The 114,769-nt window shown below is 70.6% G+C and carries 98 protein-coding genes and 1 tRNA gene (1 of these 99 cut by a window edge); 48 read left to right on the top strand and 51 right to left on the bottom strand.

The genetic code is table 11. From position 1 onward, the window contains the following. From A3CQ_RS0134440 to A3CQ_RS0134415, 6 genes are all read right to left on the bottom strand, one after another. Positions 1 to 475 carry the 5' end (the start) of a polysaccharide pyruvyl transferase family protein gene (locus A3CQ_RS0134440; RefSeq protein ID WP_020515504.1) on the bottom strand. It extends 815 nt beyond the left edge of the window, so only the first 475 of its 1,290 coding nucleotides appear in the window; its start codon is at positions 473 to 475; the stop codon falls past the left edge of the window. After that, positions 472 to 1,719 carry a lipopolysaccharide biosynthesis protein gene (locus tag A3CQ_RS0134435; RefSeq protein WP_020515503.1) on the bottom strand — a complete coding sequence of 416 codons (1,248 nt, stop codon included), beginning with the start codon at positions 1,717 to 1,719 and terminating at the stop codon, positions 472 to 474. The genes A3CQ_RS0134440 and A3CQ_RS0134435 overlap by 4 nt, the downstream gene beginning before the upstream one ends. Positions 1,720 to 1,726: 7 nt before the next feature. Then, positions 1,727 to 3,064 carry a hypothetical protein gene (locus tag A3CQ_RS0134430; RefSeq protein ID WP_157296695.1) on the bottom strand — a complete coding sequence of 446 codons (1,338 nt, stop codon included), beginning with the start codon at positions 3,062 to 3,064 and terminating at the stop codon, positions 1,727 to 1,729. A 122-nt stretch (positions 3,065 to 3,186) separates the two neighbouring features. Next, complete coding sequence (locus A3CQ_RS0134425) at positions 3,187 to 4,131, bottom strand: glycosyltransferase family 2 protein (protein ID WP_245577461.1); 945 nt, start codon at positions 4,129 to 4,131, stop codon at positions 3,187 to 3,189. Between the two features lie 91 nt (positions 4,132 to 4,222). Next, the gene (locus A3CQ_RS0134420; protein ID WP_020515500.1) at positions 4,223 to 5,143 is read right to left on the bottom strand and encodes a glycoside hydrolase family protein; all 921 of its coding nucleotides are present in this window, start codon (positions 5,141 to 5,143) and stop codon (positions 4,223 to 4,225) included. Between the two features lie 377 nt (positions 5,144 to 5,520). Then, a complete protein-coding gene (locus tag A3CQ_RS0134415; RefSeq protein ID WP_020515499.1) occupies positions 5,521 to 7,779 on the bottom strand; it encodes a DUF2206 domain-containing protein in 2,259 nt (752 codons plus the stop codon). Between the two features lie 317 nt (positions 7,780 to 8,096). Here A3CQ_RS0134415 and A3CQ_RS55065 point away from each other — a divergent pair, with 317 nt between their 5' ends. The 9 genes from A3CQ_RS55065 to A3CQ_RS55050 all read left to right on the top strand — a co-directional run bounded on the left by A3CQ_RS55065 (position 8,097) and on the right by A3CQ_RS55050 (position 19,689). Then, positions 8,097 to 8,909 carry a glycosyltransferase family 2 protein gene (locus A3CQ_RS55065; protein ID WP_084699353.1) on the top strand — a complete coding sequence of 271 codons (813 nt, stop codon included), beginning with the start codon at positions 8,097 to 8,099 and terminating at the stop codon, positions 8,907 to 8,909. Continuing rightward, positions 8,897 to 10,027, top strand: coding sequence for a glycosyltransferase family 4 protein (locus tag A3CQ_RS0134405; protein WP_020515497.1), 1,131 nt, complete (start codon positions 8,897 to 8,899; stop codon positions 10,025 to 10,027). The genes A3CQ_RS55065 and A3CQ_RS0134405 overlap by 13 nt, the downstream gene beginning before the upstream one ends. Continuing rightward, a complete protein-coding gene (locus A3CQ_RS0134400) occupies positions 10,003 to 10,944 on the top strand; it encodes a glycosyltransferase (RefSeq protein WP_245577459.1) in 942 nt (313 codons plus the stop codon). The genes A3CQ_RS0134405 and A3CQ_RS0134400 overlap by 25 nt, the downstream gene beginning before the upstream one ends. A 1-nt stretch (position 10,945) precedes the next feature. Further along, positions 10,946 to 12,052 (top strand): glycosyltransferase family 4 protein, encoded by a 1,107-nt coding sequence (locus A3CQ_RS57970; RefSeq protein WP_020515495.1) that lies wholly within the window; start codon positions 10,946 to 10,948, stop codon positions 12,050 to 12,052. After that, a complete protein-coding gene (locus tag A3CQ_RS0134390; RefSeq protein ID WP_026206530.1) occupies positions 12,049 to 14,385 on the top strand; it encodes a hypothetical protein in 2,337 nt (778 codons plus the stop codon). Before A3CQ_RS57970 ends, A3CQ_RS0134390 begins: the two co-directional genes overlap by 4 nt. Positions 14,386 to 14,390: 5 nt before the next feature. Next, complete coding sequence (locus A3CQ_RS0134385) at positions 14,391 to 16,916, top strand: glycosyltransferase (protein WP_245577465.1); 2,526 nt, start codon at positions 14,391 to 14,393, stop codon at positions 16,914 to 16,916. A gap of 20 nt (positions 16,917 to 16,936) precedes the next feature. Beyond that, positions 16,937 to 17,764 carry a PIG-L deacetylase family protein gene (locus A3CQ_RS55055; protein WP_020515492.1) on the top strand — a complete coding sequence of 276 codons (828 nt, stop codon included), beginning with the start codon at positions 16,937 to 16,939 and terminating at the stop codon, positions 17,762 to 17,764. A gap of 122 nt (positions 17,765 to 17,886) precedes the next feature. Next, positions 17,887 to 18,576 (top strand): class I SAM-dependent methyltransferase, encoded by a 690-nt coding sequence (locus tag A3CQ_RS61235; protein WP_020515491.1) that lies wholly within the window; start codon positions 17,887 to 17,889, stop codon positions 18,574 to 18,576. Positions 18,577 to 18,684: 108 nt separating this feature from the next. Continuing rightward, positions 18,685 to 19,689: a cellulase family glycosylhydrolase gene (locus A3CQ_RS55050; protein WP_157296691.1), complete on the top strand. Its 1,005-nt coding sequence runs from the start codon at positions 18,685 to 18,687 to the stop codon at positions 19,687 to 19,689. Positions 19,690 to 19,726: 37 nt separating this feature from the next. On the opposite strand, the gene bglX is transcribed toward A3CQ_RS55050, so the two are convergent. Next, positions 19,727 to 21,994, bottom strand: a complete 2,268-nt coding sequence (gene bglX, locus A3CQ_RS0134365) for a beta-glucosidase BglX (RefSeq protein ID WP_020515489.1) — start codon at positions 21,992 to 21,994, stop codon at positions 19,727 to 19,729. Positions 21,995 to 22,232: 238 nt separating this feature from the next. Between bglX and A3CQ_RS0134360 the strand changes: the two genes are divergently transcribed. From A3CQ_RS0134360 to A3CQ_RS0134340, 5 genes are read left to right on the top strand one after another with little or no spacing between them, the layout of a single operon-like run. Next, entirely contained in the window at positions 22,233 to 23,240 is a 1,008-nt protein-coding gene (locus A3CQ_RS0134360) for a sugar ABC transporter substrate-binding protein (RefSeq protein ID WP_020515488.1), read from the top strand. Next, positions 23,237 to 24,724, top strand: a complete 1,488-nt coding sequence (locus A3CQ_RS55045) for a sugar ABC transporter ATP-binding protein (RefSeq protein ID WP_020515487.1) — start codon at positions 23,237 to 23,239, stop codon at positions 24,722 to 24,724. The genes A3CQ_RS0134360 and A3CQ_RS55045 overlap by 4 nt, the downstream gene beginning before the upstream one ends. After that, entirely contained in the window at positions 24,721 to 25,668 is a 948-nt protein-coding gene (locus tag A3CQ_RS0134350; RefSeq protein ID WP_020515486.1) for an ABC transporter permease, read from the top strand. The genes A3CQ_RS55045 and A3CQ_RS0134350 overlap by 4 nt, the downstream gene beginning before the upstream one ends. 32 nt (positions 25,669 to 25,700) lie before the next feature. Further along, positions 25,701 to 26,657 (top strand): ABC transporter permease, encoded by a 957-nt coding sequence (locus tag A3CQ_RS55040; protein ID WP_020515485.1) that lies wholly within the window; start codon positions 25,701 to 25,703, stop codon positions 26,655 to 26,657. Between the two features lie 40 nt (positions 26,658 to 26,697). Next, positions 26,698 to 27,585: an SMP-30/gluconolactonase/LRE family protein gene (locus A3CQ_RS0134340; protein ID WP_026206529.1), complete on the top strand. Its 888-nt coding sequence runs from the start codon at positions 26,698 to 26,700 to the stop codon at positions 27,583 to 27,585. A 7-nt stretch (positions 27,586 to 27,592) separates the two neighbouring features. Here the strand turns inward: A3CQ_RS0134340 and A3CQ_RS0134335 are convergent, their stop codons facing one another. From A3CQ_RS0134335 to A3CQ_RS63200, 12 genes are all read right to left on the bottom strand, one after another. Then, positions 27,593 to 28,639, bottom strand: coding sequence for an LLM class flavin-dependent oxidoreductase (locus A3CQ_RS0134335; protein WP_020515483.1), 1,047 nt, complete (start codon positions 28,637 to 28,639; stop codon positions 27,593 to 27,595). Between the two features lie 115 nt (positions 28,640 to 28,754). Next, the gene (locus A3CQ_RS55035) at positions 28,755 to 29,468 is read right to left on the bottom strand and encodes a TetR/AcrR family transcriptional regulator (protein WP_020515482.1); all 714 of its coding nucleotides are present in this window, start codon (positions 29,466 to 29,468) and stop codon (positions 28,755 to 28,757) included. A 143-nt stretch (positions 29,469 to 29,611) separates the two neighbouring features. Further along, positions 29,612 to 29,696, bottom strand: a tRNA-Leu gene (locus A3CQ_RS0134325). 45 nt (positions 29,697 to 29,741) lie between these two features. Continuing rightward, on the bottom strand, positions 29,742 to 31,097 hold the full coding sequence (locus A3CQ_RS55030) for an NAD(P)/FAD-dependent oxidoreductase (protein ID WP_040433525.1): 1,356 nt from the start codon (positions 31,095 to 31,097) through the stop codon (positions 29,742 to 29,744). A gap of 98 nt (positions 31,098 to 31,195) precedes the next feature. Then, a complete protein-coding gene (locus tag A3CQ_RS0134315) occupies positions 31,196 to 31,750 on the bottom strand; it encodes a hypothetical protein (protein ID WP_020515480.1) in 555 nt (184 codons plus the stop codon). Beyond that, entirely contained in the window at positions 31,750 to 33,117 is a 1,368-nt protein-coding gene (locus A3CQ_RS0134310) for a DUF58 domain-containing protein (protein ID WP_020515479.1), read from the bottom strand. The genes A3CQ_RS0134315 and A3CQ_RS0134310 overlap by 1 nt, the downstream gene beginning before the upstream one ends. Next, positions 33,110 to 34,108, bottom strand: a complete 999-nt coding sequence (locus A3CQ_RS0134305; RefSeq protein WP_020515478.1) for an AAA family ATPase — start codon at positions 34,106 to 34,108, stop codon at positions 33,110 to 33,112. Before A3CQ_RS0134305 ends, A3CQ_RS0134310 begins: the two co-directional genes overlap by 8 nt. A 7-nt stretch (positions 34,109 to 34,115) precedes the next feature. Further along, positions 34,116 to 34,691, bottom strand: coding sequence for a hypothetical protein (locus A3CQ_RS0134300; RefSeq protein ID WP_020515477.1), 576 nt, complete (start codon positions 34,689 to 34,691; stop codon positions 34,116 to 34,118). Next, positions 34,688 to 35,383 (bottom strand): DUF4129 domain-containing protein, encoded by a 696-nt coding sequence (locus A3CQ_RS0134295; protein ID WP_020515476.1) that lies wholly within the window; start codon positions 35,381 to 35,383, stop codon positions 34,688 to 34,690. Before A3CQ_RS0134295 ends, A3CQ_RS0134300 begins: the two co-directional genes overlap by 4 nt. A 30-nt stretch (positions 35,384 to 35,413) precedes the next feature. Continuing rightward, a complete protein-coding gene (locus A3CQ_RS0134290; RefSeq protein WP_020515475.1) occupies positions 35,414 to 36,190 on the bottom strand; it encodes a uracil-DNA glycosylase in 777 nt (258 codons plus the stop codon). A 9-nt stretch (positions 36,191 to 36,199) separates the two neighbouring features. Continuing rightward, positions 36,200 to 36,409 carry a DUF397 domain-containing protein gene (locus A3CQ_RS0134285; RefSeq protein WP_020515474.1) on the bottom strand — a complete coding sequence of 70 codons (210 nt, stop codon included), beginning with the start codon at positions 36,407 to 36,409 and terminating at the stop codon, positions 36,200 to 36,202. 3 nt (positions 36,410 to 36,412) lie between these two features. Continuing rightward, the gene (locus A3CQ_RS63200; RefSeq protein ID WP_245577453.1) at positions 36,413 to 36,628 is read right to left on the bottom strand and encodes a Scr1 family TA system antitoxin-like transcriptional regulator; all 216 of its coding nucleotides are present in this window, start codon (positions 36,626 to 36,628) and stop codon (positions 36,413 to 36,415) included. 392 nt (positions 36,629 to 37,020) lie between these two features. On the opposite strand from A3CQ_RS63200, the gene A3CQ_RS0134280 reads away from it, so the two are divergent. Further along, complete coding sequence (locus tag A3CQ_RS0134280) at positions 37,021 to 37,662, top strand: hypothetical protein (protein ID WP_020515473.1); 642 nt, start codon at positions 37,021 to 37,023, stop codon at positions 37,660 to 37,662. Positions 37,663 to 37,684: 22 nt separating this feature from the next. Here the strand turns inward: A3CQ_RS0134280 and A3CQ_RS0134275 are convergent, their stop codons facing one another. From A3CQ_RS0134275 to eno, 7 genes are all read right to left on the bottom strand, one after another. Further along, positions 37,685 to 38,659 (bottom strand): HAAS signaling domain-containing protein, encoded by a 975-nt coding sequence (locus A3CQ_RS0134275; RefSeq protein ID WP_020515472.1) that lies wholly within the window; start codon positions 38,657 to 38,659, stop codon positions 37,685 to 37,687. Then, complete coding sequence (locus A3CQ_RS0134270) at positions 38,656 to 38,985, bottom strand: PadR family transcriptional regulator (RefSeq protein ID WP_020515471.1); 330 nt, start codon at positions 38,983 to 38,985, stop codon at positions 38,656 to 38,658. The genes A3CQ_RS0134275 and A3CQ_RS0134270 overlap by 4 nt, the downstream gene beginning before the upstream one ends. Before the next feature lie 67 nt (positions 38,986 to 39,052). After that, a complete protein-coding gene (locus tag A3CQ_RS0134265; protein WP_020515470.1) occupies positions 39,053 to 39,973 on the bottom strand; it encodes a Ppx/GppA phosphatase family protein in 921 nt (306 codons plus the stop codon). Continuing rightward, positions 39,970 to 40,464 carry an amino-acid N-acetyltransferase gene (locus tag A3CQ_RS0134260; RefSeq protein WP_020515469.1) on the bottom strand — a complete coding sequence of 165 codons (495 nt, stop codon included), beginning with the start codon at positions 40,462 to 40,464 and terminating at the stop codon, positions 39,970 to 39,972. The genes A3CQ_RS0134265 and A3CQ_RS0134260 overlap by 4 nt, the downstream gene beginning before the upstream one ends. Further along, a complete protein-coding gene (locus tag A3CQ_RS0134255) occupies positions 40,464 to 40,979 on the bottom strand; it encodes a DUF501 domain-containing protein (protein WP_020515468.1) in 516 nt (171 codons plus the stop codon). The genes A3CQ_RS0134260 and A3CQ_RS0134255 overlap by 1 nt, the downstream gene beginning before the upstream one ends. Further along, the gene (locus tag A3CQ_RS0134250; RefSeq protein ID WP_026206526.1) at positions 40,979 to 41,536 is read right to left on the bottom strand and encodes an FtsB family cell division protein; all 558 of its coding nucleotides are present in this window, start codon (positions 41,534 to 41,536) and stop codon (positions 40,979 to 40,981) included. The genes A3CQ_RS0134255 and A3CQ_RS0134250 overlap by 1 nt, the downstream gene beginning before the upstream one ends. Before the next feature lie 89 nt (positions 41,537 to 41,625). After that, positions 41,626 to 42,909: a phosphopyruvate hydratase gene (gene eno / locus A3CQ_RS0134245; protein WP_020515466.1), complete on the bottom strand. Its 1,284-nt coding sequence runs from the start codon at positions 42,907 to 42,909 to the stop codon at positions 41,626 to 41,628. Positions 42,910 to 43,089: 180 nt separating this feature from the next. Here eno and A3CQ_RS0134240 point away from each other — a divergent pair, with 180 nt between their 5' ends. Together A3CQ_RS0134240 and A3CQ_RS0134235 are read left to right on the top strand one after the other, a co-directional pair. Next, a complete protein-coding gene (locus A3CQ_RS0134240; RefSeq protein WP_157296689.1) occupies positions 43,090 to 43,713 on the top strand; it encodes a hypothetical protein in 624 nt (207 codons plus the stop codon). Positions 43,714 to 43,777: 64 nt separating this feature from the next. Continuing rightward, positions 43,778 to 44,452 (top strand): hypothetical protein, encoded by a 675-nt coding sequence (locus A3CQ_RS0134235; protein ID WP_020515464.1) that lies wholly within the window; start codon positions 43,778 to 43,780, stop codon positions 44,450 to 44,452. Between the two features lie 6 nt (positions 44,453 to 44,458). On the opposite strand, the gene A3CQ_RS0134230 is transcribed toward A3CQ_RS0134235, so the two are convergent. Genes A3CQ_RS0134230 through A3CQ_RS0134215 form a run of 4 tightly spaced genes read right to left on the bottom strand, consistent with a single transcriptional unit; the run spans position 44,459 to position 48,690 of the window. Further along, entirely contained in the window at positions 44,459 to 46,075 is a 1,617-nt protein-coding gene (locus A3CQ_RS0134230; RefSeq protein ID WP_020515463.1) for a DUF885 domain-containing protein, read from the bottom strand. 10 nt (positions 46,076 to 46,085) lie between these two features. Then, complete coding sequence (locus A3CQ_RS0134225) at positions 46,086 to 47,057, bottom strand: nucleoside triphosphate pyrophosphohydrolase (RefSeq protein ID WP_020515462.1); 972 nt, start codon at positions 47,055 to 47,057, stop codon at positions 46,086 to 46,088. 23 nt (positions 47,058 to 47,080) lie between these two features. Beyond that, positions 47,081 to 47,830 (bottom strand): hypothetical protein, encoded by a 750-nt coding sequence (locus tag A3CQ_RS57965; protein ID WP_157296688.1) that lies wholly within the window; start codon positions 47,828 to 47,830, stop codon positions 47,081 to 47,083. Between the two features lie 56 nt (positions 47,831 to 47,886). After that, positions 47,887 to 48,690 carry a rhomboid family intramembrane serine protease gene (locus tag A3CQ_RS0134215; protein ID WP_020515460.1) on the bottom strand — a complete coding sequence of 268 codons (804 nt, stop codon included), beginning with the start codon at positions 48,688 to 48,690 and terminating at the stop codon, positions 47,887 to 47,889. A gap of 353 nt (positions 48,691 to 49,043) precedes the next feature. Between A3CQ_RS0134215 and A3CQ_RS55020 the strand changes: the two genes are divergently transcribed. Continuing rightward, positions 49,044 to 50,774 (top strand): ATP-binding protein, encoded by a 1,731-nt coding sequence (locus A3CQ_RS55020; protein WP_040433534.1) that lies wholly within the window; start codon positions 49,044 to 49,046, stop codon positions 50,772 to 50,774. On the opposite strand, the gene mfd is transcribed toward A3CQ_RS55020, so the two are convergent. Continuing rightward, positions 50,771 to 54,391: a transcription-repair coupling factor gene (mfd, locus tag A3CQ_RS0134205; protein WP_020515458.1), complete on the bottom strand. Its 3,621-nt coding sequence runs from the start codon at positions 54,389 to 54,391 to the stop codon at positions 50,771 to 50,773. The genes A3CQ_RS55020 and mfd overlap by 4 nt on opposite strands. Before the next feature lie 189 nt (positions 54,392 to 54,580). Here mfd and A3CQ_RS0134200 point away from each other — a divergent pair, with 189 nt between their 5' ends. From A3CQ_RS0134200 to A3CQ_RS0134185, 3 genes are all read left to right on the top strand, one after another. Continuing rightward, positions 54,581 to 56,302 carry an enoyl-CoA hydratase-related protein gene (locus A3CQ_RS0134200; RefSeq protein ID WP_245577452.1) on the top strand — a complete coding sequence of 574 codons (1,722 nt, stop codon included), beginning with the start codon at positions 54,581 to 54,583 and terminating at the stop codon, positions 56,300 to 56,302. Between the two features lie 103 nt (positions 56,303 to 56,405). Next, positions 56,406 to 59,201: a phosphoenolpyruvate carboxylase gene (gene ppc, locus A3CQ_RS0134195; protein ID WP_020515456.1), complete on the top strand. Its 2,796-nt coding sequence runs from the start codon at positions 56,406 to 56,408 to the stop codon at positions 59,199 to 59,201. A gap of 163 nt (positions 59,202 to 59,364) precedes the next feature. Next, on the top strand, positions 59,365 to 60,489 hold the full coding sequence (locus tag A3CQ_RS0134185; protein ID WP_084699351.1) for a glycoside hydrolase family 5 protein: 1,125 nt from the start codon (positions 59,365 to 59,367) through the stop codon (positions 60,487 to 60,489). Here the strand turns inward: A3CQ_RS0134185 and A3CQ_RS0134180 are convergent. Next, on the bottom strand, positions 60,443 to 60,925 hold the full coding sequence (locus A3CQ_RS0134180) for a hypothetical protein (RefSeq protein WP_020515453.1): 483 nt from the start codon (positions 60,923 to 60,925) through the stop codon (positions 60,443 to 60,445). The two genes, A3CQ_RS0134185 and A3CQ_RS0134180, sit on opposite strands and share 47 nt — an antisense overlap. A gap of 106 nt (positions 60,926 to 61,031) precedes the next feature. Here A3CQ_RS0134180 and A3CQ_RS0134175 point away from each other — a divergent pair, with 106 nt between their 5' ends. From A3CQ_RS0134175 to A3CQ_RS0134150, 6 genes are all read left to right on the top strand, one after another. Next, the gene (locus A3CQ_RS0134175) at positions 61,032 to 61,946 is read left to right on the top strand and encodes an ABC transporter ATP-binding protein (protein WP_020515452.1); all 915 of its coding nucleotides are present in this window, start codon (positions 61,032 to 61,034) and stop codon (positions 61,944 to 61,946) included. After that, positions 61,939 to 62,802 (top strand): ABC transporter permease, encoded by an 864-nt coding sequence (locus tag A3CQ_RS0134170; protein ID WP_020515451.1) that lies wholly within the window; start codon positions 61,939 to 61,941, stop codon positions 62,800 to 62,802. The genes A3CQ_RS0134175 and A3CQ_RS0134170 overlap by 8 nt, the downstream gene beginning before the upstream one ends. After that, on the top strand, positions 62,799 to 63,710 hold the full coding sequence (locus tag A3CQ_RS0134165) for an ABC transporter ATP-binding protein (protein ID WP_020515450.1): 912 nt from the start codon (positions 62,799 to 62,801) through the stop codon (positions 63,708 to 63,710). Before A3CQ_RS0134170 ends, A3CQ_RS0134165 begins: the two co-directional genes overlap by 4 nt. After that, complete coding sequence (locus A3CQ_RS0134160) at positions 63,710 to 64,420, top strand: ABC transporter permease (protein ID WP_020515449.1); 711 nt, start codon at positions 63,710 to 63,712, stop codon at positions 64,418 to 64,420. Before A3CQ_RS0134165 ends, A3CQ_RS0134160 begins: the two co-directional genes overlap by 1 nt. A 196-nt stretch (positions 64,421 to 64,616) precedes the next feature. Beyond that, positions 64,617 to 65,126 (top strand): DUF4365 domain-containing protein, encoded by a 510-nt coding sequence (locus A3CQ_RS0134155; RefSeq protein ID WP_020515448.1) that lies wholly within the window; start codon positions 64,617 to 64,619, stop codon positions 65,124 to 65,126. Further along, a complete protein-coding gene (locus tag A3CQ_RS0134150; RefSeq protein ID WP_020515447.1) occupies positions 65,123 to 66,298 on the top strand; it encodes a hypothetical protein in 1,176 nt (391 codons plus the stop codon). Before A3CQ_RS0134155 ends, A3CQ_RS0134150 begins: the two co-directional genes overlap by 4 nt. A gap of 23 nt (positions 66,299 to 66,321) precedes the next feature. Here A3CQ_RS0134150 and A3CQ_RS0134145 read toward each other — a convergent pair whose 3' ends face one another. After that, positions 66,322 to 67,581: a glycosyl hydrolase gene (locus tag A3CQ_RS0134145; RefSeq protein ID WP_245577450.1), complete on the bottom strand. Its 1,260-nt coding sequence runs from the start codon at positions 67,579 to 67,581 to the stop codon at positions 66,322 to 66,324. A gap of 190 nt (positions 67,582 to 67,771) precedes the next feature. Between A3CQ_RS0134145 and cysC the strand changes: the two genes are divergently transcribed. From cysC to A3CQ_RS0134105, 8 genes are all read left to right on the top strand, one after another. Then, positions 67,772 to 69,292 (top strand): adenylyl-sulfate kinase, encoded by a 1,521-nt coding sequence (gene cysC / locus A3CQ_RS0134140; protein ID WP_040433523.1) that lies wholly within the window; start codon positions 67,772 to 67,774, stop codon positions 69,290 to 69,292. An 86-nt stretch (positions 69,293 to 69,378) separates the two neighbouring features. Further along, on the top strand, positions 69,379 to 71,181 hold the full coding sequence (locus A3CQ_RS0134135) for a Wzz/FepE/Etk N-terminal domain-containing protein (protein ID WP_020515444.1): 1,803 nt from the start codon (positions 69,379 to 69,381) through the stop codon (positions 71,179 to 71,181). Further along, entirely contained in the window at positions 71,178 to 72,566 is a 1,389-nt protein-coding gene (locus A3CQ_RS0134130) for a polysulfide reductase NrfD family protein (protein ID WP_020515443.1), read from the top strand. Before A3CQ_RS0134135 ends, A3CQ_RS0134130 begins: the two co-directional genes overlap by 4 nt. Further along, entirely contained in the window at positions 72,563 to 73,792 is a 1,230-nt protein-coding gene (locus tag A3CQ_RS0134125) for a hypothetical protein (RefSeq protein ID WP_020515442.1), read from the top strand. The genes A3CQ_RS0134130 and A3CQ_RS0134125 overlap by 4 nt, the downstream gene beginning before the upstream one ends. Positions 73,793 to 73,802: 10 nt before the next feature. Then, on the top strand, positions 73,803 to 74,681 hold the full coding sequence (locus A3CQ_RS0134120) for a sulfotransferase family protein (RefSeq protein ID WP_020515441.1): 879 nt from the start codon (positions 73,803 to 73,805) through the stop codon (positions 74,679 to 74,681). A gap of 95 nt (positions 74,682 to 74,776) precedes the next feature. Further along, the gene (locus A3CQ_RS0134115; RefSeq protein WP_020515440.1) at positions 74,777 to 76,276 is read left to right on the top strand and encodes a lipopolysaccharide biosynthesis protein; all 1,500 of its coding nucleotides are present in this window, start codon (positions 74,777 to 74,779) and stop codon (positions 76,274 to 76,276) included. After that, entirely contained in the window at positions 76,273 to 77,007 is a 735-nt protein-coding gene (locus A3CQ_RS0134110) for a methyltransferase domain-containing protein (RefSeq protein WP_020515439.1), read from the top strand. Before A3CQ_RS0134115 ends, A3CQ_RS0134110 begins: the two co-directional genes overlap by 4 nt. Continuing rightward, positions 77,000 to 77,992: a glycosyl hydrolase gene (locus A3CQ_RS0134105; RefSeq protein ID WP_026206522.1), complete on the top strand. Its 993-nt coding sequence runs from the start codon at positions 77,000 to 77,002 to the stop codon at positions 77,990 to 77,992. The genes A3CQ_RS0134110 and A3CQ_RS0134105 overlap by 8 nt, the downstream gene beginning before the upstream one ends. Here the strand turns inward: A3CQ_RS0134105 and A3CQ_RS0134100 are convergent. Both A3CQ_RS0134100 and A3CQ_RS0134095 read right to left on the bottom strand, forming a co-directional pair. Next, positions 77,989 to 78,351 (bottom strand): VOC family protein, encoded by a 363-nt coding sequence (locus A3CQ_RS0134100; protein ID WP_020515437.1) that lies wholly within the window; start codon positions 78,349 to 78,351, stop codon positions 77,989 to 77,991. The genes A3CQ_RS0134105 and A3CQ_RS0134100 overlap by 4 nt on opposite strands. A 188-nt stretch (positions 78,352 to 78,539) precedes the next feature. Then, a complete protein-coding gene (locus tag A3CQ_RS0134095; RefSeq protein ID WP_020515436.1) occupies positions 78,540 to 79,322 on the bottom strand; it encodes a WecB/TagA/CpsF family glycosyltransferase in 783 nt (260 codons plus the stop codon). Between the two features lie 62 nt (positions 79,323 to 79,384). Here A3CQ_RS0134095 and A3CQ_RS0134090 point away from each other — a divergent pair, with 62 nt between their 5' ends. From A3CQ_RS0134090 to A3CQ_RS0134070, 5 genes are all read left to right on the top strand, one after another. Then, positions 79,385 to 80,320: a sulfotransferase gene (locus tag A3CQ_RS0134090; protein ID WP_026206521.1), complete on the top strand. Its 936-nt coding sequence runs from the start codon at positions 79,385 to 79,387 to the stop codon at positions 80,318 to 80,320. After that, positions 80,317 to 81,231: a glycosyltransferase family A protein gene (locus A3CQ_RS0134085; protein ID WP_020515434.1), complete on the top strand. Its 915-nt coding sequence runs from the start codon at positions 80,317 to 80,319 to the stop codon at positions 81,229 to 81,231. Before A3CQ_RS0134090 ends, A3CQ_RS0134085 begins: the two co-directional genes overlap by 4 nt. 70 nt (positions 81,232 to 81,301) lie before the next feature. Then, positions 81,302 to 82,078, top strand: coding sequence for a DeoR/GlpR family DNA-binding transcription regulator (locus tag A3CQ_RS0134080; RefSeq protein WP_020515433.1), 777 nt, complete (start codon positions 81,302 to 81,304; stop codon positions 82,076 to 82,078). Then, positions 82,075 to 83,163, top strand: a complete 1,089-nt coding sequence (galT, locus tag A3CQ_RS0134075; RefSeq protein WP_020515432.1) for a galactose-1-phosphate uridylyltransferase — start codon at positions 82,075 to 82,077, stop codon at positions 83,161 to 83,163. The genes A3CQ_RS0134080 and galT overlap by 4 nt, the downstream gene beginning before the upstream one ends. Positions 83,164 to 83,207: 44 nt before the next feature. Further along, positions 83,208 to 83,741, top strand: a complete 534-nt coding sequence (locus A3CQ_RS0134070; protein ID WP_020515431.1) for a DinB family protein — start codon at positions 83,208 to 83,210, stop codon at positions 83,739 to 83,741. A 217-nt stretch (positions 83,742 to 83,958) separates the two neighbouring features. Here A3CQ_RS0134070 and A3CQ_RS0134065 read toward each other — a convergent pair whose 3' ends face one another. From A3CQ_RS0134065 to A3CQ_RS0134055, 3 genes are all read right to left on the bottom strand, one after another. After that, positions 83,959 to 84,591 carry a DJ-1/PfpI family protein gene (locus A3CQ_RS0134065; RefSeq protein WP_020515430.1) on the bottom strand — a complete coding sequence of 211 codons (633 nt, stop codon included), beginning with the start codon at positions 84,589 to 84,591 and terminating at the stop codon, positions 83,959 to 83,961. 12 nt (positions 84,592 to 84,603) lie between these two features. Further along, entirely contained in the window at positions 84,604 to 85,521 is a 918-nt protein-coding gene (locus A3CQ_RS0134060; RefSeq protein WP_020515429.1) for a GlxA family transcriptional regulator, read from the bottom strand. Positions 85,522 to 85,774: 253 nt separating this feature from the next. Beyond that, complete coding sequence (locus A3CQ_RS0134055; RefSeq protein WP_020515428.1) at positions 85,775 to 86,989, bottom strand: NADP-dependent isocitrate dehydrogenase; 1,215 nt, start codon at positions 86,987 to 86,989, stop codon at positions 85,775 to 85,777. Positions 86,990 to 87,138: 149 nt separating this feature from the next. Here A3CQ_RS0134055 and A3CQ_RS0134050 point away from each other — a divergent pair, with 149 nt between their 5' ends. Next, positions 87,139 to 87,939, top strand: coding sequence for an MBL fold metallo-hydrolase (locus tag A3CQ_RS0134050; protein WP_020515427.1), 801 nt, complete (start codon positions 87,139 to 87,141; stop codon positions 87,937 to 87,939). On the opposite strand, the gene A3CQ_RS57960 is transcribed toward A3CQ_RS0134050, so the two are convergent. The 11 genes from A3CQ_RS57960 to icmB all read right to left on the bottom strand — a co-directional run bounded on the left by A3CQ_RS57960 (position 87,934) and on the right by icmB (position 102,994). Further along, positions 87,934 to 88,914: a hypothetical protein gene (locus A3CQ_RS57960; RefSeq protein ID WP_020515426.1), complete on the bottom strand. Its 981-nt coding sequence runs from the start codon at positions 88,912 to 88,914 to the stop codon at positions 87,934 to 87,936. The genes A3CQ_RS0134050 and A3CQ_RS57960 overlap by 6 nt on opposite strands. A gap of 10 nt (positions 88,915 to 88,924) precedes the next feature. After that, positions 88,925 to 93,661: a ricin-type beta-trefoil lectin domain protein gene (locus tag A3CQ_RS0134040; RefSeq protein WP_169516329.1), complete on the bottom strand. Its 4,737-nt coding sequence runs from the start codon at positions 93,659 to 93,661 to the stop codon at positions 88,925 to 88,927. Between the two features lie 183 nt (positions 93,662 to 93,844). Further along, positions 93,845 to 94,795: a malate dehydrogenase gene (gene mdh, locus A3CQ_RS0134035; protein ID WP_020515424.1), complete on the bottom strand. Its 951-nt coding sequence runs from the start codon at positions 94,793 to 94,795 to the stop codon at positions 93,845 to 93,847. Between the two features lie 78 nt (positions 94,796 to 94,873). After that, positions 94,874 to 95,743: a bifunctional methylenetetrahydrofolate dehydrogenase/methenyltetrahydrofolate cyclohydrolase gene (locus A3CQ_RS0134030; RefSeq protein ID WP_020515423.1), complete on the bottom strand. Its 870-nt coding sequence runs from the start codon at positions 95,741 to 95,743 to the stop codon at positions 94,874 to 94,876. 4 nt (positions 95,744 to 95,747) lie between these two features. Next, a complete protein-coding gene (locus A3CQ_RS0134025; RefSeq protein ID WP_020515422.1) occupies positions 95,748 to 96,344 on the bottom strand; it encodes a pentapeptide repeat-containing protein in 597 nt (198 codons plus the stop codon). Between the two features lies 1 nt (position 96,345). Further along, positions 96,346 to 97,905, bottom strand: a complete 1,560-nt coding sequence (purH, locus tag A3CQ_RS0134020) for a bifunctional phosphoribosylaminoimidazolecarboxamide formyltransferase/IMP cyclohydrolase (RefSeq protein ID WP_020515421.1) — start codon at positions 97,903 to 97,905, stop codon at positions 96,346 to 96,348. Further along, entirely contained in the window at positions 97,902 to 98,519 is a 618-nt protein-coding gene (gene purN, locus A3CQ_RS0134015) for a phosphoribosylglycinamide formyltransferase (protein ID WP_020515420.1), read from the bottom strand. The genes purH and purN overlap by 4 nt, the downstream gene beginning before the upstream one ends. A 9-nt stretch (positions 98,520 to 98,528) precedes the next feature. After that, positions 98,529 to 99,953 carry a cell division protein PerM gene (locus A3CQ_RS0134010; RefSeq protein ID WP_020515419.1) on the bottom strand — a complete coding sequence of 475 codons (1,425 nt, stop codon included), beginning with the start codon at positions 99,951 to 99,953 and terminating at the stop codon, positions 98,529 to 98,531. A 97-nt stretch (positions 99,954 to 100,050) separates the two neighbouring features. Further along, complete coding sequence (gene sucD / locus A3CQ_RS0134005) at positions 100,051 to 100,932, bottom strand: succinate--CoA ligase subunit alpha (RefSeq protein WP_020515418.1); 882 nt, start codon at positions 100,930 to 100,932, stop codon at positions 100,051 to 100,053. A 4-nt stretch (positions 100,933 to 100,936) separates the two neighbouring features. Then, positions 100,937 to 102,115: an ADP-forming succinate--CoA ligase subunit beta gene (gene sucC / locus A3CQ_RS0134000; RefSeq protein ID WP_020515417.1), complete on the bottom strand. Its 1,179-nt coding sequence runs from the start codon at positions 102,113 to 102,115 to the stop codon at positions 100,937 to 100,939. A gap of 474 nt (positions 102,116 to 102,589) precedes the next feature. Beyond that, positions 102,590 to 102,994 (bottom strand): coenzyme B12-dependent isobutyryl CoA mutase small subunit, encoded by a 405-nt coding sequence (icmB, locus tag A3CQ_RS0133995; protein WP_020515416.1) that lies wholly within the window; start codon positions 102,992 to 102,994, stop codon positions 102,590 to 102,592. Between the two features lie 393 nt (positions 102,995 to 103,387). Between icmB and A3CQ_RS0133990 the strand changes: the two genes are divergently transcribed. After that, positions 103,388 to 104,125, top strand: coding sequence for a M23 family metallopeptidase (locus tag A3CQ_RS0133990; protein ID WP_026206519.1), 738 nt, complete (start codon positions 103,388 to 103,390; stop codon positions 104,123 to 104,125). Between the two features lie 89 nt (positions 104,126 to 104,214). Beyond that, the gene (locus tag A3CQ_RS0133985; protein ID WP_020515414.1) at positions 104,215 to 105,021 is read left to right on the top strand and encodes a M23 family metallopeptidase; all 807 of its coding nucleotides are present in this window, start codon (positions 104,215 to 104,217) and stop codon (positions 105,019 to 105,021) included. Here A3CQ_RS0133985 and pcrA read toward each other — a convergent pair. After that, on the bottom strand, positions 105,018 to 107,405 hold the full coding sequence (pcrA, locus tag A3CQ_RS0133980) for a DNA helicase PcrA (RefSeq protein WP_020515413.1): 2,388 nt from the start codon (positions 107,403 to 107,405) through the stop codon (positions 105,018 to 105,020). The two genes, A3CQ_RS0133985 and pcrA, sit on opposite strands and share 4 nt — an antisense overlap. A gap of 160 nt (positions 107,406 to 107,565) precedes the next feature. Between pcrA and A3CQ_RS0133975 the strand changes: the two genes are divergently transcribed. Together A3CQ_RS0133975 and A3CQ_RS0133970 are read left to right on the top strand one after the other, a co-directional pair. After that, positions 107,566 to 108,756, top strand: coding sequence for a gluzincin family metallopeptidase (locus A3CQ_RS0133975; protein WP_020515412.1), 1,191 nt, complete (start codon positions 107,566 to 107,568; stop codon positions 108,754 to 108,756). A gap of 82 nt (positions 108,757 to 108,838) precedes the next feature. Beyond that, positions 108,839 to 110,671, top strand: a complete 1,833-nt coding sequence (locus tag A3CQ_RS0133970; protein WP_020515411.1) for a bifunctional metallophosphatase/5'-nucleotidase — start codon at positions 108,839 to 108,841, stop codon at positions 110,669 to 110,671. A 52-nt stretch (positions 110,672 to 110,723) separates the two neighbouring features. On the opposite strand, the gene A3CQ_RS0133965 is transcribed toward A3CQ_RS0133970, so the two are convergent. Then, entirely contained in the window at positions 110,724 to 111,602 is an 879-nt protein-coding gene (locus A3CQ_RS0133965; RefSeq protein WP_020515410.1) for a TetR/AcrR family transcriptional regulator C-terminal domain-containing protein, read from the bottom strand. A 127-nt stretch (positions 111,603 to 111,729) separates the two neighbouring features. On the opposite strand from A3CQ_RS0133965, the gene A3CQ_RS0133960 reads away from it, so the two are divergent. From A3CQ_RS0133960 to A3CQ_RS0133950, 3 genes are all read left to right on the top strand, one after another. Continuing rightward, on the top strand, positions 111,730 to 112,473 hold the full coding sequence (locus tag A3CQ_RS0133960) for an ABC transporter ATP-binding protein (RefSeq protein WP_020515409.1): 744 nt from the start codon (positions 111,730 to 111,732) through the stop codon (positions 112,471 to 112,473). Further along, positions 112,473 to 113,798 carry an FtsX-like permease family protein gene (locus A3CQ_RS0133955; protein ID WP_020515408.1) on the top strand — a complete coding sequence of 442 codons (1,326 nt, stop codon included), beginning with the start codon at positions 112,473 to 112,475 and terminating at the stop codon, positions 113,796 to 113,798. The genes A3CQ_RS0133960 and A3CQ_RS0133955 overlap by 1 nt, the downstream gene beginning before the upstream one ends. A gap of 522 nt (positions 113,799 to 114,320) precedes the next feature. Beyond that, entirely contained in the window at positions 114,321 to 114,611 is a 291-nt protein-coding gene (locus A3CQ_RS0133950; protein ID WP_020515407.1) for a chorismate mutase, read from the top strand. Positions 114,612 to 114,769: the final 158 nt, after the last annotated feature.

Genomic DNA, 114,769 nt, shown 5'->3' with positions numbered 1-114,769 from the left:
ACTGGCTGTAGAGGACCGTGGGTATCCCCAGCTCGCGATACATCACCAACGGCTGGAGCAACAGGGCCAGCGTGAAGGTGCTCGACCAGGTCGGTTTGCCGCGCAGGTAACCGCCTCCGGCACACACGACGAGGTCGGCGTCGCGGCACAGCCGCATGTGGTCGTCCAAGCGCCGGCCAATGACCCGGGGACGTGCGAGGGCGGGCAGGCGGAACGCGAGGGTCGTGCCCGCGAGCGTGGCGAGCGAGTGTGCGAGCTTGACCCATCGGGAGGAGAATCCGTGCACCGCATGCTGGGTCGGAAGCGGCAGCACCGGAACACCCTCGAAGGTCTCTCCCGGCCGCACCTGGTCCATCATCAGGACGGTGAGCTCGGCGCCGGGGAACATGTCGCGTACGTCCTGAATCAGCACGCTGAGCAGCGCGGCGTCACCGGCGTTGCGCCGGGAGTACGCGTGCGACAGGAGGATCTTCATGATCGTGCCTTCCAGACGGCTCGCCGAGCCAGCGCCCAGGCGGGAACGATGAGGGAAACGGCCTCGCCGGCCACCCACGCGAGCGCCGCCCAGATCAGGCCGCGGCTCAGCAGCAGGAGGGCAAGAAGGCAGGTGGCGCCGTTGCGGAGCACGGCCATGGCCACCATCGCGCCGATCTGACCGGTCAGCCGCAGCAACGCCGTGGAAAGGGCCGTCGGTGCGACGACGGCCGCACCGAGGCTGAAGACGACGAGGGTGCCCGTGCCGCCGGCCCGGTACTCAGGACCGACCAAGCCGAGGACGACCGGTCCGGCACCGGCCATCACGAGCCCTCCGACCGGAGCGAACATGAGCAAGCGCCCGGCCCTGCGGGTCAATGCCCGGAGGCTTTCGCGCTGCCGGCAGCCCTCCGCGAAGGTCGACTGACTGACCGCGAAGACGCCCGTGTAGAGCAGGCCGGCCATCTGGAACGCGATGAAGTACGCCGCGGCCGATTCGGGCCCGAGTGCCCGGACGATCAGCAAGGGCATGACGAGTGGGGGTACGAGGTCGAGCAGTTCCGCCACGTACGTGCCTGAGGAGAACGCGAACTCGCTGCGGACGAGCTGCCGGTCGATTTCGAGCCGGGGGCGGTAGTCGAACCAGCGCACAAGCACCAGGACGCTGGCCATGACGGCCGCAAGCGTGGCAGCCCCGGCCGAGAAGAACATCCCGTACGCCCCGAGCCAGCCCAGCATCGGCGGCAGCGCCAGTTTCACGACGTTCTGCAGCACCCCGTCGATGACGAAGTTGAGCCGGGTCTGCTGGTGTCCCACGAAGATCGCGTCAGTGGCGAGGTTGACTCCGGTCATCGCGCTCACCAGCACGAACGCGACGAAGATCGGCAGGTTCGAGCGGATCGGGCCGAGATCGGGCACGAGCGCCGGGACGATCAGGGCATAACCGGCCGCGACTGTCGTACCGGCCGCGGCGACCAGCAGCAGCGAGGTGTTGAGCAGCCGGCTGGGCTCCGAGGTGGCGTGCAGTCGCCGTACGAGGGTCTGGTTGAAGCCGAGCAGGCTGCCGGAGGAAATGGTGCTGCACGCACCGAGCAGGGCGCCGGCGAGCCCGACCTGCGCGGCGGTGAAGAGGCGGGCGTTCAACGTCCAGAAAAGGAAGCCACCGGCAGCCGTCACCACACTGGTGGCCAGGGTGAAGAACGAGTTGACGAACAGGGTGTCGCGAACGGTGCCGTTTCCGATCATCGGCCGGTCAGTACCCACGCGTCAGCCGGACCGCCAGTTGGGTGCATCTCTTGCGGAAGCGGAACGGAAGCCAGGGCAGCAGTCGGCCGCCGAGATACTGCGCATTCTTGATCATCAGGCGGGTGAGCGGTTCGGCACCGTCGGAACTGATGACGATCTTCGCGTGCCGTAACCATTCCAGGTAGTCACGGAAGAGGGGGATGGCACACACGCCGGTAAGCGTGGGCGGGACGTCGGCCTGGAGGCTGCGCCAGATCGTCCGGTGCGAGTCGTCGCCATGCCATTCTCCCCGGGTCAGGGCCTTCTTGGCCACCGCGAAGGTTTGGGGCGACGTGGGCATCCCGACTTCTCTCGGATCGACGCCACCCAGCAGCAACTGGGTCGTCGTCTGCACGCACTTCTCGCACCGACCGCAGTTGAGCCCGCTCGGCCCGCGGCTCGGCTGGTAGCAGACCGCCAGGGCAAGCCGCCCACCGTCGTGCAGGTAGGGCGCAATCACCCGAGTGATCTTCTCGGTGCGCGACAGCTCCGGCTGATCGTTTTCCGCCCGGCCACCCGACCACCGGACCTCGTCCTCGATGATGGGCATCGAGCCCCAGGGCACGGGGGTGCCCGCCATGTCGCTGCTGGCGATCAGCACGCGGGGCAACCCGAGAGCGACCGCCACGGGCACCGCGAGCGACGTCAGGGCCAGGCCGTGCTGCACGGCGCCCCACCAGCTGGCACTGTCGAAGCCGTGCGCGTGGTACCGGCTCAGCGCGGGGCCGTCGATGAGGTCCTGAAGGTTGGACCGTGCGACAACGAGCCGGCGCCCGGCGGTCAGCTCGCCGGTGCGCACTGTTCGGAGGAGCCGTTCCCACAGAGCCTTGTCTGCCGAGTGCACGTCGGCACCCCAGACGGTAAGAAGCGCGCGGACGTCGTCGCTGTGCTCGATCAGCGACGACGTCGAGTCGGCTCCGCCGGAGTAGAGCAGCAGCGCCGGATCTGAGCGTTCCGGATCGGGTCCGGGCGTCCCGACCCGCTCGCCGCGCAGTTCGAAGCCTCGGCTGAGAAAGTGGGGATACAACCTGCCGAAGGTGTCCGCCAGCTTTTGCGCCGTCACGGCATAGGCGCCGTCGACGCGTTCCACCTGGACCGGCACGCCGCACGCGTACGCCAACGTCAGAACCGTGCCCAGGGCGGGTACGACAAGGATTGCGTCGTCCACCGGGTCCAGGCTCTCGAGGCCCGAGTATTGGACTCGAAACACATTCTGGCGAAACCAGCGGGTGGCGCTCCCGGGATCGATCGGAATGGTAACCCGCAAGCCGTCGACCACCGGCTTGCCCAGCACAATAGGTCTCACCCGAACACCCTTCGTAGCGCCCCCGCGTGGACCTCAACGCGCGACCGCCCAAAAAGTAACTGTTCGGAGGCATTAATCACGGGTGAATTGCGCGAATTGTGCTCATCTTCGATGGAGAGCCGTCACGCATGGACGTTCGGCTGGGACCGGTGCGGGCCCCGGCCGACGAGCAGCTGGCAGAGCCCGATCAACATGCCGAGGCCCCAGCCCGTGTTCTTCACCAGCCAGCCCCACGCCATCAGAGGCAGCAGGGGCAACGGGGCACGCCGGTACACGGCCACGAACAAGGCCTCGGAGATCGAAAGCAGCGGAAGGGCCAGCAGCGCCGCCGGCGAGACCACGCAGGCGGCGACCGACACCAGCAGGACCACGCTCGGCACGTAATCCACCAGCCGCACGTTGCGCGTACGCACCGTGTAGTGGAGCTTCCAGAGGCCGTAGCGCCTCATCTGCCGGAAGTAGGCGGACGGGCCACGGCGGCTCTCGTGCCAGACACGGGCCTCCCGCGTGGTGGTCCAGTTGCCCACCCGGCTGACGTACTCGACGTCCTCGGCGTACACCCAGCGCTCGTCGAACAGCGCGTACCCCACGCGTTCCCGGTGGACGCCGAGATTGCAGGTGCCGCACAGCAATTCGCCGGAGGCAGTCAGCTCGCGGACGGCACCGTCGTTGGTCGCGATCGCGTGCGCGAAGCGGGAGGCATGGGCGGCCAGCACCTCCCCGCCCACGATCCCGACGCCCGGATTGGCGTCGAGGGTCTTCAGGATGGCCTCGACCCACTCGGGCTCGGCCCAGGCGTCGGAATCCATGAAGGCCACCACGGGGGTGGCGGCCGCCCGCAGCCCGATATTGCGACCGCGGGCAATGACGTGGCTCCCGTTGCGCAGGATCCGCAACGGGAGCACACCTCGTTTCTGGAAGGTCCGTACTATGTCGAGGGTTCCGTCCGTGGAGTCGTCGTCGACCACCAATACTTCGGCCGGTGGTGTGGTCTGCCGGGTGAGCGACTCCAAACACTCGGACAGGGAGTTCCCACTGTTATAGGTCAGGATGATGACTGTCAGCACGGGTCCGCTCCGGTACGTCTTCCGGCCGTGTCGCATGATCAACCGGGCTCAACGGTGGAACGACCCAATCAGACCGAGGTGACGCTGACGGTCACCGCGTCAGGAGCGACTTCAGCACCGGATAGGACGGTTTCTGGCTGCCGTCGTTGCGCAAAAGGCCGAAGTGCTGCTCGCGGTCCGTGGTGGAGTTGCCACTGTCCCGCGCCGAGTACCAGAAGAGCGGGCCGGCGAACGGCTTGGAGTACCACGTCGTGAGAGCCGCAGTCACCAGCTTCGCCTGGTCCTGCTCGCTCCAGGGATAGGTGCCGCCGGTCGCCTGACCGAACTCGGTTGCCCAGATCTTCTTCGCGCCGTCGCCGTTCGCGGCCATGACCGCGGCGAGCGACGCCGGAAGGCTGTTCATGTTACGGCTGATCGCCGGCCAGTCCGCGCCCGTGTACGGGTGCCACGCCAGCGCGTCGAACAGGCCGCGCGCGCCGTTTGCGTACGCGTCGGTGAGGAATTTCAGCGGGTCGGTGCCGCCGGTCCAATCCGTCGGCGCCAGGGAGGCGCCCAGGATTGTCACCGGCATCTTCACCTCGGCGGCGGCTTTGCGCACTCCGGCCACGCAGGGCTTGAGATAACGCGTCGTGTAGTTGACACCGTCATAGGTCATCCCCGGGTGCGGCAGGTTGACCTCGTTGCCGATCTCGTACTCGCGGACACCCATGGGCAGGTAGTGCTTGACGGTCTGGTAGCAGTAGTTGGTCAGCAGCGACAGGTCGGACGGCGGCCCGTAGTCACCGACACCACCGTTGGCCCACGCCGGTACCGTGTGGAGCACCGCCAGGTACCGCATGCCGTTGGCCGTGGTGTCCTTGACGACCTGGTCGAACAGCGACCACTTCCAGGAGCCGGGGGTCTGCTCGAGGTACTCCCAGCCGAGGTCGCTGCGGATCCACGTCGAGTTCGCGGCGGCCGCCGTCCGGAAGTCGGCGGCCCGGCGAGTGTTCCACGGCTGAAGGCCGCCCACGGCTACGCCGCCGACATAACGCTGCGTGGCTGCCGCCCGTATGTCCCCAGTAGAACGTCCCTGTGCGACCTCCGCTTGACTCAATCCGGCGGAGATCGCGAGACCGACGGTAACGATGGCGGACAACAATCGGCGCACGCGGCGGCCCCCTGGCGTTCGGGGCCCGGGGATCGACGAGTTCGACCGTCCGGGCCACTGGAATTGCCCGAACGTTCGGCAGCCGGGTAGGCCCGGTCAGCCCTTCTGGGAGCAGGTGCGGGAGCAGCCGGGGAGCAGGAAAGTCACCTGCTGCGGGTGGGACTCCGGCGCACACGTGACTCGACCCCTGGGGCTTGAGCGCCCGCAGGGGTCGAGAATTTCCGCCGAAGAAGGAGGTGCTACGAAAGCCGTGGACCGTAGAGGCGCAGCGGGCCGGCGACGTGCATCAGCGAGCGGCCGGCGGCCACGCACCGCACCGGGATGCGGTACCGCACCGTACGGTCTGGGAGGGTGATCAGCGCCGAGACCGTACGGCCGTCGGAAGTGCGCAGCAGCAGACGCGACACGTCGGGCACGCTGCCCGGGAAGAGCTCGCCCATCGGATTGAGTCGGGTCATCGCCCGTACGTCGAGCGAGTCGTGGCCGTCCGCGAGAATCGGGGTGCCGTCGCTCAGATGATCCCTGATCCAGGACGCCATCCGCCGATCGTTCTCGTCGGCGTAGAACGCGTCATAGGCGATCCCGGCGTTGTTCAGATTGAGCTGGGGCGGATAACCGCCCGTGACCTCCGGCACCAACCCACTCGTGCTGAGCAAGCACGCACCGACGATCAGTCCGGCCAACGCACCGCGAGTCCGTGCCAGCCGGGCGCCCGGGAACAGGGCACACAGCCCAACGACCACGGCCGGGGCCAACACGATCAGTAGTTGCTGGTACAGCCGCAGCGGTCCATAGCTGCCGGACAGGCTCGGCGACAGAACCGGCAGGGCCAGCAACACCATGGCGGTCACCGCGAGATCGGCCATCGGGGTCGGCGCGCGCAGCCGTCGGCCACGGTGACGCCACTCGCGAAGCAACAGGACGAGCACACCCAGCCCGGCACCGGCCTCGAACACCGCCACCGCGCCGGCCCGCAGCCCGGCGTTGAAGTCGGAGGGCGGCAGGCCGGCTCGGCCCAGAATCGCTCCCAACGGCTTGACGGCAAGCTTGTCGGGTGGCCGGGTGGCCGGCGCGCACCCGGCCGGCACACTCGCCGAGACACCTCGCCGCACAAGATAGCTGTCGAGCACGACCTGGTCGCTGCTTCCAGGCTGCTCGGCCGCGGGTACGAGAGCGGGATTCGTGCCGGCTCGGAGCTGGCCGGTCACAGCGTTCCAGGCGGTCGCGAGATTGCCGCCCAGTTCCGAAGCGCTCCCGGTGACGGACGCCCACGAGATGGTCAGCGCCAGCAGCGCGGCGCCGCAACCGCCGAGCACGGTATGCAGAGCCGGGACGCCGCGCCATACCGGCCGGCGAAGAAGTCGGACCAGCCAGGCGCCGACCAGCAGCGCCACGGCAACGTAGGCGGTGCTGTAGTGCGAGACCGCCAGGCCGCCGAGCAACGCAACCAGCAGGACGGCGTACGGGAGGCGCAGAGCTGACACCTCCTGGCGGGCACGAGTCACCAGGAGGATCAGCACCGTGAAGAAGATGAGGGCGATCTCCTGCCGGTTGAGCATGGGCATGTCGTTGACGAAGGCCGGGAACGCCACGAACAGCCCGGCGGCCAGAACCGCGTACGGGGGCCGGATGAAGCGCCGGGCCACGAGGAAGACGCCGACCGGCACGATCGCGAAGAGCATCTGGAAGCACACCCGGAACACATCGAGCGCCGCGATCCCCGATACGCGGGCCAGGATGGTGGGCAGCAGTGTGATGCTGAGGCACGAGTTGTAGCCGACGAACATGCTGTGCGACTGCCATCGGCCCGAGTCGAGCACGTCCGTGAACACCCGGTACTCGAGCTTGATGTCGTGCCCGGTGACCGCCGCACCGCGCAACGAGGTCGCGAACAGGACCGCCAGCGCGAGCAGGTAGACGGCGGTGGCCGCGGCCGCCGGGTTGCGCCTGGCACCGGCCGCGGCCACGGCGAGACAGGCCGCGGCCAGGGCCAGACCTGTCGCCGCGGTGGTGTTGCCGGCGCCGGCGTTCAGGCGGCCGGCACCGATGATCGCGCAGGCCACGGCTCCGGCTCCGGCGGTCACGCCGAGAACGGCGATCGGGGTCACGCGCACCCGCTTCCGCCATGAGTGGACCGGCGGGACGCCGACCCCGGCCGCCGCCAGCAGCACGACGAGGGCGTCCAGGCCGACGAGGCAGGACACGGTGCCGAGACGTACACCAGCGAGGCAGATAACCGCCGCGGTCGCCTGGAGGCCGGCGATGGACAGCGCGACCGCATAGAGCAACCACGTCCACCCGTCCGGGGTAGTGATCCGCAGGGTTCGCAGAGCGAGGGCACCGGGCATCACGAGGGCCACGGCAAGCGTCACGGGCCCCCGCAGCGGGGACAGCGCGGGCAGGAGCACGAGCGCGTTGACGACGAGAAGAACGATCAGCGGCATTGCGGCCAGTCGTGCGATGCGCCCCATCATCGGTCCCGCGGTGGCGACCTCCATTTGATCCTCCTAGCCCACGACAGGCATGGGCTTAACGATCAACTCGTATGGGGGCAACCGGCGGCGGTCGTGGGAGACGTGTCTGCCGAATGGTCGTCGCCATTTTCGACCAGACCTTTGCCAGGCCGGGCGGCAGCCGGGCCGGCTCGGAGAGAACCGTTCGGTCCGACCAAAAATAATCGAAAGCCTGACGGCCAGTGACCGACGGCCCGCACCTTCGGTGCGGATTTCCAGGGAAATACGTTGTTTCTGGGTCCTGGCTCCTCACATCGTGTTCACTCTTGTCCGGATGGTCCAGACACGGCTTGGAGCCAGGAATGCATCAGCTGTCCACCCTCTCGATCGTTATCCCGGCTCTCAACGAGCAGGAGAACATTCCTCAGACCGTGCGAGCGATACCAATAGATCGACTCCGGGAGATGGGCATCGGGGTCGAGGTGCTCGTAGTAGACAACGGATCCAGTGACCGCACCGCACAGGTGGCGCGCAGCAGCGGGGCGAAGGTCATCGTGCAACCGGTGCGCGGTTACGGCAATGCATACAAGGTGGGGTTCGCCAACTGCGTCGGCGATGTGATCGCCACCGGCGACGCGGATTTGACGTACCCGTTTTCGATGCTTCCGGACGCCCTGGGGCTTCTTCACCGGCAGGGGCTGGACTTCCTGTCCACAGACCGCCTCGGTTGCCTCACTCCGGGGTCGATGAGCACCTCCCACAAATGGGCCAACCACGCGCTGAGCCTGATGTGCCGCATGCTGTTCCAGGCGCCGTTCAACGATTCGCAGTCCGGCATGTGGATTTTTCGCCGCCAGGTGCTCGACGGCCTGCAGATGCGCGCCGGCGGGATGGCCTTCTCCCAGGAGCTCAAACTCGAGGTGTTCCGCAACGGCTACCGCTGCGGTGAGGTGCCGATCGATTACCTGCCCCGGGGCGGTCAGACCAAAATGCGCGGTCTGCGGGACGGCAGCATGGTCGCCTTCCACATGCTGGCCCATCGCCTGCGGGCCCGTCGCGGGCTTCCGGAAATGCCGCACATCCCTGATCTGAACGCAGCCGGAGCCGGGCCGGAGGGAAAGCTGCCGACGGCGTGGTCCCGCGAGGCGGGAGACGGCGTGAAGTGCGTGTCCTGATCGTCTCGAGCTACTTTCCGCCGCACGTCGGCGGGGTCGAAGTGGTAGCCGAGCGGCAGGCCCGGATGCTGGCCGGTGCGGGTCACGACGTGGTCGTGGCCACCGGCCGGCACGACCGGTCGTTACCGGCCCGGGAGGTCCGCGACGGTTACCACGTGCATCGCCTGCCGATGACGAACCTGATCGAACGGCGTCTTGGCATCCCGTACCCGATCATCGGGCCGCGCGCCGTGCGCGGCCTGCGCCGCTTGGTGGCCGACAGCGATCTCGTCCACCTCCACGACGTGCTCTACCAGCTGCCGCAAACGGCCGCCGCGTTGGCGGCGGCGATGGGCCGACCCACCTACCTGACCCAGCACGTGGGCACCCGTGAGCACGCCAGCGGCCTGGTCAACCGGTTGGAACGCCTGGTCGACCGGTACCCGGGCGCCTGGATCCGGGCCCGGGCCAGCCGGTTCGTCTGCTACCACGCGGTGTCCGAGGAGCATCTGCGGTCGGCCGGGGTGCCGCCCGAGCGGATCGTACGCGGCCGCATCGGTGTCGAAATCGACGTCTTCACGCCGGTGGAGAAGGCGTCGGGCGACGAGCCGATCGTGCTTTTCGTCGGCCGGATCGCCGACAACAAGGGCTACCGGCACCTGCTCCGGCTGGCCCGTCCGGGGCGCCGGGTGGTGCTGGCCGGTCCCGGTCGCCCGGCTGAGCCGTTGCCGAAGGGTGTGACACACCTCGGCCCGGTGGCTCGGTGGCAGCTTGTCGACCTCTACCGGACGGCCGCGGTCTTCGTCCTCCCGTCCGACGGGGAGACCTTCCCGCTCGCCGCCCAGGAGGCGATGGCCTGCGGTACGCCGGTGGTGCTGAGCAATGGGCCGGGCTACGCCGGGTACGACCTGGATCGCCGGCTCCTGCGGCTGGTCCCCCCGGAGCCGACATTGCTGGACCGGACGGTCGACGAGATTCTCGGCGACCCGGAGCTGCGCCGACGGATGGGTGCTTACGCGCGGCACCTCGCGGTGACGCACTTCGACGCGGCGGCGGGCCACCGCTCGCTGATCGACCTTTACGACACCAACCAGATCTCCACGGAAGGAAGTCGGTGGAAATCACCGTTGTGGTCCTGACCTACAACAGCGCCGCCACCCTCCCGGCCTGCCTCGACTCTCTGGCCGCTCAGCAGCACCAGCCGGCCGAGGTGTTGATCGTCGACGACGATTCCGCCGACATGTCCGTGGACATCGCGCGTGGATATACCGGCCGGTTGCCGATCCGGATCCTGCGGAACGGTAGCCACAACATCTCGCGCGGGCGCAACATGGGCCTCGCGGCCGCTCGTCACCCGGTGGTGGCCTTTCTCGACTCGGACGCGTGGGCCGAGCCCGGCTGGACCGCCGCCGTACTGGCCGCATTCTCCGAGAACACCCACACGGCGGTCGTCGGTGGCGCGGTGCTGGCCGACCACACCGGGCGACTGGCGGCCGCGATCGCGATCAACGACGGCACCATGCGCCACCTCGCCTCTTCGGGGAAGCTGCTGGTCGGCGGCTGCAACATGGCGGTGCACACCGCACGCACATCGGAGCTGTTCGACGAGCGCTGGGTGCACGCCGAGGACATCGAGTTCACCGATCGGGTGGGCCGCTGGTCGGTCGCGCCGGCCGCCCGGGTGTGGCACGAGAGCCGGCCGACGGTTGCCGGCTACTTCGGGCAGATGTATCGATACGGGCTCTGGAAGGTGCGCTACACGCTGCACACCGGGGACGCGCGGCTGGCGGACTACTCGCCGGCCGTGGCCATGGTGGGCAGCGGCGCGCTGGCGTGCGTGTCGCCCTGGCTTGCCCTGGCCTATCCCGCGCTGTGCGTGGCCGAGACCATCGTCGTAGCCGGGCTCGCCCGGCCGGCTTCCCGCCTGCTGCCGCTGATGGCGCTCGGCTGGCTGGTGAAGAACACCGGGTGGGGCCTGGGCGTGCTGCACGCCCTGCTGCAACAGGTCACCGGCCGCTCGCGCATCCCGGCCGGACCGCGTCCGCGGGTGGTGTGAGGTGGAGATCATCCAGGTGGCCGGTCTGTTTCCGCCGCATCTCGGCGGCGAGGAACTGGTCGCCCTGCAGCTCGCCACCACGCAGGCGCGGCGGCACAACGTCACCGTTTACACCTCCGACATCGGCGCCCACGCGATGCCGCGGCGGCAGCAGGATGGCCGGTTGCAGATCTTCCGCGATCGCGCCTGGCGGGTGGGCAACACACCGGTGCTGCCCCGGCTGACCGGGCGGCTGCTGCGGCACAAGCCTCGGCCGGACGTGGTCCACGTCCACGCCGGGCAGGCGCTGCTGCCCGAGATGGTGCGGCTCGGCGCGCGGTGTCGCGGCGTCCCGTACGTCGCCCACCTCCACCTCATGGTGCGTCCCTCCTCACCGGCCGGCAGGCTCCTGCTCCCGGTCTACCAGCGGACCTTGTATGTGGGCTTCTTGCGCCGGGCGGCCCTGGTCATCTGCCTCACCGAGGCCATGCGCAGCACGGTCGTCGCCCAGTTCGGCCTGGCCCGGGAGCGGGTCGCAGTGGTGCCCAACGGCGTCGACGGGGAGGTCTTCACCCCGGCCCCGTTCGCCGGCCGGGCAGAGCGCGAACTGCTGATCGTCGGTCGGCTGACCGCGCAGAAGAACGTCGCCGCGGCCGTCGAGGCGATGGCCCACCTGCCTAGGGACGTGACGCTCCGCATCGTCGGCGACGGCGAGGACGCGGTCGCGCTCCGGGCCCAGGTATCCCGCCTCGGCCTGAGCAACGTGCGGTTCGAGGGGCGGCTGTCACCGGTCGAGCTGGCCGCCGCCTACCGGCGGGCGACGCTCGTGCTGATGCCGTCCACCCATGAGGGCCAGCCGCTGGTGCTGCTCGAGGCGATGGCGACCGGCGCGCCGGTGGTCTGCTCCGCGCTGCCCGAGCTCGTGGAGACAGCCCGCGACGCGGCGTTGCCGGTCGAGAACCCGACGCCCGCCGCGCTGGCCGCCGCTGTCCGCACACTGCTGGAAGATCCGGCCCGGCGGAGGCGGCTCGCCGACGCCGCGCTCCGTCGTATCGCAGCGTATTCCTGGCCGGCGGTCGCCGCGGCGGTCGACGAACTGTACGACCGAGTACGCGCGGGCAGCCCATGACCTCCGCGACGGTGGCCATGGGCGGTCAACGTCGTATCCAGAACCGCCGACGCGACATGCTGACCGCCGCGCTGCGTCGGACGCTGCCGCCGGCAGCACTGGCGATGACCAACGTGCTCGTGCTGTCCGGCGCCGGCGGCCCGCGGGCCGCCGTCGCGCTTCCGGTCGCCCTGGTCCTTCCGGGCGGGCTTGTCCTGCGGCTGCTGGCAGTTTCGCGCCACGGCTGGGAGTGGTTGCTGCACGCGGTGGCCTTCTCTCTCGCCGCGCTGATGGGCGCTGCCCTCCCACTCGCTCTGATCGGTGGCCAGGCACTCAGCCCGGCCGGCTGCCTGGCAGCCCTGGACATGCTGATCGTGCTGCTCGCCGTCGCAGGCCTGATCGCCCGCCGGTCCGCGGGCCCCGGCCGGGCCGGCGCGCCGCGCCTCATCGCGGGCCGGCAGCGCCGCTTGCCCGGCCCGGCCGCCACGGCACCGATCGCCTGCGGTATCGCTGCCGTGGCGCTGGCCGTGGCCGGCGCAAGGCGGCTCAACGAGGGAGGCGGTTCGGGGCTTACCGAGATGGCATTCGGCTTGGTGGCCGCGGCCCTGCTGGCGGCGGCGATGGTTGCCCGCAGGGGCCGGCCCGGAATCGCGGCCGGCGGGTTGTACCTGGCGGCCCTCGCGGTGCTGTTCGCCACGTCGCTGCGGGGCGTCGGTGTCTCCGGTCACGACATCAAGATCGAATATCGGGTCCTCCTGGACGTGCTCCGGCGGGATACCTGGCGGCCCGGTGGAGCCTTCAGTGGCTTCAACTCCTGCCTGAGCCTGACGGTGCTTCCGGCGTTTCTGTCGCGGTTGCTGGGCGTGACCGCCCTGGACGTGTACCGAGTCTGCTTCCAGATCGTCTTCGCGCTCGTGCCGGTCGCCACCTTCATGTTCGCCCGGCTCCTGGTTCCGGCCGGCTGTGCGGTGCTGGCCGGCGGCCTCTTCGTGGCCTTTCCCGCGTTCGTCAACGACATGCCGATGGTCACCCGGCAGGAGATCGCGATGGTGTTCTTCGCGGTCGCGGCCCTCAACCTGCGATGCACACGGGACACGCCTCGGCGCCGCGCCACAGTGCTAGCCGTGCTGGGCGCCGGGATGACCGTGGCGCACTACACGACCACGTACGTGGTCGTCGCGATGCTGATCACCGCGTGGGGAATCCGCCGGGCACACCAGCGGTGGATCCCGTCCGGGGCGACCGGGGGTTGGGGCCGTCCGGCCTTGGTGCTCGGCACCATGGCCGTCGCGTGGGCGGTGCTGACCGGCAGCGCGCCGGCCTTCGCGGCCAGTCTCGGCGAGGCTGTCGCCGCGGCCGCCTCGGGACGCGGTGCCGAGACCGGCGCGTACCAGTACGCCCTGGTGACCGCGGGCCCGGCGGCGACCGACGAGGAGGTGTTCGCCCGGTACGTCGACGCCGTGCGCCGCGGTAGCGCTCCCGACGCGGTCTCCGTATCGACGCCCGGATGCCAACCGTGGGTCAAGCCGCGCGAGACAGCTCGCCTGACCCCCGTCGGGGTGACCATGGCACGCCTGGGCGTCGACCCGGGCGCGTTCAACCGCTATCTGCGGCTCCTGCTCTCGTCCGTGCTGTTCCAGGGCGGTGTGGCACTGGGGTGTGTCGTGCTCTGGTGGTGGTTGTATCGGTCACGACGGCCGCGGCCGACCGTGGCAGCGATCGCCGAGCTTGCGGCGGCCGGCCTGGTCCTGGTGTCGGCGTTGCTGGTTGTTCCCCAACTCGGCGACAGCTACGGGCTGCTCCGGCTCTACCAGCAGACCCTGCTGCCGTTCGCGCCGCTGATCATGTTGACGCTCATTCGCCCGGCCACCCGGCTGACCGGTTGGGCCCGGGCCGCGGCCCGGGTCGCCGTCCACGTCGTGGTGCTCAGCTGCTTGCTCGCCATGACCGGGTTGGTGCCGCAGCTCACCGGCGGGTACCAGCCGCAGTTGAGTCTCAACAACAGCGGGCCTTACTACCGTGCTGAGTACACCTCGGCTTCCGATGTGGCGACGATGGCCTGGGTACAGCGGACCCTCCCGCGCGCCAGCTGGGTGGTGTCGGATGACCAGGGCACTTCCGACCTGCGCGCCATGACGGCATTGTTCCCGGAGGAGGGCATGGTGCCCGGTGCCCTGCCGGTCGCCGCGTACCTCGTCCTGCTGTCGGTCGACGGGGATCAGGTCGACGCCGTGACCCTGGCCGGCGACCGGGTCCTGAACTACCGGTTCCCGCTGCACTGCGTATCCGCGGGCCGGCCGCTGTTGTACGCGAACGGACCCAGCCGCGTCTACGGTCCTGGGATGAGCCCGTGACCGCGATGGCGGACGAGGACAGGACACGGCTGCTGGTCGGCGGCCCACGACGCATCCTGCACGTGATCAATCTAGGCACGTTGGCCGGCGGTGCCGAGCGACAGCTCGCCGACCTGGTCGGCCAGCAACGAGCGGCCGGCCACGAGGTGCGGGTGCTCTCCAGCGACCTGAACGGCGCCGGCGCCTGGTACAGCGACATCACCTGGAAGCAACCACGGCGCACTGGTCTGCTGGCCCGGCTCGCCGGCCAGCTGACCAACTCGGCAGCCCGGGAGACCCTCGCACGGGTCGTCGAAGGGTGGCAGCCCGAGGTCGTGCACCTGCACACCGTGGGCCTGCTGTCTCCCGCCGCACTCGACGTGCTGGCCGGAACGCCGACGGTGCTGACCGTGCACGGGCCGGAGGTGTACGTTCGCGGCACCGAGCGGTGGTGCCTGCCGGACCACTACTTCCGGACAACGGCCGGCCGTAGCAGAAGGCTCACCTGGCGGGGACGAGCGGCCATGCTGCTCACTACCGGTCTGGTGGGTCGGCGGTGGCGGCAACGGCTGCGGGTGGTGGACGTCTTCCTCGCACCCAGCCGGTTCCTGGCCGATCAGGTGGCCCGCGGTCTCGGACCGACCCGGGTAGTGCCGAACGGCCGGGCGGCGACGACTACGGCATCGGAACGCGACACCCGAACCACCCGGTCCGGTCGTCCTTCGCGGCTGCTGTTCGTCGGCCGGCTGGAGTATTTCAAGGGGGTCGAGATCGCGATCGACGCCCTGTCCATGGTGGCGCGGAAACACCCTGGCGTGACAATGACGATCGTCGGGTCGGGGCCGGTCGAGGAGAGGCTGCGACAGCAGGTCGCCGAGCACGGCCTTGGCGGACGCGTCGAACTCGCCGGCTGGCTGGATCCGGGCGGGGTGGAGCAGCAGCTGGCGGCGGCGGATGTGGCGATCGTCCCGTCCCTGTGCCCGGAGGCCTTCGGGCTGGTCTGCCTGGAGGCGTTCGCGGCCGGCACCCCGGTGATCGCCTCCGCCGTGGGCGGTCTTCCGGAGATCGTCCACCATGAGAAGACCGGTCTGCTCGTGCCGCCTGGCGATGCGGCCGGACTGGCGGCGGCCATCGACCGGATGTTCAGCGATCACGGTTTGCGCCAGCGGCTTGCCGAAGCCGGGGCCGGCCTGGTCGACGAATTCAGCCTGGAGGCTCACGCGTGCGCGGTGGGCGACGGATACCGCGAGGCCATCGATCGGCATCGCAGCCGTACGGGCTCGCCCGCCCGCTCGGTCGTGCACACCCTGACGGAGCGCTGGCGGAGCGTCCTGGCCGACAGCCTCCTGCGCAACTCCGCGCTGCTGCTGCTCGCCATGTTCCAGCTTGCCGGGGGCGGCTTCCTCTTCTGGCAACTCGTGGCCCACCTGTTCAGCCCGGCCGAGGTCGGACGGGCCAGCGCCGCCATCTCCGCCACGACCCTGATCGCCAACCTGGCTCTGCTCGGCATGAACAACGCGGCGATCAGATATCTGCCGCGGACGCCCGATCCCCGCCGGGTCGTCAATACCGGCCTGAGTGTGGTGGCCGGCGCGGCCCTGGTAGGCGCCGGGTGCTACGCGCTGCTCCATGTGGGCATGCCCGGCGTGGCGGGATCGGGCCGGACCGTGCAGGGGCCGGCCCTGATCACGCTCACCACGCTCGGCGCCGTCAGCCTCTTCTACGACAACGTCTTCGTCGCGCTGCGCCGTAGCGGCCACGTGCTCGCCCGGAACACGGTTGTCGTCGCCGCCCGGCTGATCGCACCGCTGTTTCTCGTCTGCCTGGGCGCGCTTGGCATCTTCGTCGCCTACTGGGCCGCGGCCGCGGTGGCGCTGCCGGTCTACCTGGTCGCGCTCTGCCGGATGGGGCTGGCGCCACGGCTCACGGCCTCCCGCGGTCGGCTGCGGGAGATGTGGCGGTACGCGGCCGGCAACTATCTGGCCACCGCGATCCTGATCACTCCCGGGCTGCTGATGCCGGTGCTGGTCGCCGCCCGGCTGGGCCCGGTCAACGCGGCTTATTACTACATCGCCTCCCTGGTCGCGAGCGTTCTGCTGTTCGTGCCGCAGGCGCTCTGCCGCAGCCTGTTCGCCGAGCTGGCCCACGATCCCGCCGACGCCCGGCGATACGTGACCCGTGTGCTGCGGCTGGCCGCGGTGACGCAAATACCGCTGCTGGCCGCGATGGTCCTGCTGGGGCGCCCGTTGCTCGGCCTGTTCGGCGGCCCGTACACCCAGGGCTACCCGTTGCTGGTCCTGGTCGCCTCGACGACCGCACTGAGCTCCGTCGGCTACGTCGGCAGCACGCTGTTGCTGGCCGGCGGACAGATCCGGCTGCTCTGCCTGCTGTCCGCCGGCGCCTACGGTCCCGGCGTGGTCGCCGCCTTCCTGCTGGCCGACCGCAGTGTGACCGCGGTCGGCGCCGCGATGCTCGCCGGTGAGGCCTTGCTGGCGCTGGGCTACCTGCCAATCCTGGCGCGCACCCTTCGGGACACCGAGAACGCACCCTGATCGAGGAAGGAGCTCACCGAGTGAGGCAATCGATCCGGCGGCGGTCCCGCCAGGTGCTGGAGCTGAGCGGCCGGCAGTGGCGCCGAGCGGTCACCGCCCGAGCGGACGGGGCGGCCGGCACGCTGTCCCACCGCTCACTGATGGTGATCGCGCCGCACGCGGACGACGAAACCCTCGGCTGTGGCGCGCTGATCGCCCGGGCGCGGGCTCGCGGCGATCCGGTGACCGTGGTGGTGGCAACCGACGGGCGGCGCAGCACCGAATCCGCGGTGCTGACTCCGGATCAGCTGGCGGAACTGCGGACGGCGGAGCTGGCCACGGCGTGCGGCCGGCTCGGCGTGCCGGACCAGGACATCCGGCAGCTCGGCTTCGCCGACTCCGGACTGACGACGGACGCCGCACGGCTGGCCGCGGCGACCGCCTCGGTGCTCGCCGAGCGGCGTCCCGAGGTGGTCCTGGTTCCGACGGTTCAGGATGACCATCCCGACCACCGCGCCGTGCACCATGCCACGCTGCGGGCGCTGGACGCAGTCGGGCACCGGTGCCTTCTGCTCGCGTACCCCATCTGGGCCTGGCACTCCGGCCCATGGTTCCTCGACGCGCCGGCCGCCCAGCGGCCCGCGCTGTGCGCGTGGGCCGTCCGGCAGGCCGTCCTTGGTCGCTGGTGGCGGGTTCCGTGCGGGCCCTACCTGCAAGACAAGGAGGCGGCGATCCGGGCGTACGCGAGCCAGACCACCAACCTCACCGAGGAGCCGACGTGGAGCTACCTCCGCGCCGACTTCCTGGCCGCGTTCCAGGGGCCCGACGAGTTGTTCCTTCCGGTGCGCCTGCCGGGCGCGACCGCATGACCACCGCATCGACGGGTCACCGGGATCAGGTACCCCGTTCGGGCAATCCGACCCGGCGACCGAGGCATTCTGACTACTTTGGAACCGACCGGGCATGCGGGATCCGGTGGGTGGCCGAGTGCATGGGGGACGCGGTGCCGGAGAATCGCTGGGAGACCTTCGCCCAAGAGGACGCGGAGTGGTACATCTACACCGCGCCGGACGTCGACTTCACCACGCCGGAGGGCCGGTCGCTGTTCGAGCGGTCCGGCCGGGAGGATGCGGCTCAGATCCTCGCCGAGGCCGGGTCGCATCTGACCGGGCACGGCCGGGCGCTGGAGATCGGCTGCGGGGTCGGCCGGCTGACCGTACCTGTGTCCGAGCAATTCTCCGAAGTGCTGGCCGTGGACATCGCGCCGACGATGCTGCGCAAACTGGCCGAGAACACGCAGCGGGCCGGACGGGACAATGTCCGCGGCTTCCTGTCCCACGAGCCGTGGGACGCTCAGGGGCCGGTCGACCTGGTGTACAGCCTCATCGTGTTCCAGCACATCGCCGACTGGACGGCCATCGTCGAGTATTTCTCCCGGATCGGCGCCTGCCTCGCTCCGGGCGGCGTGTGCTGGGTGCAGTTCGACACCCGGCCGGTCACGCTTCCGTACCTCGCGGTCGGCCGGCTGCCGGACGCGGTGCTGCCCCGGCCCTGGCGCAAAGGGATCCGCCGGATTCGCCGGTCCCGGGACCGTCTGGTGGCCCTGTTCGAGTCGTGCGGGCTGCGGGTCGCCGCAGAGCTGCGGCCGGGCGAGCGGCACGCCTTCCTTCTGACCCGCTAGGCCACGGAGGCCACCATGTTTCGTGTGATTCTTGGCCGGTTTCATGTGCGGCCTGCCCGGATGAACCGCCTCAGCCCGGTCTTGGCCTTGGCGCTCGGCGCAGCCGTCATGGTCGGAGGGCTCCAGCCGGCGAGGGCAGCCGAACGGACACCGGCGGTCGCGGCCGGGTCGCCCATCGCCGGGCTGGCCTTCCCGGGGATCACCTTCGAGCACCAGCCGGCTCCCGTTGCCGAGTCCATGCTCGACCGCACAGCGGCGCTGGGGGCCGGCTGGGTCCGGTTCTACGCCGCTTTCGCCGACATGTCACCGACGCGCGGCAGTATCGAGTGGTCCGGGCTCGACCGGCTGGTGCAAGCCGCGCGTAGCCGCGGACTGAAGGTGCTGCTGGCGCTGAGCACAACGCCGGAGTGGGCTCGGCCGGCCGGCACCGACCCGGACTACGGCCCGGTCGACAAGGCCGGGCGGGCGACGTTCCGCGCGTTTGCCGTCGCGGTGGCCACCCGCTACCAGGGCCGGGTCGCGGCGTACGAGATCTGGAACGAGCCCAACCTCGGCGGCTCGTGGTCCCCGCAGCCGGATCCGGCCGCGTACCTGAGCCTGCTGTCGACGACATTCGCCGGGATCAAGAGCGTCGACCCGGCCGCCGACGTGCTCTCCGGTGGCACCGGGCCCAGTGAGCCCGGCGAGAAGGCTTTCGAGCCGTTGCCGTGGTACCGCGCCCTCTACGCCGGCGGCCTGCGCTCGATGATCGACGGCGTGGCCGTGCACCCCTGGCCGCATGGCGAACAGGTGGACGTCGGCGAGGTGCCCGTGTCGTTCGAGATTCGCAAGGTCATGGACGCGAACGGCGACGCTGCCAAGCTGATCTGGGGCACCGAGACCGGAGTGCCCACGGCCGGCGCCTACTCGATCAGCGAGTCGGCGCAGGCGATGGTGGTCGTCAAGCTGTACGACCGTTGGAGCGCGATGCCGCACCACGGTCCGCTCTTCTACTACACGCTCACCGACACCCCCGGTTCCGACCGGGAGCATCACTTTGGCCTGCTCCGCGCCGACGGGTCGGAGAAGCCGGCGTTCGGCACGTTGCAGGGCTGGCTCAGCAGCAACCGTTGACCGCGGCCTGCTGAGCCAGCTCATCGCGTAGTGCTCCTCAGCGGCGGCTCGTCACGGTGAACGAGGCGGTCATCTCCGCCGTCGAGCTGTCGCCGGCGTACACGTCGATCCGGCCGGGCTCGACGACGAACCGGCCCTGGTTGTCGTAGAAACCGAAGTCGTCGCGGTCGAGCGTGAAGCTGAGCGAGCGGTGCTCACCGGGCTGAAGCGTCACCCGGGCGAAATCGCGCAACCGCCGAACCGGCTGCGAAATGCTCGCGACCGGATCGTGCAGGTACAGCTGGACGACCTCGTCGCCGGCTCGGGTGCCGGTGTTGGTCACGTCCACCGACGCGGTCAGCCGCTTGTCCGGCGCGACGGTGGCCGCGCTGAGCCGCAGATTCGTCACCGAGAACGTGGTGTAGGACAGGCCGTACCCGAACGGATAGAGCGGATCGCAGCTGTTCAGATCGCGGTACCGCGAGTCCCACTTCGAGCTCGTGTCGCAGGGGCGCCCGGTCGGCTCGTGGTTGTAGTAGATCGGCACCTGGCCGAGCGTGCGCGGGAACGAGACCGGCAGCTTTCCACCGGGGTTGACCTTGCCGAACAGCACGTCGGCGACCGCGTTGCCGGCCTGCACGCCCGGGAACCACGCCTCGAGGACGGCCGGCGCGGAGGCTGCCACCCGCGAAAGGGTGAGCGGGCGGCCGTTGAACAGCACGACCACGAAGGGCTTGCCGGTGGCCTTGATCGCGTCGATCAGCTCCTGCTGGTGACCCGGCAGGTCGATGGTGCTGCGGGCGGCCGCCTCGCCGCTCATCTCGCGCGACTCGCCGAGCGCCAGGACGACCTGGTCGGCCTTGCCGGCAGTGGCGACCGCCTCGGCGAACCCCTCCGGCGTGCAGTCCGCGGCCGGGTCGTAGTCGGGCGGGTCGGTGTGCGGCAGGGTGCACGCCGGCGCGTACGTCGTGGTCCCGGTGCTCTGCGCCCGGATCCCGGTCAGCGTGGTGACCGCGTCCTCGTCCCGGCCGGTTCCCCACCACGGGCCGAGCATCGCGTGGCCGTCGTCGGCGAGCGGGCCGATCACGGCGGTGTTCTTGGCCGGGTCCAGCGGGAGGGTCGCGCCGTCGTTCTTCAGCAGGACCATCGATCGGCCGGCGGCGCGGCGGGCCGCGGCCACCGCGTCCGGCAGCAGCTGGGCGGCCTCGGCCTTGGACACGTCCACATACGGGTGCTCGAACAGCCCGGCCCGGAACTTCACACGCAGGATCCGCCGTACGGCATCGTTGATCCGGCTTGGCGAGATCCGGTGCTGCGCCAGCAGCTCGGCGCCGTAGTCACGCAGGAACGTGCTGGTCATCTCCGAGTCGGTGCCGGAGTTGAGCGCCAGCGCCGCCGCGTCCGGCCCGTCCGCCGCCACCCCGTGACCGCACGGTCCGTTGTCGGGCCGGACCGGTGGGCAGGCTCGCATCTCGGCCACGGCCGTGTAGTCGCTCTCGATGAAGCCGTCGAACCCCCACTCGCCCTTGAGGATCTCCGATTCCGTGTACGGGTTGCCGCAGCCGGGCACGCCGTTGATCGAGTTGAACGAGCACATCGCGGTGGCCGCGCCGGCTCGTACTGCGGCCTGGAACGGCGGCAGGTAGAGGTTGCGCAGCCGCTGGTCGGACAGGTCGGTCGTGTTGTAGTCGCGGCCGCCCTCCGGCTGCCCGTACGCGGCGTAGTGCTTGGGGCTGGCGATCACCTTGTCCGGCGCGCTGTAGTCGCTGCCCTGCGCGGCCCGGACCCGAGCGGCGGCGAGGACCGAACCCAGGTACGGATCCTCGCCGCCGCCCTCGGCGATGCGGCCCCAGCGCGGCTCGTGCGACACGTCGACCATCGGGCCGTAGATCTGCTTGAGACCGACCGCGGCCGACTCGCGCGCGCCGATCCGGTCGTCGTCGGCGGCCACCGACGGATCGAAGCTGCTCGCGGCGCCCAGCGGGATCGGGAAGACGGTGCGGAACCCATGAATGGTGTCGAAGGCGAACAGCAGCGGGATGTGCAGCCGGGACTGCTCGACCGCGATGTGCTGGAGCTGGTTGATCCGCACGGGATCGGTGATGCTGAACGCCGAGCCGAGCCCGGCGCGTACCTCGTCGTCGGTCACCAGAAAGTCGGGCAGGAGTTGCAGCTGCTCCAGCTTCTCGGCCGTCGTCATCCGGGCCAGAAGCGCGTTCACCCGCGACTCGACGGATGGCGTCCCGCCCGACGCGCCGGCCGCGCCGGTGGTGCCGAACAGTGTTACTGCTACCGCCGCGGCGGCAATTGACCGGAATTTGTCCATCTCGTCACGCCCCCTGGGCCTGCGGATTTAGACGATCGTGGATGCCTACCGCTCCGGAGCGTACGCGCATCGTGACCGTCCGGCGACCGGAGCGGCGCCTTGCCGAGCCGGGCGCGGTTCGCCGCATCTGACCAGCGGTTGTGACCCTTGACACAGCTGCCCTACTCGGTGACTATGCGCTTAGTCATCCACCGACCACGACAGCCGACCCACTCCCCCGCCATCTGAAGGAGATCGCATGCACCGCCTCGGTCTCATCGCCGGCGCACTCGGGCTGACCCTGCTGGCGACCGGCTGTGGAAGCAACGCCGGCACCACCGGAAACGCGTCATCCGCCGACGGCTCGTCGTCGATGAAGGGCAAGACGATCGCCCTCGTCGGCTACGGCAGCAGCAACCCGTGGGGCGCCTACTTCAACAAGGTCTTCACCGAGCAGCTGACGTCCACCGGCGTCAAGATCAACGACATGACCACGATGGACCCGGGTACCCAGGTCCAGAAGTTCAACCAGGCCCTGGCTCAGAAGCCCGACCTGATCGTGCTCGCGATCCTCGACACGCAGGCCATGGTGGCCCCGATCAAGAAGGCCAAGGCGGCCGGGGTGCCCGTGCTCGCCGTCGACGGTCCGACCGATCCGTCGGTGGCCGCCGACGTGATGTCGGTGCTCTCCGACAACGAGGTGCTCGGTGAGTACGCCGCGCAGAACATCATCGAGGGCCTGAAAGCCCAGGGTCGCGAGACCGGCAACATCATCGTGCTCACCGGGACGAAGTCCATGCTCGTCACCCAGGATCGGATGAAGGGCTTCAACAAGGTGATGGCGACGGCCCCGCAGTACCGGGTCGTCGACGAACAGGATGCCAACTGGGATCCCCAACTGTCCGGCACGATCGCTCAGCAGCTGCTGGCCAAGCACGGCCGCGACGGCGTGCAGGCCGCCTACGGAATGGCGGACTACATGGCGCTGCCGATCATTCAGGCGGCCAAGCAGGCCGGCTTCCCGATCGGCAAGGACGGGCTGGTCGTGACGAGCAGCAACTGCTTCAAGGCCGGCATCGACGCCGTCAAGGCGGGCGAACTCTACGGCACGGCGACCGAGGACCCCGGCACGATCGCCAAGCAGTCGGCCGACTACACGGTGCGCTTCCTGACCGGGAAGAAGCCGCCGCAGAGCGAGACAGTGAAGGAGGAGCGGGTCACCGCCGCCAACGTGGACCAGTTCGCCGAGCAGTGCAGTCACGCATGATCCAGATCGACGGGCTGACCCGTGCCTTCCATGGCGTTCCCGCGGTCAGCGGCGTCTCGTTCACGGTCGGCGCCGGCGAGATCCATGGCCTGTGCGGGCACAACGGCGCCGGCAAGAGCACCGTCGTGAAGATGCTGACCGGACAGCTGACACCGGACAGCGGCCGCATCGTCATCGGTGATGAACCGGTCGAGCTGCGCAGCCGGCAGGCCGCGCAGCGGGCCGGGGTGGCGTTGGTCGACCAAGAGCTCAGCGTCGTTCCGGCGTTGACCGTCGGAGAGAACATGCTCCTCGGCGACATCCACGCGCCGCTGGTCAACCGGCGGCGCGCGGCGTACGCCCACTGCCGCCGGGTGCTCGACGACATGGGTCTGGAGGGCATCGACCCGGACCAGCCACTGTCCACTCTCAGCATCGGCGAGCAACAGCTCATCGAGATCGCCAAGGCGCTGAGCCAGCGTGCCCGGCTGGTGATCCTCGACGAGCCGACGGCGACCCTGACCGACGTCGAGAGCGCGTCGGTGTTCGCCGCGATCCGGCGGGTAGCCGCGACCGGGTGTTCGATCATCTTCGTGTCGCATCGTCTGGCGGAGGTCCTCGAGCTGTGCCATTCGGTGACGGTGCTGCGCGACGGCCGGAAGATCGCCACCACCCCGACCGCGGATCTCACGGTCGACGCCCTGATCGTGCAGATGCTCGGCGAACCGCCCTTCCGGCTGGCGGCAGCCCGGAAGCCAGATCATGACCTTGCCCACGCGCTACGGATCTCCGGATTGCGGGTACCGGGACGGCTGCGTGACTTCTCGCTCACCGCCAACGCCGGACGCATCTATGCGCTCGCCGGCCAGCTGGGCAGCGGCGCGTCGGACGTCCTGCGCGCTGTCGCCGGTCTGCACCCGACCGCGATCGGCACCGTCGAACTGCACGACCGGCCGGTGCCCGTCCGTGATCCGGTCGCCGCGGCGAGGCACGGCGTCGCGTTTCTGTCCAACGACCGCAAGTCCGAGGGCCTGTTCCTCGACCGGTCGGTCGGGTGGAATCTCACCGCCACCCGGCTCCCGTTCTTCGCGCGTGCCGGCGTCCTGCAGCCGAGGCGCGAGCTCGTCATCGCTCGGGCGCTTGCCGAACGGAGCGGGCTGCCCGAACACCGGCTCGGCGATCCCGTGGCCGCGCTCAGCGGCGGGAACCAGCAGAAGGCGTTCGTCGGCCGGTGCCTCGGCCGTGACGACGTGTTCGCGCTGCTGCTCGACGAGCCGACGCGTGGCGTGGACATCGGCGGGCGGGCGGCGATCCACCAACTGCTGCGGCGGGCCGCCGACGCCGGACTCGTCGTCCTCTTCGCGTCGACCGAGCTGGACGAACTCCTGGAACTCGGCGATGTGATCGTGACGATGCGGGACGGGCAGATCGTCAACCGATACGACGGTGACGTCGACGTCGACGGTGTGCTGCTGATGCGCGACATGACACGGGGAATCGCATGACGGCGGTCCCGGTGCGGTCCGGAATCTCCGCGGTCGGGTTGGTGGTGCCGCTGGCCGGGCTCGCGGTGCTGGTCGGACTGGCCGGGACGACCCATCGGTTTCTCAGCCTGGACAACGCCCGGGCGATCCTCGCCTCGACCGCCTTCGTCGGCATCACCGCCATCGGCGCGACGCTGGTGATGATCGCCGGCTCGGGCGTGTCGTTGGCGACGTCGCAGACCGCGACCGTGACGGCGATGTTCTTCCTGTCGACCCAGCAGTACGGGCTGGTGACGGCGGTGACGGTCGCGGTGTTGACCGGTGTCGCGCTCACCGCCCTGCAGGGTGCCGTCATCGGCTACTGGCACGCCAATCCGATCGTCCTCACCATCGCGGCCGGGTTCGCGATCGGCGGGGCCACGACCTGGTTCAGCGGCGGAACGCCGGTCAACCCGGAGGTGCGCGAGTTCGACGTCCTCAACTCGACGGTGCTCGGCCTGCCCGTGGCGGTGTACGTGCTGCTCGGTGTCACGGTGCTCGCCCATCTCACGCTGCACCGCACGACGGCCGGCCGGCAGATGTATCTCGTCGGCTCGAATCGGACCGCAGCCCGCGCCGCCGGCTTGCCGGTCGGCCGGGTCACCGTGATCGCCTGGGCGTTCTTCGGCGCGTGCATCGCTCTCACCGGGGTGTTCCTCGCCTCGTTCAACACGTCGGCGACCGTGACGCTCGGCGGAACGCTCACCCTCGACGCGATCGCGGCCGTCCTCGTCGGCGGGACCGCGATCACCGGGGGCCGCGGGTCGGCCCTGCAGACGCTGGGCGGCGCCGTGCTCATCGCCGTCATCTCCGATGTGCTGCTGCTACGCGGCTACTCCACCGGCGTCCAGATTCTCGTCAAGGGCATCCTGGTGCTCGCCGCTGTCGTCGCGGTGCACCTGCGCGCCACCCGGGGCCGGCGATGACCCGGCGGCGGCCGGCGCGGCCGGAGCATCTCATGCCGGCGGTCTCGCTGCTGGTCGTGATCGTCGCGTTCGCGTGTTCGCCCCTGCTGAGCGGCACGCCACTGCAACCGTTCGACGTGTACAACGCGCTCCAGGGCTTCGCGCAACTCGGTCTGCCGGCGCTCGCGATCGGGATCACGATGATCGCCGGGGAGTTCGACCTGTCGATCGTCGGCACCTACGCCCTTGGCGGCATGCTCGCCGTCTCCACCGGCGTCAGCTCACCGGCGCTCGGCGTCCTGGCCGCCGTGGCCGCCGGCGCCGCGATCGGCGCCGCCCAGGGCGCGCTCATCGCCCGCCTGCGCATCCCCTCCATGCCGGTCACGCTCGCGACCTACATCGCACTGCTCGGCCTCACGTACGCGATCTCGGGCGGATTGAGCAAGACATATCCGAACAGCGACGTCACCCTGTGGGTCGACCAGACGCTCGCCGGGATCTTCTCGCCGCGCAGCCTGCTGACACTGGCCGTGTTCCTCATCGCCGCCGTGGTGCTGGGCCGCACCAGGCTCGGCCGGGAACTACGGGCGATCGGTGGCGACCGGCGGGCCAGCCGCGTCGCCGGCGTCGGCGTGGACGGTCTGGTCATCGGGCTCTTCACGGTGTCGGGAACACTGGCCGCCCTGGGTGGCGCGCTGCTCAGCTACAGCTACGCATCGGCCAACCCGGACCCGGGCCTCCAGCCGCTGATCCTCGCCGCCGTGGCCGCGCTGCTCGGCGGCGTGTCCCTGGCCGGCGGCCGTGGTACACCGCTGGGTCTGCTGGCCGGGGCGCTGTCGGTCGCCCTGCTCGCGCAGATCGTCGCGATCACCGCCCTGCCGGACTTCACCACCCAGTTGCTGTACGCGGCGCTGCTCGCAGTGATCGTGGCGATCGAGAGCCCCGGCCTGCGCGCGCTGCTGGACCGGTTTCGGGCGAGCCGTGCCGATCGGCCGCAGACGCTTTCGTGATCAACCATCCACCCCTACTGGACGCACAGGAGGCGCACCAATGACCGGTCGAATGACGACGGTGGCCGACGGCTTCAACTTCCTCGAGGCGCCGCGCTGGCGCGACGAACGACTCTGGTTCTCGGACTTCTACAGCCTCAAGGTCCGTTCCATGCGCGAGGACGGCTCGGACGTGCGTGAGGAGGCCACCGTGCCGGGGCAGCCCTCGGGCCTTGGCTGGCTGCCCGACGGACGACTCCTCATCGTCTCGATGCTCGACCGGAAGGTCCTGCGCCGCGAGCCGGACGGAACCCTGTCCGTCCACGGCGACCTCGGCTCACACGCGGCCGGGCACGCCAACGACATGGCCGTCGACGCGCAGGGCCGCGCGTACGTCGGCAACTTCGGCTTCGACCTGATGGCCGGCGATCCCGTCGAGCCGGCCGCGCTGCACCGGGTCGACCCGGACGGGCAGGTCCACATGGTGGCCGACGACCTGTGGTTCCCCAACGGCTGCGCGATCACCGACGACAACGTGCTCCTGGTCGTGGAGACGTTCGGCAACCGGGTGAGCGCGTTCGACCTCACCGACGGCGGCGAACTCGTCAACCGGCGGGTCTGGGCCGAGTTCGGGCCACTGCCGACCGAGCGCGGCGTCGCCGAGTCGCTCGCCCAGGTCCAGGTCGCCGGCGACGGCGCCTGCCTGGACGCTGAGGGCGGGTTGTGGATCGCCGATGCCATCGGTGGACGACTGATCCGGGTGGTAGCGGGTGGCACGATCACCGACGAGATCGACCCCGGCACGCCCGTGTACGCGTGTGCGCTCGGCGGGGCGGCCGGTACGACGCTGTTCGCCTGTGCCGCGCCCGACTTCTACGAAGCCCCGCGCAAGGCCGCCCGCGAGGCCAGGATGCTCGCCACCACGGTCGCCGTCCCCGCGCACCGGTAGCCCGATCTCAATTCGTCAGGCGGGCCAGAACGGCCATCTCCTTCTCCGGCTCGACGACGGGTTGCAGAACGATCTCGTCGATCCCGGCCGCCTCCAGCGCCGCGATGCGCTCGGACAACTCGTCCCGGGTGCCGATCAGCCCCAGCTTGTCCACGAGCGACGGGACGATCAGATCACGGTCGCCGGGTTCGATGCGGCCGAGGTAGTTGCGGTACAGCGTCTTGTGCCGATCCGTGGCTGTCGCCGTGGTGCCGCGCCGCCGCAGCAGCCGCTCGACGGCGTCGGCCTCATCGGGCGCCAGCGACTCGCGGAACCCCGGGTTGTCCGCCGCGAATGTCAACAGCGCCATCGCGACGTGCCCCATCGAGTCCTTCGCCAGGTCGCCATGGCGATCTTCACCGTCGTCCAGCACGCGCAGCGATGTCATCACATAGGAGTCGGCCTTGCCGGCCTGCCCGGCCTCCCGCGCGGTCTGCCGGCGAGTGTCCTGGAACGCCGCCCACACAGCCGGCTCGAGCAGCCCGAACGAGATGAGGCCGGCGCCGCGGCGTCCGGCGATCGCGGCGGCCTTGAGTCCGAAGGCCGCGACGACGAACTCCACCGGGTCCTCGGTGTTGACGTACGGACCGACGTGCAGAAACCTGACGTCGCGGGTGCGCGTGCCTTCGGTGTACTCGGTCTCCCGGCCCGCGGTGAGGTCCTGCAACGCGCGGGTGAACGACTCGAGCCGCGCCATCGTCGTCGGCAGCATGCCGAGGGTCCGGCGGGCGGTGTTGCCGGTGCCGACGCCACAGATCACCCGGCCGGGCGCGATCGCGTTCAGGCTGGACACCGCGGCGGCGGCCGCCGGTGCCGACCGCAGCGCCGGGGACGTCACCCCGATCCCCAACTTGATCGCGTTTGTCGCCTTGGCGCACAAGGCCAGAGAGACGAACGGATCCCCGTTCACCATCGGCGTGTCATAAACCCAGAAGCTGGCGAATCCGAGCTCTTCGGCGCGCGCGGCGAGCTCTTCGACTCCCGGTCGGGCGGTAACCACAATTCCGGTGCGCATGGGTTCTCCACAGGTAGCTGAGACTCCGTGGTCAAGGCGAGAACCAGATCGAGCGAGTGACTAAGCGCATAGTCACCCACCCGGCTACCAGTGTCAAGGTCCGGGCGAGGTCAGGTCAGGCCGAGGAGGCGGCCGGGGTGCCGAGCGGGGCCGGGCCCAGGTCGAGGTCCGGCGTCATGGCCATCTTCAACGCGAGCTGGGCGGTGAACTCGCCCAGCTGCCCGGGCGAATCCGTCCCGTCGCGGCGATACCACCGGACCAGGTCGATCCCCAGCGAGAGGATGGCCCGGGAGACGCGCTTGACGTCGACGTCGGCGAACGCGCCGGTGGTGACGCCCCGCTCGACCGCCGCCCGGAAGACGTCGTTCGTCCGGTGCCGCGTCTCGAGGATCTCCTCGTAGTGCTCGGCGGAGAGTCCGGCGAGTTCGTACTGACTGACCCGCGCCGCGACGTGATAGCGGGCGTGCCAGCTGGTGTATCGGGCGACCAGGGCCTGAAGATGGCGTACGGGGTCCTCGATGCCGAGCACCGCGGGCTCGGTGACATAGGCCAGGACGCGCTGGTGCGCGGTGCGGATGATCTCGAAGAGTACGACCTCTTTCGAGGGGAAGTGCACGTACAGCGCTCCGGGGCTGAGTCCGACCGCGCTGGAGATGTCCCGGGTGGTCGTCGCGTGGAAGCCGTTGGAGGCGAAGCAACGCACCGCCGACGTGAGCAGCTTGCGCGGCACGTCGCCCAGCGACCCGTCCCAGAGCGCCGGCGACTCGTCCTCCAGCTCGGGTAGCCCTTCCAGGTCCTGCGTCGTGAAACGGGCCTGTCTCTTGGCCATGGGGTGACTGCCGCCTTCCTACCTCGACCGGCCTCGACGGTTGGCACATCACAAGCTACCAGGTGACTATGCGCTTATTCAGTTGGGCGGATCCCCGTACGCGCGGGAGAAAGAGACTTGATTCGGGAGCACCGGTGGAGTTGTGCCCGGGGCGGGTCTCGAACCCGCACGCCTCTTCTGAGGCAGCCGCTTTTAAGGCGGCCGTGTCTGCCATTCCACCACCCGGGCGGCGAGTAACACCGTATCGGTTGCCGCCCGCGCGGTGGAATCGGACTAGGGGGCTCCGGCGCCCACTGTTTCGCGCTCCTCGGGCAGCTCGACCCGCGGAGTCACGTGGGTGAACTCCTCGCGCGGCGTGTGCAGCTGGCCGAGGGCGATCGTCTCGCGACGGAGCACGAAGGCGAGAGTCCAGTCGGCGACGACCCGGACCTTCCGGTTGAACGACGGGATACGGCTCATGTGGTACGTGCGGTGCATGAACCACGCGGGCAGGCCCTTGACCTTGATCCCGTAGACGTGCGCCACACCCTTGTACAGGCCGAGGCCGGCCACGCTGCCGACGTACTTGTGGCGGTACTCCTTCGGCAGGCCGCCGAGGATCACCGTGCGGATGTTGTCGGCCAGCACCTTCGCCTGCCGGACGGCGTGCTGCGCGCTGGGCGAGCAGTACGCGCCGGGGTTGGTCAGGTCGGGCACCTGGGCGCAGTCGCCGGCCGCCCACACGCCGTCGAGCACCCGGTCGCCGTCGACCACCTGAAGGGTGGGCAGGCAGGTGACGTGCCCGCGCGGGCCGCGGGGCAGGTCGGTGCCGTCGAGCATCGGCGACGGCTTCACGCCCGCCGTCCAGACCAGGGTCTCGGCCCGGAAGCGGTCGCCGTCGGAAAGGACGATCTCGCCGTCGACGCAGGACTCGAGCCGGGTGCCCAGGCGCAGGTCGATGCCGCGGGCGTCGAGCGCGCGGGCCGCGTACGCGCCCATCTTCGGACCCACCTCGGGCAGGATCCGGTTCGTGGCCTCGACCAGGACGAACTTGACCTCCGAGGGGTCCAGGTCGGGGTAGTACCTCAGCGCGTCGCGGACGACGTCCTCCATCTCCGCGAGCGCCTCGATGCCGGCGAACCCGCCGCCGACGAAGACAAAGGTGAGCGATGCCTTGCGCACCGCCGGATCGGGGGTGACCGCCGCGACGTCGAGCCGGTCCAGAATGTGGTTGCGCAGGTAGATGGCCTCGCCGATGGTCTTGAACCCGATGCCGCGCTCCCGGAGACCGGGTACGGGCAGGGTCCGCGACACCGAGCCCGGCGCCACGATGATGTGGTCGTACGTCATCTCAGTGGAGGGGCCGTCGATCGGCTGGATCGTGACCGTCTTGCGCGCGTGCTCGATCTTCGTGACCTCACCGGACACGATGCGGCACTTCTTGAGCTCACGACGGAGCGGAACGACCGAGTGCCGCGGGCTGATGTTGCCGGCCGCTGCCTCGGGGAGGAACGGCTGGTACGTCATGTGCGGCTGCGGGTCGACGACGACCACCTCGGCGCGGCGCCGGCTGAGCTTCCTGGACAGGCGCAGGGCGGCGTACAACCCCACGTGACCGGCCCCTACGACAACGATGCGCTGCGGATTCACGTGAATATTGTCGCGCGTCACGCGTCACGATGCGTCGTTCTGTGACGCATCACAAAGCCGTTTGTCAAGTGCCGTGACGCACATATTTCCAAGAGATTTCACGCTCTACGCAAAAGGCGTGCTATGAGGAGCGTTGCCCCCACGGCGCAGGCGATGCCGAGCAGCGTGGCCAGCAGGAACGCGCTGCCCGCGAGATCGGCGGAGAGCCCCAGGGCGAACACCGTGAGTACCGCCGAGACGAGCACGACCGCCCCGGCCCGCAGCAGCCAGCCGCCGAGCATGTCGAAGCTCACGATCGCGTCGTACGGAAGAACGGCGGCGAGGGCGGTGAGGGTGTGTCCGAGGTAGAGCAGCGTGGCGATGGTGAGCACCCGCCACAGGGCGACGTGCGACTCGTAACCGACCGTGTCGGCCAGCCAGCCGCCGACCACGACCAGTGCCGAGAAGGTGGCGCCCCGGCCGCGCGGCGCGAACGCCGGGTAGATCGCGACCAGCACCAGGATCACCGAGTACTCGGTGGCGACGATCGCCGACGGCCAGGCCACCATCATCGCGATCAGGCCGCTCAGCGCGACGCCGAAGCGCACGGCGAACGGGATCGCGGTGGCCCGGGACAGCGCCAGCCGGGCCGCCTCCATCTGCTTGCCGAACATCAGCGCCCCCGGGGAATCGCGGCGAGCCGGGACACGTCGCGCAGCACCAGGTCGAGGCTGCCGGCCCCGGCCCAGGCCACCACCGGCACGCCGTGCTCGCGCAGGCGGCCCAGCACGTTCTCCCGCTCCATCCGCCACAGCCGGGTGGCCAGCGGCGTCCACTGCCCGCCGCCGGTGACGGTCGCGTCGGCGGGCAGGGTATCGACGGCGACGACGTAGCGGCCCGACTGGGTGAGCTGGGCCAGCATGTCGGCCGAGCGCGGATCGACCAGCGGGGTGAGCACCATGACCAGCGCGTCCGACGAGAGGTGATGCACGCCGAAGACGTTCTGGTAGTCGTCCTCGTCGACCTCCACCGGGTCGGGGCGTACGTCGAGCAGCCATTCGAGCACGGTCAGGTACTGCCGGCGGCCGGTGGCCGGGCGCAGGCGGCGGGCGCCCGCGCCGTACTCCAGCAGCGACACCCGGTCGCCGCGCTGCAGGTAGTGCTCGGCGATCGCGGCCGAGGCCCGGACCGTCGTGTCCAGGACGGACGCACTGCCGGTCACGCCGCCGGAGCGGCCGACCTCGCCGAGCACGTCGAGCAGCAGCACGACCTCGGCGTCCCGGTCGGAGAGCGTCGAGGCGACGTGCAGGTCGCGGGTGCGCAGCGAGACCCGCCAGTCGATGCGCCGCAGCCGGTCGCCCGGCGCGAACGGGCGTACGCCCGCAAGCTCGCCACCCTCACCCGGCCGGCGCGACCGGTGGTTGCCGACCAGGCCGGCGGCGGCCGGCATGGCCTCGGTCGCGTTGAACGGCTCGGTCACCGGATAGACCCGCACACCGCGGCCCTCGACGATCACCGGACGACAGGCCAGCAGACCACCGCAGGCGGCCACCCGGGCGGCGGCCGGGCCGACGTCCTGCCGGCCCCAGCGGTTCGCCTCGCCGGGAAGCTCCACCGAGTACCACCCGTCGCGCGGCACGGTGATCGCGAACGGGCGGTCGGCCTGCTCGAGCTTCAGCCACGGCGAGTGACGGGTACGCAGCACCACCAGGTCGTAGCCGATCACGTCGGGGTTGCTCACGGTCACCGAGGCGTCGACGTGACCGCCCTCGACCACGTGCTCCTCGTCGGCCGAGATGGTCAGCTCGGGGGCCGAGCGCGGCATCCGGCGCAGGCCGACCGCGGCGCCGATGGCGAACGGCGCGGCCAGCAGCACCAGGTCGACCCGGCCCAGCGCCACCCCGAGCAGCAGGAGCAGGCCGGTCAGCAGCACCGCCCGGCCGAGCGCACGGGTCGGCACCCAGGCCGGACCCGACCACGACTCACCGTCCGCGGACGCCGCGGGCGGTACCGCGTTTCGCAGGAGGAGCCGGTCAGTCATGCCGCGCGTAGGTCGGCAGCGCTCCGCTGGCCGGCGCCGGCACGTTGGTCAGCACCTCCTGCACGACGAAGGCGGGGTCGACGCGGCGCAACCACATCTCGGGCCGCAGCGTGATGCGGTGGGCCAGGGCCGGCACGGCCACGTCCTTGACGTCCTCGGGCACCACGAAGTCGCGGCCGGCCATCGCGGCCCGCGCCCGGGCCAGCAGCAGCAGCGCCAGCGAGCCACGCGGCGACGAGCCGACCAGCACCGACGGGTGCTCGCGGGTGGCCGCGGTCAGCGACACGATGTACCGGCCGATCGAGTCCTCCACGGTGATCGACTCGAGGGCGGCCTGCATGGCCTGCAGCATCCGGGCGTCGACCACCGGCTGCAGGAACGCCTCCTCCTGCCGGCGGGACATGCGGCGGCGCAGAACCTCCCACTCCTCCTCGGCGGTCGGATAGCCGAACGAGACCCGGATCAGGAACCGGTCGAGCTGGGCCTCGGGGAGCGGGTACGTGCCCTCGTACTCGATCGGGTTGGCGGTGGCGAGCACGTGGAACGGCGGGTCGAGGCGGTACGTCACGCCCTCGACCGAGACCTGTTTCTCCTGCATCGCCTCGAGCAGGGCGGCCTGCGTCTTCGGCGGCGTCCGGTTGATCTCGTCGGCCAGCAGCATGTTCGTGAAGACCGGCCCGGCGCGGAAGGCGAAGTCGCCCTTGCGCTGGTCGTACAGGAACGAGCCGGTGACGTCGGCCGGGAGCAGGTCGGGGGTGAACTGCAGGCGGCGGAAGTCCAGCCCCAGCGACTGCGCGAAGCTGCGGGCGGTCAGGGTCTTGCCCAGGCCCGGCAGGTCTTCGAGCAGCACGTGACCACCGGCCAGGATGCCGGCCAGGACCAGCTCCAGCGAGTCGCGCTTGCCGACCAGGACGCTGCCGACCGAGTCCAGGACGGCACCGGCCAACCTGCCCACCTCGTACGGGGGAAGGGCGTTCTCGGTCACCGGCATACCTTTCTCACAGTCGTTCCAACGCATTCACATAGGTCTCTAGTTCATTCGTCCTCGCCGAGCGCCGCCCGCGGTCGTGCAGAGCCGCCCAGAGCGGGTCACCGAGGAGCTCGCGGGCGCGGCGCGGATCGGAGGCGCGAGTGATCCCGTGTCGCAGCCGCAATCGTTCGTCGGCCAGCTCCGCAAGCACGGGCAGAACGTTACGCGCATAGAGATCGGGCTCGGAGTGGGCCCGGTCCAGGTTGCGCTCCCAGCGCCGCACGGCCGCCCGCAGCGAGTCGGGCTGCCGGCCGTCGGCCTGGTAGCCACCGTTCCGGCGTTTCGGCGACGAGGGCGGCGCCACCTCGGAGACGGCGTACAGAACGGCTCGTAAACCCACGTAGAAGGCCACAACGAGCACGATGGAGACGCTGGTGTCGGCCGCGTGCAGCGCCGCGACGGTCACCACGGTCGCCGCCGTGATCAGCAGCGCGTTGCGCAGGATCCACAGGCCGCGGGAGCGCTGCTTGGCGACCGGCTCGGGCGCCTCCTCGACCGGCTCGTCGCGGAAACTGAACAGGTCGTCGAGACCGCCGTCGCTCACGCCGGCACCCCCGCTCCCAAGTCGGCGCGGAGCCGCTCCAGCGCGCTGCGCGCCTGCCGGCGCATCTGGTCGTCGACCGTGTGCGTGGCGTAACGGGCCTCCCGGTACACCTCCAGCAGCGCGGCCAGGACCTGGGCGTCGACCCGCTGCTCGCGCAGGAGGCGTCCGACCAGGTCGGTGGGGCTGTCGCCCGGATTTCGCGGGGTGCCGGCCGCCGCGGCGGCCTGTTCGAGCCGCACCCAGCAGGCGATGACGGCCCGGCGGGGGTCACGGTCGGTGTCGGAGAGCTCCTCGAGGCCCGCCTCGATCGCGGCCGCCAGCTCCTCGGCCGTACGCGCGCCGTGCCGCGCCGGGGTGACGCCGCGACGGCCCTTGCGCGCCCGGCGGCGGGCCTGGTCGCGCAGGATCGCCCAGATCGCCAGCCCGACCACGATCAGCGCCACGATGGCAATCAGGAACAGCGCCGCCGTGCCGAGCCACTCGGGCAGCCCGCGCGCCGCTTCCGGCGGCTGGCCGCCGGTCGTCGCGCTCGGCTGCGTCTTCGGCAGCAGCGGGGCCTGCGTGGTCGGCGTGGCGTCCGGCTCGATCTGGTCGAGCTGCGGCTGCGACCGCGTGGCGGCCAGCGAGGTGACGAAGAGCAGCACGAGGACGGCGGCGAGCGGCCACCAGCGTCGCAGTGCGGCGAGATCCATCTTGTGCTGCTTTCGTTCGGCTGTGCCGAATCATGCCAGGCCCGCGAGCCTCTTCGCACGGGCGAACACGTCGTCGAGCATCGCCGGGGTGAGCCGCCCGGTAAACGTGTTCTGCTGGCTGACGTGGAAACACCCGAGCAGGTCCGGCACCCCCGGCATGCTCACCACCGCCCCGTGCCCGAACTTAGGCCGAGGCACGGGCGCTTTTGTGCCATAAACCGCGGCCATCGCCGGCCACCAGGCCGCCCACGCGAACGCCCCGAGCGCCACCACCACCCGAAGCGACGGACGAATGAGACGAAGCTCCTGATGCACCCACGGCGCGCAGTTGTCTCTTTCTTCGGGCGTGGGCTTGTTGTCCGGCGGCGCACACCGAACCGCCGCGAATATCCGCGTGTGCTCGAGCCGCAATCCGTCATCGACGGAGACGCTGGTCGGCTGATTGGCCAGCCCCGCCCGATACAGGGCCGCGAACAGCACGTCCCCCGACCGATCCCCCGTGAATATCCGGCCGGTCCGATTCCCCCCATGTGCCGCCGGCGCCAGCCCCAGAATCCCGATCTCGGCGTCCGCGTTCCCCCACCCCGGAACCGGCCGCCCCCAATACTCCTGCTCGCGGAACGAGGCCCGCTTGACCCGCGCCACGTCCTCCCGCCAGGCCACCAGCCGCGGACACGCAAAACAATCCGCGACCCGCGCGTCAAGCACGCTCAGCGATGCCGCCCCGGCCGCGTTTTCCACAACATCGGCAGCCGTACGCGTGGTCAGCTCACCCAAACTCACGATCCCAGCACAGCACTTCCACATATGCGGCCGTCACCCGGGTAGGTCAAACTCCCCGCCCTTGACCCCGTCGACGAACGCCGCCCACGCCGCAGGCTCAAAAGCCAACACCGGCCCTGACCGATCCTTGCTGTCCCGAACCCCCACCACGCCGGGCAAGTTCTTTGCCACCTCGACGCAAGAGTTCCCACCGTTGTCGCTGCGGGTCGACTTCCGCCAGACGGCCCCGCTCAGGTCTGCCATCGCTCAGCCACCTCCCTGATCAGCTTGAGCGACAATCCTCGGGGGCAACGCTTCACCTCGAATCGCCTCCCACCTGCGGGTAAAGCTATCAATGTCGTCCCGGCGGCCGGTGATTTGCGCCCGGAGCGGGCTGTCCAGACGGGCCGCGTCGAAGTCACGAGCCGTCGCCAGGGTGAATGCCCCGGCCAGACCGGCATGAACTCCCGCGGACGCCGGCACAGCGTGGGCGGATCGGACCTTTGGCCTCGCGCTCGATGGCCAGCCAGTCTCTGAACCAGACAGGAGTCTGATCGAAGGTTGCCAGGCCGCTCATCAGGCGCTCGAAGAGTCCACCGGTGTCGAGCGCGGCGTCCACGGAAACCAGGTGCGGCGTACTGGTCGGGTCTATAGCGGGCATTCTCGGACTGCGCGCGAAAGCCGATGGTGTCCTCGTTGTGGTGCCACGCTGCGCTGCACCTGCGTCGCCACCGCGGTCGACAACTCAGGCGGAAGTGCGCTATGCCCCGGGGCGGGAGGCGATCGTTCTCCTTCTCTACCCCGATGATGTGTGCGACGCGTTACGGCGGGAGGCCGCAAAGCGGGAGTCACTGGGCCGGGGATCTAATGGCCGCATGACGGAGACGCTCGCGGAGATTCTGGAGGCGGCGGCCGCGGGCCGTTTCCCGCCCGACGACGGCGAGACGATCGTCGTGCCGCAGCCCGGGTGGCGGGATGCCGGGGTGGTGGCGTTCACCGCGCATTCGGTGGTCTTCGTCGACGAGGATCCGGCTTGGGTGCGGGCGACTTTGGCCAATGTGGACACCGACGAGCTGGCCGCGGCGATGAACCCGCGCTTTCTCCAGGCACTGCTCGACCGGACCGGGCGGCGGATGGACACGATCGATCTGCTCACGGTCGCCGGCCCGCTGCCGGGCCTGCCGCCGATCGAGCTCAAGGAGATCGACGACCCCGAGCACCCGCGGGTGCGCCGGGCCCTCGACCACCGCGACGACGTGCGCGTCTGGGCGGCCGACGGCGGCGTGCTGGTGCTCGGCCGAGGGGTGGCCGGTCGCTGGGAGGCGGCGATCGAGGTCGAACCGGCCGACCGTCAACGCGGCCTGGGCAAGGCGCTGGCCGTAGCCGCCCGTCACCTCGTGCCGGACAGCCAACCGGTCTGGTCGCAACAGGCCGCGGGAAATGCCCGAAGCATCCGAACCTTCCAGGCCGCCGGCTTCCGCCCGGTAGGCGGCGAGGCACTCATGACCCCGCGCTGATCGCCCCGATCACTCGAGCGCGCTAGCGCGAGAAACTCGCTGGTGCCGAACGCGTCGGCTGGGAGGTCGCGTCCGCCGGGGCCGATGTGGACGGTGATGGGGCCTCCGTGGGCGCTGAAGCCGACGGCAGAGCGGACGAGCCGCCGAACGGCGCGTCCTGCGGACAGTAGGGAACGCCGATATTGCGGGAGCGGATGGTCTCGCCCGTCGACGGGTCGGTGCACATGTTGGTGCCCAGCTGGATCGGGGAACCGTCCTGGTCGTAGAGGCGCGCGTTCGGCACCAGGCGGCCCTGGCCGTCGTAGACGTAGACGTCGTTGACGTTGCTGTACGGGTTGGGGTCGGAGTAGCCGTAGTTGACGTCGCTGTAGCCGGGGGTGCGGGCGTTGTCGTCGGCGGTGAGGAAGCCGGAGAGGGCGAAGATCACCAGGACGACGGTGCCGGACTGCACGGCCAGGCGGGGCAGGCGGGAGAACGCGGCCGAGCGCTTGCCCAGGACGATCGAGACGATGACGCAGCCGGCCAGCAGGAACAGGGCGACCAGCTCGTTGTTGCCGATGCGCGGGAGCAGGCCGAGCCGGGTGCCGTCGGACAGGACGTAGGCCAGGGCCATCGCGACCAGGTAACCGCGCAGCACCCACCAGCCGGGGCGCAGCAGGACCAGGAAGTCGCTGGCCTTCTCGTAGCCGATCACCGGGCCGGTCCGGCGGTCGGCCCGGGCGAGGAGGTCCAGGGCCTGATCGCGGGCCTCACGCAGCTGCGCGAAGCGGTCGAGTGGCGGCTCGGGGAACCCGCCGACCAGGCCCGCGGTCGAGCGCAGCTCCGACGCGTACGCCTCGGGGGTGCCAAGCCGATCGACAAGCGTGCCCGAACCCTCGGCCCGGACCTCGGCCAGATGTTCCGGAAGGTCCTCGAGGAGCTCCTCGCGGGTGGCCTCGGAGAGGCCGGCCAGCGAGCGGCGGACGCCCTCGACATACACCGTGATCTCGTCGTTCACGCCGCCCCCCGCTCGCGCAGCAGATCGTCCATCGTGGTTGCGAAGCCGTGCCAGATCTTGCCGGACCGTTGCAACTCGGCGCGGCCGGCCGCGTTGAGGCCGTAGTACTTCCGATGTGGACCCTCGTCGCTGGGCACCACGTACGTGTTCAGGAAGCCGCCGTTGAACAGGCGGCGCAGCGTGCCGTAGACCGAGGCGTCGCCGACGTCCTCGAGCCCGGCGGCGCGCAGGCGGCGCAGGATGTCGTAGCCGTAGCCGTCCTCGTCGCGCAGGGCGGCGAGGACCGCGAGGTCCAGCACGCCCTTGAGGAGCTGGGTGGTGTCCACGCGATGCAAAGTACTGTGCAATGCGAAGTACCGTCAAGACGGAAGTAGCAGCCCGATGCGAAACGGGTCAGGCGATGGAGAACGCGATCCCGTCCAGAATGTCGTGCTCAGAGGCGACGACCGACGAAAAGCCGGCTCGCTCCATGATGATCTTCAGGATCAACGCGCCGCCGCCGATCACGTCGGCCCGCCCGGGGTGCATGACCGGGAGAGCCAGCCGCGCGGAGACCGGCATCGCCAGCAGTTCGTCCGTCACCTTGGCTACCGATGAAAACGGCACCCGAGAATGGTGGATGCGCTCGGCGTCGTAGGAATCGAGGCCCTGAGCCAGGGCCGCGACGGTCGTCACGGTCCCGGCCAGACCCACCAATGTGGACGCCGACCGGCCGGGCACCGCCGCGAGCGCCGTCTCCACCGCGGCCGTGATGTCCCCGGTCGCCGCAGCGATCTCGGCCGCGGTCGGCGGATCGGAGTGCAGGTGCCGCTCGGTCATCCGCACGCAGCCGATGTCCATCGAGATCGCGTGCTCGACCCCGTCGCTGCCGGTCACGAACTCGGTCGAGCCGCCGCCGATGTCGACGATCAGATAGGGCCGCTCGGCACTGAGCCCGGCCACCGCACCGGCGAAGGAGAGCCGCGCCTCCTCGTCCCCGGTGATCACCTCGGGCTCGATGCCGAGTACGCCGTGGACCATCGCGCGGAAGTCGGCGGCGTTCGACGCGTCGCGCGAGGCCGACGTCGCGCACATCCGCACTCGCGCGATGCCCAGTTCGGCGATCTCCGAGGCGTACGCGATGAGGGCCTTTTTTGTTCTGGTCAATGCCGCGTCGGAAAGGCGCCCGGTGCGGTCGACGCCCTCGCCGAGCCGGACGATCTCCATCCGGCGGGCGACATCGGTGAGGCGACCGCCGGTGAGTCCGCCGCCCGTCACATCCGCGATGAGCAAGCGGATCGAGTTGGTGCCGCAGTCGATCGCCGCGACTCTCATAGGTGCAGCAGCATTCTCGTGTTCCCCAGCGTGTTGGGTTTGACCCGCTCGAGGTCGAGAAACTCGGCGACGCCCTCGTCGTAGGAGCGCAGCAGCTGCTCGTAGACCGCGTGCGGCACCGGCGCGCCGTCGATCTCGGTGAAGCCGAACGAGCCGAAGAAGCGGGTCTCGAAGGTGAGGCAGAAGACCCGGGCGATGCCCAGATCACGAGCGACATCGAGCAGCCGGGACACGATCTTGTGCCCTATCTTGCGGCCGCGGCAGGCAGGATCCACCGCGACCGTACGGATCTCAGCAAGGTCCTCCCACATCACGTGCAGAGCGCCGCACCCGAGGACGGTGTCGTCCTCGTCGACCGCGACCCAGAACTCCTGCACCGATTCGAAGAGGGTGACCGTGGCCTTGCTCAACAGGCGACGATCTGCCGTGTACGCGTCGACGAGGGCCCGGATGGCCTTGATGTCCTTCGTCCGCGCCCGCCGGATCTCCACTACTCGTCCTTTTTGTCGCTTTTGTTCGGGTTTACGCAGGGCCCGTCCGCCCAGTACGGCTCGATCGCGTCGCGCACCTCGTCGCCGAACGGGTTCACCCCGCGGCCGGCGGCCAGCGCGTGCGCGAGCTGGACGTGCAGGCACTTCACCCGGCCGGGCATGCCGCCCGCCGCCACGTGCGCGATCTCCGGCACGTCCTCGATCGCCGTGCGCCGGGCGAGGTAGTCCTCGGCCGCCTTCTCGTACCGCTCGGCCAGTTCCGGATCGGTCGACAGCCGCTGCTGCATGTCACGCATCACCCCGGCCGACTCGAGCCGGCTGCACGCGGCCGTCGCGTGCGGACAGGTCAGGTAGAACAGCGTGGGGAACGGCGTGCCGTCCGGCAGGCGCGGCGCGGTCTCCACCACGTCGGGGTTGCCGCACGGGCAGCGGTGCGCGATCGCGCGGGTCGCCCGCGGGGTGCGGCCGAGCTGCGCCGCCACGATCTCGAGGTCGGCTTCGGAAGGTGTTTCCATCAGTTGGGGGACTCCGCGTCGGCGGCTCGGACGCTGTTCCAGAGCGTGTCGTACCAGCGGTCGGGGGCGGCCGCCGGCTGGTCACCGGTGGTGCTCGCGGTCGCGTTCGGGTTGGGCAGCACCAGCAGGGTCTTGTCGCCCGGGCGCACGTAGTTGAGGCGCTCGCGGGCCTGCGCCCGGACGTACTCCGGGTCCTGCCATTTCAGCAGTTGCTGCTGCTTGTCGGCGATCGCCTTGCGCTGGGCGACCTGGTCGGCCTCCAGCTGGGCGATCTGCGACTCCTGAGCGAGATAGACCCGCAAGGGATAGGTATAGGCCAGGGCGAGCGCCACGAACACGACGATCAGAACGGTGGCGCGGCCGGTGAGGGCCCGCGGCCGGGGAGCGTCCGTGCGTTTCGCCGGGCCGCCGCCCACGTTGACCGTGCGGCGGTTCGGCGCCGGCCGCGACCTCGTGCGGCCCGCGGCGACCCGGGTCGCACTGGTGGTGCGGACACGCGACGAGCCGGGGCGGCGGGAAGGTCCCTGGCCACTCGGCGTGCGTCGCTGTGTCGTCACCCTGCTCCCCCGCTCATGTGTTGAGGCGCCCGCTGAAACCTATGCCGCTTTTCGCGGGCGCCACAACTCCATGATCTTCGGTCGGGCCGTTACGCGGTCCGGTAACGCGGGAAAGCGCCCGCACCGGCGTACCGGGCGGCGCTTTCCAGCTGCTCCTCGATGCGCAGGAGCTGGTTGTACTTCGCGACGCGGTCGGACCGGGCCGGGGCGCCGGTCTTGATCTGGCCGCTGCCGACCGCGACCGCGAGGTCGGCGATCGTGGTGTCCTCGGTCTCGCCCGAGCGGTGCGACATCATCGTCTTGAAGCCGGCCCGGTGGGCCAGGTCGACGGCGTCGAGGGTCTCGGTCAGCGAGCCGATCTGGTTGACCTTGACGAGCACGGCGTTGGCCGCGCCCTCGGCGATGCCCCGGCCGATGCGGGTCGGGTTGGTGACGAACAGGTCGTCGCCGACGATCTGGATCTTGTTACCGAGCTGACCGGTCATCGCGCTCCAGCCGGCCCAGTCCTCCTCGGCCAGCGGGTCCTCGATCGAGACGATCGGGTACTCGTCGGCGAGCTTCGCGTAGTACGTGATCATCTCGTCGGTCGACTTCGGCGAGCCCTCGAAGACGTACGACCCGTCCTTGTAGAACTCGGTCGCCGCCACGTCCATGGCCAGCACGATGTCGGTGCCCAGGGCGAAGCCGGCGGCCTGCACGGCCTCGGCGATCAGGTCGAGGGCGGCGGCGTTCGCCGGAAGGCTGGGCGCGAAACCGCCCTCGTCGCCCAGACCGGTCGAGAGTCCCTTCTTCTTCAGCACCGACTTGAGCGCGTGGTAGACCTCGGCGCCCGTGCGCAGCGCCTCGCGGAACGTCGGCGCGCCGATCGGGGCGATCATGAATTCCTGGACGTCGACGTTCGAGTCGGCGTGGGCGCCACCGTTCAGGATGTTCATCATCGGGACCGGCAGGACCGCGGCGTTGGGACCGCCAACGTACCGGAAGAGCGGCAGCTCGGCGGAGAGCGCGGCGGCCTTGGCGACGGCCAGCGACACGCCGAGGATCGCGTTCGCCCCGAGCTCGGACTTGTCGGCGGTGCCGTCCAGGTCGAGCATCTTCTGGTCGATCAGGCGCTGCTCGCTCGCCTCGTAACCGACGAGCTCGTCGGCGATCTTGTCCTCCACGTTGGCAACGGCCTTTTCGACGCCCTTGCCCAGGTAGCGACCCTTGTCGCCGTCGCGCAGCTCGAGCGCCTCGAAAGCGCCGGTCGAGGCGCCCGAGGGCACCGCGGCGCGGCCGACCGTGCCGTCGTCGAGCCCGACCTCGACCTCGACGGTCGGGTTGCCCCGGGAGTCGAGAATCTCGCGGGCGACGATCGCTTCGATGGTGGCCATGTGTCGTGTCGCTCCTCTGTCTTTCAGGTGCTCTGTGTAAGGCTGCAGTTCACCGACCGCGACCCTGCGGCCGACCACACGCCTGAGCGTATCGGGGCCGCCTGACGGGCGTGCGCGCGGCTCGTGAACTTCCGCCGGATCGCTCAGCCACGCTCACCGGGTGCCGAACAACCTGGCACTATGAGTGCTCCCATGCTCCCGCCGAACGGGTCGTACATCGAGATGACCTCGTATGGCGAAAAGCTCCCCGAGGTGCGGGTCGTGCACGCCTCAGGAACCGTGATCACTCTCTCCATGGCCCTCGCCCACGTGCCGCCGGCCCAGTCGACGGTCGAGCTGCGCTGGGCGGTTCCGCCGCGCGGGCGGATGAGCCAGGAGGGGTACGTGATCGGCGTCGACGGTAACCGGATCAACGTCCGGTTCACCGGGAAGCCGGCGGTGCTGCAAAGCCGCTCCTACGTGCGTGGGGGCGGCGGCGAGCAGGTGATCATGATCCGCGAGGGGCGAGAGCCCGCGGTGGGCGTGGTGCACGACATGAGCGAGCGCGCGGTACGGGCGCACTTCACCGACATCGAGCTCGAGACCGACGAGGAGATGACCCTGCGCGTCATGCTCGGCGACGAGGAGGTGGCGTTTCCGGCCACCTCGCTCAAGGTCAGCTCGATGCGCCAGCAGGTGCCGGTCGAGGGTCCTCTTTCGGTGGAAATGGTGGCGGTCTTCGCCGACCAGGACGAGGGCCAGGCCACGATCGTCCGGCGGTACATCATGCGTCACCAGATGATGGCCCGGAACCGGGGCAGCTGAGCAGGCTGTACACGCCTCATTACTCGTTTGCGCGGGGTTGCGCGGATAGGCAAAGGTGTCAGTCGTGCTCACCCGGCCGCGCCTTACCACCCTCTGCTTCGCCGCAGCGGCGGCGTTGCTGCTGGGTAGCACGGGGTGCACGGACCTCGACGAGGCCAGCGCGGCGGGCATCACCCACGACAACCTGCTGTCCGAGTTGTCGGTTCAGCTGGCTCGTGTGACCGGACTCACCTACACGGCGACGTACCAGCTCACCGGCGGCGGCACGGCGACCGTGACGCAGGCGCAGAAACCGGCCCGGACGGCGTACGTCTATCCGGGCGGCCGGCTCATCGAGAGCACGACCGGGACGGTCCGCTGCGCCCGCGACGCCTGCACCGAGACCGACCCGACTCCCGCGACCGCGACGCCGCTCGCCGGCAGCATGCTGATCACGCCCGAGGCGGCGCTCACGATGCTGAACACGGCCGCGCTCGACCAGGAGCTCGACGCCACGCAGCACGACACGACGATCGCCGGCCGGCATGCCACCTGCCTCGACCTCGACGGGGTCGACGGCACCCCGACCCGCAAGTTCAGCCTCTGCGTGACCAACGAGGGCGCGCTCGGCAGCTTCGCCGCCACGATCGCGGGCGAGCGTTACGAGCAGGCCCTCACCACGTACGCGGAGAAGGCCGCCCCCGACGCCTTCGACCTGCCCGCCACCGCCAAGCTGACCGACAAGCGCACGAACCGCTGACGCCCCTCAGACGCCCAGCAGGGTGCGCAGGTGGCGGGGCGGTGGGGAGCCGTGGGCGAGCATCGCGTCGTGCCAAGCCTTGGGGGTCGCGCCGAAGGGGCGGGCCGCGGCGATGGCGGCCACCTCGGTGTAGCCCACGAAGTAGGTGCTGAGCTGGGTGGACGTGAGCAGGGCCCGGCGCCACTTGCCGGCGGCCTCGCCCTCTTCCTGGAAGCCGGGGCCGGTCATCAGGGCCATCGCCTCGGCCTCGGGGAGATCGTCGCAGTGGACCAGCTGGTCGATGATCGCGTTGAGCGTCATGCGCAGCTGCATCTTGAGCTGCTGAAGCCGCACCGGGAGGCCGCCGAAGCCCAGGTCGGCCATCAGCTCCTCGGCGTAGACCGCCCAGCCCTCGACGAACGGACCCGACCAGCCGAGCGCCCGCACCCGCGTCTCGGCCCGGAAGCGGCGCGAGTGAGCCAGCTGCAGGAAGTGGCCGGGCATCGCCTCGTGGACCGTGAGGTCGCGGAGCATGTGGTCGTTGTACTCCCGGTAGAACGACTCGACCCGCTCGGGCGACCAGCCCGCCGGCGTCGGGGAGATGCAGTAGAACGTGGGCACGTCGGCGGTCTCGAGCGGACCGGGCGGGTCGCAGTAGGCCACCGCGACGCCGCGGGCGAACTCGGGCATCTCCTCGATCACGCACGGGTCGTCGAGCAGGGTCAGGACGTCGTGCTTGCGGACGAACTCGGTGGCCTCATCCATCGTGACGCGGGCCAGCTCGACGATCGTGTCGTCGCCGGGGTGGTCGGCGGCGAGCGTGCCGAGGGCGCGGCGGACCGTCTCGTCGGTCTCGGGGCCACCGACCAGCTCGGCGGAGGCCGCGCGCAGCTCGGCGCCGATGCGCTCGAGGCGCGCGCGGGCGCGGGACAGCACCTCGGCCGCGGGCAGCTCGGTGTCGAGCGTGTGCCACAGTCGCGCCTCCCACAGCGGGCGGCCCAGGCGCGGGTCGCGGCCCGGCTCGCCGCCGTCGAGGCGGCCGCGCAGCCAGCCGTCGAACTCGCCGAGCGCCGCCAGCGCCGCCGACGCGGCCGGCTCGACCGCCGGGCGCATGCCGGGCTCCTCGGCGAGCAGGGCGGGCAGCTCGTCGCGGATCAGCGCGGCCGTGCCGGCGAACTGGCCGATGGCCGTCTCGGCGTGGATGCGCGGCACGTCGCGCAGCACGGCCCGGGCCGTGGCCAGCGCGTCGGGGATCGCCGCGAGCCGGCCGCCGAGGCTCGCCAGTCGCTCCTCGGCCGGGGCGAACTGCCGGGAGATCAACGCATGCAGGAGCGGGCCGGGGTTGTGGTGAAGGGGGTTCCACTCGTGTTCGCGTACGTCCGAAAGCTCGAAAAGCCCTCGCTCGACGATGGCCGAGAGAATCGCGTGGTCGACCTGGTCCTCGGGGCCGAAGGCCTCGGGGTCAATGCCGGACAGGGCGTCGGCCGCATCGCGCAGCATGGCCCGCTGGTCGGACACGGCGCCCGGGGAGAGGTCGGGCATGCGGTCGTCGAATCGGTGGTCACCCGCGGCGGAGGCCAGGCCTGGGTCGCTGCGCAGGACGGCGTCGACGATGCTCTCGGCGAGCTGAACGAACTCCGGCATGTCGTGAAACCTACTCGGCGGGTCTGACAGTTCTCCGTTCGGCGCTCCGGACTTCTTCGGCGTAGTCGAGCGTCGCCCGGCGTACCTCGGCCTCGGCGTCCGCACCGGCCGCGCGAGCCTCGGCAACCAGCCGGAGCAGCGCCGTGCCGAGATCATCACCAACCGGCAGGGGTACGTCGAGACCGGCGCGCTCGACCCGCTGGAGGATCTTGGCGGCGAGCGCGAGCGCGGGCTGGCTCAGCGCGATGCCGTCGAGGACCGAGTCGCGCGACTTCTCGGCCTTCTTGATCCGCTCCCAGTTGTCGGTGATCTCCTCGATGTCGGCGACCTCGGCGCCCGCGAAGACGTGCGGGTTGCGCCGCACCATCTTCTCGACCAGTCCGCCGGCCACGTCGTCGATGCCCCAGGCCGCGCCGTCCGGCAACTCCTCGGCCAGGCGCGCGTGCAGGACGATCTGCAGCAGCACGTCGCCCAGCTCCTCGCGCAGGGCCGCCATGTCCTCGGCCTCGATCGCGTCGTACGCCTCGTACGCCTCCTCGAGCAGGTAAGGCGCGAGCGTGCGGTGGTTCTGGGCGCGCTTCCACGGGTCGCCGCCGGGCGAGGCGAGCCGGTCCATGACGGCGACCGCGTCAAGCAGACGGGCGCCGGGCGGGTCCCAGGAGCCGTACATCAGCTCGAGCTCGGCCAGATCGGGGCTGCGGGTCAGGCGGAGGCCGAGGCTGCGGGCGAAGTCCTGGTCACCGGCCGGACCGGCGAGCCAGACCACGGCCTCGCGGTCGGTGCCGCTCACCTCAGCCAGCAGCCGCTCGGGGTCGGGATCGATCACCGTGACCGGCACGCCCGACTGCCGCAGCACCGCGGCCTGCTCGGACTCGGCGGCGGCGAAGACCGGGTACGCCCGGACGACATCCCACGCGGCCGCGGTGAGGAGGCCGGCGGGGAGCCGCGGTGAGGTGACAAGGAGAACGATCCGAGCGGTCATGCCCGCAACTTTGACAGCTCAGCTCAGGACGCGGCGGCCGCGCCCGGTGCGGCGCTGACCGGCACGCTGGCGTCGTTGGCGCCGATCGGGGCACTCACCAGCGCGCGGACCTCCTTCTGCTGCGTCTGGAACAGCAGCACCGGGATGGCCATCGGCTGGTACCGCGGGTTGATCGAGATGGTCATCGCGCTGGTGACCTCGGCGATCTCGTTGCGCACGGCGACCGCGGACTGCACGGCCTGCGTGTTGTCCGCCGGGAGGGCGCTCTTGAACTGGTCGAACGGCGTGTTCGCCGGGATCTGGCCGGAGGTGACCAGCGCGTCGTAGACCTCGCGCAGGTCGGTGTCGGTCAGCTGCGGCTGGGTCGTCGCGTTCTGCCGGAGCAGGGTGGTCAGCGTGTCCGACTCGGCGAACAGCTTCGCGTACTCGGTGCCGGGCGGGATGCTCAGCGCGCTCGCGTAGTCGTCGACCGGAACGGTGGCCGGGAGCGACACGTTGTGCTGCTTGGCCACGATCGGCAGGATCTCGGCGCTGACCAGCACGCGGGCCACATCCATGCGGGTGATCGGCATGGGGACCGCCTCACCCTTCGGCGGCGGCGTGGCCGAGACGGCGTCGTAGACCTCGTTGTACACATCAGTCACGCGCGACTCGGTGATCGTGGTGTCACCCAGATAGGCCGCCACCGAGGGCGCCGAACGGCAGGCGGAAAGCCCGGCCACGGCGAGGGAGGCGACGACGGCGACAGAAGCGAGTCGGCGAGCACTGCGCATGGGCATGACTCTCTCACGTCCGGTGTGACAGACGTCGCCGACCCCCGGAAAACGGATCAACCTGCAGCCTTCACCGCGATCGCCGCGATCAGCACCAGCGTGACCACCGCCAGGACGATCACTTGCGCCAGTGCCTGGCGCTTCCGCGGCGCGTACGCGAGTCCGACCGCGACAACCGCACCGGTGAGCAACCCACCGAGGTGGCCCTGCCAGGACGTGAACCCGGCCGCGAACACCAGCCACAGCACCGAGGTGATGAGAAGCCGGTACCGGTCGATCGGGTGATGGTGCAGCTTGCGGGTCAGCACGAAGTACGCGGCGGCCATGCCGAACCCGGCCCCCGACGCGCCCAGCGCACCCCGCTCGGGGGCGATGATGACGATCAGAGCCGACGCACCGAGCGCCGAGACCAGGTAGAGCGCGACGAACCGTCCCCACCCGAGCTCCCGCTCCAGGAAGACGCCGAGCGTGGCGATCCACATCATGTTGAAGATGATGTGCGTGAGCCCGGTACCGGTACTCCCCGGCAGCTGATGCAGGAAGGCGCCGGTGAACACCCGCCACCACTCCCCATGCAGCACGCCGATCTGCTCGTACCCCGGAAACGGCGTCCCGTCGTCGACGTAGTACTGCCCGGCACTGTCCACGAGCCCGGTCCCGATCACATCGAACCGGTTGACCACCGCCGGCCGCAGAAGCTCGACCGCGTACGCCAGCAGGTTGACCGCGATGATCGTGTACGTGGCATAGGCCGTCGCCACACCCGCCCGCGCCCCGAAGATCGTCCGCGCCTGCCGGATGCTCTTGTTCTCCCCCTTGACGCAGTCGGGGCACCGCTGCCCGACCGGCGCCTCCCGCATGCAGTCCGAGCAGATGAACCGATCACACCGACTGCACCGAACAAACGTCTCCCGCCGCGGGTGGCGATAACAGGTGGTCTCCGCACCCACGGTCTCCACGAGACAACTCCCCCGTGCAATCGGTGATCATTCCGCGGAGATTGTGCCTGCTCGATGCCCGCCACGTCAGTCCCGATGCCTACCTGCAATCGTCAACCCACCGCCAACCACACAGGCCGCCGCAATACACAGAGCCGATCTGTGTTGCACACAGACCCATTTGTGTATCACAGTGTCAATCTGTGTTGCATATGTGCACCACCGCGTGCGACGCTGTGATACACAATGAAGGTCTCGACGAGATCGGGGGGCCGGTGGATCAGTCTGAGCTCGCCGAGTTGATTGAGGCGCTGCGCGCGCACGGAGCCGACCATCTCACCTGTGAGGTCAAGCGGGCCAAGGGCGGGATGCCGGCCACGTTGTGGGAATCGATCAGCGCGTTCGCGAACGCCGGCGGCGGCCGCGTCCTTCTCGGTATAGATGAGAAGAGTGGATTCACGGTGACCGGGGTCGACGATCCCGCCGCCATGGAGGCGCAGCTCGGCGCGGTCTGCTCCGAAATGGAGCCGCCGGTGCGCGCCGAGATCCGGACAGTCGTGCTCGACGGCAAGAGCGTCGTGCTTTGCGCCGTCCCCCCGATCCCTCGCGATCAGCGACCCTGCCACAAGCGATCACTCGGTCCCTGGGCCGGCTCACGCATCCGGGTCGCCGACGGCGATCGCAAGCTGACGGACTACGAGGTCGCCGTGCTCCTGGCGAACCGGACCGAGCCCCGCAACGACTTGACCCCGATTCCGGCCGCGAGCCTCGACGATCTGGATCCCGCCCTTGTCGAGGCGTTCCTCCGGCGCATCCGGGACACGAAAGGCGACATCTTTCGCCGGGTCGACGACGAACGAGCCCTCACCATGCTGAACGTGCTCGCCACGTATGAAGGCAGGGTGGTGCCGACCCTCGCGGGCCTGCTGGTCTTCGGCTTCTATCCGCAGACCTTCGAGCCCCAGCTGGATCTCACCGTCGTCGCCTATCCCACGACTGCCCCGGGCGTCTTGGGCGGTCATGGAGAGCGTTTCACCGAGAACCGCTCCATTGACGGGCCGATCCCTGTGATCGTCGCCGAGTGCATTCGCGTCCTGAAGCGGAACATGCGCCGGCGGAGCATCGTCTCCGGCATATTCCGGGTCGACGAGTGGGAGTATCCGGAGGAGGTACTCCGGGAAGCGCTCGTCAACGCCCTCGTTCACCGCGACTACTCCGAGTTCGCACGCGGTATGCAGGTACAGGTGGAGATGTACCCTGACCGGCTTCTCATTCGGAACCCGGGCGGGCTCTACGGGCCGGTCGACGTCGGCTCGCTGGGCACGACGACGGTCACGTCCTCCCGTAACCGCGCGCTTCTCAAGATCTTGGAGGACACGCCGTTCGGTGATGGCCACATGGTCTGCGAGAACAGGGGCACCGGCATCGCACGCATGCTCGTGGCGTTGGGCGAGGCCGGCATGGAGCCGCCCCGATTCACTGATGACATCTCGTCCTTCGCGGTCGAATTTCCCAACCACGCCCTGCTCGACGAGGAAGCACTGGCGTGGCTGACGTCGCTGCCTCTGCCGCCATTGTCTCGGTCGCAGATGACCGCGCTGGTGATGATGCGAAACGGCGCCGTCCTGACCAACAGCAGCTATCGGACATCGACCGGGGTTCGGGACAGCCGCATCGCGACGCGCGAGTTGAAGGAGCTTGTGGACGCCGGTGTCGTCGAGCAAGTGGGTACGCGGGGGTCGGCTTCGTATCAGCTGACCCCCGGTCGCGTGCCTCGAGACGCGACCACTCAAGGGCAGCTAGTCGCGGGCGGGCTGACCGACAACGAGGCGCGTGTCCTGTCCGCTCTGGCGGGTGGGTCTCTTTCCCGTGCCCAGCTTGAACGCGTCACCGGAATGACGAGGGCGCAGGTGCACCACGCGCTGCGGGCCCTCCGGCAGAAGGGCCGCATCGAGCTGCTCGGCAATCAACGAGCGCGCAATTCCCGCTGGGCCGCGATCGGCTAGGCGGGTGCCTTGGCGGGCACCTCCCCTAGGACGTCCTTGAGCAGCTGGGCGCACCACTGCAGCAGGGCCTGGTCGCGCAGGGGCTCGCCGCCGACTCGGCGGGTCGCGGGGCGGGGGACGCTCACCTGGTCGGTGGCCAGTTTGTAGACGGCGTCGGGGTGGTAGCGCTTCAGGCGTAGCTGCTTGGAATCGGGCAGCGGGAGCGGGGAGAAGCGGAGGTGCTTGCCCTGCATCGAGACGTCCGTCAAGCCGTACGCGCGGGCCAGCTGGCGGAAGCGGGCCACGGCGATCAGGTTGGCCACCTGCGCGGGGGGCTCGCCGTAGCGGTCGGTCATCTCGGCGACGACCTCGTCGAGCTGCTTGTCGTCGCGGGCCTCGGCCAGCTTCCGGTACATCTCCAGGCGCAGGCGCTCGACGGCGATGTAGTCGACCGGGAGGTGGGCGTCGACCGGGAGGTCGATCTTCACCTCGGGCTCCTCCTCGGGGCGTTCGCCCTTGAAGGCCTGCACGGCCTCGCCGACCATGCGGACGTACAGGTCGAAGCCGACGCCCTCGATGTGGCCGGACTGCTCGCCGCCCAGGAGGTTGCCGGCGCCTCGGATCTCCAGGTCCTTCATGGCCACGTACATGCCGGCGCCCAGCTCGGTGTGCTGGGCGATCGTGGCCAGGCGCTCGTGGGCCTGCTCGGTCAGCGGCTTCTCGCGGGGGTAGAGGAAGTACGCGTACGCGCGCTCACGCCCCCGGCCGACGCGGCCGCGGATCTGGTGCAGCTGGGCCAGGCCGAGCAGGTCGGCGCGCTCGACGATGAGGGTGTTGGCGTTCGGGATGTCGATGCCGGACTCGACGATCGTGGTGCAGACCAGGACGTCGAACTCCTTCTCCCAGAAGCCGACCATCACCTTTTCCAGCTGGTCCTCGCCCATCTGGCCGTGCGCCACCGCGACCCGCGCCTCGGGGACCAGCTCGCGCAGCTTGCGGGCCGCGCGGTCGATCGACTCGACCCGGTTGTGCAGGTAGAACACCTGGCCGTCGCGGAGCAGCTCGCGGTGGATGGCGGCGGCCACCTGCTTTTCGTCGTGGGCGCCGACGAAGGTGAGCACCGGGTGGCGTTCCTCGGGCGGGGTGGCGATGGTGGACATCTCGCGGATGCCGGTGATCGCCATCTCGAGCGTGCGGGGAATTGGGGTCGCCGACATGGTGAGCACGTCGACCGAGGCGCGCAGGGCCTTGAGCTGTTCCTTGTGCTCGACGCCGAAGCGCTGTTCCTCGTCCACGATGATCAGGCCGAGGTTCTTGAACCTGGTCGAGTTGGCCAGCAGGCGGTGGGTACCGATCACGATGTCGGCGGTGCCGTCGCCGGCCTGGTCGAGGGTCTGCCGGGCCTCGGTCGGGGTCTGGAAGCGGGACAGCTGCTTGATGACGACCGGGAACTGGCCCATGCGGTCGGTGAACGTGTTGAAGTGCTGCTGGGCGAGCAGCGTGGTGGGCACGAGCACGGCGACCTGCTTGCCGTCCTGCACGGCCTTGAAAGCGGCCCGCACGGCGATCTCGGTCTTGCCGTAACCGACGTCGCCGCAGATCAGCCTGTCCATCGGGACGGCCAGTTCCATGTCGTGCTTGACCTCGATGATGGCGGACAGCTGGTCGGGAGTCTCCGTGTACGGGAAGGCGTCCTCCAGCTCGCGCTGCCACGGCGTGTCCTGTCCGAACGCGTGGCCCTTCGAGGCCTGGCGGGCCGCGTACAACTGGATCAGCTGGGCCGCGATCTCGCGCACCGCCTTGCGGGCCCGCGCCTTGCTCTTCTGCCAGTCGGAGCCGCCCATCTTGTGCAACGTGGGCTGCTCGCCGCCGACGTAGCGGGACAGCTGGTCGAGCTGGTCGGTCGGGACGTACAGACGGTCGCCGGGCTGACCCCGTTTCGACGGGGCGTACTCGATCACGATGTACTCCCGGTCGGCGCCGTTGACCGTGCGCTGGACCAACTCGACGTACTTGCCGATGCCGTGCTGCTCGTGGACCACGAAGTCGCCGGGCTTGAGCTCGAGCGGGTCGATCGTGTTGCGCCGGCGGGACGGCATGCGGCGCATGTCTTTCGTGGAGGCGCCGCGGCCGCCGCTGATGTCGTTGCCGGTGATCACCGCGAGCTGGGAGGCGGAGTCGATGAAGCCGTGGTTGAGCCCGCCGCAGGTGACCAGCAGCTGGCCGGGCTCGATCGGGGTCTCGAGCGAGTCGACCGGGGTCACGCCGACGCCCGCGTCGCGCAGCACCTCGGTGGCGCGCTGGGCGGTGCCGTGGCCCTCGAAGACCAGCGCGATCGCCCATCCGGCGTCCGACCATTCGGAAATGTCGGAGACCAGCCGCGCGGTGTCGCCGTGATAGAGCGGAACGGACTGGGCGGAGACCGCGATCGCGTCACCGGAGTCGGGCGAGACCTCGACGACGGCGGGCGCCTCCAGCCACGGCTGGTCGTCGGCCGGCGCGTCCTCGGACGAGGAGGCCAGACCGAAGGGGGAGACCGTCCACCACGGCTGGGACAGGGTCGCGGCGTGAGCGCGTACGTCGGCAAGGGTTTTGAATGCCGCCGCCCCCACGTCGATCGGAGCCTGACCGCCGACGGCGGCCGCGGCCCAGGACGCCTCGAGGAACTCGTCGGAGGTGCGGGTCAGGTCGTGCGCCCGGGTGCGGATGCGCTCGGGGTCGCAGAGGAGCACGTGGGTGCCGGCGGGCATGCAGTCGAGCAGCAGCTCCATGCTGTCGGTGCCGTGCAGCAGCGCCGGCGCCAGCGATTCCATGCCCTCGACCGGGATGCCCTCGGCCAGCTTGTCGAGAATTTCCGCCAGCTCGGGATGCTCGACCGACAACTCGAGGGCTCGGGTGCGGACCGCGGGCGTCAGCAGCAGCTCGCGGCACGGCGGCGCCCACAGGCGGGTGACCGGGTCGATCGTGCGCTGGTCGGCGACGGCGAAGGTGCGGATCTCCTCGACCTCGTCGCCCCAGAACTCGACGCGGGAGGGGTGCTCGTCGGTGGGCGGGAAGACGTCGAGGATGCCGCCGCGCACCGCGAACTCGCCGCGCTTGGTGACCAGGTCGACCCGGGCGTAGGCCATGTCGGCCAGTCGCCGCGCCACCCCCTCGAGCTCGGCCTCGCCGCCGGTCACCAGCTCGACCGGCTCGAGGTCGCCGAGGCCCTTGAGCTGCGGCTGCAACAGGCTGCGCACCGGCGCCACGACGACCTGCAGCGGGTGCCCCTCGGGGTGGGCGAGCCGACGCAGCACGGCGAGCCGGCGGCCGACCGTGTCGGACCGGGGCGAGAGGCGCTCGTGCGGCAGCGTCTCCCACGACGGGAAGATCGCCACACGGTCGGGGTCGATCAGGCAGCCGAGCGCGTCGGCCAGGTCGTCGGCCTCGCGGCTGGTGGGGGTGACGGCCAGCACCGGCCGGGCGGCGGCGCCGAGGTCGGCGGCGCCGGCGACGGCGGCCACGACGAACGGCCGGAGCGAGGCCGGTGCGGTCAGGTCGAGGGAGTCGGAGTCGACGAAGCCCTTGCGCGCGAGGTCACGCGCGCGTGAAAGGCCCCGGTCGCGGAGGGCGGCAGGGATAAGGCCGGAAAGCTGCATCCGATTACTCCCAGACGAGCGAAGACGAACACGTCGAATAACCCCAAGCGCCCAGATGGGCGGGGGTGTGCGACCAAGTCTAGTCCGACCCTCCGACAGGAACGGGTCGGACAACATGTCCGACATACCCGTCGATACTTGGGTAAAACTCGCGACGATTGTCGATCCCAAGGGGGCAACGTGCGGATCATGCTGCTCGTTACGGCGTTCAACGGATTGAGCCAGCGCGCGTGGTGCGCCCTGCGCGAGGCCGGCCATGACGTCGGAGTGCTGTTCGCCACGAGCGAGCGAGACATGATCGAGGGCGTCGCCGCGGCCGGCCCCGACCTGATCATCTGCCCGTTCCTCAAGGACCGGGTGCCCGCCGAGGTCTGGCGGCACCGGCGCACGGTGATCATCCACCCGGGCCCGGTCGGCGACCGCGGACCCTCCGCACTGGACTGGGCGATCGCCGAGGGCGCCCGCACCTGGGGCGTCACCGCGCTGCAGGCCGTCGAGGAGATGGACGCCGGGCCGATCTGGGCCACCCGCACCTTCGCCGTGCCGGCGGCGCCGCCCCGCAAGTCGTCGATGTACAACGGCCCGGTCGCGGATGCCGCCATGGAGTGCGTCTTCGAGGTGGTCGCCAAAGCGCAGGACCCCTCGTTCGCTCCCGTCGAGGCGCCCGTGGCCCGGCCGCGCCCGCTGATGCGGCAGACCGACCGCGCCTTCGCCTGGGAGGACCCGACCGAGCAGATCGTCCGGAAGATCCGGGCCGCCGACGGTTCTCCGGGCGTACGGACGGAAGTGGGTGGTCTTTCGGTTTTCGCGTACGACGTGGTGCCCGGCCTCGGCCGGGTGGGACGCCCCGGCCAGTTGCTCAGCCGCCGGCAGGGCGCGGTCCTTGTCGGCACCGGCGACGGGAGCCTGTGGCTCGGCCACTTGCGGGCCGCCGACCCCGGACACGGACGGGCTGGAATCAAGCTGCCCGCCACGACGCTGCTCGGCACCCGGCTGCGCGGCGTGCCCCACTCGCCCCTACCGCCCGGCATCGAGCCCGAGCACCCCGGCGCCTACCGGCAGATCCGGTACCGGCGCGCCGGCGCGGTCGGCTGGCTGACCTTCGACTTCTACAACGGCGCGATGGCGCCCGGACACAGCCGCCGGCTGCTCGCCGGATTGCGCCACGCGGCGAGCCAGGACACCGAGGTGCTGGTGCTGCGGGGCGGGACCGACGCGTTCAGCAACGGCATCCACCTCAACGTGATCGAGGCGGCGCCCGACCCGGCCAGCGCGGCCTGGGCGAACATCCGGGCGATCAACGAGGTGTGCCGGGAGATCATCACGTGCACGCGGCAGGTCGTCATCGCCGCGTACGCCGGGAGCGCCGGCGCCGGCGGGGTGATGCTCGGCCTCGGCGCGGACATCGTGGCCGCCCGCGACGGGATCGTCCTCAACCCCTACTACGACATCGGCCTGTACGGGTCCGAACTGCACACGTTCACGCTCCCCCGCCGTGTCGGGCCGGACCGGGCGCAGCAGCTGATCGACGACAAGCTCCCGGTCAGCTGCGAGCGGGCCCGCGCGATCGGCCTGGTCGACGAGGTCGGGCCGCGCCACCCCGACGCGTACGGCGAATGGCTCCAGGCCCTGGCCGAACGCGAGAGCGACGCCCGGACGGCGCGCGACCGGCGGCAGCGGAAGACCCGGCGGCTCGCCGCCGAGCGGGTCCCCCTGGAGGTGTACGAGGCGCGCGAGCTCGCCGAGATGAGCCGGGACATGTACGCCGACCGGTCCGGCTTCGCGGCCGCCCGGCACGCCTTCGTGCGCAAGATCAAGCCGGTGGAGTCACCATCCCGGCTGCTCTTGGGCGGAACGGCGCCGCGCCGGGTGTCGACCGTCCTGCGCCCGGCGGTGCCAGTGTCGGCATGAGGTGAGACTTGCCTCAATTCACCCGGTCTCAGGGTCACGCCGATACGATCGGCGGAGTCGGGACAGCGCCGTCCTGGAGTTCCGAAGGGTTAGGAGCGCCCCGATGACCGACCAGCACGGCCACCTCGACCCCGACGGGCCGGACGCTGCCCTCCGCGCCGACATCCGCCGCATCGGCACCCTGCTCGGCCAGACCCTGGCCCGCCAGGAGGGCCGCCCCCTGCTCGACCTCGTCGAGGAGGTCCGCGCCCTGGTCCGGCAGGATCCGGCCGCCGCCGCCCAGCGCCTGGCCGCGATGGACGTCACGACCGGCACCAAGCTGGCCCGCGCGTTCTCCACCTACTTCCACCTCGCGAACATCACCGAGCAGGTGCACCGCGGCCGCGACCTGCGCCGGCGCCGCGCCCGCGACGGCGGCTGGCTCGACCAGGCGGCCAAGAAGATCGCCGAACGGGGCGTGCCGGCCGACGAGATCGCCGCGGCGGCCCGCCGGCTCGCCGTCCGCCCGGTCTTCACCGCGCACCCGACCGAGGCGGCCCGCCGCTCGATCCTGCACAAGCTGCGGCAGGTCGCCGACGAGCTGGACAACGAGGCCGCCGCGCAGGTCCTCTACGGCGCGTCCGACACGACCGCCTCGACCCGGCGGTTCGCCGAGCTCATCGACCTGCTCTGGCAGACCGACGAGCTGCGCCTCGACCGGCCGGACCCGACCGACGAGGCCCGCAACGCGGTCTACTACCTGCGCGACCTGTACGCCGAGGCCGCGCCGCAGGTGCTCACCGACCTGGCCGAGACCCTGCGCAACCTGGGCGTCGAGACCGCGCCGACGGGCCGTCCGCTCACCTTCGGCTCGTGGATCGGCGGCGACCGGGACGGCAACCCGTTCGTCACGCCGGCGGTCACCCGCGACGTCCTGATGATCCAGCACGAGCAGGGCATCCAGGCGACCGAGCGGGCCATGGACAAGCTGATCGACGAGCTGTCGGTCTCCCGGCGGCTGCGCGGCGTCTCGCTCGACCTGTCCGCGTCGCTCGCCAAGGACCTGGACAACCTGCCCGAGGTCGCGCCGCGGTTCCGCAAGACCAACGCCGAGGAGCCGTACCGGCTGAAGGTCCGCGCGATCAAGGCCAAGCTCGCCAACACCCGCAAGCGCCTCGGCGCCGGCACCCCGCACGTGCCGGGCCGCGACTACCTCGGCAACGACGAGCTGATCAGCGACCTCGAGCTGATGCGCGCGTCGCTGGCGCGCAACTCCGGCCAGCTCACCGCCGTCGGCGTGGTCGCCGTCGCGATCCGCACGGTCTCCGCCTTCGGCCTGCAGCTGGCCACGCTCGACGTGCGGGAGCACGCCGAGAAGCACCACGAGGTTCTCCAGCAGATGTACGCCCAGGTCGGCGAGGTCGAGGACTACGCGGCGCTCGACCGTCCCCAGCGCACGAAGCTGCTGGCCACCGAGCTGACCGGGCGGCGGCCGCTGTCCAGCGCCGACACGCCGCTCACCGACTCGGCCCGCAAGACGTTCGACGTCTTCAACACGATCCGCGATGTGCAGGAGCGGTTCGGGATGGACGTCGTCGAGACGTACATCATCTCGATGACCCTCGGCGTCGACGACGTGCTCGCCGCGGCGGTGCTGGCCCGCGAGGCCGGCCTGGTCGACATCCACACCGGTCGCGCCCGGGTGAACATCGTGCCGCTGCTGGAGACCCCGGCCGAGCTGGACGCCGGTGGCGACCTGCTCGACGAGATGCTGTCGCTGCCGGCCTACCGCGAGATCGTGCGGGCGCGCGGCGACGTGCAGGAGGTCATGCTCGGCTACTCGGACTCCAACAAGGAGGCCGGGATCACGACCAGCCAGTGGCGCATCCACAAGGCACAGCGCTCGCTGCGCGACGTGGCCGCGCGGCACGGCGTACGCCTGCGGCTCTTCCACGGCCGCGGTGGCACGGTCGGCCGGGGTGGCGGCCCCACCCACGAGGCGATCCTGGCCCAGCCGTACGGCACGCTGGACGGCGCGATCAAGGTGACCGAGCAGGGCGAGGTCATCTCGGACAAGTACACGCTGCCCGCCCTGGCCCGGGAGAACCTCGAGCTCACGGTGGCCGCGGTGCTGGAGGCGACGCTGCTGCACACGACGCCGTCGGTGGACACCCGGCGGCTCGAGCGCTGGGACGCGACCATGGACACGGCGTCGGACGCGGCCTTCGCGGCGTACCGGTCGCTGGTGGAGAACCCGGACCTGGCCGCCTACTTCTGGGCGGCCACCCCGACCGAGCTGCTCGGCCAGCTCAACATCGGCTCGCGGCCGGCCAAGCGGCCGAACGCCGACGCCGGGCTGGGCGGGCTGCGCGCGATCCCGTGGGTGTTCGGCTGGACGCAGACGCGGCAGATCGTGCCGGGCTGGTTCGGCGTGGGCTCCGGGCTCGCGGCCGCTCGCGAGGCCGGGCAGACCGAGTCGCTGCGGGAGATGTACGCGGACTGGCAGTTCTTCAAGACGTTCCTGTCGAACGTCGAGATGATGCTGAACAAGACCGACCTCGACATCGCCCGGCGCTACGTCGAGACGCTGGTCCCGGCCGACCTGCACCCGATCTTCGAGGCGATCGTCGCGGAGTACGAGCTCACCGTCCGCGAGGTTCTGGCGATCACGGGCGGGGACGACCTGCTCGCCTCGCAGCCGGAGCTCAAGCGGACGCTGGGCGTGCGCGACACCTACCTGCTGCCGCTGCACCACCTGCAGGTGGCACTGCTGCGGCAGTACCGGGACCTGGGCGAGGCGGACCGGCAGCCGGCGACCGCGCCGGGCGCGCGGCGTGCGCCGTCGGATTCGACGGCGTTGGAACGGGCGCTGCTCACCTCGGTGAACGGGATCGCCGCCGGCATGCGCAACACCGGCTGATTTTCCGGTCGTACGGAGGGGGCCGGGCAGCGTTCGCTGTCCGGCCCCCTTTGCGTGCCCTTAAGTGAGTCTTTAGGGGCTCGCCTTCGCGTTTGGGGCGATCTATCGTCGCGAATCCGGGAGCGCTCCCACAGCGTTCCCCGTTCTCGACGGAGCGTGCGGCATGCGCAGATGGCGGCTCATCGCGGCGGCGGGGGCCACCGTGCTCGCGGTGTCCACGGCCACGGTCGTCGCGCTGACGAGCATGACCTTCGGCTCGACGGCGGCGCCCATTGTCTCGACGCCCGCCTCTCGTCCTCCCGCTTCCGCTCGGCCGACCTCGGCTTCGCCTGCGCCGCCCTCCTCAAGATCGACTGCCGCTGCGCCGCGGACTCCGCTGGCGATCAACGGGAAGCTGCACGTCTGCGGCGTGCACCTCTGCAACCAGCACAACAAGACGGTCCAGCTGCGCGGGGCCAGCACCCACGGCCTGCAGTACGCGCCGAACTGCTATCCGAGCGCCGCGCTCGACGCGCTGGCCAGGGACTGGCACGCCGATCTGCTGCGGATCGCCATGTATGTGCAGGAAGGCGGCTACGAGACCGACCCGGCCGGCTTCACCGCCAAGGTCAACACCCTGGTCGACAAGGCCGAGGCGCGCGGGATGTACGCGATCGTCGACTTCCACATCCTCAATCCCGGCGACCCGGCGTTCAATCTCGAGCGGGCGAAGACCTTCTTCGCGGCGGTGGCCAAGCGGAACGCGTCGAAGAAGAACGTCCTCTACGAGGTTGCGAACGAGCCCAACGGCGTTTCCTGGGCGGCGATCCGGGCGTACGCGCAAAAGGTTGTGCCCGTCATCCGAGCGCAAGATCCGGACGCCGTGGTGATCGTCGGAACCCGGGGATTCTCGTCCCTCGGCATCGCCGAGGGGTCGAACGCGAGCGAGACCATCGCCGACCCGGTGAAACTGCCAAACATCATGTACGCGTTCCACTTCTACGCGGCGTCGCACAAGGACAACTACCGGGCCGAGCTCACCCGGGCCGCCGCCAAGCTGCCGATGTTCGTGACCGAGTTCGGCACGGTGACCTTCACGGGCAACGGCACCTTCGACGCCGCGAGCACCACGACGTGGCTCGACCTGCTCGACCGGCTGAAGGTCAGTTACGCGAACTGGACGTTCTCCGACATCGACGAGTCGAGCGCGGCCCTCAAGCCCGGCACCTGCGCCGGCTCGAAGTTCACCGGAACCGGCGTGCTCACCGCGTCGGGGAAGCTGATCCGGGCTCGCCTCCGGGCTCGCTGACCGTCGGGTCCAGCTGCCGCTCGCCCAGGTACTTACCGCCCTGCCAGGCGCGGACCGTCACCGGCGCCGTCACCTCGAGCACGATCGCGGCCAGGTGATCGTCCTTCGCACGGGCGACCTCGCGCAGACGGGCGCCGTCGAGCGGCGCGACACTGACCACGGCGCCCTTCGCGCAGCCGCCGCCGAGCCGGACGTAGTCGTCACTTCCTTCGCCTGCGGTCACCGATGTCGGCGGCGGTAATTTGTCGCCGGTCGGCGCAGGTGGTTGGGCTGCGCCCGGGCTCGGATCGTTCAGCCGCCACACCACCGGCGTCATCGCCCCGGACCACAGGGTCGTCCCGCAGACCACCACCGGCGGCCCGGCACTGGTCATCGTCGGGTGGACGCAGCCCGCCAGCACCAACAGCGAGCCGAACGCGAACAGCCTTCGCGGCATTCGATTGTTGTAAGGCCGCAAGCTGAGAGCAGGCTGAGAGACCCCGAGAGTGTCCTCAGGGATCCTCCGGATCCGCCAAGGTGCGTCGACTTCCTAGGCTGGGCCCGTGACCATCATCGCGACTCAAGCGCTGACCAAGACCTACGGCGGCGGGGTGACGGCTCTGGCCGACCTCACCGTCGAGGTCGACGCGGGCGTCATCGGGCTCGTCGGCGCCAACGGAGCCGGCAAGAGCACGTTCATCAAGATCATGCTGGGGCTCATCGCGCCCAGCTCCGGCAGCCTGCGGGTGTTCGAGCTCGACCCGGTGGCCGAGACCGACAAGGTCCGGGCCCGCGTCGGCTACATGCCCGAGAACGACTGCCTTCCGCCCGACGTGTCGGCCTCCGAGTTCGTCACCCACGTGGGCCGGCTCAGCGGGCTGCCCAAGACCGCGGCGCGCGAGCGGGCCTCCGAGGCGCTGCGCCACGTCGGCCTCTACGAGGAGCGCTATCGCCAGATCGGCGGTTACTCGACCGGCATGAAACAGCGGGTCAAGCTGGCCCAGGCGCTCGTGCACGACCCCGATCTGCTGCTGCTCGACGAGCCGACCAACGGCCTCGACCCGGCCGGCCGCGACGCCATGCTGACGCTGGTGCACCGCATCGGCAACGAGTTCGGCATCTCGGTGGTGGTCTGCTCGCACCTGCTCGGCGAGGTCGAGCGCATCTGCGACTCGCTCATCGCGATCGAGGGCGGCCACCTGCTGCGCGCCGACCGCATCTCCTCGATGACCGCGGCGTCGGACGTGCTGGCCGTCGAGGTCAGCGAGGGCACCGACGAGCTCGCCTCGGCACTGCGCACCCTCGGCTTCAAGGTCACCCCCGAGGGCCGGTTGCTGCTGGTGCCGCTCGAGTCCGACGTCGCGTACGACCGGATCCTGCAGGCAGTCGCCGACCTGGACCTCCCGCTGCACCGCCTCGACCAGCGGCGCCACCGCGTCGCCGAGCTCTTCACCGCGAAGGAGACGGCCGATGTCTGAGGCCGGCGTCATCCATGACATCGGATACCAGCGGTATCAAGGCCCCCGACTCGGCCGCGGTGCCCTGCTCCAGGCGATGTACGTGCACGGGCTGCGCGCCGCGTTCGGCCTGGGACGCAGCGCCAAATCCAAGATCTTCCCGTGGGGCGTGGCCGGCATCGTGCTGCTCGTCGCGGTGATCAACGCGGGCGTCCGCTCGCAGACCGGCAACTGGCTGTTCGACTACTACCAGCTCGACGACACGATGAGCTGGCTGGTGATCTTTTTCGCGGCCATCGTCGCACCCGAGCTGGTCTCCCGCGACATCCGCTCCGGCGTGCTTCCGCTCTACTTCAGCCGTCCCGTACGCGCCGCCGACTACGTGATGGCGAAGGTGGCGGCGCTGGTCTCGGCGGTGTTCCTGATGCTCGGCGTGCCGCAGTTCATCATGTTCCTGACCGGCGCGTTCACCACCAAGACCGGCATGCGCGGGGTGTGGCACGAGCTCGGCCTGCTGATCCCGGGCTGGGGGTACAGCCTGCTCTGGGCCTTCATCTTCGCGAGCATCAGCCTGCTGATCGCCTCGCTCACCGGCAAGCGGGCGTTCGCGGCCGGCGGCATCGTCGCCGTGTTCCTGATGACCGCGCCGATCGTCGGGGTGCTCAACGTGCTGCCGTCCGAGACCGCGCACCACCTCTCCGGGCTGGCCAGTCCGATCTCGCTGATCAGCGGCGTGGAGATCTGGCTGCGCGACCGCACCGACCTCGGCCTCGACATCGGCAACCTCGGCCCGATCTACGGAATCGAGGCGTTCTGCCTGATCGCCGCCTGCCTGCTGCTGCTACTGGCCCGCTACCGGAAGGTGGCCTCACTGTGAGCGTCGTCGAGTTGCAGAACGTCTCCCGCTGGTACGGCAACGTGGTGGCGGTCAACGACATCAGCATGACCCTGCAGCCCGGGGTGACCGGCCTGCTCGGCCCGAACGGCGCCGGCAAGACCACAGTGCTGCACATGATGGCCGGTTTCCTCTCCCCGTCGCGCGGGGCGGTGACCATCGACGGCAAGCCGACCTGGCGCAACCCGTCGATCTACCGCACGCTCGGCCTGGTCGCCGAGCGGGAGGCGGTGCACGGCTTCCTCACCGCTCGCCAGTTCGTGATCGCCTGCGCCAAGATGCAGAAACTGCCCGACCCCGAGGCCGCCGCGGCCCGCGCCCTGGCGATGGTCGAGATGACCGACGCGCAGGACCGCCGGATCGAGACGTTCTCGAAGGGCATGCGGCAGCGCGCCCGGGTGGCCGGCGCGCTGGTGCACGAGCCGCAGGTTTTGCTGCTCGACGAGCCGTTCAACGGCATGGACCCGCGCCAGCGGATGCACATGATGGACCTGCTGCACTCGCTCGGCGACCGCGGCCACACCATCCTGTTCAGCTCGCACATCCTGGAAGAGGTCGAGCAGCTCTCCGGCCTCGTCCAGGTGATCGTCGCGGGCCGGCTGGCGGCCTCCGGCGACTACCGCCGCATCCGCCGCCTGATGACCACCCGCCCGCACGTCTTCGCCCTGCAGAGCTCCGACGACCGGCGCCTGGCGGTCGCCCTGATCGGCGAGAAATCGGTGAGCGGCGTCGAGATCGAGTCCGGCGGCCTCACGGTTCGCGCCTCCGACTACGGCAGCTTCACCCGTGCGCTGCCCCGCATCGCCCTGGGCGAGGGCATCCGCTTGCGCCGCCTGCTGCCCTCCGACGAGTCGCTGGAGAGCGTCTTCTCCTACCTGCTGGAGGCATGATGTCCACGGTCGCCTACATCACCGCCCGGGGCCTCTTCGGCCGCCGCCGGGTGCTCCTGCTGCTGCCGCTGCCGGTCCTGCTGGTCGGCCTGGCGCTGATCTGCCGCGCGTACGACGTCGACCCCGACCAGTGGGGCCAGGCCGTCGTGGTCGGCCTGGGCCTGGCGGTCGTCCTCCCCGTGACCAGCCTGATCGTCGGCACCGGCGTCCTGGGCTCGGAAGTCGACGACGGCACGATCATCCACATCCTCACGAAGCCGCTCCCCCGCCGCGACATCATCCTGGCGAAACTCCTGGTGGCGGTCGGCGTCTCGGCCGTGGTCTCCTGCGTGCCGCTGTACGTAGCCGGCGTCCTGGCCGACGGCAACCGCTTCGGCCTGGCCCTGGCGGCCGCGGCCGCGATCGGCGCGGTGGCCTACTCCGCGCTGTTCCTGCTGCTCAGCCTGCTGACCCGCCGCCCGGTCCTGCTCGGCCTGGTCTACATCCTGGTCTGGGAGGGCCTGCTGGGCCGATTCGTGAGCGGCACCCGCGTCCTCTCGATCGAGCAGTACGTCATCACGATCGCCGACAAAATCGCCCCCACCGACATGCTCCCCGGCAAGGTGAACCTCACCGTCGCCATCGTGATGAGCGTGATCTTCGCCCTGGGCGGCACCGTCTACGCCATAAACCGCCTGGGTTCCTTCAGCATGGCCGGCGAAACGAGCTGACCAGCCCCTTCACCCACTAGCACCAAGATCCGGCCGAGGGCCTCCGCCCGCCACGGAAGCCCTCGGCCTCTGTCTGCCCGCGACCGGAAATACCGCTCGCTCGCGCCCCTTTTCGATTTCCCTTCACGTTGTCGCGCGACTAGGCTATCGGGGTGCTGTCGATCCGCAACATGGTGGGCGGGGGTGCTCACCAGCTTTGAACAGAAACGTCCATCAGGGCCTGCACGGCGAGGGTTTCATCCACGCGCTGGCCTGCGCCGCGGGCTTCACCACCGCCCGGATGAATCTGGATCTCGACGGCGTCGACTGGCAGATCGCCCATCCGGGCCCGCGGGGCACGAGGCGCTCGCCGAGGATCGAGATACAGGTCAAGTCCACCTCGGCGCCCCTGATCACCGACGGCACAATCCAGCATCGCCTCGACGTGATGCATTTCAACCACCTGGCCGGACCCGGATTTCAGGTACCGCGTTTCCTCTCGGTCGTGATCGTGCCGGCGGCCGCCGAGCACTATGCGATCTGCAGTGACCACCACATGCGTCTGAGCACCGCTGCATACTGGCTTTCGCTCGCGGATCGCGACACGCTCCCGACCGGGACGGACGACCCCAAGAGTGTGACGGTAAAGGTGCCGCTGCGGAATCTGCTGACGGTCGACACACTAGGTCGACTGCTGGCCGGCGATCAGGGAGGTGCGACGCGATGATCCGGGCTCAGGTCACCGATCGCGACGCGCTGGCCGCACGACTGCCGTCCGAGTTGGCGATGTACCTACGCGCCCGCGAGTGGACCATCAGGGGACGGTCGGGCAGCGGCATCCAATGGGTCAAGATGATCGACGGCGAGGAATTCGAGGCGCTTCAACCTCAGGAGTCGACGATCCGTGACTACGCCGCGCGGGTCCGTGATCTTCTGAACGTGCTCGGCGCCGCGGAGGACCGCTCGGAGCTGGAGGTGCTCGCCGACATCACGAGCGTCTCCATGGACGTACACACCGTGCGTACATTCCCACCGGACAACGGCCCCGGGATGATCGGACTTGACGACGGCGTGCAGGCCTTCGAGAGCGTGCGCAGTCTGGTGATCGCCGCCGCATACGCGGTCAGCGCCGAACAGCCGCGTGCCGTCCAGCCGGCCCGCAAGTCCGCCGAGGTTCTCCGGCTGCTGCGCGAGGTACGAATCGGGCCGTCGGCCGAGGGCAGCTTCATTTTGTCGGTCCGCACGCCGGTGCCGCCGCGGCTGTCGGTGGCTCAGCCCGCGCTCTTCGACGACGATCTCACCGACGATGACGAGTCGGCGGAGCCGTTCGAGCGACGCGTCTCGTTGCGGCTCTACGACGCCATTCGCGCCGCGCATCAGGCGGCCAACGACGCCCTCGTTGGACCGAACGGGCTGGACGTGTTCACCCAGGCCGTTCCGACGGGCGTCAGCGCCAACCTGTGCGAGGCCCTGGTCGGCCTGGGCGGCGAGGCCGGCCATCCCTTCGAGCTCTCCCTTCGGCTGGCGCCATCCCGTCCGCTGCGCGCCCGGATGTTCGAGCCGGTCCGATTTCGCCGTGACCATCTCCCGGTGCTTGCCTCGGCCGCCCGCGAGATGCGCGAGCGGGTGCCCGAGGAGGGCGTCGTCGTCGTGGGCAACGTCGTGCGGCTGCATCGCGAGGGCAGCGGAACCGGAGAGATCAGCATCGCCGGCACCCTCGAGGGGGATGACCGGCTGCGGCGGGTCTGGATGAACCTCGATGGCGAGGACTACGTCGAGGCGACCCGCGCCCACCAGGAGATGCTGGTCGTCTCCGTCCGCGGCGACCTGGTCCGTCGAGGCACCCGGCTGTTCCTGACGAATCCCGCTGCGTTCCGCGTCACCGCCGGCGAGGACTGAGCCGCTGCGACGCAACGGCCGGCCTATGGGGTTACCGCGACCTGGAAGATCGGGAGCTTGCCGAGCTTGCGATAGGCGGCCAGGGCGGCCGGGGTGCTGTCCACCGAGGAGTCCTGGCCCTTCTGGTTGTGCGGGGTCTCGAACTGGACCATCGCCCGGATCTTCGGGAAGTGGCGGATCTCGTTGCCCAGCTCGCGGTAGAAGTCGACCTTGTAGGCGGTGTTTCGCTTGGAGGACCAGACGCCCCACTCGGCGATCATCAGGGGCTTGCCGGGGTGGCGGGTGAGGGCCCAGGTGTAGAAACCGGGCCAGCTGCCCTTGCCGGCGATCTCGATTTTGCGGTTGAAGACCTGGGCGAAGTCGCCGTGGCCGTAGCCGGGGTCGCTGTACGCGTACGTGTCGAAGCCGATCCAGTCGACCACGTCGTCGCCGGGGTACATGTCGTTGAACCAGCTCTGGGTCGCGTGCGGGACGTACGCCATGTGGACCAGGACCGTCACCATGTTGATCACGCCGTGTGCGCGCAGCCGCTTGACCACGTGCCGGAACATCGCCGCATAGTCGCGGGCCGTGTAGCCGGACCCGGCCCGGGGGCGCACGTCATTCTCGCCCTCGTGGTGCACGGCGAGGAAGAACTGCTCGGGGAACGTCGTCTTGATGTGCGCCGCGAGCCGGTCGAGGAACGCGTCGGTGCGCTTGTCGCCGCGGGCGATCGCCGCCCAGGACGCCGACTCCGGCTTCCAGTTGAGGAACAGGACGCGGTGCCGGCCGGGCTGGCGGGCGATCGCGATCTCCTGCGGCGTCGGGAACAGCTGCCGGATCCCGCCGTGGTACGCGTGGTAGATCGCCTGCGTACGCCCGGTCTTGCGTTCGAACTCGGCGAGGGCGGAAGCACCGCGGCTCTCGGTATGTGCGCCCGGCGCGACGCCCCACAACACACCGCAGGTGGGCACTAGCTTCCGCCCGGTGCGGCAGCCACTCCGGCGCGGCGCCAAGCCCGGCGGCGCCGGCGCCAAACCCGGCGACAGCGGCGCGACAACCGAAGAGGACGGCGTGAATGCCGCGTCGGAGGTGACTTTCGCCGGCGCGGGGGAAGGAGAAGTGGGCGACGGCGAAAGGAGCGGCAGTCGACCACTGAGGACGGGCTTGTCCGGCGAGGCGAGCACCGGCAGCGACACGGTCGGATCACCGATCGGGCCGAGCGGCAGGCCGAGCTGATCGACCCCGCCGGTCCAGGCCCAGGCCAGCGTGGTCACGACCGAAAGGACGAAGGCCGTCGGCACGGCGGCGAACTGTACAAGCCGGAAGCGGTGCGGGCGTCGACTCACGAGGTGCCAGTATTGTGATGAAGATCCGATTTGTCCAATACCCGACGCGGATTAAACAGACAAATAGCGCAGACGGAGACCCGCCTCGACCACGATCGGCCGGGCTGCGAAACTGTCCCCTAATCGGCCGCAGGGGGATGCGAAGGTGAATGGTTCGGTGCTTCCCGAGGACGTGCTGCGTGACGCCCCGTCGTACACGCCGCATGCGCACGAGCTCGCGGACCTCGAACTGCTGCTCTCCGGGGCGTACGCGCCGCTCACCGGCTTTCTCGGCCGCGCCGACCTGAACGCGTTGCGCCGCCGGGGCCGGCTCGCGGACGGCACGCAGTGGCCGGTCCCGGTGACCCTCGAGGTCCCGGCCGAGCTGGCGAGCGACCTCGTGCTCGAGGACCCGCTGCACCGCACGATCATCCTGACCGACCCGGAGGGCGCGCCGGTCGCGGCGCTCGAGGTCACCGACGCGTGGGCGACCGGCGAGCGCACCTACGGCGTCGGCGGCACCGTCCGCCGGATGGGCGACGGCGGGCACGGCCCGTTCCAGCGGCTGCGTCGCACGCCGGCCGAGGTCAGGGCGCTGCTGCCGCCCGGCCGGGTGCTCGGCGTGATCGCCGACCGGCCGCTGCACCGCCCACAGCTGGCTCAGATCGCCCACGCCGCCCGCACCCTCGCCGCGCATCTGCTGATCCTCATTCCGGTGAGCGGCCCGGGCCCCGACGGCCTGCCGCCCGAGGCGCTGGTCCGGGCGATCTTCGCGGCCCGGGACCGGATGCCGCCGGCCACGATCGTGGCGGTTCCGCTGCTCAACCGCGGTGACGAGATGCGCGACGCCCTGCTGCGGGCGCGCGTCGCCGGGGCGTACGGCGTGACTCATGTGCTTTCGACCGGCGAGATGCTCTCCGGGGGTGGCCTGCGGGTTCTCGTGCCGCGCGAGCTCGCCTACGACAACCGGGACGGCCAGTGGCGCTGGCGGGACGACATCCCGCCGCGCAACCGCCGGCTCGCGATGACCTCCGCCGAGATCAACGACGTGCTCGACCGGGGCTTTCCGCTGCCCGAGTGGCACACACCGCCGGCGGTGGCCAAGGAACTGACCCGGGCCCGCCCGCCACGTCGGCACCGGGGCCTGGTGGTCTTCTTCACCGGCTTCTCCGGCTCGGGCAAGTCGACGATCGCCCGCGGTCTCGCCGACTCGCTGCGCGAATCGGGCGAGCGCACCATCACCCTGCTCGACGGCGACGTGGTTCGCCGCGAGCTCTCCGCGGGGCTGGGCTTCAGCAAGGCAGACCGAGATCGCAACGTACGCCGGATCGGCTGGGTGGCGGCGGAGGTGGGCCGGCATCGGGGCATGGCCGTGGCCTGCCCGATCGCGCCCTACGAGTCGGCCCGCTCGGCGGTGCGCCGGATGGCCCGGGACGCCGGCGCGGGATTCGTGCTCGTGCACGTCAACACCCCGCTCGAGGTCTGTGAGCAGCGCGACCGCAAGGGCCTGTACGCCCGGGCGCGGGCCGGCCAGCTGCGCGGCTTGACCGGCGTCGACGACCCGTACGAGGAGCCGGCGAACGCCGAACTGACCATCGACACGACCACGATCACGGTCCCCGAGGCGATCGAGCTCGTGCTGGCGTACCTCGTCGAGAACGGCTGGGTGGAGCCGAAACTGACGTAAACCCATCACGTCGGCGGGAGTGAGCCGTTTACCCCCTGGGGGCAAAACGCCCGAACTCACTCCACCCCCGAAAGGGCCGCCAACCGATGGAAGCGTCTCGCCCCGCGGATGTCTCGCACTACCTCGGCATCTTCCGCCGCCACTGGTGGATCGCGCTGATCGCGACGGGCGCGGGTCTGGGCGCGGGCACGGCGCTGACCAGCGCGCTGCCCAAGACGTACGAGTCGTCGGCCGCCGTGCTGGTGCAGTCGCTCGACCAGGACACGAACGCGCAGGGCGGCCGCACCAAGGGCACGGTCAACCTGGACACCGAGGCGCAGCTGGTGCGCTCGGGCGCGGTGGCGGCCAAGGCCGCGACGCTGCTGCGGACCGCCCGCTCGCCGATCGACCTGGCCAAGGACGTCTCGGTCGAGGTGCCGGCGAACACCACCGTCCTGGTGATCACGTTCACGGCGGGCACGCCGCAGGACGCGCAGGCCGGGTCGCACGCGTTCGCCGAGGCGTACCTCCGCAACCGGCAGGAGACCGCGCAGAGCGGCCTCGACCAGCAGATCAAGACACTGACCGCGAAGGTCAAGCAGCTCACCACCACGCTGACCGGGATCAACGGGCGGCTGGCCCGGGCGGTCAAGGGCAGCCCGGACGAGAGCAACCTGCTGAGCCTGCGGAACAACTCGCAGAACCAGCTCAACGGGCTGACCGGCCGGCTCAACGAGCTGACCACGACCACGGTCGGCGCCGGCAGCATCATCAGCGACGCGCGCCTGCCCGACACGCCGACCAGCCCGAACGCGATGGTCAACTTGGCCACCGGCGGCATGGTCGGGCTGCTGCTCGGCGTGGCGCTGGCGTTCGTGCGGGAGCGGTTCGACCGGCGGCTGCGCTCGGCGGCCGACGTGCGCGACCGCGGCCGGGTCAACGTGCTGGCGGCCCTCGACGAGCGCACCACGCCGCACTTCGACGACGTCCTTCAGCCGTACGGTGCCGGTGGCCGGGTCTTCAACCGGCTGCGCAACGAGATCCTCGCGACGCTGAAGACGAGCGACCAGGTGATCGTGGTGACCGGTACGAGCCGCGGCTCGGCGGCGACCCTGGTGGCCGCGAACCTGGCCGCCGCGCTGGCCCGCACCGGCAGCGACGTGGTGCTGATCGGCGCTCACCTGCCCGAGAGCGTGGTGGACGTCGCGCCGCTGGCCCGGATGCTCGGCGTCTCGGCCGTCCCCGGCCTGTCGGACCTGCTGGCCGGCCGGGTCGGGCTGGCCCGGGCGCTGCAGCGCACCCCGCGCATCCCGTCGCTGCGGGTGATCACCACCGGCGGCGCGGCCACCGCGGCCGGCCTCATGCAGTCGCAGCGGCTCAAGGACACGCTGGAGGCGCTGCGCCGGCAGGGTGGCTACGTCGTGATCGAGGCGCCGTCGACCACCAGCAGCGCGGACGCCCAGGGCCTGGCCAGCCTGGCCGACGCGGCCCTGCTCGCGGTCGAGCTGCGCCGGTCGCGCCGGCCCGCCGTGCTGGACGCCGCCGAGCAGTTGCAGCGCGTCGGCACCCCGCTGCTGGGCGCGGTGGTTCTCCCCCGCCTGGCTAACCTGCGCGGCGCCGAGCCGACCGCACCCGCGGTCACCCTGCCGGCGGACCGGAACAAGGCGGCGGACCGGAACAAGGCCGACAAGCCGGTGAAGATGGACGGCCCGGTCTCCGACTCCGACGTGACCCAGCCGATGCGCTTCCCGACCAACACGATGTCGGCGGCGGAGAAGGCCGCCAAGGCCGCCGCGGCCGAGAAGACGGCGGAGAAGCCGCAGGTACGCCCCCGGGCGGCCGACGCGGCCGACGAGATCACCGCGGTGATCGACATGTCCGGGATGGCCAAGGACGGCGACGGGAAATGATGCCGGCCGCCCCGGGTGCCGCGGCTGCCGCTGAGACACGCCGGACCGGCGGCACCGCACACGGCGCGCGCAAGACCCTGACCCTGCCGGGCTGGCCGGTGGCGAGCATCCTGGCGCTCTATCCGCTGTGGTGGGCGCTCGGGCTCGGCGTACTGATCTTCGCGGTCATGGCCGTGCCCATGCTCTTCCTGCTGGTGCGCCGGCGCGCGGCCGGCCGGCCGCTGCGCCTGCCGCCCGGCTTCCTGTGGTGGGCGATCTTCCTGATCGCGGTCGTGGTCAGCCTCGGCGTCCTCGGCGCCGATCCGCCCGGCACCATCGCCGAGCACGCGACCGGACGCCTGCCGGGCGCGGCCTACAAGCTGATCATGTACGTGGCGCTGACCGTGCTGCTGGTCTACGCGGGCAACCTGACCGAGGCGGAGCTACCCCGCAAACGGCTGGTCAAGTACCTCGGCTGGCTCTTCGTCGTGACCGTGGCCGGCGGCCTGCTCGGCATGGTGGCCGGCAATTTCCAGTTCACCTCCCCGGTCGAGCTGCTGCTGCCGCACGGGGTGCGCGGCAAGGGCTTCGTGCAGTCGCTGGTCCACCCGTACGCCGCGCAGATCATGGACCTGGTCGGCGGGGACAAGCCGCGCCCGGCCGCGCCCTGGGGTTACACCAACACCTGGGGCAACAACTTCTGCCTGCTGGCCGGCTGGCTGGTCGTGGCCGCGTGGCAGAGCGAGAAGCGGTCGACCCGGTTCTGGGCGGTCGTCTGCCTGCTGGTCTCGATCGTGCCGGCCGTGGTCTCGCTCAACCGGGGCCTGTGGATCGGCCTCGGGGTGCTGATCGTCTACGTGGCCGCCCGGTACGTGCTGGCCGGCAAGATATGGATCATCGGCGTGCTGGTGATGGCGGCCGCGCTGCTCGGCCTGGCGATGGTCGCCACCCCGCTCGGCCAGGTGGTCGGCGCCCGGCTCGACAACGGCAAGTCCAACGGCGTCCGCTCATTCCTGGTCGACCGGGCGGTGGAGGGCTTCCGGGCGTCGCCGGTGATCGGTTACGGCGGCACCCGCAACACCGCCGGCGGTCGCCAGTCGATCGCCGTCGGCGAGAGCGCCGGCTGCGAGCGCTGCGGCAACTTCACCATCGGCGGCAACGGGCAGCTGTGGCAGTTGCTCTACTCGCACGGCGCCGTCGGCACGGCCGGATACCTCGGCTTCTTCGGGTACGGCCTGTGGCGGTTCCGCCGCGACCGGAGCGCGATCGGGGTGGCCGGCAGCGCCGCGCTGGTCACCTCGTTCTCCGCGATGCTCTGGTACAACTCGCTGGTCACCCCCCTTGCCTTCATGGTTCTGACCTTTGCGCTGCTCTGGCGCAACTCATCCGAGGGGGACAAGACATGAGCCCGGTGAAGACCGCGCCGGCCGAGTTGACCGCGGGGGACGCGGCGCTTCGCACCCAGTACCTCACCGAGGTGCTCGAGCTTCTCTACCCGTGGCCCTGTCGCACCGACGGGTCGCCCGGCACCCCGATCGCCGAGTACCTGGTCGTCCCGGACGCGCGCCGGCCGCGCCTGCTGGTCCCCTCCGCCTCGCGCCGGGTGGCCGCCGCCGCGGTCCGCCGGTACGCCGAGCCGCAGTCCCGGGCCGCCAAGCTCAAGCGGGACGCGGTGGTCGCCGCGGTACGCACCGGCGCGTCGGCGGTGCTGCTGCGCGACCGGGTCCGGGTCACCGGCCCGTTCTCGTCGAGCATCGACGGCTACCTGACCGAGCAGCTCGGCCGGGAGCTGGCGGTCAGCGTCCACATCGGACCGGCCCGGGCCAACCGGAAGCCCGTGCTCCAGCTGATCGGCCCCGAGGGCGACACCTTCGGCTTCGGCAAGCTCGGCACCGGGCCGCTGACCCGGCAGCTGGTCAAGGCCGAGACCGAGGCGCTGGCCACGCTGGCCGGCAGCGGGCTGACCAAGCTGACCGTGCCGCGGGTGCTGCACGCCGGGCAGTGGCACGACCTCGAGGTGCTGATCCAGTCGGCGTTGCCGGTCTGGCTCCCCCGCGCGCCGCTGACCCAGCGCCGGCTGGTCGCCGCGATGCTCGACATCGCCGGCTGCTGCGGGTACACGACCGGACCGCTGGACACCAGCGAGTACTGGGAGGAGCTGCGCGGCCGGCTCTCGGCGGTGGGCGACCGGCCCGAGGGCGCCGGGCTCGGATCGGCGGCGGAGCTGCTGGTCAAGCACGCCGGCGACGTCACCTTCCGGTACGGGGCCTGGCACGGCGACTGGGCGCCGTGGAACATGGCGAACCTCGCCGACGGGCTGCTGGTCTGGGACTGGGAGCGGTTCGCGACCGGCGTCCCCATGGGCTTCGACGCGATCCACCACGAGCTGCAGCGCCGGATCCAGTCGACCGGCGACGCCCGGGACGCGGTCGAGCAGACCGTGCGCCGGGCCGGCGAGCTGCTGGCGCCGTTCGGGGTGTCGCCGTCCGGCCGCGAGGTGACCGCGCTGCTCTACCTGGTCGATCTGGCCGCCCGATACCTGACCGACCGCCAGGCCGAGGCCGGCGCCCGCCTGGGCGTGCTGGGCACCTGGCTGCTGCCGGTGCTGATCCGCCGGGTCGAGGAGCTCTGAGGAGAGCACGATGGACGTACGCAAGATGCCCGCCCCGATGAAGCGGGTCGTACACCTGGGCTCGCGCTCGTACGGGCGGCTCACCGCTCCGGGCCGGATGACGCCGTCGTTCCTGATCTGCGGCGGCCAGCGTTGCGGGACGACCTCGATGTACCGGGCGCTGGCCGGACACCCGCTCGTGCTCAAGGCCGTGCTGCACAAGGGCGTGCACTACTTCGACACGTCGTACGACCGCGGGATGGCGTGGTATCGGGCGCATTTCCCGCTGCAGCGCACCGCCGAGAAGGTCAGCGAGCGATACGGCGTGGCGGCGCAGACCTTCGAGTCGAGCCCGTACTACATGTACCACCCGCAGGCGGCCGCTCGGATCGCCCACGACCTGCCCGAGGCGCGCCTGGTGGTGCTGGTCCGCGACCCGGTCGAACGGGCGTACTCGCAGCACCATCACGAGGTGGCGCGCGGTTTCGAGACCGAGCGGAACTTCGGGGCGGCCCTCGCGCTCGAGCCGGCCCGGCTGCACCGGCAGGAGGAGCGGCTCGCCGAGGATCCGTCGTACTACAGCTTCGCCCACCAGCACCACGCGTACCGGGCGCGCGGCGAGTACGCCCGCTACCTGGGCGTGGTGGCGCAGCACGTCGGCCGGGAGCGGATCCACGTGGTGGAGAGCGAGCGGTTCTTCACCGAGCCCGAGGACGTCTACGACGAGATCTGCGACTTCCTGGGCCTGCCGACCTATCTGGAGCGGCCGCCGTTCGAGCGGCACAACGCCCGCCCCCGCCAGGCCGACATGGACCCGGGGCTGCGCCGCGACCTGACCGACTACTACCAGCCGCACGACGAGGCGCTGGCCCGCTGGCTGGGCCGGACGCCGCTGTGGCGCCGCACATGACCGCCCGTCCAACCACCCCGCCGCCACCCTTGACGGGACTGAAGGCCGCCCGTCCAACCACCCCGCCGCCGCCCTTGACGGGACCGAAGGCTGATTTGTCGGAGAAGTCGGGCACGAAGGCCGTCGCCCGCGGCGGCCTGGCGAACATGATCGGCTCGGCGCTGGCCGGTGGCACCGGATTCGCGGTCACCTGGATCGTCGCCCGTTCGCTCGGCCCCGATCAGGCGGGCGCCTTCTTCGCGTCGACGGCCGCGTTCGTGCTGGCCGGCGGCCTGGCGAAGCTCGGGACCCAGACCGGCCTGGTCTACTGGCCGTCCCGGCTCCGCGCCACCAACCGGGCCGAGCTGCTGGGCGCGTGCCTGCGGACCGGGCTCACCCCGGTGATCGTCACGTCGCTGCTGCTGGCGCTGGGCATGTGGCTCGCCGCCCCGATGATCGCCCGCGCCACCGCGCACGAGGCGGTGACCGCGATCGGCACGCACACCGCGGCGCTGCGGGTGCTGGCCCTGTTCATGCCGCTGCAGGCGTTGACCGACGCGCTGCTGACCGCGACCCGCGGCTACCGGGCCATGCGCCCGACCGTGCTCTACGACCGCATCCTCCGCAGCGCGCTGCAGTTGCTGCTGGTGGCCGCGGCGGGGGTCGCCGCATTGTGGACGGCGGGCGCGTTGCCGATGTTCGCGTTCGCGTGGGCCGCGCCCTATCTGCCGGTCACGGTGCTCTCGGCGTACGCGCTGAAAAGGGTTTATGGCGCGAGCAAGCCGCCCGGAGTGACCACCCGCCGTGCGGAGAGGCGCGGGGTGCGCCGCGAGTTCTGGCGCTTCACCGGCCCGCGCGCCCTGGCCAGCGTCGCCCAGCTGGCGCTGCAAAGGGTGGACGTGCTGCTGGTCGCGGCGCTCGGTGGTCTCGCGCCGGCCGCCGTCTACGCGGTGGCCGGGCGATTTGTCGTGCTCATCCAGTTCGCCAACCAGGGGATCTCGCAGTCGGTGCAGCCGCGACTGGCCGAGGCGCTGGCCACCGGCGACCGGCGGACCGCGAACCATCTCTACCAGACGGCGACCGGCTGGCTCGTGCTGGTGACCTGGCCGATCAACCTGCTGGTGATGCAGCTCGCGCCCATCTATCTCCATATTTTCGGCGACGGCTACGTCAAGGGACGGAACGTCGTGATCATTCTCGCCGGCGCGATGCTGGTCGCGACCGGTTGCGGCATGGTCGACATGGTGCTCGCGATGGCCGGCCGCACCTCGTGGAACCTGGTCAACGTGCTGATCGCGCTGACCGTCACGATCGGCCTCGACGTGCTGCTCATCCCCCGCCTCGGCGCGCTCGGCGCGGCGATCGGCCTGGCCAGCGCGATGGTCGCCAACAACGTCCTGCCGCTGATCCAGGTCGGCCGCGTGGCCGGCCTGCACCCGTTCGGCCGGGGCACCCGGGCCGCCGCACTGCTGTCGCTGACCTGCTTCGGCGCACTGCCTTTGATGACCGGCACCCCCGGCCTCGCCCTCGCCGTACCGGCCTTCCTGGCGGGGGTGTGGCTGCTGCGTGGCCCCCTCGCGCTGGACGCGTTCACTAGGACAAGGAGGACCCGTTGACCACGGACTACACCAAGGTGTTCCAGGACACCGACGCGGTGGAGAAGTACGAGAACGTCACGTACGCGCCGGAGAGCTACGCGTCGCAGATCAACCAGCGGCAGCGCGACTACCTGCGCACGCTGGTGCGCCGCGAGTTCGGCCCGCGCGCGCCGGTGCAGCACGACTTCGCCTGCGGCACCGGCCGGGCCATCCGCACCCTGCACGGGCTGGTCCGCGAGGCGCACGGCTACGACACCTCGGCCGCGATGATGGCGAAGGCGGCCGAGGTCGGCTCGCACGCGAACTGGCACCAGGTGCCCTCGGACGGCCCGGTGCCGGAGCCGGTCGCGGCCGGCCACCCGGCGATCGTGACGATGTTCCGGCTGCTGCTCAATGTGGACGAGGCGATCCGCGACCGGGCGCTGGCCTTCGCGGCCAAGGCGCTGCCCGAGCCGATGTCCGGCCTGCTGGTGGTGGAGAACCACGGCAACGCCGGCTCGCTGCGCCACCTGCGGGCCCGGCGGCACCGCGACGACCGCTGGTTCGCCGAGCTCTCCCACGAACAGGTGGAGGAGCTGCTGACCCGGCACGGTTTCGAGATCGTCGAGCGGCGCGGATTCTCGATGATCACGCCGTCGCTGCACGGGAACCCGCTGGCCCGGGTGGCGGACGCGGCCGTGCGCCGGCTGCCGGGCACGGACGGGTACGCGGTCAACGTGCTCTACGCCGCGCGGCGGGCCCATGCGTAGGGGCCTGGTCGCCGCCCTGGTGGTGGTGTTGGCGCTAGCCGGGTGCACGAAGGACAAAAAGGACGTCACGCCTCCGGAAAAACCCGATTTGTCCGGCAGGCCCGTCGCCGTCGCGATCAACCCCGGGCCGTTCGAGAGCGGCCCGGTCCGCGCCCCACGGGAGGGCGCGCTGGTCGGGGCGTGGATCAAACCGGAGGAACTGACCCACGTCGGCCGGCTGGCCGCGGTCGACAGCCTGGAGTCCGACCTCGGCCGCCGGCTGAACATCATCAACACCTACCGCCGCTTCGACCAGATGGTCGGCACCGCCTCGGACGAGGAGTTCCTCTCCGAGGGCGCGACGCTGATGATCAGCTGGGCCACCGGCGACAACCGGTCCATCCTGGACGGTGAGCACGACGACCTGATCCGCAAGCAGGCCCAGGCCATCCGCAAGATCCACCGGCCGGTGCTGCTGCGGATGCGCTGGGAGATGGACCGGCCCAACCTGCGGGCGACCATGTGGTCCGGCGGCGACTACGTGGCGGCCTGGAAGTACGTGCGGGCGATCTTCCATGAGGAGGGCGCCGACAACGTGTCCTGGGTGTGGTGCCCGACCGCCGAGGGGTTCGTCCGTGGGGACGCGCCCGCCTTCTACCCCGGCGACGACCAGGTGGACTGGACCTGCGTGGACGTCTACGCCGGGGAGACGTTCCAGCCGATCGGCGAGCTCATGGGCCCGTTCCTGCAGTGGGCCGCGCCGCACCCCAAGCCGATCATCATCGGCGAGTTCGGGGTGGCCAAGGCGTGGGGCTCGTCCGGCCGGGCGGCCTGGCTGCGCGACGCCTCGCGCACGTTCAAGGCCAATCCGCAGATCAAGGCCGTCGCGTACTTCGAGTCCGACCCGGCCGGGAACGGGCCCACGAAACAGTTCCAGCTCACCGGGGACAAGGCCGCGTTCAAGGCCTTCCACACGCTGGTGCGCGACCCGTACTTCAATCCCTAGATCTTCTCCAGGAACTCGAGCCGGTTGCCGTGCGCGTCGTGCGCGTAGAGCCGCCGGTGACCCGGGAAGTGTGGATCCCACTCGACCGGGTGACCGGCGGCCTCGAGCCTCTCCGCCAAAAGATCAAGACCATTCACGAGTACGCCGGGATGCGCCTTCTTCTCGGGAGTGAAGGACGGCACCGGGCTGATGTGCACCTCCCAGCCGCCGGCCCGGAACCAGCACCCGCCCCGGGCCGCCAGCACCGGCGGCTTCTCCAGCTCGGTCATGCCGAGCACGCCCGCGTAGAACTCTCGGGCCTCCCCCTCGCCGCCGGGGGGACAGAGCAGTTGCACGTGGTGAAGATCCTCGAACATCATTCCCTTACAGTACGCGCGTACTGGTAGGGCCCGGATCAAAGTGGGGGCCGGAGCGAGGCGAGGTCCAGGTGTCGTCTGGGTGTGCGCCGCGGGCGCCCGAATACCGGGGTTGTATTCGGGTGTTCGCGGCGTGCGGCCAGGCGGCGGCTGGGCCACGCCGCAGCCCGTCTCCCACTTTGAGCCGGGCCCTACCGGCTGCGCACCCGCTGGACCGGCGCCTGGGCCAGCAGGCGCAACGCATAGGGCGCGTCGTGCCGCAGGTAGCGACCGGCCAGTCGGCGCGGCTCGACGCCCAGCCGGTGTGCCCACTCGAGCCCGGTGCGCTGCATCCAGCGTGGCGCGCGGACCACGTCACCGGCCACGAAGTTGACCGCCGCCCCGCAGCCGATGAACCACGCCTCCGGCAGGTCCGGCCGCAGCTTGGCGATCATGCGTTCCTGCTTGGGGTAGCCGAGCCCGACGAAGACCAGGTCCGGGCTCGCGCCGACGACTTTCGCGCAGAATTCGTCGTACGTCGTCCGGTCCTGCTCGAAACCGAAGTCGGGGCAGAGCGTGCCCGCCACGCGCAACCCCGGACAGGCCTCGGCGAGACGGTCGGCCGCGCGAGCGGCGCCGTCGTTCTCCGGCGCGCCGCCGATCACGAAGATCGAGCGGCCGTCCCGGCCCAGCCCCTCGGAGAGCGACCAGATCAGGCTGCTGCCGGCCACCCGTTCGGGTAACGGATTGCCGCCGAGCCGGCTCGCCCAGATCAGCGGCATGCCGTCCGCCACGATCAGATCGGCGTCGTCGAAATGCCGGCGCGCCTCGGCGTCGGTCTGCGCGCGGCGCAGGATGTCGATGTTCGGCGTGATGATCCGCCCGCCCCGGCCGCGGGCGAGCGCGTCCCGCACCACGGCCACGACCTCGGCCTCGGTGATCCGGTCGATACCCGTTCCGTCCAGGTCGACCCGCTCGAAAGCCTCGATGGGCACCTGTCGCCTCCTTCACGGTGTTTGCCTCGTTATAGGAGCGAAACGAGCGAAGGTGGGCCAAAGTGGCACGGGTGTTATTTCTCGGCGGATTAGGACGAAGTGGGACAACACTCGTCGAACGCCTGCTCGGCGAGCTTCCCGGGGTGTGCGCGCTCGGCGAGGTCGTCCACCTCTGGCAGCGCGACCTGCGCGACGACGAGCGCTGCGGCTGCGGCGCGAAGTTCTCGACCTGCGGCTTCTGGCGGCGGGTCGGCGCGCTCGCCTTCAACGGCTGGCACAACGTCGACGTCGACCGGGTGCACTACCTGCGCGCCGCCGTCGAGCGCACCCGGCACATCCCCCGGCTGGCCACCGCCGTCGAGGCGCCCGAGGAGGTGCACGAGTACGCGGAGTACTACTCCCGCATCTACTCGGCCGCCCACGAGGTCTCGGGCGCGCGGATCGTCGTCGACTCCTCGAAGCACTCGGCGCTGGCCCACGTGCTGCGCTGGTCGAACGACATCGACCTGCGGGTGGTGCACGTGGTGCGGGACGCGCGCGGCGTCGCGTACTCGTGGACCAAGAGCGTCGCCCGGCCCGAGACCGACGGCGCCGAGCACATGACCCGCTACTCCCCCGGCCGCTCGGCGCTGCTGTGGAACGCGCACAACGCCGCGTTCGGCCTGCTCGCCCGGCGCGGGGTGGCGGTCCGGCGTATCCGCTACGAGGAGTTCGTCTCCGACCCGAAGATGGCGCTCGCCGGCATCGCGGAGTTCGCGGGCGTCGACCTCGGCGCGTCCGATCTGGACTTCCTGTACGACGGGTACGCCGACCTGAAGGTCGGGCACAGCGCGGCGGGCAACCCGATGCGCTTCACCGTCGGGCGGCTCACGCTGCGGCGCGACGACGCCTGGGTCCGCTCGCTGCCGCCGCGCCAGCGCCGCCTGGTCGGCGCCGTCTGCGCGCCGATGCTCCGCGCCTACGGCTACCCGCTCAACACGGAGGTCCCGTCGCGATGAACTGGCCCTCCGTCGGCGTCGTCATTCCCACCCGCAACCGGCCCGAGCTCGTCCGCAAGGCGATCGCGGCCGTACGCGACCAGCGTTACCCGGGCGAGCTGAGGATCCTCGTGGTGTACGACCAGACCGAACCCGACTACCTGCTCGCCTCGACCGAGGGTGTGCAGGTGCTGGTGCTCACCAACTGGCGTACGTCGGGGCTGGCCGGCGCCCGCAACACCGGGATCCTGGCGCTCGACACCGAGTTCGTGGCCTTCTGCGACGACGACGACCGATGGCTGCCCGACAAGCTGCGCCGGCAGGTGGCGGCGGTGCTGGCCGAGCCGGACGCCGAGATGGCGACGTGTGCGATCGAGGTCGAGTACGAGGGCCGGTGCACGCCGCGACTGGCCGGCCGCAGCCGGGTCACGGTCGACGAGCTGGCCCGCTCCCGGATGGCTATGCTGCACTCCTCGTCGTTTCTGATCCGCCGGGAGGCGCTGGCCGCGGACGCGATCGGCCTGGTCGCCGAGGACGCGCCGGGCAGCCAGAACGAGGACTGGGACCTGCTGCTGCGGGCCGCACGCCGGTCGCCGGTCGTGCACCTGGACGAGCCGCTCGTGCGCGTGCTCTGGGGACGGACCTCGCATTACGCGTACGAGTACGCCACGAAGATCTCGTCGCTGCGGTGGATGATGCAGCGCCACCCGGAGATCAGCGGATGCAAGCCGGGCGCCGCGCGCGTCTACGGCCAGCTGGCCTGCTGGTCGGCCGCGAGCGGAAATCGCAGCCAGGCCTGGCAGTTCAGCAAGGAAGCGGTGCGCGCAAACTGGAAGGAGCCGAGAACCGCGATCGCCCTGGCCGCGATGACCGGTGCGGTCAAGGTCGAAAACGTGCTGTCGGCTCTGCACAAGCGCGGAAGGGGTATCTAGGGTCACTCTTTCCATCACACCCGATCGCAAGGTAATGTTCGGGCGTGTTCGAAATAGTTCGGATCCACTGATGCTTGCTCAGCAGCGTCAGGCTGCGATCCTCGACCGGGTCCGGGCCGCCGGCGGCGTCCGGGTCAGCGAACTGGCCGCCGAGTACGGCGTCTCCGACATGACGATCCGCCGCGACCTCGAGTCGCTGGCCGACCGCGGCCTCCTGGCGAAGGTACACGGCGGCGCCACCACGGTGAGCCCCGGCTCCGCCCACGAGCCCGGTTTCGCCGCCAAGTCCGTCCGCCAGCGCGCGGAAAAGGCGGCCATGGCCATGCACGCCGCCTCGCTCGTCTCCCCCGGCGACGCCATCGCGCTCTCCGCCGGCACCACCACGGCCGGCCTCGCGCAGCGCCTCGTCGACGTCCCCTCGCTGACCGTCGTCACCAACTCGATCCCGGTCGCCGACGTCTTCTACCGCGCCGGCCGCCCCGACCAGACGGTCGTGCTCACCGGCGGCACGCGTACGCCGTCCGACGCCCTCGTCGGCCCGGTCGCGGTCGCCGCGATCGGCACGCTGCACCTCGACATGCTCTTCCTCGGCGTGCACGGGATGAGCGAGCGCGCCGGCTACACGACTCCCAACCTCATGGAGGCCGACGTCAACCGGGCCCTGGTCGAGGCGGCCGAGCGCCTGGTGGTGCTGGCCGACCACACCAAGTGGGGCACGGTCGGCATCTCCTCGATCGTGCCGCTCGAGCGGGCCGACACGCTGATCACCGACGACGGGCTCGACGACCAGGCTCGCACGCTGCTGGAGGAGACGGTGCCCGAGCTCGTGGTGGTGAAGGCGCAGTGAGCTTCACGAGCCGCCAGGCCATCCGCCTGTCCGACGGCCGCGAGCTGATCTACTTCAACGAGGAGAAGCAGAGCGACCGAGCGAAGTACGCCGACACCCGGCACCTGCCGCCCCCGCCGCCGACCTCACAGCTGCGGTACGACCCGCTGGTCGACGAGTGGGTGGCGGTGGCCGCGCACCGGCAGACTCGCACCTTCCTGCCGCCCAGCGACGCGTGCCCGCTCTGCCCGTCCACGCCGTCGTTCGCCAGCGAGATCCCGGCGCCCGACTACGACGTGGTGGTCTTCGAGAACCAGTTCCCGTCGTTCAGCGACCGGATCAAGCCCGACGAGGTCACATCGCTGACCGAGCTCGTCCCGGTGCGCGCCGGCATCGGCCGCTGCGAGGTCATCTGCTTCACCAGCGACCACAACGGCTCGTTCGGCAAGCTCGCGCCGTCGCGGGTGCGCACGGTCGTCGACGTGCTCGCCGACCGCACCACCGAGATGTCGGCGATCACCGGCGTGGCCCAGGTCTTCCCGTTCGAGAACCGCGGCGTCGAGATCGGCGTGACCCTGCACCACCCGCACGGGCAGATCTACGCGTACCCGACCGTGCCGCCGCGTACCCAGCAGATGCTGCGGGCGGCCGGGCGCTACCGCGACCGGACCGGCCGCGACCTCTACACCGACGTGCTGGCGGCCGAGCGCAAGGCCGGCGTCCGGGTGATCGCCGAGAACGAGCATTGGACGGCGTACGTGCCGGCGGCGTCCCGCTGGCCGTACGAGGTGCAGGTCGCTCCCCACCGCAAGGTGCCCGACCTGCCGGCCCTCTCCGGCGAGGAGCGCGACGCGTTCGGCCCGCTCTACCTGGACGTGCTGCGCCGCTTCGACGCGCTGTTCGGCAAGCCGATGCCGTACATCTCGGCCTGGCACCAGGCGGTCGTCGGCGAGGGACGCGAGCTGGGCTACCTGCACCTGCAGCTGTTCAGCATCCGCCGCGCGGCCGACAAGCTGAAATACCTGGCCGGCTCGGAGTCCGCCATGGGCGCCTTCGTGAACGACATCGTCCCGGAGAAGGCCGCCGAGACACTGCGCGCTCTGTGAGATCACGATTGCTTTCCGCGATCCCTTCCTAGAAGGTCGGAGTTATGGGATTCGCCTGGTCCAACATGTTCGTCACGCCCGACGAGGATCCGCGCATCGACGGCGGTTTCGTCGGTGAGCGGGACACGCTGATCGGCTTTCTCCGCGATCAGCGGCTGACGCTCGAGCTGAAGTGCGCCGACCTCACGCCCGAGCAGTTGGCGTCGCGGTCGGTCGAGCCGTCCAAGATGTCGCTGCTGGGCCTGGTGCGGCACATGGCCGACGTCGAGCAGGGCTGGTTCCGCATGGACATGGCGGGCTTCGCGGTCTCGCACCACTACCGCGTGGACGGCGACCGGGACGCCGACTTCGAGGGCGCGGTGGCCGACCCGGCGGTGGTCGAGGACGCGTTCGCCACCTGGAAGTCGGAGATCGCCTTCGCCGAGGACTACGTCGACTCGATCGACGATCTGGGCTACGTCGGCGAGGGCGGCAACCCCCTGCGCGAGGTCCTGGTCCACATGATCGAGGAGTACGCCCGCCACAACGGCCACGCCGACTTCCTCCGAGAACGCATCGACGGGCGTATAGGGCAGTAGGCCAATAAGGGGCGGGGGGCCCGGGACAAGGCCCCCCGCGGGGAAGGGTGCTGGTCGCGCTGTGGGATCCGGGGGGAAACCGAACGGCGCCCGGGACAAGGCGGCCAATCGGCTGGGCGAACTACCCTCGGCGACGCGACCAGCGTCCGTTTCGCTGTGAAAAACGAGGGCTCTAACCACCGGTTACGGAAATAAACATGCAATTTGCAGCATAGGTCTAAAGTCTGACAACTAGGTCGCGGTTCTCCCGGAGGAACGTGACGATCGGGTCCGGCGCCTTCGCCGGTGAGCCTGCCGGGAAGGGCGGCGCCGGGTCGTACTCGATGCCCAGCTGGACGGCCATCGCCGCCTCGGGGCCGACGATCTCGCCCAGGAGTGTCAGCGCCAGATCGATGCCGGCCGAGACTCCGGCGCCGGTCGCGTACTTGCCGTCGATGACCACGCGCTCGGCGGTGGGGATGGCGCCGTACTCGGTCAGGTTGTCGAGGGTCAGCCAGTGCGAGGTGGCCCGGCGGCCGTCGAGCAGGCCGGCCGCGCCGAGGATCAGCGAGCCGACGCAGACCGAGGTGGTCCAGGTCGAGGTGGCGTCGGCGGCGCGCAGCCACTCGTGCACCGGGCCGGGGGTGAGCGGCGGCGTGAAACCGCCCGGCACCAGCACGATTTCCGCCGAGGGCGCCTCGTCGAGGGACGCGTCGGCGACCAGCGTCAGGAATCCCGTGTCGGTGCGCACCGGGCCCGCGCGGTCGGCCACGAACAGGACCTCGTTGCCGGGGAAGCGACTGAGCACCTCGTAGGGACCTACCGCGTCGAGGGCGGTCATCCCGTCGTACAGGAGAATGTTGATCTTCATGGTTTTGGCTCCTCAGAAGCGGCGGCGGTATTCGGCCGGGGAGACGCCCAGTGCCTGGAGGAAGGCGCGGCGCATGGTCTCGGGAGTGCCGTAGCCGGCGCGCCGGGCCACCTCGGCGATGCTGGCCGCGGTGTCCTCGAGCAGGCGGCGCGCGGTTTCCAGGCGTACGCGATCGACGTAACGACCCGGCGGGACGCCGATCTCGGCCGTGAACGCCCGGCTGAACTGGCGGGGAGAGAGATTGGCGGTGGCGGCGAGGGTCGGAACAGACAGGTCTGTCTCGGGGTGTTCGGCGATCAGCCGCTGGATCTCGCGCAGCGGCTCCCGATGCGCGACCTGGCCGGCGAGTTGGGCGCTGAACTGGCTCTGGCCGCCCGGGCGGCGCAGGAACATGACCAGGCCGCGGGCGATGGCGAGGGCCACGTCCCGGCCGCGGTCCTCCTCGACCAGCGCGAGGGCGAGGTCGATGCCGGTGGTGACGCCGGCGCTGGTGGCGATCCGGCCGTCCCGCACGAAGATCGGCTCGGCGTCGACGTCGACCTTCGGATGGCGGTGGCGAAGCGATTCGCAGTACTGCCAGTGGGTGGTGGCGCGCTTGTCGTCGAGCAGGCCGGCCTCCGCGAGCAGGAAGGCGCCGGTGCAGACCGACATGATCCGTTGCGGCCGGTTGCCGTGCTCACGAAGCCACGCGATGACATCTTCCGGCGGCTCGCGGGTGCCCGCACCGCCCGGCACCACCAACGTATCCGACATTTCGAACAAGTCACCGTCGGGAACCAGGCGCAGGCCGCTCGACGTCCGGACGGGCACGCCGCCGACGCTCGCGGTGGTGACCCGGTAGCCGCCGGCATAGGTGAACACCTCGAGCGGGCCGGTCACGTCGAGGCTCTGCACCCCGTCGAAGAGGACGATCTGCACGTGGTGGGCCATGCCTGAATCGTCCCGGCACCCACGTCATGACCGCAACGACGCAGTTCCCACCTTTCACGCCACGACGAGCAACCCGCCGACCCTGAGAGGTCAATTTTCGGGGACTAAAAACCACAGGACGGCCCGCGATCGCCCCGCCGATGAGGAGGCAGTCGATTTTCGTCGCCGCGGGGTTTGCGGCGCCGGAAATCGGCTGACTCCTCATCGGCGTGAAAGGGGCGATCGCCCGCGGAGCGAAGCGGAGCCAGCCAGCTCAGCTCAGCTTGCGCGCCAGGTTCTCGTCGAGCGCGTTCATGAACTCGTCCGTCGTCAGCCAGGGGGCGTCGCGCGAGATCAGCAGCGCGAGGTCCTTGGTCATCTGGCCGCCCTCGACCGTCTCGACGCAGACCTTCTCCAGCGTCTCGGCGAACTCGGTCACCGCCGGGGTGCTGTCGAGCAGGCCGCGGTGCTTGAGGCCGCCGGTCCAGGCGAAGATCGAGGCGATCGGGTTGGTCGAGGTCTTCTCGCCCTTCTGCCACTGGCGGTAGTGGCGGGTGACCGTGCCGTGCGCGGCCTCGGCCTCGACCGTGCGGCCGTCGGGCGTCATGAGCACGCTGGTCATCAGGCCGAGCGAGCCGAAGCCCTGGGCGACCGTGTCGGACTGCACGTCACCGTCGTAGTTCTTGCAGGCCCAGACGTAGCCGCCCTCCCACTTCAGCGCGGCGGCGACCATGTCGTCGATCAGCCGGTGCTCGTAGGTGAGGCCGGCCGCGGCGAACTGGTCGGCGAACTCGGTCTCGAAGATCTCGGCGAACAAATCCTTGAACCGGCCGTCGTACGCCTTGAGGATCGTGTTCTTCGTGGAGAGGTAGACCGGGTAGTTGCGGGCCAGGCCGTACCGGAACGAGGCGCGGGCGAAGTCGCGGATCGACTCGTCGAAGTTGTACATGCCCATGCCGACGCCGCCGGCCGGGAAGTCGGCCACGTGGAACTCGATCGGCTCGGAGCCGTCCTCCGGCGTGAACGTCATCGTGAACTTGCCGGCGGAGGGGGCCACGAAGTCGGTCGCCTTGTACTGGTCGCCGTGGGCGTGACGGCCGATGATGATCGGCTTGGTCCAGCCCGGTACCAGCCGGGGCACGTTCGACATGATGATCGGCTCGCGGAAGACGACGCCACCCAGAATGTTCCGGATGGTCCCGTTCGGCGAGCGCCACATCTTCTTGAGGCCGAACTCCTCGACCCGGGCCTCGTCGGGGGTGATCGTGGCGCACTTGACGCCGACGCCGTGCCGCTTGATGGCGTTGGCCGCGTCGATCGTCACCTGGTCGTCGGTCTCGTCGCGGTGCTGGATCGACAGGTCGTAGTACTCGAGGGGGACATCGAGGTAGGGCAGGATCAGCTGCTCCCGGATCTGCTTCCAGATGATCCGGGTCATCTCGTCGCCGTCGAGCTCCACGACCGGGTTTGTGACCTTGATTTTCGCCATCGGCCGGCGCTCCTCTCCCGAAAACCATTCTTAGCAGTACGAGCGTACTGCCCGCCCGACGAAGATCGTCGCCCGGCCCCGACCTGCCGTTATCCACAGGTCGGCAAACGGGCAGGCGGGACACCGCCCCCGACCGGCAGAATCTGTCCATGCCGCTGACCCACATTGTCGGACAGCTCACGATCACCGCGCTGGAGGATGGCGCGGGCCCGTTCTTCATGCCCCGCACGCAGGCCTTCCCCGGCGCCACACCCGCCCAGTGGGTCGACGCCGACGCGGCCGACCCGGCCGCCGCGACCGCCGACGGCGAGTGGTGGTTGCGTTTCCGCAGCTACGCGATTCGGTACGACGAGGGCCCGGTCACCCTGGTCGACGCCGGTATCGGCCCGGCCGGCTCGCTGGCCGCCGACTGGGCGCCGGTCCCCGGCCACCTCCCCGCCGAACTGGCCGCGGCCGGAATCGATCCGGCCGAGGTCACCGCGATAGTCCTGACCCACCTGCACAACGACCACATGGGCTGGGCCGTCCCCCGTGATTCCCCGTTCACCGCGGCCCGGGTCGTGGTGCAGCAGGCCGACGTCGACGTCTACAAGGCCAACCGCGACCAGGCCGGCCAGTTCGACCTGCTCATCGAGCCGCTGCTCGCCCAGGGCCGCCTCCAGGTGCTGGCCGGCGACGCCCCGGTGAGCCGCGGCGTCCGCATCATCGCCACGCCCGGCCACACCCCCGGCCACCAGTCCGTCCTGGCCGAGGACGCCGACGATGCCGTCCTGGTCGCCGGCGACCTGGCCGTCCACATGGTCCAGTTGCTGCACCCCGACCTGGCGTATGCGAGCGACACCGACCCCGAGCAGGCCCGGGCCACCCGCCGCCGCATCGTCGAGGAGGTGAAAGACCGAGGCATCACCCTGGCCGTCTCCCACCTCGGCTCGGCGTTCCGCAAGCTATAGCTCGAGGCGCCGCCACTCGTGGCCGTCGCGCCAGGTGTCGTCGCCGGCGCGGAAGCGCTGGAGGAAGCGGACGGCCGCGTCCGGGTCGGTGGTGTCGGCGCGGAGATGAACGCCGGCGCGGTGCTCGAGGGCGTAGGCGCCGGGCGCCGCGCCCGACTTCGGGCCGAAGCCGACCTGGGCGTAGACGCCGTCCGAGCGCTCGAGCAGCGCGTAGAAGCGCTCCTCGTTGAGCCGGCGCACGACCCGCTCGAGCTGGTCGGGCCCGGGGTTGGGCACCGGCACGCCGACCAGGGAGTTCGCGGTCGTGAGCTGGTACGAGAGGGCCGCCGGCGGGGGCGGCTCGGGGGTGGCGCCGGGAGCCAGCGCGCGCACTTCGTCGAACGCCGCCGCGTACTCCGTACGGCCGGGGCTGCCCTCGGGATACGCACGCTCCAGAGTGGCCAGCGCACCCCCTGGGTTTCCCTGGGCGAGCTCGCCGGCCGCCACGATCACCGGGAAGCGGCCCGGGTTGCCGGGGTGCCGGTCGGCCCGCGCGCGGACGGCCTCGGTCACGGCGGCCACGGTCGTGCGCTCGTCGAGCCACGGCACCATCGGCGCGAGCAGGTAGCGCTCGACCGGTAGGGCCGTCAGGTCGTCGCGGGTGCCGAACAGCAGCATCGGGGAGCCGGGGTCGAGGATGTCCAGCAGTTCCATGTCCACCACGCCGGATTTGTCGGCCGCTGAAGGACCCAGCAGGCGGGTCGCCTCCGCCGCGATCGACGGGAACGCGACCGTGGCCCGCGGCGACAACTGGAACTCGCCGTGCCGGACGCTCAGGTCGAGGTGGAGGCGCTGCCGGCCGTCGTCGGCGACCTTGCGGGAGTAGACCAGCGCGGCGGCCGCGCGGGTGAACCCCCGCGCGGCCAGCGCCGCATCCCACCGGTCGGCGGCCACCTCGCGAACCCACGCGGTGGCCGTCGCACGGTCAGTTGTCATCGCAGAAACCTCACGGCACCTTGATCTCGCGGACGCCGACGACCTTGTAATTGCCAGCGTACTTGCCGACGGTCGTCGGGTGGTTCCCCGCCTCGACCCAGGCGTCGAACGCCCGCTGCTCGGGCGTACGGGTCGCCGTGCCGCTCTTCACCTCGATGCCGATGATCTCGCCGTTGCCGAGGTCGATCGCGCAGTCGTAGTAGCGCAGTTGGTTGCCGTTACCGCGGGTCGCCACCTGGCTGCGGATCACGTTGTAACCCTCGTCGGCCAGGTCGTCCATGACCTGCTTCTCGGCCGCCGCGCCGACCCGGGTGCCGGCGCTGGTCGCGAAGTGGCCGAGCGCGTCCCGGATCGAGCCGTCCGGGTACTGGTACAGCCCGTCGCCGAGGTCGATGGCCAGGCAGTTGACGTTGTGCACCAGGATCGCCCGGTCGCCGGCGAACACGTAGAACGTGTGCGCGTCGTCGACCGTCAGGTCGTACATGTCGCGGCCGCCGGGGACGACCCGGACCTCGGACACCGCGACCGGCGAGCCGTCGTCGGTGTGCAGCGCCGTGCCGGGCGACAGCGAGGCCGCCGCGATCCACCGGTCGGCCGACTCGCTCCAGAAGGGATGCTTGCTGGTGGTGTGGATGACCGCCCCGCCGGAGACCACGACGTCGATCAGGTCGGTGTCGTGGGTGCGGTAGGTCTTGCTGACCACCCCGCCGGCCACCCGGTCGCCCACCGCGACCCGCGAGATCGCCCGCCGGCCGCCGTCGGCCATCAGCACCGGCGTCGCCGCGTCGAAGCTCTGCGTCGTACAGGCCTTGGTGATGTCGGCGTCGATGTCGGTCTCGAGCTTGATGATCGTGTTGAGGTCGAGGTCGGCCGCCTTGAGGCCGTCGAACGCCTCGGCCAGACCTTCGCCCGACCGGGCCGCCATCTTGATCTCGAAGATCGCCTTGGCCCAGGCGAACAGCTTCTCGTACGGGATGAAGTTGGCCGCCGCCCACGCGCAGTCGCCGTTGACCCCGTGGTTCTGCCAGATGTACTTGCCGCAGCCGATGAAGTCGCCGACCGCCAGGTTCACGACGTTGCGGATCGACGCGTCCATGACCTCGCGGACGTCGAGGTGCACGCGCTGGGTGGTGTCCTGGTCGAACGGCTTGGTGCCGAGCTGGATGCGCTCGCAGATCGCGCTGGTCGTCCCCTGGTACTGGCAGACCACCACGTTGTACGCGAGCGTGCCGCTCATGTGCACGGGGACGTCGACGTCGCAGGTCGGCTTGGCCGTGCAGTGCAGGTCGCCGGTCGTGACGTTGATGTCGCCGACCGGGGCGATCTCCAGGAACATGAAGCCGCCGTCGAAGCTGCCGATGAGCTGTCGCTGGTCGTCCTGGTCCTGGGCGGCCGCCTCGGCGTCGCTCGCCGCCTTCTCCGCGGCGTCGGCGTCGGCCCTGGCGCGGGCCGCGGCCGCCTCGGCGTCGTCGGCGTACTTGTCGGCGTCGTCGGCCGCCTTCTGCGCGGCGTCGGCGTCCACCCGGGCCTGGGCCGCGGCGGCCCGGGCCGAGGCGGCGTCCCGCTCGGCGGCGTCGGCCTCCGCGTCGGCGGCGTCTGCGTCCCCGGCCGCCGCGGTCGCCGCGGCGTGTGCCGCCGCCGCATCCCGTTCGGCCTGTGCGTTGAGGGTGGAGGTCGCGGCCGCCGCCGTGGCCGCCGCGGCGGCGTCGTTGGCCGCGGCCGCCGCCGAGGCGCGGGCGTCCTTCGCGGACTTGGCCGCGGCGGCCGCGCTGGTGGCCGCGTCGGCCGCGGCCTGTGCGGCGATCTTCGCGTCGCCGGTGGCCGCGGCGGCCAGCGCCGAGGCATTCGCGGCGGCGGCGTTGGCCTCGTCGGCACGGGCCTGAGCCGCGGCCGCCTGCTGCTGCGCCACGGTCAGCGCACCCTGCCCGACCAGCACCGCGAGCGCCGCCGCCGAGTCCCTGTCGACGAAGGGCGCGCCCAGACCCACCGCGTCGTTGGCCGGCGCGGCCACCTCGGCGGCGGAGTCACGCGCGGCGATGGCGGCCTGCGCGGTCGCGTACGCCCGCCCGGCCGTGATCGCGCTCTGCGCGACCGCCGCGTCCGCCGCCTCCTTGGCCTCGGCCGCCTGCTGCGCCGCCACCCTCATGTCGGCCGCGGCCGCCGCCGCGTCGGCGTCGGCGTTGTCGGCGTGCGTCTTGGCGTCCTTGGCCGCGGCCAGCGCGTCGGCCGCCGCCGCATGCGCGGTCAGCATCGCCGACCGGGTGATCGCGACCTGCTTGTCGGCCTCATTCGCCGCGGCCAGGGAGCGCGCCGCGGCGGCGTGGGCCCGGGTGGCCGCCTCGCGGGCCGCCGCGGCCGCCGCGGTGGCGACGTCGGCGTCGTGCTGGGCGTTGTCGGCGGCGGTGTCGGCCCGGTCGGCCGCGGCCTGCGCGTCGTTGGCGGCCTGGCGGGACGCCGCTGCCTCGGTGGTGCCCTCGTCGGCGTTCGCCCGCGACTGCATGGCGGCGGCCCGGGAGGCCAGGGCGTCCCGCTGGCGGGCCGCGTTCTCGGCGGTCTCGCGGTAGATGTGCGCCTGGTTGGCCGAGCTCTGCGCGTCGAAGTCACGGTCGGCGGCGGTTTGCGCGTCCGCCTCGGCCTGTGCTCGCGCGGAGGCCGCTATCCCCTGCTGGCGTTGCGCGTCGGCGTCGGCGGCCGACGCCTCGCCGTGCTTCTGCTCGGCGATCGCCCGCTGCTGGGCCGCGACCTGCCGCTGCTGCTCGGCGATCTGGCGCTGCTGGGCGGCCTTGTTCGCGGCGACCTGCGCCGTGGCCTGGGCCTGCTCGGCGACCTGCCGCTTCGCCTTCGCGGTGACCGCGTCGGCGGCGGCCGCCTGCGCCTCCGCGGCCGCCGAGTCGGCCGCGGCCTTGGCCTGCCGGGCCGCCTCCTGCGCCGCGTTCTTCGCGTACTCGGCCTGCATGGCCTTGGCCTGCGTCTGCGCCAGCGAGATCAGCGTGGCGCTGTCCGCGACCGCCGCCTTGGTCGCCTGCACCGCGGTGGCCGTCGCCTTCGCGGCGGCGGCGGCGCCGGCCGCCGACGCCTTGGTGACCTGAGCCGACTGCTGGGCGTACGCGAGACCGCGCCCCACCGGGTAGTTGTTGTTCGTCGCGATCGTCGCCGCGGCGTTCTGCGCGTTCGTCACCGCGGTCGACTGCACCTGGGCGTCGGCCGAGGCGTTGTTCGCGATCGTCAGCTGCGCGGCGGCCCGGGTCTGCGCGTTCTTGATCTCGTTGGTCGCGTACGTGAAGTCGGCCGTGGTCGGCCAGAACATCGTGTCGTGCCCGGTGCCCGTGTTCGAGTTGTCCTGGGAGGACACGAACTGCTGGGTCGTGCCGCCGGCGCAGGCCTGCACGGTCGCCTGGAGGCCGCTGGTCGCCGTCGCGAGGTTCAGGCACTTGTTCGCGCCGACGTTGAAGAGCCGGGTGTTGCCGACCGTGCTCTGCCACTGCCAGTGCTGGTTCGCCTTGCCGCTGGTGCAGGCGTTGAGGACGACGTTGGTGCCGTTCAGGTCGAGACAGCGGTTGGTGCCCGTGTTGATCAGCGTGCCGTCGAGGTAGTTGGCCATGACGCCCGGGCGGAACTTCTGCGCGGTGCCGTTGTTGCACGCGTACAACTCGATCTTGTTGTTGTTCGCCGAGGAGCCGCCGGTGTTGTCCAGGCAGAGCGTGGTGGCGGACTTGTACTTGAAGGTGATCGGGCCCGAGCCGGCCCAGCAGTAGCCGCCGGCGGTGTAGCAGGCCTGCCACTTGCTCAGCTGACCGGCGATCCAGGACTGGCCGACCGACTCGCCCATCGCGATGGCCGCGGTCTCCAGGTCGCTGTACGCCTTGATCTGCGCGTTGACGATCGCGCTGCGCTGCGTCGCCTGCGAGTCGAGCTCGGCGCGCCACTCGGCGGCCGCCGTCTTCGTGACGTTCGCGAGCACGTGGTTGGGGTCGAGCGGGTTCTCCGCGTCGCACGAGGAGAAGCGCTGCTTGAGCGCCTCGACCTCCTGCCGGTACTCGAGCGTGCCGGGGGTCAGCGCGGTCTTGGGGAACCCACCGAACTGGAGGAACTCGCGCAGGTCGTCGGCGTGGTGGTTGCCCGGGAAGATGCTGCCGTCGCCGAAGACGTCCTGGTCGCCGACCTCACCCCAGGAGATCTCCTCCTGCACCGAGTGCGGCGCGTTGTCATCGCCGTTGTACAGGTGCTGCTCGTTGGCGAGCTGGTTGCCCTTGGCCACGGCCTCGGCCGAGGCGATCGGGGCGAGGTCGTCGTAGAGCCTGTCCTCGCCCTTGAAGAACTGGTCGACGTAGAAGCCGGTGATGCCCAGGTCGCCGTAGAAGTTGGGCGCCCACTGGAAGCCGGTCACCGTCTCGGTGGGGATCTCGAAGTTGTTCGGGATCGAGTCGCTCCACACGTCCTTGCGGTCGTAGAGCGTGTCCCACATGGCCGAGCGGCTGGCCTGGTCCTTGTCGTACGCGACCGAGAGCGGCGTGTCGTTCCAGTAGGACGGGTCGGCCGCCGTGTTCATCTGCGCGTCGGTGCCGACGAGCGCGGTCTGCGCCACCTTCTTGATCTCGGGACCGCCGGCTTGCAGCACATAGCCGAGGCGACAGCGGTCGAGACGCGGATCGGTCTGTCCATCGTCGAGCCGATTGGGATAGACCCAGGTATCGCCGGTGTCCGCCAGCGCGGGCGAACCCGCGGGAGCCACCACAGTGATCGTCAAAGCGGCCAGAGTCGAGGCAGCAAGACCCAGCCAGCGCGCAGCCTTCATCACAACGTCGCCTTCCCCCGTAAAAGCAAGCGAAGATCACGCTAGGGGACGCCGACAACGTAGGTCAATACATCTATCTACTGAGAAGTAACAAGGCCGGGCCGCATGGCCCGGCCTTGTTCGTGGAGAGGGAGATCAGAGATTGGCGACGTCCGCCTGCTTGGCACGGACGGCCTCGGCGGCCTCCTTGAGACCGGCGATCTCGGAGTCGGTCAGCTTGTCCTCGACGACCTGCTTGACGCCCTCGCGGCCGATCTGCGCCTCGACACCGAGGTACACGCCGGAGATGCCGTACTCGCCGTCGACCCACGCGCAGACCGGGAGGGTCGCGCCGGAGTCCTCGATGACCGCCTTGGCCATGCGGGCGGCGGCGGCCGACGGCGCGTAGTACGCCGAGCCGGTCTTGAGCAGCGCGACCACCTCGGCGCCGCCGTTGCGGGTGCGCACGACGAGCTCCTCGATCTTCTCGGCCGGGAGCAGGTCGGACAGCGGTTTGCCGTCCACGGTGCAGCGCGACGGGACCGGCACCATGGTGTCGCCGTGCGAGCCGAGCGTGAGCGCCTTGACGCTCTTGACCGGGACCGCGAGGGTCTCGGCGATCGAGTTTGTGAAGCGGGCGGTGTCGAGCACACCGGCCTGGCCGAAGACCCGGTTCCGGGGGAACTGGGTGGCGAGCTGGGCCAGCGCGGTCATCTCGTCGACCGGGTTGGACACCACGATGACCACGGCGTTCGGCGCGTACTTCGCGATGTTCTCGGCGACCTGGCGCACGATCTTGGCGTTGACCTCGAGCAGGTCCATCCGGCTCATGCCGGGCTTGCGCGGCAGGCCGGCGGTGACGACCACGACGTCCGAGCCCTCGATCGCCTCGTAACCCTCGCCGTTCACGCCGGTGGTGACGCCGACGACCTTGGTCTCGAAGCCCTCGATCGGGCGGGACTGGTTCAGGTCGAGGGCGAGGCCGGCCGGCTTGCCGTCGATGATGTCGGTGAGCACCACGGTGTCGAAGATGTCGTACTCGGCCAGACGCTGTGCCGTCGTCGAGCCGTAGAAACCGGCGCCTACGACGGTTACCTTCTTGCCCATAGCTCTCTCACTCCCAGTCTCCGGGCCATTTTTCCGGACCGTATCAGTCGGTTAACGAGGTGTTTCCCGCCGGTCGGCTTAACGCGAGGTAAGCCACTCCGCGCGCTCGACCACGTTCGTGAGCAGCATCGCCCGGGTCATCGGGCCGATGCCGCCGGGCACCGGGACGAGGGCGCCGGCGATCTCGCGTACGCCCGGGTCCACGTCCCCGGTGTAGCGACCCTTGCCGTCCTCGCCGACCACCCGGGTGATGCCGACGTCGACCACGGTGGCGCCGGGCCGGACCATCTCCGCCGTGATCAGCCCGGGCACGCCGACCGCCGCCACGACGATGTCGGCCCGCCGGGTGTGCGCGGCGAGATCGACGGTGCCGGTGTGGCAGAGGGTGACCGTCGCGTTCTCGGTGCGGCGGGTCAGCAGCAGCCCCAGCGGGCGTCCCACGGTCGTCCCGCGGCCGACGACGGTGACCTCGGCGCCCTTGAGCGGGATGTCGGCCAGGCGCAGCAGGTGCACGATGCCGCGCGGGGTGCACGGCAGCGGGCCGTCGAAGCCGAGCACGAGCCGGCCCAGGTTGACCGGGTGCAGGCCGTCGGCGTCCTTGTCGGGGTCGATCAGCTCGAGGATCCGGCCCGTGTCCAGGTGTTTCGGCAGCGGCAGCTGGACGATGTAGCCGTGGCAGTCGTCGTCCTCGTTGAGCTCGGCGACGACCGCCTCGACGTGGTCCTGGGTGGCGTCGGCCGGCAGGTCCCGGCGGATCGAGGCGATCCCGACCTCGGCGCAGTCGCGGTGCTTGCCCTCGACGTACGCCCGCGAGCCGGGGTCGTCGCCGACCAGGATCGTCCCGAGCCCGGGCACGATGCCGCGCTCGGCGAGCGCCTTCACCCGCGCCCGCAGGTCGTCCTTGACCGCCGCCGCGGCGGCCTTGCCGTCCAGAATCCGTGCCGTCATTTCTTCACCCCGAGACGATTGCGCCGTACGCGGACGCGAACAGCGCCGCCTGCGCCAAGTCGATCTTGGCACCGCCGAGGTTCACCCCGCGCAGCTCGACCCCGTCGAGGTCGGCGCCGCGCAGGTCGGCGCCCTTGAATACGGCGTCCTTGAGCCGGGCGTTCGACAGATCCGCGCCGCGCAGGTCGACCCGGGTCAGATCGGCGCCCGTGAGGTCCGCCTCCCGCAACCGTAGGCCGCCGAGCTTCGCCGCGGTCAGGTTCTGCCCACGCAGCGACACGAAACCCCAGTCGCCGCCATCCACGGTGAGCGGCCGCAGCCCGCAGTCGACGAACTGGCTGCCGGTCAGCTTGCAGCCGGCCAGCGTGGCGTCGAAGAAGTTGCAGCGCTCCAGCGTCGACTGCATGATCGCCACCCGGTCCAGCGTGGCCGCGTTGAAGCGGACGTTGCCGAACGTGCAATGGGTGAAGACGCAGCCGACCAGGCGTGCCTCCGACCAGTCGACGTCGTGGAACGCGCAGTCCTCGTACCGGACGCCGACGATCTCCTCGAGCGCCCAGTCGGCGCCCGAGAATCTCTGGTCCTGGACGAGAGAATCCATGTCAGTGGTAGAAGTGCCGCGTGCCGGTCAGGTAGACGGTCAGGCCCGCCTTCGCCGCCGCCTCGATCACCAGGCTGTCCCGGATCGAGCCGCCCGGCTGCACCACCGCGGTGACGCCAGCCGCGATCAGCACCTCGAGCCCGTCGGGGAACGGGAAGTACGCGTCGGAGGCCGCCGCGCTGCCCTTGGCCCGCTCGGCGCCGGCCCGGTCGACCGCGAGCCGCGCCGAGTCGACCCGGTTGACCTGGCCCATCCCGATGCCGACGGTCGCGCCCTCGTGCGCCAGCAGGATCGCGTTGCTCTTCACGCTGCGGATCGCCCGCCAGGCGAACACGAGATCACGCAGCATCTCCGGCGAGGCCGGCGCGCCGGTGGCGAGCTCCCAGTTGGCCGGGTCGTCGCCGGGGGCGTCGATCCGGTCGGACATCTGCACGAGCACGCCGCCACCGACCTGCTTGATCTCCGCGGGCGGCGGGTTCCACGCGGGGGCGACCAGCAGGCGCAGGTTCTTCTTCTCGCGGAGCACCTCGAGCGCGCCGGCCGCGAACGACGGCGCGACGATCACCTCGGTGAAGATCTCGGCGACCTGCCGGGCCAGCTCGGCGGTCACCTCGCGGTTGACCGCGATCACGCCGCCGAACGCCGAGACCGGGTCGCACTCGTGCGCCTTGCGGTGGGCCTCGACGACGTCGGCGCCGATCGCGATGCCGCACGGGTTGGCGTGCTTGATGATCGCCACGCACGGCTCGGTGAAGTCGTTGGCGCTGCGCCAGGCGGCGTCCGCGTCGACGTAGTTGTTGTAGGACATCTCCTTGCCGTGCAGCTGCTCGGCCTGCGCCAGCCCGGCCGGCGCGTTCGGGTCCACGTACAGCGCGGCCTGCTGGTGCGGGTTCTCGCCGTAGCGCAGCGTGCTCTCCCGCTTGAGCGCGATCCCGGCGAACTCGGGCCACTCCTGCGGATCCAGCGTGGTCGCACACCAGTTCGCGACGGCCACGTCGTACTCGGCGATGTCGGCGAAGGCCCTCGCCGCGAGGTGCTTGCGCTGCTGCAGCGTGAAACCGCCGTCGTTCAAGGCCTGCACAATCAGCGGGTACGCCCCGACGGCGGTCACCACGGCCACGGAGGGGTGGTTTTTCGCGGCCGCGCGCACCATCGCCGGACCGCCGATGTCGATCTGCTCGACGCACTCGTCGACGCTCGCGCCGCCGGCCACCGTCTCGGTGAACGGGTAGAGGTTGCTCACCAGCAGGTCGAAGGGCTCGATCTCGAGCTCGGCCAGCTGCTGCTCGTGCGCGGGCAGGCGCAGGTCGGCCAGCAGTCCGGCGTGCACCCGCGGGTGCAGCGTCTTGACCCGGCCGTCGAGGCACTCGGGGAAGCCGGTCAGCTCCTCCACCCGGGTCACCGGCACGCCCGAGGCCTCGACGGTGGACGCCGTCGAGCCGGTCGAGACGATCTGGACACCGGCCGCGTGCAGCGCCCCGGCGAGCTCGACGAGGCCGGTCTTGTCGTACACGCTCAGCAGCGCCCGCTTCAACGGGCGGCGGCCCTCGTCGGAACTCACGGGATGCGTACCTTCCTGTTCTCGATGGTCCAGCCCTCGCGAACCAGGCGGCCGACGTAGTCGACCAGCTGGACGCGCTCGGCCACCTTGATGCGTTCGGTGAGCGTCTGCACCGTGTCGTCGTCGAGCACGGGGACGGCCACCTGGGCGATGATCGGGCCGGTGTCGACGCCGGCGTCCACGAAGAAGAGCGTGGCCCCGGCCACCTTCACGCCGTAGGCCAGGGCGTCCCGCGGGCCGTGGATGCCCGGGAAGGACGGCAGCAGCGCGTTGTGCGTGTTGAGGTAACGATCGCCGAACGCGGCGAGGAACGCGGGACCGACCAGCTTGAGGAAGCCGGCCGAGACGACCAGGTCGGGCTTGTGCTCGGCGACGTGGGCGGTCAGCGCCGCGTCCCACTCGTCGCGGGTCTCGTAGGACTTCACCGAGTCGACGAACGTGGGCACACCGGCGGCGGCCGCCCGGTCGAGGCCGGCGATGCCGTCGCGGTCGGCGCCGACGGCGACGACCTGGGCGCCGTACGCCCGGTCGGCGGTCGCGTCGAGCAGGGCCTGCAGGTTGCTGCCCGATCCGGAGACGAGGACGACCAGGCGGGCGGGCGCGGGGTCGGTCACCTCAGCACCCTATCTCCGTTCGCCCGGGCCCAGAGCCTTGGGGCGGGGGCCGAAGGTGCGCGCGGCGGCCGCCCCGATCGCCGCCGAGACGCCGATCACGACCGTCGCGATCAGGCCGACCTGCCACGGGTCGGGGCCGATCGTGGCGAGCCGGCCGTCGCCCAGCGAGCCGCTCGAGGCCCGGCACAGCAGGCCGAGCAGCAGGCCGGCCGCGGGCCCGGCGAGCAGGCCGCCGCCGATGACGAGCGACCACGGCGGACCGTCCTTGTCACCCGCACGGTTGAGCCGCAGTGTCAGCAGCCAGCCGGCCGCCAGTCCGGCCAGCACCGGCACCGCGAGCAGCGCCGCGCCGGCCGCGCCCATCGGCCCGTCCGGCAGGCCGGCCAGCAGCGGCAGCGTCGGCAGCGGCCCGGCGGTCACCTCGGTGAGCCGGATCGCCGAGCCGGTGCCCAGCGCGAATCCGGGGCCGAGCAGATAGGCGGCGGCCCACACCGCGGCGTTCGCCCCGTAGGAGAGGCTGAGCAGGGTTATCCCGGCCTGCCCGGCGACTCCGGTGCGGTACGCGGAGATCGTGTCGGCGGCCTGGCCGCCGCCGATCGCCACCGACAGCCCGGTGACCGCGGCCCCGGCCGCCAGGATGAACAGCGCGCCCATGGCCCCCGTACGCAGGCCGGCTCGCAGCGGGCCGGGGGTGTGCCGGGCCAGCACGCTCAGCGCGTCGGTGCCGCGCAGCGCCCCGGCGAGCGCGCCGATCAGGCCGAGGACGAAGAAGTTGATCGCGGCGCGGGCCGGGGCGACCTCGGTGCCCTTGCCGTCGACGGCGAGCGCGGCCACGGAGCCGAGCAGCGAGTACATCAACGCGATGGCGAACGTCACCAGCAGCGTGTCGCCGATCTTGCCGGAGCGCCGGGCGCCGATCGCGCGGGTGACGTGCAGGCCGGCCCGGTTGAGCCGCCAGACGATCAGCATGGTGAGCAGCAGCGGGGGCAGGCCGAGCGGGCCGAGCGAGGTGCCGATCGGCACGCCGTTGCCGAGCAGCCAGCCGGCCAGCCCCGCGTGCGCGGCGCCGCCGAGCCCGCCCTGCCCCTCGAGCGTGCGAGCCAGGCCGATGACGGCGGCGACCGGCAGGTAGCAGACGGCGGCGGCCCAGAGCGTGGCGAAGGCGGCCGCGACCGGCAGCGGGGCGCGGCGGGCGGGCCGGACGGGCGGGCGGCGCTGGCCGGGCACCTTGACCGTCGGGCGGTCGCCGAGCACCTGGTCGTCGACGAGAACCGTGGGGCGATCCTCGACCTGGACGGCCTCGGTCGCCCGGTCGACCGCGACCGCCTCGGTCGGCCGTTCCACGGGGACGGTCTCCCGGGCAGCGACCTGGGCCGCCTCGGCGACCGCGAACGGGTCGTCCGAGCCGTCGGAACGGTCGGCTGGGGTCGGCATCGCCGCCTACTTTTCCACGCCGGCAGGCGTGCGGCGACGCAGATAGGACGGCGCGCCGCCAAACGAGTGGCGGCGCGCCGACGAGAGAAGTGTCAAATCAGCTCATGACCTCGCGCATGAGGCGCGCGGTCTCGCTCGGGGTCTTGCCGACCTTGACACCGACGGCCTCGAGGGCCGCCTTCTTGGCGTCGGCGGTGCCCGCCGAGCCCGAGATGATCGCGCCGGCGTGACCCATGGTCTTGCCGGGCGGCGCGGTGAAGCCGGCGATGTAGCCGACCACCGGCTTGGTGACGTTCGCCTTGATGAACTCGGCGGCCCGCTCCTCGGCGTCGCCGCCGATCTCACCGATCATGACGATCGCGTCGGTGTCCGGGTCGTCCTGGAACGCCTTGAGCGCGTCGATGTGGGTGGTGCCGATGATCGGGTCGCCGCCGATGCCGACGCAGGTCGAGAAGCCGATGTCGCGCAGCTCGTACATCATCTGGTAGGTCAGCGTGCCGCTCTTGCTGACCAGGCCGATCCGGCCGGCCGGGGTGATGTCGGCCGGGATGATGCCGGCGTTCGACGCGCCCGGCGACGCGATGCCCGGGCAGTTCGGCCCGATGATCCGGGTCTTCTGCCCACGGTCGAGGTTGTACGCCCAGAAGGCGGCCGAGTCCTGCACCGGCACGCCCTCGGTGATCACCACAGCCAGCGGGATCTCGGCGTCGATCGCCTCGATGACCGCCGACTTGGTGCCGGCCGGCGGCACGAAGATGACCGTGACGTCGGCGCCGGTCTCCTTGATCGCCTCGCCGACGGTCGCGAAGACCGGCAGCGACGTGCCGTCGAAGTCGACCGTCGTGCCGGCCTTGCGCGGGTTGGTGCCGCCGACCACGTTCGTGCCGGCGGCGAGCATCCGGCGGGTGTGCTTCGAGCCCTCCGAGCCGGTGATGCCCTGGACGATGACCTTGGAGTCCTTGGTGAGCCAGATCGCCATTACGTCACTTCCCCGCAGCCGCGAGCTCGGCGGCGCGCTCGGCCGCTCCGTCCATCGTGTCCACCCGCTGGACCAGCGGGTTGTTCGCGCCGTCGAGGATGGCCCGGCCTTCCTCGGCGTTGTTGCCGTCGAGACGCACCACGAGCGGCTTGGTGACCGACTCGCCGCGCTCGGCGAGCAGGGCGAGGGCCTGGATGATGCCGTTGGCCACCGCGTCGCAGGCGGTGATGCCGCCGAAGACGTTCACGAAGACCGACTTGACCGCCGGGTCGCCGAGCACGATCTCCAGGCCGTTCGCCATCACCTGGGCGCTCGCGCCGCCGCCGATGTCGAGGAAGTTGGCCGGCTTGACGCCGCCGTGCCGCTCGCCCGCGTAGGCCACCACGTCGAGCGTGGACATGACCAGGCCGGCGCCGTTGCCGATGATGCCGACCTCGCCGTCCAGCTTCACGTAGTTGAGGTTCTTGGCCTTGGCCGCCTGCTCCAGCGGGTCCACCGCCGACTGGTCGACCAGCGCCTCGTGGTCGGGGTGCCGGAACGACGCGTTCTCGTCCAGCGTGATCTTGGCGTCCAGCAGGAGCACCCGGCCGTCGCCGACCTTGGCCAGCGGGTTGACCTCGACGAGCGTGGCGTCCTCGGCCACGAACGCCTGCCACAGCTTCACCGCGATGTCGACGATCTGCTCGGTGACCTCGGCCGGGTACTGAGCCGCGGCGACGATCTCGCGAGCCTTCGCCTCGTCGACGCCCTTGCTGGCGTCGATGGCGATCTTGGCGACCCGGTCGGGCTGCTCCTCGGCGACCGTCTCGATCTCCATGCCGCCGGCGACGCTGGCGATGCAGAGGAACGTACGGTTGGCCCGGTCGAGCAGGTAGGAGAAGTAGTACTCCTCCTTGATGTCGGCCGTCTCGGCCAGCATCACCTTGTGGACCGTGTGGCCCTTGATGTCCATGCCCAGGATGTCGGTGGCGCGAGCCTCGGCCTCGTCGGCGCCGTCGGCCAGCTTGACGCCGCCGGCCTTGCCCCGGCCGCCGACCTTGACCTGCGCCTTGACGACGACCTTGCCACCCAGGCGCTCCGCGATGGCGCGGGCCTCCTGCGGGGTCTCCGCTACACCGCCGCCCAGCACGGGCAGCCCGTGCCGTTCGAACAGGTCGCGCCCCTGATACTCGAACAGGTCCACGTGTCTCCTTTCGCTCGCGACGCCAAGCGCCGGCAAGCCGCACCATTGCGTCCCGACCTGTGTGCGCGGCGGCCTTTTCCGGGCGTCGCCGGCGTGAGGAATGTCCGGCCCGAGGGGCCTCTTCCGCAGACTAGCGACCTGCGAAGGCGCCCCGAAGCGGCGGGTGCGCGGTGTGCAAGACCGCACACCGGCGGTCCCCCGCCCAGCTCAACCTTAGGTTGCCCGAGGCGTGTCCCTCACCCTCTTCCTGCCGTACGCCCCGCAGCGCGGCCCCCGCGAGAAAAGTCGGACGACGACGTAACCGGCCCGGTAAGGCGTCGTTGAGAGTGGTGTCGGAGCGCTACGGCGGGCCGAATGCGAGACGGCCGATGCCCTGTCGGTCGAGGGGTGGCGGCGGGGCATCGTGCATAGAGAGGCCGGACGTGTGAGGGGTGCGTCCGGCCTCTCCCCTTGCTTCGAGCTGGGGTTTCCTGGTTAAGAGACCGGTGTCGTCACATTGGCGCGTACCCATTCGATGATGGATGCGGTGGTCGCGCCCGGGGTGAAAATCCTGGCGACCCCGAGGGCCTCCAATTCGGCAATGTCGTCGGCCGGAATGATGCCGCCGCCGAATACCACGATGTCGCTTGCGTCACGCTCCGCCAGCAGTTCGATTACGCGGCGGAACAATGTCATGTGGGCACCGGACAAGACGGACAAACCGATCGCGTCGGCGTCCTCCTGAATAGCGGTCTCGACGATCTGCTCCGGAGTCTGGTGCAGGCCGGTGTACACCACCTCCATACCCGCGTCACGCAGCGCGCGGGCCACCACCTTGGCGCCGCGGTCGTGCCCGTCCAGCCCGGGTTTGGCGACGACCACCCTGATCCGTGCCTGCATACCGACCCTCCGTGTCCGGCGAACCCCGTTGTCCTGAACGAACGGTAACCCGGCGGCCGGGGCCGGGGTAGTCGACTCCGGCCAACGGAGATCACTTTGGGTGATCAGAAATGTATTCAGAGTGACTTGACTTTGCGTTTCTGTGCCAATCACAGAGAGTGCGCAACGAACGCACTCGGGAAAGGTAACGAATTCGGACATTAGCTCCGCAAAGCGGACCGGGAACTGTCAGCGAATTGGCGCTGCGACTTGTGACACGGACGCCGTTTCGTTACCGTGGCTCCCGGCTGTCATCCGGTTAACGCCGATCCGACAGCTCGGACCACCACCGTTCATCGGGAATTCCTGGTGAACGGCAGGGTCCGAAGTATTGCCATCGACGGAGGGTTGTTCGTGCGCCAGCGCTTGTCGTCTGAGCCCGACCGGTATCGCGGCCGACGCCGCGTACCCACCCCTCCCCGCAGCCGCTATGCGGTCGTCACCACCGCCGCCTTCATCGGCGCCGGAGTGGTCGCCATCGGCGCCGCCAACCTGCCGGACCACAAGGCGGTCAACCCCGAGGTTCTGCAGGGTCTCGAGAGCGCGCACGTCGCCTCCGACGCCCTCGCCGCCCGCGACAGCGACAACAAGGCATCGCGTAGCGAGGACCGCGGCGCGGTCAGCAAGACCAAGGTGAGCGCCGACCAAGCGGCGAACGACGTCTGGCTGCTCCCCCTCGACGACTTCACCTTCACCTCGCCGTACGGGGTCCGCTGGGGCAAGCTGCACGCCGGCATCGACCTGGCCGCCCCCGAGGGCATGCCGTACAAGGCGGTGCACGCCGGCACGGTGACCCAGGCCGGTTACTACGGCGGCTACGGCTACACGGTCACGGTCAAGAACGCGGACGGCACCGAGGTCATCTACGCCCACTCCCGGCGCGTGCTGGTGAACGTGGGCGACAAGGTCAAGGCCGGCCAGGTGATCGGCGAGGTCGGCAACACGGGCGCCTCCTACGGCACCCACCTCCACCTCGAGGTGCACGTCAACGGCCAGCCCTGCGACCCGGTCCCGTTCCTGCGCGACCGCGGCGTCGACATCAAGCTCCAGGTCGAGTCGGTGTACGCCGGCATGGCCGCCGCCGCTTCCTGATCTCTCCTCCTCCGCCGCGGCCGGTTGCGGTTCGGTAGTACCGCCGCGTCCCGCTCAGCGCGCCTCCGGCCCGGGCCGACCTGGCATATGTGCCGTCTCACGCCGAGCGCCGACCCGTCGGCCGCCATCGCCAGGAACTGCTGCACCGCCATCGCGCCCCGCGCACGCTCGTGCCGATCGAGCGCGGCCGGACCGTGGCGCTGACGGCGACCCTCGGCGCGGCCCTCGTCACCGGCGTCGCCGGCGGAAGCGCGGCCGCGGCGGCCACCCACCAGTCCGCCCCGGCGCTGCCCTCCGCCACTCTCCAGCACTCCTCAGACCTCCAGGCGACTGGACCGGCTCCGAGTGTGCCCGCGACTACCGGCGTCGCGTTTGCGCCCGCCCTGCGCCCGGCGGGCGCCTCTGACGGCGTACGGCTGAAGGAACGCCCGAAGCCGCCCACCGCGACCGTCACGACGCCCGGCGAAGCCGCCACCGGCGGCGCCGCCTGGGTGAACCCGAACCCGACCGCCCGGGTGACCTCCTGCTTCGGCCCGCGCTGGGGACGCATGCACGAGGGCGTCGACCTCGCGGCCACCGACGGCACCCCGATCGTGGCCGCCGGTGCCGGCATCGTGGTGCGGGCGGGAGTGGCCGAGGGTTACGGCAACGCGATCCTCATCGACCACGGCAACGGGTACCTCACCCATTACGGTCACCTGTCGGTGATCGGCGTGACCGTCGGCCAGCACGTGGCGGCCGGGCAGCCGATCGGCAACGAGGGCTCGACCGGCCACACCACCGGGCCGCACCTGCATTTCGAGGTGCACCGCGGTTACTACCAGAACCCGATCGAGCCCACCGAGTGGATGCACGAGCACGGCGTCGACATCCCCGGCTGCGTACCCCTCACCTAGATCTTCTCGATCGGGGCGTGGCGCATGATCAGCCACATCACCTGGTCGCCGAAGTCGATCTGGGCACGGGCGCCCGGCCCCTGGCCCTCCACCGCGAGGACGCGGCCGAGGCCGTACCGCTGATGGTTGACCCGGTCGCCCACCGCGACCTTGGGCGCCTGCGGAAGCTCGCTCGCCGTCGAGAGCTTGCTCGCGTCGATGCCGAGGCGGCTGGCCAGCTGCTGTGCCTTTGGCGTGCCGCCCGCGAAACCGCCACCGCGACCGCGATCGCCACCGCCGCGACCGCCCACCCCGCCGCCGGTGCCCGACCAGGACGTGTACGACCCGGCGGTGCGCTCCCAGCGGATCAGCTCGGGCGGCAGCTCGTCGGTGAAGCGGGAGGGCGGGTTGTATTGTGGCTGGCCCCAGGCGCCGCGGGTGACCGCCCGGGAGAGGTAGAGGCGCTGGCGGGCGCGGGTGATCCCGACGTACGCCAGGCGGCGTTCCTCCTCCAGTTCGGTGTTGTCACCCAGGGCGCGCATGTGCGGGAAGACGCCGTCCTCGAGGCCGGTCAGGAACACCACCGGGAACTCGAGGCCCTTCGCCGTGTGCAGGGTCATCAGGGTGACCACGCCCTGGTTGTCGGGGTCGTCGTCGGGCAGCTGGTCGGCGTCGGCGACCAGCGCGACCTGCTCGAGGAAGCCGGCCAGCGTGGCCGCCTGCTCCTCACCCTCCTCGGCCTGGGCCTCGACGCGTTCCGTGTACTCCCGGGCGACGCTCACCAGTTCCTGGAGGTTCTCCACCCGGCCCTGGTCCTGCGGGTCGATGCTCTCCTCCAGCTCACTGAGCAGGCCCGACCGCTGCAGGACGGCCTCGAGCACCTCCTCGGGTGGCGCGGTGCGCGCGAGCTCGCGCAGGTCGTCGAGCAACTGCACGAAGTCGGCAACCGCGTTGGCCGAGCGGGCGGCGATGCCGGGCGCGTCCTTGGCGTGCCGCAGCGCCTGGCCGAACGAGATGCGGTCGCGGGCGGCCAGCGCCTCGACGCACGCCTCGGCCCGCTCGCCGATGCCGCGTTTCGGGGTGTTGAGCACCCGGCGGATGCTGACCGTGTCGTCGTCGTTGATCACCGAGCGGAGGTAGGCCAGCGCGTCGCGGACCTCCTTGCGCTCGTAGAAGCGCACCCCGCCGACCACCTTGTAGGGCAGGCCGACCCGGATGAAGACTTCCTCGAAGACGCGGGACTGCGCGTTCGTCCGGTAGAAGACGGCCACGTCGCCGGGGCGCACGTCGTCCCGGTCGTGCAGCCGGTCGATCTCGCGGGCCACCCAGTCGGCCTCGGCGTGCTCGGTGTCGGCGACGTAGCCCACGATCTGTTCGCCGGGGCCCTGGTCGCTCCAGAGCCGTTTGGGCTTGCGCGACGGGTTCCGCTCGATCACCGCGTTGGCCGCGGAGAGGATCGTCTGGGTGGAGCGGTAATTTTGCTCGAGCAGGATCGTGCGGGCGTCGGGGTAGTCGCGCTCGAACTCGAGGATGTTGCGGATGGTGGCGCCGCGGAACGCGTAGATCGACTGGTCGGCGTCGCCCACCACACATAGCTCGCCCGGCGGGACCTCGCCGCCCTTCTCTCCTACCAGCTCTTTCACCAGCATGTACTGCGCGTGGTTGGTGTCTTGATACTCGTCCACGAGCACGTGCCGGAAGCGGCGGCGGTAGGCCTCGGCCACGTGCGGGTGCGACTGGAACAGGTGCACCGTGGCCATGATGATGTCGTCGAAGTCCAGCGCGTGCGCCTCACGGAGGCGGCGCTGGTACATCTCGTAGGCCTCGGCCAGGGCCCGCTCGTTGGGACCCTTGGCCTTCGCCTTGAAGTCGTCGGGCTCGACCAGCTCGTTTTTCAGGTTTGACACCTGGGCCGCGAGGCCGCGAGCCGTGTAGCGCTTGGGATCGAGGTCGAGCTCGCGGATCACCAGCTGCATGAGGCGCCGCGAGTCGTCGGCGTCGTAGATCGAGAACGTGCTCTTGAGCCCCGCGTGGTCGTGCTCGGCCCGCAGGATGCGCACGCACGCCGAGTGGAACGTCGACACCCACATGAGCCGCGCCCGGGGCCCGACCAGGTGGGCGACCCGCTCTTTCATCTCGCCGGCGGCCTTGTTGGTGAAGGTGATCGCGATGATCTGCCCGGGGTGCACGTTGCGCTCGGCGAGCAGATAGGCGATGCGGTGGGTGAGCACCCGCGTCTTGCCCGAACCCGCGCCCGCCACGATCAGCAGCGGCGACCCCGTGTGGGTGACCGCGTCACGCTGTGGTCCATTGAGCCCGGTGAGCAGTGACTCGGGGTCGAGCCGCCGTTTTTTCGGCGACTCCCCCTCGCGGGCCGCGGGCGTCGACTCGCGCACCGGGGGCATGGAAAAGAGGGCGTTGGCTGGGGGTTCAGAGGAAGCTCGCATCGCGCTGGCAAGTCTAGGCCCACCCACCGACAAGAATTCCCGCGCCGAGAGGGATGCGACCGGAACGGGGGCTCTGTTTCAATCAGCCCACAGCGGCGGGTCCGGCCGAGGAGGCGCGGTGCGGGACTTCACGGGGGCGCACGACCGGGCCCGGCAGGTGGGTGGCATCGTGCTGGCCGTGATCGCGGGGGTCGCGATCGGGGCGATGGTCACCGGGAAGGACGACCCCGCCCGGGTGATCCCGGCCGGGGCGGCCGCGCCGAGCCCGCGGCCGCCGAGGGACCCGGTGCAGCTGATGCTGAGCCGGCAGGCGGCGGCGCTCAACCGCGGGGACCTCACCGGCTGGCTCGCGCCCGTGTCGCCCGCGCTCCGGCCGCGCTATCAAAACTTCTTCCGTACGCTGCGGGCCCTCGACGCCACAGTGGACTATCGCGCGGGGAAGAACGGCCGGGTCGAGCTGACCTACTGCTTCATCCGCCCGAAATGTCCACTGAACTCGCCCAAAATCCAGCAAAAGCTGACGATGAAGGCCGGGGCGATCACCGGCCTGGCCACGGCTCTCGGCCCGGAGCCGCCGCCGTGGCTGCAGGGTGACCTGACCTTCGCGCGCGGCCGGAGGGTGACCGTCGGCGCCCCCGCGTCGCTCCGGACGCGGCTCCCCGAGATCGTCAAGATCGCGGACCAGGCCGCGGCCATCGACGACCGGTACGCCGCGCTCGCCGACAACCGCCAGCCGCGGTACCGCCTCTTCCTCGCCACCGACAAGACCTGGCGCACCTGGTACGGCGGGAAGGCCACCGAGTGGGCCGTCGGTTACATGCAGCCCCTCGGCGCGGCCGGCGCGGACGTGGTGATCAACCCCAGACGGCTGCCCACCCGGGCCGCGCTGCGCGAGGTGATTCAGCACGAATTGGCCCACGTCGCCACGATCAGCGGTGTGCAGACTCGGCACGAGGACATGTGGCTTGTCGAAGGCGTCGCCGAGTACATCGGGATGCAGCCGCGGCGCGCCAATGACACGTACAGCAAATGGGCCTTGCGCCGGCCCACCGAGCTGAACCCTCCTCCCCTACCGGACGGAGCGGGTGAAAAGGACGTTGCCGCCTTCTACGCGGAGGGTCACTTCGCCGTGGACTGCCTGGTCACGCACTACGGCGAGCCCCGGGCGATGGAGTTTGTCCGGCTTCGACTGCGGTTAGGCAATTCGCTCGATGTGGCCGCACGCAGCGTGTTCGGCAAGCCATTCAGCGCCGTCGACAAAACGTGCGTCGATTGGATCGGCAATCTATTTGTCACCCGCCGGACGTAGCGCTCGCCCACCTCGATCGACCAGTCTGTCTTGACAGTCGTGAAACCCGATCGAGAGACCGGAGACAATGGATAAAAGTCGCGTGCTGCGTCATCTCGCCGCACCTGCCCTTGCCCTGGCCGTCCTCACCACCCTGCCGGCGGCCCGGCCCACCCTCGCCCCGGCCACCACCCCGCCGGCCGAGTTCAAGCCGGTCAGCGTCACCTACGGCGGCCAGCACGGCCACGACCAGGTGGTCACGGGCCAGTTCCTCAGCTACAACGACTTCCACGGCGCGATCGACCCGCCCAGCGGCAGCGGCGCCGTCGTCAACGCCTCCGGCACGTCCACTCCGGCCGGTGGCGTCGAATACCTGGCGACGTACCTGAAGAAGCTGCGCGCCGAGGCGAAATCGCAGGGCCGGCAGACGATCACCGTGGGCGCTGGTGACCTGATCGGCGCGTCGCCGCTGGTCAGCGCCGCGTTCCACGACGAGCCGACGATCGAGCTGATGAACCAGATCGGCCTGCAGGTCAGCTCCGTCGGCAACCACGAGTTCGACGAGGGCGTCGACGAGCTGATCCGCATCCAGCGCGGCGGCTGCCACCCGGTCGACGGCTGCCAGGACGGCGACCCGTACCGCGGCGCGAAGTTCACGTACCTCGCCGCCAACACGATCAACAACAAGACCGGCCTGCCGATCCTCCCGCCGGTCGACATCAAGCTCGTCGGGGGCGTCCCGGTCGGCTTCATCGGCATGACGCTCGAGGGCACGGCCGGCATCGTCAACCCGGCCGGCATCAAGAACGTGCACTTCGCCGACGAGATCGAGACGGCGAACAAGTGGAGCAACCTGCTCAAGCTGTTCGGCGTCAAGTCGCAGGTGCTGCTGCTGCACGAGGGCGGCGCCCAGGGCTCCGCCACCCCGACTCCCGGCGTGTCCGACTGCTTCAACTTCTCGGGCCCGGTCGTCGACATCGTCAAGGGGCTCAACCCCGAGATCGGCCTGGTCGTCTCCGGCCACACGCACCGCTTCTACTCGTGCTCGCTGCCGAACTCCAAGGGCACCTCGGTCGTCACCAGCGCCGGCACCAACGGCCAGCTGATCACCGACATCGACTACTCGATCGACAAGCGCAGCGGGCGGTTCTCCGAGATCACCGCGCGCAACGTGATCGTCGAGAACGGCGTCCCGGACGGCGCGGGCGGCTGGCTGAAGGACGCGAAGGGCGTCTTCCTGAAGAACCCGGACACGGTCGACGCGGCCGCCAAGAAGATCGCCGACAAGTACCGCACCGCGGTCGCCCCGATCGCCAACAAGATCGTCGGCAGCATCACCGGCGACATCACCCGCACCAACACGGCGGCCGGCGAGTCCGCGCTCGGTGACGTGATCGCCGACGCCCAGCTGGCCCGTACGACGTCCAGCGGCGCGCAGATCGCGCTGATGAACCCGGGCGGCATCCGCGCCGACTTCGACGCCGAGGCGTCCGCGGGCGGCGAGGCGGTCGGTCAGGTCACCTACGGCGAGGCGTTCACGGTTCAGCCGTTCAACAACCTCGTGGTCACCCAGACGCTGACCGGCGCCCAGCTCAAGGACGTCCTCGAGCAGCAGTTCGTCGGCTACAAGGGACAGACGTCGACGAAGATCCTGCAGGTGTCGAACGGCCTCACGTACACGTGGAGCGCGTCCGCCGCCCTCGGCTCGAAGGTCAGCAACCTGTCGCTGAACGGCACGCCGATCGACCCCGCCGCCAATTACCAGGTCACGACGAACGACTTCCTGGCCAACGGCGGTGACGGTTTCACCGTCCTCACCGGAGGTACCGGTCGCACCACCGCTCCGGGCTTCGACGTCGACGCGCTGGTCGCCTACCTCGGCGCCAACGCGCCCGTCGCCCCGGGACCGGCCAACCGCATCTCCACCATCGCCTGATTCCTTCATAGATAGAGAGCCCGTCGGAGCCTCGGCTCCGGCGGGCTTTCCTTTACGGCATCAGGGTCTCGAGCCCGTCGAGCAGCCGCTGCAGGCCGAACTCCAGGAGAATGTCGAGGTCGAACTCGAGGTCGTCGCCGGTCAGCGCCCTCGCCATCATCGGCAGCCGTCCGCTCGCGAGAACCGCCGCGAGCTGCTGCTCCCGCTCCTCGAGCCAGTCCTGATCCGTCATTCCGGTCTCCTGCACGGCCTGCGCCTCGTCCTCCAGGTTGACCGCCGTGCCGCGCACGTAGTTGGCGACCATGACGGCGGCCCGGAACTGCTGCGCCGGTTCGAGCCCGTACGCGTCGAGCGCGGCCATCGCCCACTCCGTGTGCGCCATGGCGTTCGGCGCCAGCAGCGGCCGGGTGAACGAGATCGCCTGCGCGAGCCAGGTGTGCCGTCGGTGCATCGCCCACTGCAGCCGGGCGAGCGCCTCGAGGCAGGCCCGCCAGCCCTCGGTCGCCGGGGACATCTCCGGCGGCGGGGTGGCCCCCATGACCTCGTCCATCATCAGCAGGACGAGCTCTTCCTTGTCGGCCACGTGCCGGTAGACCGACATCGTCGGGATGCCGAGCTCGCCCGCGAGCCGCCGCATGGACAGCCCGCCGAGGCCCTCGGCGTCCGCGATGGCGATGGCCGTACGCACCACCCGCTCCCGGTCGGGGCCGGCGACCGCCTCGCGGGCCACGACCGTGCCGACCCCGCGCCGCGCCTGCACCAGCCCCTCGTCGCGCAGCGCGCCGATCACCTTCGTCGCCGTGGCCATCGCGACCCCGTACTCGATCATGATTTGTCTTGTCGATGGCACCTTGGCGCCGGGCGGGAGCTCGCCCGACGCGATCCGCGCCGCGATCTCGCCGGCGATCCGCCGGTACGCCGGACTGTCCACGCCGCCTCCTAGTGCACTAGTGCACCCCACTGTAGAGCACTACCAGAAATACGGGTGCTAGCACTACCGACCCGCTGATTAGTGCACTTGTACGGTGTACGAAACGCACACGGGAAGGATGGAAACCATGACCGACGCGGTCCTCCTCGAATCGCTCACCAAGACGTATGACGACACCGTGACCGCGCTCGACGGTGTCACGGCCTCGTTCCCCGCCGGCAGCTTCACGGCGGTGATGGGCCCGAGCGGCTCCGGCAAGAGCACGCTGCTGCAGTGCGCCGCCGGCCTCGACCACCCCACCGCGGGCCGGGTCGTCATCGACGGCACCGAGCTCACCGCCACCACCGACACCGCGATGACGAAATTCCGTCGCCTGCGCGTCGGCTTCGTCTTCCAGGAGTACAACCTGCTCCCGTCGCTCACCGTCGAGCAGAACGTCGTGCTACCCCTGCGCCTGGCCGGCCGCCGCGCCGACCGCCGCCGGGTCGGGGCGATCCTGGCCGAGCTGGGCCTGGCCGACCGCCGGCACGACCTGCCCGGCAAGCTCTCCGGCGGCCAGCGCCAGCGCGTCGCCGTGGCCCGGGCCCTGATCACCGAGCCGGCCGTCATCTTCGCCGACGAGCCGACCGGCGCCCTCGACATGCGCAGCGCCCGCGACGTGCTGGCCCTGCTGCGGGCCGCCGTCCACGACCACGGCCGTACGGTGGTGATGGTCACCCACGACCCGGTCGCCGCGGCCTGTGCCGACTCGGTCGTCTTCCTCGCCGACGGCCGGCTGGCCGGTTCGCTGCGCGCGCCCACCGTGGACGCGGTGGCCGAGCGACTGGCCCACCTGGGCGACGCCGCCCGCGGGCTCGGGGCGGTGGCGTGATGGTCGCCGTCGCCCTGCGCAACCTGCGACACCGTCCCGGCGGCTTCGTCGCCACATTCCTCTCCGCGTTCCTGGGCGCGACCCTGCTGATGGCGTTCGCGTCCCTGCTCGACACGGCCCGCGCCGCCGACCCGGCCAGCTCCGAGTCGTTGACGACCACCGCCGGTGTCGGCGGCGGCTGGTGCCTGATCATCGTCGCCTTCGCCGTGACCTCCACTCTGAGCCTGGCGGTCCGCCAGCGCGCCGACCAGTTCGCCCTGCTCCACCGGGTCGGCGCCACGCGCCCCCAGCTCCGCCGCATGATCGTCGGCGAGGCCGCCGCGGTCGCGCTGCTCGCCGCGACCGCCGCCATCCCCGCCGGCCTGATCCTCGGCCGCGTCCTGCTCCAGCTTCTGCGCAACACCGGCCAGGCCACCGATTCGATCCCGTACGCCTTCGGCCCGATCGCGCTGTCGGTCGGCTTCGGTGTGACCCTGCTCGGCTCCCTCGTCGCCGGTGTCGCCACCGCCCGCCGCACGGCCGCCCCTGCCCGCGGTGGCGCACGCAGGCCCCGTTCTCGGGCGCGTCGCCTGTTCGCCCTGCTTTTCCTGGCCATCGGCGCAAACTGCGCGATTCTCACCGCCACGCTGATGGACGGCAAGGGCATCGACGCCATGCAGACCGCCGGTCAGGCCGGCATCTGGGCCGCCATCGGCCTGGCGCTGCTGGCCCCCGAGCTGCTCCGCCTGGTGACCGCCGCGCTGGCCGCTCCCCTGCGCGCCGCGGGCGTGCCCGGCGAGCTCGCGGTCCTCACCCTGCGATCGCGCACCCGCGAGCTGGCCTCCGCCGTCATGCCCGTCCTGATCTTCACCGGCGTGGCCACCGGCACGGTCTACATGCAGGCCATCGAAAACAGGGCGTCGGCCGGCCGGATCGAGCCCGACTACGCCCAGGACGTCAAAACCCTCAACTACGTGGTCGTCGGCATGATCACACTGTTCGTGGCCATCATGCTGGTCAACACCCTGATCGCCGCCACCGCCCGCCGCCGCGTCGAGTTCGCCCAGCAACGCCTGGCCGGCGCCACCCGCCCCCAGCTGATCGCCATGGTCGCCCTGGAAGCTCTCGTGGTCACCATCACCGGCGCCCTGGGCGGAACCCTGGCCGCCATGTTCACCGTCCTGCCCTTCGGCTCAGCCCGCGCCGACCAGGTGTGGCCCGACGCGACTCCCACCGCCTACGCCGTGATCCTGGTCATCGCGGCCGCCCTGACCGGCGCGGCCATGCTCGGCGCCACCCGCCGCACGGTCCGCGGCCCCGCCACCGCATCAATCCGCACCGCCTGACCCCGCACCGCCCCCGCACCCACCTGATCCCGCACCGCCTCACCCCTCGGCGCCGCCCAACCCCGCACCGCCCAACCCCGCACCGCCCGACCCTGCACCGCCCGACCCTGCACCGCCCGACCCTGCACCGCCCGACCGACCCGTCCTGCAGAGCTGCCCGGCGCTGTTCGGCCCCGCGCTCGCGGTGCCGCACCGCGGAGCCTTCCCGACGTCGCGGTCTCCGCGGCGAGGTCATTCCCACCGAGCCGGCCTGCCGGGCACCCCTTGCCCGGCAGGCCTTCACCTTTGGCCTTGTCGATGGCGTCCCACGGATCGGGCGGTTTCCTTGCGGATGGGTTCGGGGCAGGGGCATACTCGGCTCGTGATCCAGCAGGCGCGATTTTTTTACTACGGCACCGGGAGTCCGGCGACCGTAGGCCGCGTCTGAACGACAGACCTACATCAAGCCCCGGGCTTCCCAGCCCGGGGCTTGATGCTGCCCGGGCCGGGTCGACCGGGGCGAGAGCACCCGAGGAGCACGACATGACCGCCGACGTGGTGGACCAGACGACCGGCGCGGGCGAGCCCCTGGCCGCCGACGAGATCCGCGCCATGCGCGAACGCATCGACGAGATCGACCAGGCGATCATCGACCTGTGGCTGGAACGGGCCCGCCTCTCCCAAACGGTAGGCAAGACCCGCATGGCCAGCGGCGGCACCCGCCTGGTCCTCTCCCGCGAGCGCGAGATCGTCGACCGCTTCCGGGCCGCCCTAGGCCCCGACGGCACCCAGATCGCCCTGATGATCCTCCGCGCCGGCCGCGGCCCCCTCTGACCACGCAGCCCCGCACCCACCGTTTCGCCCCGCCAAGACCGCCGGGTCCGGCCACGACCCTTTGCTCTGCGCACCCAGACGCGCCGCTCTGCGCACCCAGACGCGCCGCTCTGCGCACCCAGACGCGCCGCTCTGCGCACCCAGACGCGCCGCTCTGC

The organism is Paractinoplanes globisporus DSM 43857, from assembly GCF_000379645.1.
Taxonomy (GTDB): domain Bacteria; phylum Actinomycetota; class Actinomycetes; order Mycobacteriales; family Micromonosporaceae; genus Actinoplanes; species Actinoplanes globisporus.
Note: the sequence above shows the minus strand (reverse complement) of the source record. Positions and strands in the feature narration are given on the sequence as shown.

What these genes read in the sequence shown, in the direction of transcription:
- A3CQ_RS0134435 (WP_020515503.1), bottom strand. Translation starts at nt 1,719, where the DNA reads ATGATCGGAAACGGCACCGTTCGCGACACCCTGTTCGTCAACTCGTTC.
- A3CQ_RS0134415 (WP_020515499.1), bottom strand. Translation starts at nt 7,779, where the DNA reads ATGGAGGTCGCCACCGCGGGACCGATGATGGGGCGCATCGCACGACTG.
- A3CQ_RS55065 (WP_084699353.1), top strand. Translation starts at nt 8,097, where the DNA reads ATGCATCAGCTGTCCACCCTCTCGATCGTTATCCCGGCTCTCAACGAG.
- A3CQ_RS0134390 (WP_026206530.1), top strand. Translation starts at nt 12,049, where the DNA reads ATGACCTCCGCGACGGTGGCCATGGGCGGTCAACGTCGTATCCAGAAC.
- A3CQ_RS0134385 (WP_245577465.1), top strand. Translation starts at nt 14,391, where the DNA reads ATGGCGGACGAGGACAGGACACGGCTGCTGGTCGGCGGCCCACGACGC.
- A3CQ_RS61235 (WP_020515491.1), top strand. Translation starts at nt 17,887, where the DNA reads ATGGGGGACGCGGTGCCGGAGAATCGCTGGGAGACCTTCGCCCAAGAG.
- A3CQ_RS55050 (WP_157296691.1), top strand. Translation starts at nt 18,685, where the DNA reads ATGGTCGGAGGGCTCCAGCCGGCGAGGGCAGCCGAACGGACACCGGCG.
- bglX (WP_020515489.1), bottom strand. Translation starts at nt 21,994, where the DNA reads ATGGACAAATTCCGGTCAATTGCCGCCGCGGCGGTAGCAGTAACACTG.
- A3CQ_RS0134360 (WP_020515488.1), top strand. Translation starts at nt 22,233, where the DNA reads ATGCACCGCCTCGGTCTCATCGCCGGCGCACTCGGGCTGACCCTGCTG.
- A3CQ_RS55045 (WP_020515487.1), top strand. Translation starts at nt 23,237, where the DNA reads ATGATCCAGATCGACGGGCTGACCCGTGCCTTCCATGGCGTTCCCGCG.
- A3CQ_RS0134350 (WP_020515486.1), top strand. Translation starts at nt 24,721, where the DNA reads ATGACGGCGGTCCCGGTGCGGTCCGGAATCTCCGCGGTCGGGTTGGTG.
- A3CQ_RS55040 (WP_020515485.1), top strand. Translation starts at nt 25,701, where the DNA reads ATGCCGGCGGTCTCGCTGCTGGTCGTGATCGTCGCGTTCGCGTGTTCG.
- A3CQ_RS0134340 (WP_026206529.1), top strand. Translation starts at nt 26,698, where the DNA reads ATGACCGGTCGAATGACGACGGTGGCCGACGGCTTCAACTTCCTCGAG.
- A3CQ_RS0134335 (WP_020515483.1), bottom strand. Translation starts at nt 28,639, where the DNA reads ATGCGCACCGGAATTGTGGTTACCGCCCGACCGGGAGTCGAAGAGCTC.
- A3CQ_RS55035 (WP_020515482.1), bottom strand. Translation starts at nt 29,468, where the DNA reads ATGGCCAAGAGACAGGCCCGTTTCACGACGCAGGACCTGGAAGGGCTA.
- A3CQ_RS0134315 (WP_020515480.1), bottom strand. Translation starts at nt 31,750, where the DNA reads ATGTTCGGCAAGCAGATGGAGGCGGCCCGGCTGGCGCTGTCCCGGGCC.
- A3CQ_RS0134310 (WP_020515479.1), bottom strand. Translation starts at nt 33,117, where the DNA reads ATGACTGACCGGCTCCTCCTGCGAAACGCGGTACCGCCCGCGGCGTCC.
- A3CQ_RS0134305 (WP_020515478.1), bottom strand. Translation starts at nt 34,108, where the DNA reads ATGCCGGTGACCGAGAACGCCCTTCCCCCGTACGAGGTGGGCAGGTTG.
- A3CQ_RS0134295 (WP_020515476.1), bottom strand. Translation starts at nt 35,383, where the DNA reads ATGGATCTCGCCGCACTGCGACGCTGGTGGCCGCTCGCCGCCGTCCTC.
- A3CQ_RS0134290 (WP_020515475.1), bottom strand. Translation starts at nt 36,190, where the DNA reads ATGTGGAAGTGCTGTGCTGGGATCGTGAGTTTGGGTGAGCTGACCACG.
- A3CQ_RS0134285 (WP_020515474.1), bottom strand. Translation starts at nt 36,409, where the DNA reads ATGGCAGACCTGAGCGGGGCCGTCTGGCGGAAGTCGACCCGCAGCGAC.
- A3CQ_RS0134280 (WP_020515473.1), top strand. Translation starts at nt 37,021, where the DNA reads ATGACGGAGACGCTCGCGGAGATTCTGGAGGCGGCGGCCGCGGGCCGT.
- A3CQ_RS0134265 (WP_020515470.1), bottom strand. Translation starts at nt 39,973, where the DNA reads ATGAGAGTCGCGGCGATCGACTGCGGCACCAACTCGATCCGCTTGCTC.
- A3CQ_RS0134255 (WP_020515468.1), bottom strand. Translation starts at nt 40,979, where the DNA reads ATGGAAACACCTTCCGAAGCCGACCTCGAGATCGTGGCGGCGCAGCTC.
- eno (WP_020515466.1), bottom strand. Translation starts at nt 42,909, where the DNA reads ATGGCCACCATCGAAGCGATCGTCGCCCGCGAGATTCTCGACTCCCGG.
- A3CQ_RS0134240 (WP_157296689.1), top strand. Translation starts at nt 43,090, where the DNA reads ATGAGTGCTCCCATGCTCCCGCCGAACGGGTCGTACATCGAGATGACC.
- A3CQ_RS0134230 (WP_020515463.1), bottom strand. Translation starts at nt 46,075, where the DNA reads ATGCCGGAGTTCGTTCAGCTCGCCGAGAGCATCGTCGACGCCGTCCTG.
- A3CQ_RS0134225 (WP_020515462.1), bottom strand. Translation starts at nt 47,057, where the DNA reads ATGACCGCTCGGATCGTTCTCCTTGTCACCTCACCGCGGCTCCCCGCC.
- A3CQ_RS57965 (WP_157296688.1), bottom strand. Translation starts at nt 47,830, where the DNA reads ATGCGCAGTGCTCGCCGACTCGCTTCTGTCGCCGTCGTCGCCTCCCTC.
- A3CQ_RS0134215 (WP_020515460.1), bottom strand. Translation starts at nt 48,690, where the DNA reads ATGCGGGAGGCGCCGGTCGGGCAGCGGTGCCCCGACTGCGTCAAGGGG.
- mfd (WP_020515458.1), bottom strand. Translation starts at nt 54,391, where the DNA reads ATGCAGCTTTCCGGCCTTATCCCTGCCGCCCTCCGCGACCGGGGCCTT.
- A3CQ_RS0134200 (WP_245577452.1), top strand. Translation starts at nt 54,581, where the DNA reads ATGCTGCTCGTTACGGCGTTCAACGGATTGAGCCAGCGCGCGTGGTGC.
- ppc (WP_020515456.1), top strand. Translation starts at nt 56,406, where the DNA reads ATGACCGACCAGCACGGCCACCTCGACCCCGACGGGCCGGACGCTGCC.
- A3CQ_RS0134185 (WP_084699351.1), top strand. Translation starts at nt 59,365, where the DNA reads ATGCGCAGATGGCGGCTCATCGCGGCGGCGGGGGCCACCGTGCTCGCG.
- A3CQ_RS0134180 (WP_020515453.1), bottom strand. Translation starts at nt 60,925, where the DNA reads ATGCCGCGAAGGCTGTTCGCGTTCGGCTCGCTGTTGGTGCTGGCGGGC.
- A3CQ_RS0134170 (WP_020515451.1), top strand. Translation starts at nt 61,939, where the DNA reads ATGTCTGAGGCCGGCGTCATCCATGACATCGGATACCAGCGGTATCAA.
- A3CQ_RS0134160 (WP_020515449.1), top strand. Translation starts at nt 63,710, where the DNA reads ATGTCCACGGTCGCCTACATCACCGCCCGGGGCCTCTTCGGCCGCCGC.
- A3CQ_RS0134150 (WP_020515447.1), top strand. Translation starts at nt 65,123, where the DNA reads ATGATCCGGGCTCAGGTCACCGATCGCGACGCGCTGGCCGCACGACTG.
- A3CQ_RS0134135 (WP_020515444.1), top strand. Translation starts at nt 69,379, where the DNA reads ATGGAAGCGTCTCGCCCCGCGGATGTCTCGCACTACCTCGGCATCTTC.
- A3CQ_RS0134130 (WP_020515443.1), top strand. Translation starts at nt 71,178, where the DNA reads ATGATGCCGGCCGCCCCGGGTGCCGCGGCTGCCGCTGAGACACGCCGG.
- A3CQ_RS0134125 (WP_020515442.1), top strand. Translation starts at nt 72,563, where the DNA reads ATGAGCCCGGTGAAGACCGCGCCGGCCGAGTTGACCGCGGGGGACGCG.
- A3CQ_RS0134120 (WP_020515441.1), top strand. Translation starts at nt 73,803, where the DNA reads ATGGACGTACGCAAGATGCCCGCCCCGATGAAGCGGGTCGTACACCTG.
- A3CQ_RS0134105 (WP_026206522.1), top strand. Translation starts at nt 77,000, where the DNA reads ATGCGTAGGGGCCTGGTCGCCGCCCTGGTGGTGGTGTTGGCGCTAGCC.
- A3CQ_RS0134100 (WP_020515437.1), bottom strand. Translation starts at nt 78,351, where the DNA reads ATGATGTTCGAGGATCTTCACCACGTGCAACTGCTCTGTCCCCCCGGC.
- A3CQ_RS0134085 (WP_020515434.1), top strand. Translation starts at nt 80,317, where the DNA reads ATGAACTGGCCCTCCGTCGGCGTCGTCATTCCCACCCGCAACCGGCCC.
- A3CQ_RS0134080 (WP_020515433.1), top strand. Translation starts at nt 81,302, where the DNA reads ATGCTTGCTCAGCAGCGTCAGGCTGCGATCCTCGACCGGGTCCGGGCC.
- A3CQ_RS0134070 (WP_020515431.1), top strand. Translation starts at nt 83,208, where the DNA reads ATGGGATTCGCCTGGTCCAACATGTTCGTCACGCCCGACGAGGATCCG.
- A3CQ_RS0134065 (WP_020515430.1), bottom strand. Translation starts at nt 84,591, where the DNA reads ATGAAGATCAACATTCTCCTGTACGACGGGATGACCGCCCTCGACGCG.
- A3CQ_RS0134060 (WP_020515429.1), bottom strand. Translation starts at nt 85,521, where the DNA reads ATGGCCCACCACGTGCAGATCGTCCTCTTCGACGGGGTGCAGAGCCTC.
- A3CQ_RS0134055 (WP_020515428.1), bottom strand. Translation starts at nt 86,989, where the DNA reads ATGGCGAAAATCAAGGTCACAAACCCGGTCGTGGAGCTCGACGGCGAC.
- A3CQ_RS0134050 (WP_020515427.1), top strand. Translation starts at nt 87,139, where the DNA reads ATGCCGCTGACCCACATTGTCGGACAGCTCACGATCACCGCGCTGGAG.
- A3CQ_RS57960 (WP_020515426.1), bottom strand. Translation starts at nt 88,914, where the DNA reads ATGACAACTGACCGTGCGACGGCCACCGCGTGGGTTCGCGAGGTGGCC.
- mdh (WP_020515424.1), bottom strand. Translation starts at nt 94,795, where the DNA reads ATGGGCAAGAAGGTAACCGTCGTAGGCGCCGGTTTCTACGGCTCGACG.
- A3CQ_RS0134030 (WP_020515423.1), bottom strand. Translation starts at nt 95,743, where the DNA reads ATGACGGCACGGATTCTGGACGGCAAGGCCGCCGCGGCGGCGGTCAAG.
- A3CQ_RS0134025 (WP_020515422.1), bottom strand. Translation starts at nt 96,344, where the DNA reads ATGGATTCTCTCGTCCAGGACCAGAGATTCTCGGGCGCCGACTGGGCG.
- A3CQ_RS0134010 (WP_020515419.1), bottom strand. Translation starts at nt 99,953, where the DNA reads ATGCCGACCCCAGCCGACCGTTCCGACGGCTCGGACGACCCGTTCGCG.
- sucD (WP_020515418.1), bottom strand. Translation starts at nt 100,932, where the DNA reads ATGGCGATCTGGCTCACCAAGGACTCCAAGGTCATCGTCCAGGGCATC.
- icmB (WP_020515416.1), bottom strand. Translation starts at nt 102,994, where the DNA reads ATGCAGGCACGGATCAGGGTGGTCGTCGCCAAACCCGGGCTGGACGGG.
- pcrA (WP_020515413.1), bottom strand. Translation starts at nt 107,405, where the DNA reads ATGCCCCCGGTGCGCGAGTCGACGCCCGCGGCCCGCGAGGGGGAGTCG.
- A3CQ_RS0133960 (WP_020515409.1), top strand. Translation starts at nt 111,730, where the DNA reads ATGACCGACGCGGTCCTCCTCGAATCGCTCACCAAGACGTATGACGAC.
- A3CQ_RS0133955 (WP_020515408.1), top strand. Translation starts at nt 112,473, where the DNA reads ATGGTCGCCGTCGCCCTGCGCAACCTGCGACACCGTCCCGGCGGCTTC.
- A3CQ_RS0133950 (WP_020515407.1), top strand. Translation starts at nt 114,321, where the DNA reads ATGACCGCCGACGTGGTGGACCAGACGACCGGCGCGGGCGAGCCCCTG.